General features: G+C 55.3%; 91 protein-coding genes (2 of these 91 cut by a window edge). 56 read left to right on the top strand and 35 right to left on the bottom strand.

Features of this window, described 5'->3' with window-relative positions; genetic code table 11:
• A protein-coding gene (locus tag C8N36_RS12715) for a FliI/YscN family ATPase (protein WP_097804940.1) crosses the window boundary here: on the bottom strand, window positions 1-515 show its 5' end (the start). It extends 847 nt beyond the left edge of the window; only the first 515 of its 1,362 coding nucleotides appear in the window; it begins with the start codon at window positions 513-515; the stop codon falls past the left edge of the window.
• 85 nt (window positions 516-600) lie between these two features.
• Between C8N36_RS12715 and C8N36_RS12710 the strand changes: the two genes are divergently transcribed.
• Genes C8N36_RS12710 through C8N36_RS12670 form a run of 9 tightly spaced genes read left to right on the top strand, consistent with a single transcriptional unit; the run spans window position 601 to window position 5,154 of the window.
• A complete protein-coding gene (locus C8N36_RS12710; protein ID WP_097804941.1) occupies window positions 601-978 on the top strand; it encodes a FlgB family protein in 378 nt (125 codons plus the stop codon).
• A 14-nt stretch (window positions 979-992) separates the two neighbouring features.
• A complete protein-coding gene (flgC, locus tag C8N36_RS12705) occupies window positions 993-1,382 on the top strand; it encodes a flagellar basal body rod protein FlgC (protein WP_097804942.1) in 390 nt (129 codons plus the stop codon).
• A gap of 28 nt (window positions 1,383-1,410) precedes the next feature.
• Window positions 1,411-1,704, top strand: coding sequence for a flagellar hook-basal body complex protein FliE (fliE, locus tag C8N36_RS12700; protein WP_097804943.1), 294 nt, complete (start codon window positions 1,411-1,413; stop codon window positions 1,702-1,704).
• Between the two features lie 4 nt (window positions 1,705-1,708).
• Entirely contained in the window at window positions 1,709-1,978 is a 270-nt protein-coding gene (locus C8N36_RS12695) for a flagellar biosynthetic protein FliQ (protein ID WP_097804944.1), read from the top strand.
• A 1-nt stretch (window position 1,979) separates the two neighbouring features.
• Entirely contained in the window at window positions 1,980-2,693 is a 714-nt protein-coding gene (locus tag C8N36_RS12690; protein ID WP_097804945.1) for a flagellar hook-basal body complex protein, read from the top strand.
• Between the two features lie 9 nt (window positions 2,694-2,702).
• On the top strand, window positions 2,703-3,488 hold the full coding sequence (gene flgG / locus C8N36_RS12685; RefSeq protein WP_097804946.1) for a flagellar basal-body rod protein FlgG: 786 nt from the start codon (window positions 2,703-2,705) through the stop codon (window positions 3,486-3,488).
• Window positions 3,488-3,904 (top strand): flagellar basal body P-ring formation chaperone FlgA, encoded by a 417-nt coding sequence (gene flgA, locus C8N36_RS12680; protein WP_097804947.1) that lies wholly within the window; start codon window positions 3,488-3,490, stop codon window positions 3,902-3,904. Before flgG ends, flgA begins: the two co-directional genes overlap by 1 nt.
• 8 nt (window positions 3,905-3,912) lie before the next feature.
• A complete protein-coding gene (flgH, locus tag C8N36_RS12675) occupies window positions 3,913-4,641 on the top strand; it encodes a flagellar basal body L-ring protein FlgH (RefSeq protein ID WP_370739153.1) in 729 nt (242 codons plus the stop codon).
• Window positions 4,642-4,650: 9 nt separating this feature from the next.
• Entirely contained in the window at window positions 4,651-5,154 is a 504-nt protein-coding gene (locus C8N36_RS12670) for a flagellar basal body-associated FliL family protein (protein WP_097804949.1), read from the top strand.
• Between the two features lie 51 nt (window positions 5,155-5,205).
• Here C8N36_RS12670 and C8N36_RS12665 read toward each other — a convergent pair whose 3' ends face one another.
• From C8N36_RS12665 to flhA, 4 genes are read right to left on the bottom strand one after another with little or no spacing between them, the layout of a single operon-like run.
• Window positions 5,206-5,628 (bottom strand): hypothetical protein, encoded by a 423-nt coding sequence (locus tag C8N36_RS12665; RefSeq protein ID WP_097804950.1) that lies wholly within the window; start codon window positions 5,626-5,628, stop codon window positions 5,206-5,208.
• 2 nt (window positions 5,629-5,630) lie between these two features.
• On the bottom strand, window positions 5,631-6,716 hold the full coding sequence (locus C8N36_RS12660; RefSeq protein ID WP_097804951.1) for an EscU/YscU/HrcU family type III secretion system export apparatus switch protein: 1,086 nt from the start codon (window positions 6,714-6,716) through the stop codon (window positions 5,631-5,633).
• Window positions 6,717-6,722: 6 nt separating this feature from the next.
• The gene (locus C8N36_RS12655; RefSeq protein ID WP_245910805.1) at window positions 6,723-7,490 is read right to left on the bottom strand and encodes a flagellar biosynthetic protein FliR; all 768 of its coding nucleotides are present in this window, start codon (window positions 7,488-7,490) and stop codon (window positions 6,723-6,725) included.
• On the bottom strand, window positions 7,487-9,568 hold the full coding sequence (flhA, locus tag C8N36_RS12650; protein WP_097804952.1) for a flagellar biosynthesis protein FlhA: 2,082 nt from the start codon (window positions 9,566-9,568) through the stop codon (window positions 7,487-7,489). The genes C8N36_RS12655 and flhA overlap by 4 nt, the downstream gene beginning before the upstream one ends.
• A gap of 335 nt (window positions 9,569-9,903) precedes the next feature.
• Here flhA and C8N36_RS12645 point away from each other — a divergent pair, with 335 nt between their 5' ends.
• The 9 genes from C8N36_RS12645 to gloA2 all read left to right on the top strand — a co-directional run bounded on the left by C8N36_RS12645 (window position 9,904) and on the right by gloA2 (window position 19,957).
• Window positions 9,904-11,181, top strand: coding sequence for an NAD(P)/FAD-dependent oxidoreductase (locus tag C8N36_RS12645; RefSeq protein ID WP_097804953.1), 1,278 nt, complete (start codon window positions 9,904-9,906; stop codon window positions 11,179-11,181).
• 188 nt (window positions 11,182-11,369) lie between these two features.
• Window positions 11,370-13,046: a cytochrome D1 domain-containing protein gene (locus C8N36_RS12640; RefSeq protein ID WP_097804954.1), complete on the top strand. Its 1,677-nt coding sequence runs from the start codon at window positions 11,370-11,372 to the stop codon at window positions 13,044-13,046.
• A 112-nt stretch (window positions 13,047-13,158) separates the two neighbouring features.
• Complete coding sequence (locus C8N36_RS12635; protein WP_097804955.1) at window positions 13,159-14,973, top strand: NapC/NirT family cytochrome c; 1,815 nt, start codon at window positions 13,159-13,161, stop codon at window positions 14,971-14,973.
• A 61-nt stretch (window positions 14,974-15,034) separates the two neighbouring features.
• Complete coding sequence (locus C8N36_RS12630; RefSeq protein WP_097804956.1) at window positions 15,035-15,451, top strand: cupredoxin domain-containing protein; 417 nt, start codon at window positions 15,035-15,037, stop codon at window positions 15,449-15,451.
• A 231-nt stretch (window positions 15,452-15,682) separates the two neighbouring features.
• The gene (gene cobA / locus C8N36_RS12625) at window positions 15,683-16,456 is read left to right on the top strand and encodes a uroporphyrinogen-III C-methyltransferase (RefSeq protein WP_097804957.1); all 774 of its coding nucleotides are present in this window, start codon (window positions 15,683-15,685) and stop codon (window positions 16,454-16,456) included.
• Window positions 16,449-16,751 carry a c-type cytochrome gene (locus tag C8N36_RS12620; protein ID WP_097804958.1) on the top strand — a complete coding sequence of 101 codons (303 nt, stop codon included), beginning with the start codon at window positions 16,449-16,451 and terminating at the stop codon, window positions 16,749-16,751. The genes cobA and C8N36_RS12620 overlap by 8 nt, the downstream gene beginning before the upstream one ends.
• A complete protein-coding gene (locus C8N36_RS12615; protein ID WP_097804959.1) occupies window positions 16,748-17,896 on the top strand; it encodes a cytochrome D1 domain-containing protein in 1,149 nt (382 codons plus the stop codon). Before C8N36_RS12620 ends, C8N36_RS12615 begins: the two co-directional genes overlap by 4 nt.
• 15 nt (window positions 17,897-17,911) lie before the next feature.
• Window positions 17,912-19,459: a nitrite reductase gene (locus C8N36_RS12610; protein WP_097804960.1), complete on the top strand. Its 1,548-nt coding sequence runs from the start codon at window positions 17,912-17,914 to the stop codon at window positions 19,457-19,459.
• Window positions 19,460-19,561: 102 nt separating this feature from the next.
• Entirely contained in the window at window positions 19,562-19,957 is a 396-nt protein-coding gene (gloA2, locus tag C8N36_RS12605; RefSeq protein WP_097804961.1) for an SMU1112c/YaeR family gloxylase I-like metalloprotein, read from the top strand.
• A 34-nt stretch (window positions 19,958-19,991) separates the two neighbouring features.
• On the opposite strand, the gene paaG is transcribed toward gloA2, so the two are convergent.
• Together paaG and C8N36_RS12595 are read right to left on the bottom strand one after the other, a co-directional pair.
• Window positions 19,992-20,777, bottom strand: coding sequence for a 2-(1,2-epoxy-1,2-dihydrophenyl)acetyl-CoA isomerase PaaG (gene paaG / locus C8N36_RS12600; RefSeq protein WP_097804962.1), 786 nt, complete (start codon window positions 20,775-20,777; stop codon window positions 19,992-19,994).
• An 18-nt stretch (window positions 20,778-20,795) separates the two neighbouring features.
• A complete protein-coding gene (locus C8N36_RS12595; protein WP_097804963.1) occupies window positions 20,796-24,227 on the bottom strand; it encodes an indolepyruvate ferredoxin oxidoreductase family protein in 3,432 nt (1,143 codons plus the stop codon).
• A gap of 135 nt (window positions 24,228-24,362) precedes the next feature.
• On the opposite strand from C8N36_RS12595, the gene C8N36_RS12590 reads away from it, so the two are divergent.
• The 5 genes from C8N36_RS12590 to C8N36_RS12570 all read left to right on the top strand — a co-directional run bounded on the left by C8N36_RS12590 (window position 24,363) and on the right by C8N36_RS12570 (window position 28,966).
• Window positions 24,363-24,833, top strand: coding sequence for an Lrp/AsnC family transcriptional regulator (locus tag C8N36_RS12590; RefSeq protein WP_097804964.1), 471 nt, complete (start codon window positions 24,363-24,365; stop codon window positions 24,831-24,833).
• A 65-nt stretch (window positions 24,834-24,898) separates the two neighbouring features.
• A complete protein-coding gene (pncB, locus tag C8N36_RS12585) occupies window positions 24,899-26,191 on the top strand; it encodes a nicotinate phosphoribosyltransferase (RefSeq protein ID WP_097804965.1) in 1,293 nt (430 codons plus the stop codon).
• Window positions 26,192-26,304: 113 nt separating this feature from the next.
• Complete coding sequence (gene hisC, locus C8N36_RS12580) at window positions 26,305-27,390, top strand: histidinol-phosphate transaminase (protein WP_097804966.1); 1,086 nt, start codon at window positions 26,305-26,307, stop codon at window positions 27,388-27,390.
• On the top strand, window positions 27,387-28,307 hold the full coding sequence (locus C8N36_RS12575; protein ID WP_097804967.1) for a prephenate/arogenate dehydrogenase family protein: 921 nt from the start codon (window positions 27,387-27,389) through the stop codon (window positions 28,305-28,307). The genes hisC and C8N36_RS12575 overlap by 4 nt, the downstream gene beginning before the upstream one ends.
• Window positions 28,304-28,966 carry an extensin-like domain-containing protein gene (locus C8N36_RS12570; protein ID WP_245910804.1) on the top strand — a complete coding sequence of 221 codons (663 nt, stop codon included), beginning with the start codon at window positions 28,304-28,306 and terminating at the stop codon, window positions 28,964-28,966. The genes C8N36_RS12575 and C8N36_RS12570 overlap by 4 nt, the downstream gene beginning before the upstream one ends.
• An 84-nt stretch (window positions 28,967-29,050) precedes the next feature.
• Here C8N36_RS12570 and C8N36_RS12565 read toward each other — a convergent pair whose 3' ends face one another.
• Window positions 29,051-29,611 carry a TlpA disulfide reductase family protein gene (locus tag C8N36_RS12565; RefSeq protein ID WP_097804968.1) on the bottom strand — a complete coding sequence of 187 codons (561 nt, stop codon included), beginning with the start codon at window positions 29,609-29,611 and terminating at the stop codon, window positions 29,051-29,053.
• Between the two features lie 21 nt (window positions 29,612-29,632).
• On the opposite strand from C8N36_RS12565, the gene argH reads away from it, so the two are divergent.
• The 3 genes from argH to C8N36_RS12550 all read left to right on the top strand — a co-directional run bounded on the left by argH (window position 29,633) and on the right by C8N36_RS12550 (window position 35,149).
• Window positions 29,633-31,024 carry an argininosuccinate lyase gene (gene argH, locus C8N36_RS12560; protein ID WP_097804969.1) on the top strand — a complete coding sequence of 464 codons (1,392 nt, stop codon included), beginning with the start codon at window positions 29,633-29,635 and terminating at the stop codon, window positions 31,022-31,024.
• 270 nt (window positions 31,025-31,294) lie between these two features.
• On the top strand, window positions 31,295-32,560 hold the full coding sequence (gene lysA / locus C8N36_RS12555) for a diaminopimelate decarboxylase (protein WP_097804970.1): 1,266 nt from the start codon (window positions 31,295-31,297) through the stop codon (window positions 32,558-32,560).
• 36 nt (window positions 32,561-32,596) lie between these two features.
• Window positions 32,597-35,149, top strand: a complete 2,553-nt coding sequence (locus tag C8N36_RS12550; RefSeq protein ID WP_097804971.1) for a TIGR02302 family protein — start codon at window positions 32,597-32,599, stop codon at window positions 35,147-35,149.
• Here C8N36_RS12550 and arfB read toward each other — a convergent pair.
• From arfB to C8N36_RS12520, 6 genes are all read right to left on the bottom strand, one after another.
• A complete protein-coding gene (gene arfB, locus C8N36_RS12545; RefSeq protein ID WP_097804972.1) occupies window positions 35,146-35,568 on the bottom strand; it encodes an alternative ribosome rescue aminoacyl-tRNA hydrolase ArfB in 423 nt (140 codons plus the stop codon). The two genes, C8N36_RS12550 and arfB, sit on opposite strands and share 4 nt — an antisense overlap.
• Window positions 35,569-35,875: 307 nt before the next feature.
• Window positions 35,876-36,517: a queuosine precursor transporter gene (locus C8N36_RS12540; RefSeq protein ID WP_097804973.1), complete on the bottom strand. Its 642-nt coding sequence runs from the start codon at window positions 36,515-36,517 to the stop codon at window positions 35,876-35,878.
• A gap of 92 nt (window positions 36,518-36,609) precedes the next feature.
• On the bottom strand, window positions 36,610-37,509 hold the full coding sequence (locus C8N36_RS12535; RefSeq protein WP_097804974.1) for an esterase-like activity of phytase family protein: 900 nt from the start codon (window positions 37,507-37,509) through the stop codon (window positions 36,610-36,612).
• 6 nt (window positions 37,510-37,515) lie between these two features.
• The gene (gene mepA, locus C8N36_RS12530) at window positions 37,516-38,442 is read right to left on the bottom strand and encodes a penicillin-insensitive murein endopeptidase (protein ID WP_176527091.1); all 927 of its coding nucleotides are present in this window, start codon (window positions 38,440-38,442) and stop codon (window positions 37,516-37,518) included.
• Between the two features lie 5 nt (window positions 38,443-38,447).
• A complete protein-coding gene (locus tag C8N36_RS12525; protein ID WP_097804975.1) occupies window positions 38,448-39,776 on the bottom strand; it encodes an MFS transporter in 1,329 nt (442 codons plus the stop codon).
• Between the two features lie 60 nt (window positions 39,777-39,836).
• The gene (locus C8N36_RS12520) at window positions 39,837-40,382 is read right to left on the bottom strand and encodes an acyl-CoA thioesterase (RefSeq protein WP_097804976.1); all 546 of its coding nucleotides are present in this window, start codon (window positions 40,380-40,382) and stop codon (window positions 39,837-39,839) included.
• 130 nt (window positions 40,383-40,512) lie between these two features.
• Here C8N36_RS12520 and C8N36_RS12515 point away from each other — a divergent pair, with 130 nt between their 5' ends.
• Window positions 40,513-40,806, top strand: a complete 294-nt coding sequence (locus C8N36_RS12515; protein WP_097804977.1) for a YggT family protein — start codon at window positions 40,513-40,515, stop codon at window positions 40,804-40,806.
• 135 nt (window positions 40,807-40,941) lie between these two features.
• Complete coding sequence (recQ, locus tag C8N36_RS12510) at window positions 40,942-43,002, top strand: DNA helicase RecQ (protein ID WP_097804978.1); 2,061 nt, start codon at window positions 40,942-40,944, stop codon at window positions 43,000-43,002.
• A 4-nt stretch (window positions 43,003-43,006) separates the two neighbouring features.
• Here recQ and C8N36_RS12505 read toward each other — a convergent pair whose 3' ends face one another.
• Entirely contained in the window at window positions 43,007-43,258 is a 252-nt protein-coding gene (locus C8N36_RS12505) for a hypothetical protein (protein ID WP_097804979.1), read from the bottom strand.
• 152 nt (window positions 43,259-43,410) lie between these two features.
• Here C8N36_RS12505 and yaaA point away from each other — a divergent pair, with 152 nt between their 5' ends.
• Complete coding sequence (gene yaaA, locus C8N36_RS12500; protein WP_097804980.1) at window positions 43,411-44,184, top strand: peroxide stress protein YaaA; 774 nt, start codon at window positions 43,411-43,413, stop codon at window positions 44,182-44,184.
• Here the strand turns inward: yaaA and C8N36_RS12495 are convergent.
• A complete protein-coding gene (locus tag C8N36_RS12495; RefSeq protein ID WP_097804981.1) occupies window positions 44,181-46,712 on the bottom strand; it encodes a response regulator in 2,532 nt (843 codons plus the stop codon). The two genes, yaaA and C8N36_RS12495, sit on opposite strands and share 4 nt — an antisense overlap.
• A gap of 126 nt (window positions 46,713-46,838) precedes the next feature.
• Here C8N36_RS12495 and C8N36_RS12490 point away from each other — a divergent pair, with 126 nt between their 5' ends.
• The gene (locus C8N36_RS12490) at window positions 46,839-52,289 is read left to right on the top strand and encodes an alpha-2-macroglobulin family protein (protein WP_110767901.1); all 5,451 of its coding nucleotides are present in this window, start codon (window positions 46,839-46,841) and stop codon (window positions 52,287-52,289) included.
• A gap of 15 nt (window positions 52,290-52,304) precedes the next feature.
• Window positions 52,305-54,320, top strand: a complete 2,016-nt coding sequence (gene pbpC / locus C8N36_RS12485; protein WP_097804982.1) for a penicillin-binding protein 1C — start codon at window positions 52,305-52,307, stop codon at window positions 54,318-54,320.
• A gap of 72 nt (window positions 54,321-54,392) precedes the next feature.
• On the opposite strand, the gene C8N36_RS12480 is transcribed toward pbpC, so the two are convergent.
• Window positions 54,393-55,571, bottom strand: coding sequence for an acetyl-CoA C-acyltransferase family protein (locus tag C8N36_RS12480; RefSeq protein WP_097804983.1), 1,179 nt, complete (start codon window positions 55,569-55,571; stop codon window positions 54,393-54,395).
• A gap of 137 nt (window positions 55,572-55,708) precedes the next feature.
• On the opposite strand from C8N36_RS12480, the gene C8N36_RS12475 reads away from it, so the two are divergent.
• Window positions 55,709-56,017 carry an EthD family reductase gene (locus C8N36_RS12475; RefSeq protein ID WP_097804984.1) on the top strand — a complete coding sequence of 103 codons (309 nt, stop codon included), beginning with the start codon at window positions 55,709-55,711 and terminating at the stop codon, window positions 56,015-56,017.
• Window positions 56,018-56,117: 100 nt separating this feature from the next.
• Here the strand turns inward: C8N36_RS12475 and C8N36_RS24175 are convergent, their stop codons facing one another.
• Window positions 56,118-56,261: a hypothetical protein gene (locus C8N36_RS24175; protein WP_170125870.1), complete on the bottom strand. Its 144-nt coding sequence runs from the start codon at window positions 56,259-56,261 to the stop codon at window positions 56,118-56,120.
• A 460-nt stretch (window positions 56,262-56,721) separates the two neighbouring features.
• Here C8N36_RS24175 and leuC point away from each other — a divergent pair, with 460 nt between their 5' ends.
• The 4 genes from leuC (at window position 56,722) to C8N36_RS12455 (ending at window position 60,884) form a co-directional block, all read left to right on the top strand.
• Window positions 56,722-58,128 carry a 3-isopropylmalate dehydratase large subunit gene (gene leuC, locus C8N36_RS12470; protein ID WP_097804985.1) on the top strand — a complete coding sequence of 469 codons (1,407 nt, stop codon included), beginning with the start codon at window positions 56,722-56,724 and terminating at the stop codon, window positions 58,126-58,128.
• Entirely contained in the window at window positions 58,128-58,733 is a 606-nt protein-coding gene (leuD, locus tag C8N36_RS12465; RefSeq protein WP_097804986.1) for a 3-isopropylmalate dehydratase small subunit, read from the top strand. Before leuC ends, leuD begins: the two co-directional genes overlap by 1 nt.
• Before the next feature lie 382 nt (window positions 58,734-59,115).
• Entirely contained in the window at window positions 59,116-59,934 is an 819-nt protein-coding gene (locus tag C8N36_RS12460) for a hypothetical protein (protein WP_176527095.1), read from the top strand.
• Window positions 59,817-60,884: an endonuclease/exonuclease/phosphatase family protein gene (locus tag C8N36_RS12455; protein ID WP_170125869.1), complete on the top strand. Its 1,068-nt coding sequence runs from the start codon at window positions 59,817-59,819 to the stop codon at window positions 60,882-60,884. Before C8N36_RS12460 ends, C8N36_RS12455 begins: the two co-directional genes overlap by 118 nt.
• On the opposite strand, the gene C8N36_RS12450 is transcribed toward C8N36_RS12455, so the two are convergent.
• Window positions 60,820-61,740 carry a Rossmann-fold NAD(P)-binding domain-containing protein gene (locus tag C8N36_RS12450; protein WP_097804987.1) on the bottom strand — a complete coding sequence of 307 codons (921 nt, stop codon included), beginning with the start codon at window positions 61,738-61,740 and terminating at the stop codon, window positions 60,820-60,822. The two genes, C8N36_RS12455 and C8N36_RS12450, sit on opposite strands and share 65 nt — an antisense overlap.
• Before the next feature lie 126 nt (window positions 61,741-61,866).
• Here C8N36_RS12450 and C8N36_RS12445 point away from each other — a divergent pair, with 126 nt between their 5' ends.
• The 3 genes from C8N36_RS12445 (at window position 61,867) to C8N36_RS12435 (ending at window position 65,059) form a co-directional block, all read left to right on the top strand.
• A complete protein-coding gene (locus tag C8N36_RS12445) occupies window positions 61,867-62,730 on the top strand; it encodes a LysR family transcriptional regulator (RefSeq protein ID WP_306456918.1) in 864 nt (287 codons plus the stop codon).
• A gap of 57 nt (window positions 62,731-62,787) precedes the next feature.
• The gene (leuB, locus tag C8N36_RS12440) at window positions 62,788-63,891 is read left to right on the top strand and encodes a 3-isopropylmalate dehydrogenase (protein WP_097804989.1); all 1,104 of its coding nucleotides are present in this window, start codon (window positions 62,788-62,790) and stop codon (window positions 63,889-63,891) included.
• A gap of 223 nt (window positions 63,892-64,114) precedes the next feature.
• The gene (locus tag C8N36_RS12435) at window positions 64,115-65,059 is read left to right on the top strand and encodes a DMT family transporter (RefSeq protein WP_245910803.1); all 945 of its coding nucleotides are present in this window, start codon (window positions 64,115-64,117) and stop codon (window positions 65,057-65,059) included.
• Between the two features lie 101 nt (window positions 65,060-65,160).
• On the opposite strand, the gene C8N36_RS12430 is transcribed toward C8N36_RS12435, so the two are convergent.
• On the bottom strand, window positions 65,161-66,744 hold the full coding sequence (locus tag C8N36_RS12430; protein WP_097804991.1) for a 2-isopropylmalate synthase: 1,584 nt from the start codon (window positions 66,742-66,744) through the stop codon (window positions 65,161-65,163).
• Between the two features lie 15 nt (window positions 66,745-66,759).
• On the bottom strand, window positions 66,760-67,116 hold the full coding sequence (locus C8N36_RS12425) for a cupin domain-containing protein (protein WP_097804992.1): 357 nt from the start codon (window positions 67,114-67,116) through the stop codon (window positions 66,760-66,762).
• A gap of 261 nt (window positions 67,117-67,377) precedes the next feature.
• Between C8N36_RS12425 and C8N36_RS12420 the strand changes: the two genes are divergently transcribed.
• Both C8N36_RS12420 and C8N36_RS12415 read left to right on the top strand, forming a co-directional pair.
• Complete coding sequence (locus C8N36_RS12420) at window positions 67,378-68,043, top strand: SDR family NAD(P)-dependent oxidoreductase (RefSeq protein ID WP_097804993.1); 666 nt, start codon at window positions 67,378-67,380, stop codon at window positions 68,041-68,043.
• A 107-nt stretch (window positions 68,044-68,150) separates the two neighbouring features.
• Complete coding sequence (locus C8N36_RS12415) at window positions 68,151-71,117, top strand: calcium-binding protein (protein ID WP_097804994.1); 2,967 nt, start codon at window positions 68,151-68,153, stop codon at window positions 71,115-71,117.
• 16 nt (window positions 71,118-71,133) lie between these two features.
• On the opposite strand, the gene epsE is transcribed toward C8N36_RS12415, so the two are convergent.
• Window positions 71,134-72,348 carry an exopolysaccharide biosynthesis GT4 family glycosyltransferase EpsE gene (epsE, locus tag C8N36_RS12410; RefSeq protein ID WP_245910802.1) on the bottom strand — a complete coding sequence of 405 codons (1,215 nt, stop codon included), beginning with the start codon at window positions 72,346-72,348 and terminating at the stop codon, window positions 71,134-71,136.
• 114 nt (window positions 72,349-72,462) lie between these two features.
• Here epsE and C8N36_RS12405 point away from each other — a divergent pair, with 114 nt between their 5' ends.
• The 7 genes from C8N36_RS12405 to C8N36_RS12375 all read left to right on the top strand — a co-directional run bounded on the left by C8N36_RS12405 (window position 72,463) and on the right by C8N36_RS12375 (window position 89,105).
• Window positions 72,463-73,359, top strand: a complete 897-nt coding sequence (locus tag C8N36_RS12405) for a glycosyltransferase family 2 protein (RefSeq protein ID WP_306456919.1) — start codon at window positions 72,463-72,465, stop codon at window positions 73,357-73,359.
• Entirely contained in the window at window positions 73,356-74,717 is a 1,362-nt protein-coding gene (locus C8N36_RS12400) for an oligosaccharide flippase family protein (RefSeq protein WP_097804995.1), read from the top strand. The genes C8N36_RS12405 and C8N36_RS12400 overlap by 4 nt, the downstream gene beginning before the upstream one ends.
• A 185-nt stretch (window positions 74,718-74,902) precedes the next feature.
• On the top strand, window positions 74,903-81,340 hold the full coding sequence (locus C8N36_RS12395) for a type I polyketide synthase (RefSeq protein WP_097804996.1): 6,438 nt from the start codon (window positions 74,903-74,905) through the stop codon (window positions 81,338-81,340).
• A 3-nt stretch (window positions 81,341-81,343) separates the two neighbouring features.
• Window positions 81,344-82,363, top strand: a complete 1,020-nt coding sequence (locus C8N36_RS12390) for a glycosyltransferase family 2 protein (protein WP_097804997.1) — start codon at window positions 81,344-81,346, stop codon at window positions 82,361-82,363.
• 5 nt (window positions 82,364-82,368) lie between these two features.
• Window positions 82,369-86,880, top strand: a complete 4,512-nt coding sequence (locus C8N36_RS12385; RefSeq protein ID WP_097804998.1) for a MupA/Atu3671 family FMN-dependent luciferase-like monooxygenase — start codon at window positions 82,369-82,371, stop codon at window positions 86,878-86,880.
• Between the two features lies 1 nt (window position 86,881).
• Window positions 86,882-87,556, top strand: a complete 675-nt coding sequence (locus tag C8N36_RS12380; RefSeq protein WP_170125868.1) for a 4'-phosphopantetheinyl transferase family protein — start codon at window positions 86,882-86,884, stop codon at window positions 87,554-87,556.
• Window positions 87,557-87,782: 226 nt separating this feature from the next.
• Window positions 87,783-89,105 carry a GumC family protein gene (locus C8N36_RS12375; protein ID WP_097805000.1) on the top strand — a complete coding sequence of 441 codons (1,323 nt, stop codon included), beginning with the start codon at window positions 87,783-87,785 and terminating at the stop codon, window positions 89,103-89,105.
• 39 nt (window positions 89,106-89,144) lie between these two features.
• Here C8N36_RS12375 and C8N36_RS12370 read toward each other — a convergent pair whose 3' ends face one another.
• The 6 genes from C8N36_RS12370 to C8N36_RS12345 form a co-directional block, all read right to left on the bottom strand.
• A complete protein-coding gene (locus tag C8N36_RS12370; protein ID WP_097805001.1) occupies window positions 89,145-90,404 on the bottom strand; it encodes a CpsD/CapB family tyrosine-protein kinase in 1,260 nt (419 codons plus the stop codon).
• 221 nt (window positions 90,405-90,625) lie between these two features.
• Entirely contained in the window at window positions 90,626-92,725 is a 2,100-nt protein-coding gene (locus C8N36_RS12365; RefSeq protein ID WP_097805002.1) for an NAD-dependent epimerase/dehydratase family protein, read from the bottom strand.
• Between the two features lie 12 nt (window positions 92,726-92,737).
• The gene (locus tag C8N36_RS12360) at window positions 92,738-93,697 is read right to left on the bottom strand and encodes a glycosyltransferase family 2 protein (protein ID WP_097805003.1); all 960 of its coding nucleotides are present in this window, start codon (window positions 93,695-93,697) and stop codon (window positions 92,738-92,740) included.
• Window positions 93,694-94,941 carry a glycosyltransferase family 4 protein gene (locus C8N36_RS12355; RefSeq protein ID WP_097805004.1) on the bottom strand — a complete coding sequence of 416 codons (1,248 nt, stop codon included), beginning with the start codon at window positions 94,939-94,941 and terminating at the stop codon, window positions 93,694-93,696. Before C8N36_RS12355 ends, C8N36_RS12360 begins: the two co-directional genes overlap by 4 nt.
• Complete coding sequence (locus C8N36_RS12350; RefSeq protein ID WP_097805005.1) at window positions 94,938-95,909, bottom strand: NAD-dependent epimerase/dehydratase family protein; 972 nt, start codon at window positions 95,907-95,909, stop codon at window positions 94,938-94,940. Before C8N36_RS12350 ends, C8N36_RS12355 begins: the two co-directional genes overlap by 4 nt.
• Window positions 95,897-97,021 (bottom strand): Gfo/Idh/MocA family protein, encoded by a 1,125-nt coding sequence (locus C8N36_RS12345; RefSeq protein WP_097805072.1) that lies wholly within the window; start codon window positions 97,019-97,021, stop codon window positions 95,897-95,899. The genes C8N36_RS12350 and C8N36_RS12345 overlap by 13 nt, the downstream gene beginning before the upstream one ends.
• A 238-nt stretch (window positions 97,022-97,259) precedes the next feature.
• Here C8N36_RS12345 and C8N36_RS12340 point away from each other — a divergent pair, with 238 nt between their 5' ends.
• Complete coding sequence (locus C8N36_RS12340) at window positions 97,260-98,018, top strand: WecB/TagA/CpsF family glycosyltransferase (protein WP_097805073.1); 759 nt, start codon at window positions 97,260-97,262, stop codon at window positions 98,016-98,018.
• Here C8N36_RS12340 and C8N36_RS12335 read toward each other — a convergent pair.
• The 3 genes from C8N36_RS12335 to C8N36_RS12325 are packed head-to-tail and all read right to left on the bottom strand — an operon-like array spanning window position 98,015 to window position 102,383.
• Window positions 98,015-98,779, bottom strand: coding sequence for an SDR family oxidoreductase (locus tag C8N36_RS12335; protein ID WP_097805006.1), 765 nt, complete (start codon window positions 98,777-98,779; stop codon window positions 98,015-98,017). The genes C8N36_RS12340 and C8N36_RS12335 overlap by 4 nt on opposite strands.
• Window positions 98,776-100,335, bottom strand: coding sequence for a GMC oxidoreductase (locus C8N36_RS12330; RefSeq protein ID WP_097805007.1), 1,560 nt, complete (start codon window positions 100,333-100,335; stop codon window positions 98,776-98,778). The genes C8N36_RS12335 and C8N36_RS12330 overlap by 4 nt, the downstream gene beginning before the upstream one ends.
• Window positions 100,332-102,383 (bottom strand): acyltransferase family protein, encoded by a 2,052-nt coding sequence (locus C8N36_RS12325; protein WP_176527092.1) that lies wholly within the window; start codon window positions 102,381-102,383, stop codon window positions 100,332-100,334. The genes C8N36_RS12330 and C8N36_RS12325 overlap by 4 nt, the downstream gene beginning before the upstream one ends.
• 195 nt (window positions 102,384-102,578) lie before the next feature.
• Here C8N36_RS12325 and C8N36_RS12320 point away from each other — a divergent pair, with 195 nt between their 5' ends.
• On the top strand, window positions 102,579-103,076 hold the full coding sequence (locus C8N36_RS12320) for a serine O-acetyltransferase (protein WP_281269715.1): 498 nt from the start codon (window positions 102,579-102,581) through the stop codon (window positions 103,074-103,076).
• A 7-nt stretch (window positions 103,077-103,083) separates the two neighbouring features.
• Here C8N36_RS12320 and C8N36_RS12315 read toward each other — a convergent pair whose 3' ends face one another.
• Window positions 103,084-103,662, bottom strand: coding sequence for a GNAT family N-acetyltransferase (locus C8N36_RS12315; protein WP_097805008.1), 579 nt, complete (start codon window positions 103,660-103,662; stop codon window positions 103,084-103,086).
• Window positions 103,663-103,687: 25 nt separating this feature from the next.
• Here C8N36_RS12315 and C8N36_RS12310 point away from each other — a divergent pair, with 25 nt between their 5' ends.
• A complete protein-coding gene (locus C8N36_RS12310; protein WP_141468091.1) occupies window positions 103,688-104,152 on the top strand; it encodes a hypothetical protein in 465 nt (154 codons plus the stop codon).
• Window positions 104,153-104,176: 24 nt separating this feature from the next.
• Here C8N36_RS12310 and C8N36_RS12305 read toward each other — a convergent pair whose 3' ends face one another.
• Together C8N36_RS12305 and C8N36_RS12300 are read right to left on the bottom strand one after the other, a co-directional pair.
• On the bottom strand, window positions 104,177-105,466 hold the full coding sequence (locus C8N36_RS12305; protein ID WP_097805010.1) for a glycosyltransferase family 4 protein: 1,290 nt from the start codon (window positions 105,464-105,466) through the stop codon (window positions 104,177-104,179).
• Window positions 105,467-105,477: 11 nt separating this feature from the next.
• Window positions 105,478-106,878, bottom strand: coding sequence for a hypothetical protein (locus C8N36_RS12300; RefSeq protein WP_097805011.1), 1,401 nt, complete (start codon window positions 106,876-106,878; stop codon window positions 105,478-105,480).
• A 338-nt stretch (window positions 106,879-107,216) separates the two neighbouring features.
• On the opposite strand from C8N36_RS12300, the gene xsc reads away from it, so the two are divergent.
• From xsc to C8N36_RS12275, 5 genes are all read left to right on the top strand, one after another.
• The gene (gene xsc / locus C8N36_RS12295; RefSeq protein WP_097805012.1) at window positions 107,217-108,989 is read left to right on the top strand and encodes a sulfoacetaldehyde acetyltransferase; all 1,773 of its coding nucleotides are present in this window, start codon (window positions 107,217-107,219) and stop codon (window positions 108,987-108,989) included.
• 260 nt (window positions 108,990-109,249) lie between these two features.
• Window positions 109,250-110,287, top strand: coding sequence for a YeiH family protein (locus C8N36_RS12290; protein ID WP_097805013.1), 1,038 nt, complete (start codon window positions 109,250-109,252; stop codon window positions 110,285-110,287).
• A gap of 41 nt (window positions 110,288-110,328) precedes the next feature.
• Window positions 110,329-113,157: a molybdopterin oxidoreductase family protein gene (locus C8N36_RS12285; protein WP_097805014.1), complete on the top strand. Its 2,829-nt coding sequence runs from the start codon at window positions 110,329-110,331 to the stop codon at window positions 113,155-113,157.
• Between the two features lie 94 nt (window positions 113,158-113,251).
• Window positions 113,252-114,001, top strand: a complete 750-nt coding sequence (locus C8N36_RS12280) for a 4Fe-4S dicluster domain-containing protein (protein WP_097805015.1) — start codon at window positions 113,252-113,254, stop codon at window positions 113,999-114,001.
• Complete coding sequence (locus tag C8N36_RS12275) at window positions 114,001-114,873, top strand: dimethyl sulfoxide reductase anchor subunit family protein (protein ID WP_097805016.1); 873 nt, start codon at window positions 114,001-114,003, stop codon at window positions 114,871-114,873. Before C8N36_RS12280 ends, C8N36_RS12275 begins: the two co-directional genes overlap by 1 nt.
• Before the next feature lie 78 nt (window positions 114,874-114,951).
• On the opposite strand, the gene C8N36_RS12270 is transcribed toward C8N36_RS12275, so the two are convergent.
• A protein-coding gene (locus tag C8N36_RS12270) for a DUF1523 family protein (RefSeq protein ID WP_097805017.1) crosses the window boundary here: on the bottom strand, window positions 114,952-115,343 show its 3' portion. 226 nt of this gene lie beyond the right edge of the window; the window shows 392 of its 618 coding nt (coding positions 227-618); its start codon lies off the right edge, out of view; its stop codon occupies window positions 114,952-114,954.

Here is a 115,343-nt window from a genome sequence, read left to right as displayed (position 1 = left end):
GATTTCCCAACCCCTGACCCGGCAAACAAGCCAATCCGTTGGCCCTTGACGATCGGCAAAAGCGTGTCGAAAATAGCCAGCCCGGTAGACAGACGCCCACCCAAACTGCGACGGGCTGCCGCTGGCGGTGGGCTTGCCCGAAAGGGTCTTCGCCTTGGACCTGGCCCCAAAGGGGCCCCATCCAACGGGCGGCCGTAGGCATCGATCACACGGCCAATCCAGCTGTTGCACGGGGCCAATGTGGGTGCGCCCAGAACAGCAACCCGATCTCCTTTGGAAACCCCATCGGCAGGTTCGTCTGGCAACATTGCAATCAGATCATCCCGAATCCGCAAGACCTCACCTCCAAGTTCACCCTCTGGCTGGATGAGTCGAAGACGGTCGCCGATACAGGCATCATCGGACAAGCCCCGAACCCAGATCGTTGTACCGTCAACGGCTTGGACGCGTCCAACTGCCCTGACAGGTTGCATTTGTGAAATGCGGGCCTTTAGGCCGGCGATGTCTTCTTCCATCGGTCGCTCCGTTCATTTGTATGCAAACTGTTTCTAAAGGAATCAGGGTTAAGCCTTAGTTGAAGCAATCGAGGGAGAAGCCCCGATGTTCCAAAACTTGGACATCTTCAGAACGGCGATGGCACTGGCACGGCATGCTGGAACTCAACAAGCGTTGAGCGCTCAGAATATCGCGAACTCTGATACGCCCGGATATCGGGCCCGGGAAATGCCGGAATTTCAAGACACTTTGCGTGGCTCTTTTACAGTCCAGCGCGCCACACGTGATGCCCATTTTCACGGTACTGTGGATCATGTCGCAGCCAGTCAGGTGCGTGATACGGCCTTGGATCCAAACGGAAACTCCGTCTCTCTTGAAGAAGAAATGGTCAAGGCAACAGACGCCAAGCGCCAGCATGACAGGGCGCTTGCGATCTATCGCAGCAATTTGTCAGTCCTCCGCACGAGCCTTGGCCGTCGCTAAGAAAGGTATGTAAAATGAGCGCTTTTTCAGATGCACTTTCGGTCACGTCAAGTGGCCTCAAGGCCCAAGCCAACCGCCTGCGGGTGGTTTCGGAAAACATCGCCAACGTCGACACGCCGGGCTATCGCCGCAAATCGATCCCGTTTGAACTGGAGCGTAACAGCACCTCTTTGGCGCGGGTCGAAGCAGGGCAGGTTAGCTTGGACAAACGTGAACTGGAACGCATCCACGATCCGTCTCATCCGATGGCCGATGAAAGTGGCCATTACGAAGGGTCGAACGTTAACCTAATTATCGAAATCGCCGATGCCCGAGAAGCTCAGCGTAGCTACGAAGCCAATCTAAAAATGTTCGACCAAACGCGCCAGATGTCCACCGGACTGATGGACCTTTTGCGTCGTTAAACCCTCAGAATAGAAACAGGAGACCAGAATGGACGTCCGTTCTCTTTTTGCGGCCCAGAAATATGCGGCATCAATGCCGGCGATGGAGCCGAAACCTGAAATTGTACCCCAAGTGGAAAAACAATTCGCCGATTTTGCGAATGAGTTTTCCAACACGCTGAAACAGGCTGAAGGCGCTGCAAATAGCGCGATGGTTGGCAGCGCTGATCCTCATGCATTGGTCGAAGCACTGGCGCAATCAGAGCTGGCCGTCGAAACAGTGGTCGCAGTTCGTGACAAGGTGGTTGAGGCCTACCAAGAAATCCTCAGGATGCCGGTGTAAGCCTATGATGACGGAAACCATATTTTTCGACACATTAAGGCAAGGTCTTTGGGTTGCCACGGTGACGTCGATCCCAATTTTGTCAGCGGCTTTGGTGGCGGGGGTCGGAGTCGGATTGTTCCAGGCCCTGACCTCCATTCAAGAAATGACACTGACCTTCGTACCCAAGCTATTGGCGATTGTCGCAGTCTTCTGGATTTCCATGAGCTTCATGACACGCTCATTGGTTGATTTCTTTCACAACCAGATCATCCCACTGATTACAGGAGGATAAAATGGAATCAGCAGGCTATGCAGCCCTCTCCCGTCAAACGGGCTTGATGCGCGAAATGCAAGTTATTGCGAACAATATCGCGAATGCAAATACAACCGGTTTTCGCCAAGAAGGGGTGATTTTCTCGGAATATGTCACCGAAGCAGACGGGCTGTCCGGCGTTGCCATGGCCTCGGCTCGGGTGCGCAATACGTCGTATATGCAGGGCACTTTGGAGCAGACCGGTGGCATGTTTGATATGGCCATCGAAGGTGACGGGTTTTTCCTGATTGATGCGCCAGGTGGGCAGCGTTTGACGCGTGCTGGGTCGTTTTCTCCGAGCGCAGAAGGAACTTTGGTCACATCTGACGGGTATCGGGTGCTTGATACCGGCGGGGCACCGATTTTTGTACCGCCTCAAGCCAGCGATCTGGCTGTTGGCAGCGACGGTACCATCAGCACAGATGGCCGTGCCATAGGTCAAATCGGCGTGGTTCGCCCGTTAGAACAAGGTCTTATGACTCGTGAAGGCGGCGTTATGTTTAATGCCGACGAGGGGTTTGAACCTGTCGACAACCCAAGTGTTGTGCAGGGGTATGTTGAGGCATCCAACGTCGATCCAATTCTTCAAGTCGCCCGTATGGTCGAAGTCCAGCGTGCCTATGAATTGGGGCAAAGCTTTATGGAACGCGAAGATGAGCGTGTCAGAACCGCCATCAAGGCATTTATTAAATAGGAGGCATCTATGCGTGCGCTAAAAATCGCGGCTACGGGCATGAGCGCCCAACAAATGCGGGTTGAGGTGATATCCAATAACCTCGCTAACATGAGCACGACCGGGTACAACGCCCGGCGCGCTGAATTCGCAGACCTTCACTATCAACAAATGACTCGTGCGGGAACCGTCAATGCTTCTGATGGATCTGTCTTGCCGACGGGGATTCAGCTGGGTTTAGGTGTGCGTCCGGCAGCAGTTTCGGTTCAACTGTCGCAAGGCTCTCTGTCCGCCACTGGCGGTGACTTGGATGTTGCCATCGAAGGAGCGGGTTATCTCGAGGTAACGCTTCCCTCCGGCCAAACCGCATATACGCGCGATGGCGGCTTAAAACGGACGGGTGAGGGCCTAATTGTGACGTCCGAAGGCTATGAAGTGTCGCCGGAAATTGTCATTCCAAACGACGCTCGCAGCATTTCCATCAACAACGATGGAGAAGTCTACGCCTATTTCGCTGAAGAAGCGGAAGCGCAGCTTTTGGGGCAATTCACCATGGCAGGCTTTACAAATCCCAAGGGATTAGAAGCCATCGGATCAAATATGTTTACTGAAACCGAAGCATCAGGACCGCCAATCCAATCAACTCCTGGCGAAGACGGTCTCGGGACTATCAGGCAAGGGTATCTGGAAGCCAGCTCTGTTGATGCGGTGCGTGAAATTACCGAACTGATCGAAGCGCAACGTGGATACGAATTGAATTCCAAGGTTATTTCTGCTGCGGATCAGATGCTTAGCGCAACAAGTCAGGTGAGATAATGAAACTTTTGCTCGCCATTCTTCCGTTCCTCGCGGGACAAGCGGTCGCAGAAACGATCGTCGCCACCCGATCAATTCGCCCTCAACAGCTCATCACCTCCGAAGATGTACGCGTTGATCCGGCGGTTGTGGACGGAGCCCACGTTTCTCTTGTCGAAGTCATCGGCCAAGAGGCGCGTGTCGCCATTTATGCAGGTCGTGCCGTGATGATGGGGCAGGTCGGGAAACCGGCGTTGGTTGAACGCAACCAAATGGTCGAGCTGATTTTTGTCCGGGGTGGACTGCAGATTGCTGCTGAGGGTCGGGCATTGGCAAGAGCCGGATCAGGTGAACGAATACGGGTCATGAACACCGACTCCAGAACAGTTTTGTTTGGGACTGTTGAGTCAAACGGCACCGTCGTGGTTTCAAAATGAGGAATACAATGCTTAGAATTTTTTGTCTTTTGGGTCTCGTTTTGATCAACTCGGCCTGCGCCCGCTTGGATCATTTGGGAAAAGCGCCGTCGTTCACCCCACCAGCCGAAAGCCCAGAGCGCGTGGCGATGATTGCTTCCGGTGTGTATAATGTGGCCCCTTTGCAGCGGCAGTCAGAGGCTGCATCCCTTTGGAGCTCTGGGAAAACTTCGCTTCTTGGCGATCGCAGAGCAGTCCAGCGCGGCGATATCATGACAGTGGTCATTGAAATTGACGAAAGTGCCGAGATTTCAAACGAGACAGATAGATCACGATCAGGGTCAGAAGACATGAGCGTGCCACAACTGTTTGGGGTTCCTCAGCGCATTAATAAAGAGTTGCCGACTGGCGCGAGCCTCGACCCGGCAGTTGAATTGGACAGCTCCAGCAAATCAAAGGGCAGTGGATCTGTGAAGCGCAGCGAGACTCTGACGTTGCGCGTGGCGGCCACTGTGACTGATGTCTTGCCCAACGGAATTCTAGCAATCGAGGGCATACAAGAAGTAAGGGTCAATTTCGAGATGCGTGAACTTCTGGTTTCTGGCTACGTGCGCCCCGAAGATATCTCCCGGCAAAATGAAATTACCTACGACAAAATCGCATCAGCGCGAATTTCCTATGGTGGGCGCGGGCAGATCAGCGACATGCAACAACCTCGGATTGGTCAACAGGTCCTTGATGTTGTGCTACCTTTCTAAGGAGGTCCCATGCGAAAACTGTTACCCATTATACTAGCCTTGATCGGCACCGCTGCCGGTGTTGGGGCAGGTTTGTTCCTCATGCCTGCCCCGGACCCAGAAGATGCGCATGCAGCGGCTGACTGTGTGGTTCCAATGGAGGAAGTGCATCACGTGACGGCAGAGGCCAAACAAGATGGTCCAACCGAAGGGCGTGATTACGTCAAGCTAAACAACCAGTTTGTCATCCCAGTAGTGGGACCTGACAGGGTCAACGCGCTGGTGGTTGCTTCGCTTAGTATTGAAGTTCCTACGGGATCGACAGAGGTTGTCTATGCAAGAGAACCAAAACTGCGAGATGTATTCCTTCAAGTCCTCTTCGATCACGCGAATATCGGTGGCTTTGAGGGAACATTTACATCAGGTGACCGCATGGAGATTTTGAGGGCTGCTTTGCTTGAAGCCGCTCGGCCCGTTCTAGGAAATGACGTCAGTGACATTCTGATCACCGAAATAGCCCGTCAAGACACCTAACAAACGCGTTTTAGGAAAAAACTGCCCCGATAGGGGCAGTTTTCGTTCGTTCTAGTATCCAAAACCTTGCCGCAAAGTGCTCTGTTCGTCCAACCGGTCCGCATCCCGCAACAAAGCCTTCTTCTTGGCCTTTTGCCGCTCATCTTCCAAAATGGATTTTGACGCTTCTGCCCGTGCAAACGCCGTGCGCGCTTTGGCGAGACTTTCGCCTTCATAGGCGCGCGCCATGGCTGCATCGCGCATAAGATCTGCGCGCCGGCGCATCAACCACCCTTGCCAAAGCGTGTCTGCACCAACCAAACGACGGGCCTGAAGGCCCTCGCCATCATGCTGAGCTGCAACTCGAAGTGAATCAATCTCTTCAATTTCCTGAGCGATGCTTTGGCTCTTAGCTAAGTTGCGACGATGGGCTTCCAAAGCTTGTTCACACAGTGTGTCTGTAACTTGCACCAAGTCATCTATTCCAGATGTCATGACTATCCTTTCTTACGCGCTTTTTCACGCATAGTTTGAGCAAAGCGAATGGCTGCAGCCACGGGTTGATAGTGGTCCGGTGAAATTTCTTGCCCGATTTCCGTCGTTGCATAAACTGCCCGTGCTGTTGGCGGATCTGATTGTATGGGAACGCCCGCTTCGGTAGCGACCTCTCTGATACGCAAGGCAACCTCATCAACGCCTTTGGCGACGCATTCGGGTGCAGTCCCTGGCATTCGGCTCCATCTAAGGGCGACGGCGTAATGCGTTGGATTGACAATGATAACATCTGCGTCCGGTACATCCCCCATCATTTGGTTCAGCGCCAATTCTTGGGCCATCGCGCGGCGATGCTGTTTGAGATACGGATCCCCCTCCGCCTCTTTCGCTTCATCGCGCAATTCCTTCATCGACATGCGATTTTTGCGAATATGCTCGCCGCGCTGCCAGAATGCATCTATCCCGCCAATCACGAGGGCAATCAGGACGACGATGAACAGAAATTTCGTGACGAGGGTGGTGATCATCATGACGACTTCCGCCGGGGAGGTTCGGACGGTGCCAATGATTGGCTCCAGCTGGCTTTTTAAAAAGACGGCCAATAGAACTGAGTAGACGGAAAGCTTCACAAAGCTTTTGAAAAACTCAAACAAGCCACGTCTGCCGTATTTGTTTTTGGCATTATCTATCGGTGACAGACGCGAAAACTTGGGCATCAGTTTTTTGCCAGAAAAGACAATTCCACGGGTCGCGAACAGTGTCAGTAATACAAAAACAGTTGGGGCAAACAAAATCGGCAATGTCTGGGTCAACCCCGCACTAAGCAATTGACCTGAAACGGCTTTGGCATTTCCGTCGAAGAACAGATGGGTAAGTCTTTCGGGTTGTTCGATCATAGGAAGCAAGACATTGGACAGCCTCAAGATGCAATAGCTACCAACGGACACTGCGCCAGCCAATAGACCCAAATAACCCATCGCAGTAAGAAGATCGGCAGCGCGCGGGATTTCACCTTTCTTGCGGGCATCGTCCAATTTTTTCTGGGAGGGTTCGTGACTTTTGTCGCCGCTGTCTTCTGAATCAGACATAGAGCGCTACTGGAACGGCGCTGTCATAAAGGCGTCCAAGGCTTGGACCCAGACAGTCAACATCAATGGGGCTGAAACCAGCATAAAGGCGATGGCCCCGAACGTGATCACCGGCGCGCCGACAAAGGCGACCATCAATTGGGGCATAGCCTTGTTGATCACGCCAAGCGTCAAATTATAAAGCACCGATAGAACTACAAATGGGGCCGCAAGCGTAAAGGCGAGGGCAAAACTCTCGGCGACGCGAATACTGCCCGCTTCTGCGATGTCAGCCGCGTTTGGAAATACCAAAGGCGGTAAAATTTCATAGGAAATGATCAGGAATATGGCCACCTTGACGTGAAATCCGGTGACCATCAAAAGAGCAAGCGCAGCTATCATCAAAATGTTGCCTAAGGCTGGCAAGGGATCTAACCCCGATTGGCCAAGCAGCTGCGACAGGGACGTCGATTGTGCGGCGATTGCTCCAGCGGTTTGAATAGCCAAAACAAACAGGCGCAAGACAATCCCAAGAAACAGCCCTGACAACGTCTCTGTTGCCAAAGCCCTCAGGAAGACTGGCAATGAAGGGTCTTGGAGGTCGAAATGCCCTGCAACGGCAGGGGTCACGGCAACCGTGATCACAAGAGCAATCATAAGCCGAGTTCTAACGGAAATCATCTGTTCACCCAGCGCCGGCATGACTGAAATCGCCGCGCCGACCCGCAAAAACACCATTAGTGATAACCAGAGTGACGCCGACATAAGCTCGATCAGGGGGGCAAGGCTGGTCACGCTGCCACCACCCCTACCAATGTGGGCCGTGCCTCTACGCCAATTTCTTCAAATGACATTACCGGGCTGGTCATACCCTTGGCTGCCATAACCGTTCGCAAAAAGCGGCGGCGGCGGGCCGAAGTGACAACTGCGGGTACAACGCCCCTGCTTCCCGCATCACCAATTTGTTCAGCGAGACCTTTGGTTAGCGCTTCAAATCGATCCGGTGGCAAGGCGACATCCAAGGCACCCTGTCCGCCATCCATCTGATAGGTGACAAAGGTTTCTTCCCATTCCGGGGCCAGCTGGATCAGCGGAATTGTTCCATCCGGGCGGCGCATACCGGCGACCAGCTGGAAGCCCATGCGTTGTCTTACGTGTTCGCAGATAATTTCGGGCCGGGTTTGTTGGCCGCGCATTTCTGAAACCGCCTCAAGGATTAGTGGCATATTGCGGATCGAGACTTGTTCATCCAACAGCAGGCGCAAAACCTGATGCAAAGTATCTATTTGGACCTTCTCGGGAATGATTTCGTCCAACAGTTTTCTATTCGCATCGGCGCGCGCCGGATTGGACAGCGCGACCATTTCGTCCAGCAAGCGGCGTAGAGTTTTGAATGTCAAAAGACGACCGAAATTGCGGCGTATTACCTCTAGCAAATGGGTGGCCAAAACCTCGGCGGGGGTGACAATTGTGACTCCCGTTATTGATGCGCGTTCTTGGTCTTCGGGCCGAATCCAGCGTGCCGGGGCACCGTAAACTGGTTCAGTGACATCTTTGCCGCTGGGAAGAGCACCGACTTCTTCAGGAATGAGGGCAAGCACCAAGTCGGAATTCAATTCACCGCGGGCCATTTCGACGCCGTGAATGCGGATGACATAAGTGCCTGTTGGCAAAGCGGATGCGTCGGTCAAGCGGATTTCAGGCAAAATCAAGCCGAAGTTGGATGCAATATGATTTCGCATATTCGCAATCCGTACATCCAACCCAGTACCAGGGTCCAAGGCCATGTTGACCAAGTCTGGCGCGAACTCCACGTGGATATCATCAAGATCCAAAACATCACCCATTGGGCGGGTTACAGGACCGGTGTCTTCAACTTCATCGGCGGCCTCTTCGGGTTCCACTGCCGGATGGGCTTTTATCCACCAGGCCGAAGCCCCTAAAATTGTGGCCCCAAGCATAAACGGGAAAAAGGGTAACCCGGGAACCAATGCGAACATGGCCATCAAAACGGCCACAGTTGTCAGCGCAGCTGGATGGCGCCCAAGCTGAGCCATAACCGCAACGTCGGCGGATACCTTTGAGCCGCCACGTGCCAGCAACAGACCGGCGGCGATTGAGATAATGACGGCGGGGATCTGCGAAACCAAGCCATCCCCTACGGTCAGAATCGCATATGTTTCCAGGGCGTCTGAAAGGGGCATATCATGGACGACCGTACCCATGATGATGCCCATAATCAGATTGAGACCAGTGATCAAAAGGCCTGCAACAGCGTCACCTTTGACAAACTTGGATGCACCATCAAGCGAGCCGAAGAATGTTGTTTCTTGTTGCTCCGTTTCACGGCGCAATTTGGCTTCGGCGTGGTCAATCGCACCAGCAGACATGTCCGCGTCAATCGCAAGCTGCTTGCCCGGCATGGCGTCTAGCGCAAATCTGGCAGAAACTTCGGCCATTCGGGCCGAGCCTTTGGTAATGACAGCAAAGTTGACGATCATCAAAACGCCAAACACGACAAGCCCCAAAAAAACGCTTCCCCCCATGACGAAGTTCGCGAAGCCTTGAATGACGTCGCCTGCGGCATGGGTTCCGGTATGGCCTTGTCCGATAATCAGTTTGGTTGAGCTTACGTTGAGTGATAACCGCAGCATCAATGTGGTCAGCAAAACCGTTGGAAAGGCTGAAAAATCCAGCGGGCGTTCGATAAACAGTGTGACTGTGAAAATCAAAATCGCCAGCCCAAAAGAGACAGCTAGCCCCACATCCAACACCCAAGACGGCATTGGCAAAATCATCATGACGATAATCGCCATCAGTGCCAAAGCCATTAAGATGGTTGGGTTAAAGAGGGAAATAGCCTTGGACTTCATAACTTTACCCTAATGATCGTGGAGAAGGGCAGCACATGGTGCGACCTGTAAAACTTGGCATTTCTCAAATGAAACTGCGCCATTTCTTGGCTACTCCCGAATCTCAGTTGGGTTCAGGCTAAGCAGCAGCAGTTTATTTTTAGTAAGTTTTTACTAAAGAGCGACCTATACAGGCGGTCCAGACGGGCAATAATTGCAGTGCTCCGTCCTTTGGCGATCTTGGTTGGACAATTTCTGCCCCGCAACAAAGAAATCATGGACGCACAGAACCGGCTTTGTGTAACCATTCATGAACCGTCCTTCTCAAGGCCCGTTACCTAGCTAAAGGAATTCACGTGACATCCAAGATCAGCGACAGCCTTTGGTTCAACACATGCCAAGAGAGTGAGGATACCAAACCGTTGACCGAAAATGCTAAGGCGGATTTGGTCATCATTGGTGGCGGGTATACCGGTTTGTCAGCAGCGCTCGAGGCGGCACAGGGGGGCGCTTCGGTCCGTGTTTTGGAGGCTGAAAGTATTGGGTTCGGCGGTTCTGGCCGGAACGTGGGATTGTCCAATGCAGGTCTTTGGCTGCCACCCGATGAAATAAACGCCACAATTGGCCTAGCAGCAGGAGAGCGCCTTTCGCGGATTTTGGCCCAAGCGCCTGACAAGGTTTTTGACCTGATTGCACGTCACGAAATTGCTTGCGAGCCTGTCAGAAACGGAACGCTGCATTGTGCCCATGCGCCCACCGGTTTGTCCGATTTACAGAATCGGTTTCGCCAGCAGACCGCACGCGGTGCCCCAGTGCAGTTATTGAGCCGAGAAGAGGCCATTGCGCGAACGGGGTCTGACCAAGTGCATGGCGCGCTATTTGATCCGCGTGCCGGGACAATTCAACCTTTGGCCTACGCCGTTGGGCTGGCGCGCGCGGCCCAGACATTTGGCGCGATATTGCATTCGAAGACACCGGCATTGGATGTTAAAAAGGCTGGCGCGTTGTGGACTGTGCAAACGCCTCGCGGCACGGTAACCGCCAAAAAAATGATTATCGCCATGAACGGCTATGCGATTCCGATACAGGGGTTGAAAACGCCAAAAGTCATTCCCGTACATTATTTTCAGTCTGCAACTGCGCCCTTGTCGGTGGAACAAGCGGCCCAAATTCTGCCTGGTAAGGAGGGGTGTTGGGATACCGCAATGGTGATGTCGTCCTGGCGGATGGATCAAGACGGGCGGTTGATCATTGGCGGGATGGGGCAGCTAGGCCATATTGGCCAATCGGCACATTTGGGCTGGCTGAAACGAAAACTGACTAAAATGTATCCTTTGCTGGCTGAGGTTACGTTGCAAGAAACGTGGTTTGGCCGCATTGCCATGACCGAAGAATACCTGCCAAAAACATTGTTGTTAGACAATTCAGCCCTGATCAACTTTGGCTACTCAGGGCGCGGGATCGGGCCGGGCACCGTGTTTGGCACGGCTATGGCGCAGGCCTTGCTGGGCGGGGACTTATCGGTGATGCCGCGTGCACCAATTGCCCAGCATAATATTGCCTTTGCCGGGGTGCGCCAAGCTTACTACGAGGCCGGGGCGACACTGACCCATCTTGTTAAAGATCGCGTTTGAACTGTCGCTGCCGTTTTTTGCAACGACTGGCGGTCCAATTGAAAAGATACCTCAGAAATGTCCATATAAATAAGGGGATGGAATCGGGATGTCCTCTCTTTTTTGTGAGCACCTTTGACTAATGTTAAGACGAGACTCAGTCAGTCGGCGCATCTTCCGCTTGCCTCACCAGCAAACGGAGAGTGATTATGTCACTTGGAATCACCCAAATGAAACTACGCGGCGCGCTAGGGGCAGGTTTTGCCATGATCCTCGGCAGCGTTGCGATGCCCGCATTCGCCGAAGGTCCTAGCCTTAGCGAAGAAGCCTTTGAAGCTTCGAAACAACTCTATTTCGAACAGTGCGCAGGTTGCCACGGTGTTTTGCGCAAAGGCGCTACCGGCAAAAGCCTGGAACCGCATTGGAAGAAAACCGGCGCTGACGGCTCGGTCACCGAAGGTGGCACGCTGAAGCTTGGTCAGGAACGTCTTGAAAAGATTATTGCCTGGGGTACCGAAGGCGGTATGAACAACTTTTCGGACATTATGACCGAAAAGCAGATCAAAGACATGGCGACCTACATCCAGATGGATGCGCCCAAGCCGCCAGAAATGTCGCTGGCACAGATGCGCGAGACCCGGAAGGTCTATGTCGAAGAAGCCGACTACCCGACCGAGCCAATGCACGGCCGCAACTGGGAAAACTTCTTTGTTGTGATCGAACGTGACGCCGGCAAAGTGGCCGTCATCGATGGCGACACCAAAGAAGTTCTGGTTCACATCCCCACCGGTTACGCGGTGCACGTGATCAAAGCGTCTGAGCACCACGCGATTGAAGAACCTGAGCATCCTGGCCGGTTCTGGTACACAATGGGTCGCGACGGCAAAATGACCAAAATCGACCTCTGGCAGACTCCAGACAAGATGTTGGTTTCCGAAGTCAAAGTCGCCTATGACGCACGTGACGTGGCCGTATCCGGCGACGGTAAATACATCATCGGCGGTGGTTACTGGCCTCCTCACTTCGTCATTTCTGACGCTGTGACAATGGAGCCGCTCAAAGTGGTTTCGACTCGTGGTGTGAACGTCGACGGTGACTATGTCGAAGAAGCCCGTGTTGCTGCGATCTACACAACACCAAATGAGCCAACATGGATCGTTGCGGTGAAAGAGCTGGGTCAGCTGTGGCAGGTGGATTACACCGACCTCGATAACCTGCGCATCGACAAAATCAACTCAGCCAAGTTCCTGCATGACGGTTTCTTTGATCCGACAGGCCGCTACTTCCAGATCGCCGCAAACGCGTCGAACAAAATGGTTGTTGTCGATACAGAGACTCACAAGCTTGAGGCGATGATCGACGTTGCTGCCCTGCCGCATCCGGGTCCGGGTGCCAACTGGATTGACCCGAATTGTGGTCCGGTTGCCGGGACAACACACCTTGGTGTTGGGACTGTGACAGTATGGGGCAACGATCCCGCAGGTCACCCCGACAACGCTTGGAAAACTTGCTACGAAGTTGAAACCGATGGGCCCGGTCTGTTCGTTCGGACACACCCGAATTCGGACTACATCTGGGCTGACCAGACAAAGCACCCAGAGCCAGAAGTTCAACAATCTGTTCAGGTTATCTCGAAAGAGACTGGCGAGATTGTGAAAACCATTCAGCTGACCGAGCAAGAAGGGCACGCAGCTGTGCACTTTGAGTTCAACGCTGATGGCACCGAAGTCTGGGTTTCCAACTGGAACCTGTCTGACTCGCTCGAGCCAAATGGTGAGATCGTGATCTATGATGCCAAAACTCTCGAAGAGATTGGCCGCGTCAAAGGGCTTTATGCACCAACTGGTAAGTTCAACGTACACAACCGTACAAACCACGTCACTTAAGGCGTTGTTTTAAAAAGAACGATCAGGGGCGGGCCATGCGCCCGCCCTTTTTTCTATCTCAATATTCGCGTCGGGCACCCGCCGACCGCTATGCCATAAACGGAGCTTGGATATGACCGACAGCGGTCCCGAACCGAAAAAGCCACTCTGGCGCCGGTACTTTCTTTTTGGAATGCCCCTTGCTGGAATTGCAGGCGTCTTTACCGCCGGTATTATCTTCTGGGGCGGATTTAACACCGCCATGGAAGCCACAAACACCATGCCATTTTGTGTCTCGTGTCACGAAATGGGCGACTATATTTACACTGAGTATGAAGGCACGATTCACGATGTGAACCGGTCCGGGGTTGGGGCCGTCTGTTCCGATTGCCACGTACCCAAGGACTGGACCCACAAGATTATTCGCAAGATCAAAGCATCACGCGAAGTCTGGGGCAAGTTGACTGGCTCGATCTCAACTCCGGAAAAGTTTGATGCCAAAAGACTGCATCTGGCGATGAATGAATGGCAGCGGATGAAAGAGACGGATTCGGTTGAATGCCGGAACTGCCACGACTTCCAATCGATGATGCCGGAATTCCAGAAGCCGCGTGCGCGTCAACAGCATTTGAATGCGATGCAAACTGGTCAAACCTGTATCGATTGCCACAAAGGCATTGCGCATAAGGATCTTCGCGGCCGCGCGGATGAGGAATATCTGGCGACGCTCGAAGCTCCGAATCCAGAGTTCATTCGCGAAGTCCCGCAAATCTATCTGGATAGTCTTGCCCGTGTAGAAGCCAAGGAAGCAGAAGAAGCTGCTGCCGTAAAAGCGACCAAAGACGCGGATCGCGCCAAACTTCTGGCTGCCGTAGAAGCCGCCCGCACAGATGAGCGTGCCAAGGTTGAAGCGGAAATGGAAGGCAAAGCGGACGCTGCTGCTCCTGCCGGAGCGGGGGATGCTGCGGGTGTCGGGACTGATTTGGATTGGGCTGCGGCTGGCGCTGCAGATCTGACCTTGTTCTATCCTGGGCAGGCCTCGTTTGAATGGGTGCAGAACGGTAAGTATCACGGCGGTGCGCGCCCTGTGACCAAGGGCGGCGATCAATGCACCACCTGCCACGCCAAAGAACTGGATGCGATCGGAAACAAAATCGTAGCGGGCGGCGGCGGTAAGTCGGATGAGCTTGAACCAACTCCGATTCCCGGCAAGCGTGGCACTATCCCTGCGTCCATTCAGGCCACTCATGACGGCGAAACTGTCTATTTCCGTCTGCAGTGGGAAGACGCAGGTCACAATCCGGCCCCCTTTGTTGAAGGTGGCAAGATGGACCCTGACAACCAGATCAAAGTGGCGCTAATGATCACCGGCACAGGTATCGAAATGGGCGAACAAGTGGGCTGCTGGGCAACCTGTCATGCCGACAACACCTATATGCCGTTTGATCCGGGCGCGGATGCGATTGCTGCCAATGCAGATGTTGCGGCACAGCTTCAAGCGCAAGGGACCGTTACCAAGTACCTAAGCCAAAGCCGAACCGATGTTGAACTCAAAGGCCGTCGCGGAAAAGCGCTGGGCGGTTGGGACAAGATGGAGACAGCAGAGGCCATCGAACAGTACCTCAAGGACGGGACGTTTATGGACCTGTTGCGCGTCTATGCTGATGGTTCCTCGGCCAATGGCTACTTGCTGGAACGCCGTGTTCAAAACGACGGTGAAATGGCGGCCGATGCATCCCTAGGTGCGGATGGTATGTGGACCGTGACTTTCTCGCGCAAACTGATGTCTGACGCACCGGGGGACGTACCGCTTGAAGCGGGCAAAACCTACACCGTTGGCTTTGCGATCCACGATGACTTTGCCGCCGCGCGGTTCCATCACGTGACGCTGAACACCAGCCTTGCCTTGGACAATGCGGACGCGATGATCAACGTGATCGGTCAATAAGAACACCGCTGCGGCCGGCATCGCTGGCCGCAGCGTCTTTGGTTTGAATTAGGAGACCCCGATGAAACCGGTGGCGATACCTGTACTGACCGTTGCCGTGCTTTGCGCGGCCTTTCCTGCATTTGCGCGCGGGTCCAAAGATCCCGCGGTTATCTGTGCCGAAGCCGAAGAGCGTTATGTCGAGATGATTGGCGTTGCGTCGGAAGAGGCCAAGGATGTGACTGTTGTCACCATGTACAAATATAACTTTTGCCCTGCAGAAATCACGGTGCCTATAGGCACAACAGTGCGTTGGGTAAATGTCGACAAACGCACCAGTCACAGCGTCAAAGTCGGATCAGAGCCGGAATCCGACCGCGCTTTTCCAGATGAGCACTTGGAATTCACCTTTTTGGTGCCCGGCGATCAGGATTATCTGTGCGGGCCCCATTGGGAAACGCAAAAAATGATCGGCATGGTGACGGTGTCGCCGGATTAATTCTGGCCCTGTTCTTTCGGACAAAACCAAAGGCGTTTCGGGAAACCGGAACGCCCTTAACTTTAGTCAAGGTAAAGCTGTCTCTGCTGCCTCACTTTAAGACCCACATACCGGACCGAGCCTTACCCGCAGACGGATCTTCGAATCGACGTGGTGCCGCCATAGGTGCCCGCGGGACAGGTTTGGCCCCCAGCCATCCTTAAGCCATCCACTGGACGAGCGAGACGACATATGACCGGTAAAGTATCCTTGATAGGCGCAGGCCCCGGAGACCCCGAGCTGCTAACCCTCAAAGCGGAACGCCTCCTACGAGCGGCTACCTGCGTTGTCTATGACCGGCTTGTGTCAGACGAAATTATCGCAATGGCGAACCCCGAAGCAAAGATGATCTTTGTCGGAAAAATGCCGAAATGCCATGCGGTCACCCAAGAGCGGATCAATGAAATCTTGGTCGAAGAAGCTGTGGCAGGTCATCAGGTTGCCCGCCTTAAGGGTGGCGATCCATTGATATTTGGCCGTGGATCGGAAGAAGCCGCGGTCTTGCAAACCAGCGGCATTGAAATCGAATACGTGCCGGGCATCACAGCCGCGCAAGGGGCGTCGGCGATCTCGGGCGTGCCGTTGACCCATCGCGGGCTGGCAACAGGCGTGCAATATGTCACCGGTCACAGACAAGCGGGCAAATCCCTTGATCTTGATTGGAAGCGGCTGGCGAACGTGGACACCACGCTGGTTGTTTATATGGGCGTTGCCAACATCGGACAGATCGCTGTGGGTTTGATGACCGAAGGATTGGCGGGCCAAACGCCTGTCATGGCGATTTCAAAGGCCACCAGCGCGGACGAACGGCGCATGGTTTCGTCGCTGTCCCACATCGCACAGGACGCGCGCGCAGCGGACCTAAAGGCACCGACCCTGTTTATCATCGGCAAAGTTGTCTCGCTATATGGGGCACAAGGGTTGCCACTGGCGGATGATACCGCCGAGGTCGCTGCACATGGCTAGGCTTATCGCCCTGTTTCTTGTTTTGGCTGCGCCCGCGCTGGCAAAACCGGTCGATCCGGTCGCGCTTGAGCGCTTTGTCGTTCAAGATTGCGGATCGTGTCACGGGTTGACGCTCAAAGGGGGGCTTGGCCCTGACATTCGCCCGCAATCTCTTGAACATTATGACACCGACATCCTGCAGGGGGTCATTTTGGATGGCGTTCCGGGAACCCCGATGCCGCCTTGGCGCCCCTTGATCACCGAAGCCGAAGCGGCTTGGATTGCTGATTACCTTCTCAAAGGAGAAGCCCCATGAAATTATTGAACACTGTATGCGCCCTTGCGGTTGTGCTGGGCACGTCGTCCATGGCTGAAACCATTGCCACCGGCGATTTGGGCTTGATCATCGAGCGGGCCACCGGGTCTGTGTTGTTGGTTGATCAATCCGACCGCGCAGCGCTGCACCGCATCGAAGGCTTGGGTGATTTGTCGCATGCCTCGCTTGTCTATTCCTCCGATGAACGGTTCGCCTATGTGTTTGGCCGTGATGGCGGTTTGACCAAAGTCGATATCGTGGACCGTAAGATTGCTAAACGTGTTGTGCAGGCAGGGAACTCCATCGGCGGGGCGATTTCTGATGATGGAAAACTGGTTGCTGTGTCGAACTATGAACCGGGCGGGGTCAGGGTCTTTGATGCCGAAACGCTTGAATTGGTCGCAGATATACCCACCGGAAGCAAAACTATCGGCCTTGTTGACGCGCCGGGTTCAAAATTTGTGTTCACCATGTGGGATACCGGCGAAACATGGATAGCGGACATGTCCACTGGCACAGCCGAGATCACCAAGATCAAAGATATGGGCGATCGGCCTTATGACGCCCTGATCACCGGCAATGGTCGCACGTATATCACCGGATTGTTCGGCGAAGACGGTTTGACGGCGCTTGACCTGTGGGCTGAAAATCCCGAACCGATCCGCGTGCTGCAAAACTACGGTCGTGGACAAGAGGAAATGCCGGTCTACAAAATGCCCCACCTTGAGGGCTGGGCGGATACCGGCAGCGATTTCGTTCTGCCCGCCGTTGGCCATCACGAGGTGCTTTGGATCGACTCTGACACTTTGCAAGAAACTGGCCGCACCAAGACGCATGGACAGCCGGTATTTGCCATGGCCCGCCCAGATGGTCGCCATGTTTGGGTGAATTTCGCCCATCCCCTGAACGATACGATTCAGGTCATCGACACAGTCACAAAACAGATCGTGCATGAATTCAAGCCCGGTCCGGCGGTGCTTCATATGGAGTTCACCCCGCGCGGGCATGAGGTCTGGCTGAGCGTCCGCGATGCGGGAAAGGTCATGATCTACGACACTGAAACCTTCGAAAAGCTGCGCGAGATCGAGGCCGAGAGCCCTTCGGGGATTTTCTTTACCGCGCGCGCCCATCGCACCGGCCTCTAGTCAAAGGACTTGAATATGATCCGCCCTCTTTTCTTCGCGCTGGCCGCAACCTTGTCTTTGACCAGCACGGTACAGGCCGATCCGCGCGCCGATTATGTCGATTTTTGCGCCGACTGCCATGATGCCAACCGTCTCGGTGGAACGGGTCCGGCCTTGATCCCGCAAACCCTGAAACGCATGCGCGGCCCCAAGGTGGCGGCCGTGATCCGTGACGGCCGCGTTACAACGCAAATGCCCGGATTTTCTGACGATCTGACCGAAGACCGTATCGCCGCATTGGCGGACTACCTCAAAACCCCGCTTGAGGCGGTTCCGCCTTGGGGAACAGAGCAGATCATGGCCAGCCGCGTCATGGACGACGACTATGACAGCGTTGATGCGCCTGTTTGGGCATCGGACCCAATGAACATCACACTGGCTGTCGAAACCGGCGATCACAGTGTTTCGGTTTTGGACGGTGACACCTTTGAGGTGCTTGACCGGTTTGCCACGCCTTTTGCCGTGCACGGCGGGCCGAAGTTTGACCCGACTGGGCGTTTTGTCTTCATCATGTCCCGCGATGGATGGGTGCAAAAATACGATATATGGGCGCTGAAACAGGTGGGCCGCGTGCGCGCGGGTCTGAACAGCCGCAATATCGCCATGAGCGGCGACGGCAAATGGTTGGCCGTTGCCAACTATCTGCCGAACACGTTGACGATCCTGTCGACCGAAGACCTAAGCGTTGCCGAAGTGCATGACGTGAAGGGCAAGGACGGAACGCCCAGCCGCGTGTCCGCCGTATACCAAGCGCCGCCTCGTGAAAGCTTTGTTCTCGCGCTCAAGGATGTGCCGGAGATTTGGGAGGTGTCTTATAGCGAAACTCCCAACCTTGCGATTTTCGCAGGGGGCCTCGCACATGACTGGCGTATCGAAGGGCCGGTTGCCCAAGACACGGCCTTTCCTATCCGCAAAATCACCACGCCCGACTACCTTGATGATTTTTTCTTTGACCAATCGTACGAACACGTCATGGGCGCGTCGCGCAAAGGTACTGATGGGTTGGTGGTGGACCTTGTGATTGGTCAAAAAGTGGCTGATCTGGAGCTGGCAGGTATGCCGCATTTGGGGTCTGGCATCACATGGAAATACAAAGACACCACCGTCATGGCCACGCCGCACCTTAAGGAAGCGGTGATTTCGGTGATCGATATGCAGACATGGGAAACAGTCAAAACCATCCCCACAGAGGGTCCGGGTTTTTTCATGCGCAGCCATGAAAATTCCAAATATGTTTGGGCAGATGTGTTCTTTGGCCCAAACAGGGACGTGATGCATATCATCGACAAAGAAACCCTTGAAATCGTCAAATCCATGCGGCCCGTTCCCGGTGCCACAGTGGCGCACGTCGAATTTACCAAAGACGGCAGTCATGCACTGGTGTCGGTCTGGGAAGACGAAGGCGAAGTGCTGATCTATAACGCCGAAACATTGGAAATCGTCAAACGCCTTCCAATGCGAAAGCCGTCCGGGAAATACAATGTATGGAACAAAATCACCTTCTCAGAGGGGACAAGCCACTAAGAACAAGTGTCAAAAGCCGGACCGCGAAACGTCCGGCTTTTGATTGATCCCAAGCGGCAGGGCGTTAAGATCGCGGTCTGATCATTATTGTCTGGACGTACAATGCTGCTGCAAAAAATCCATCATGCTGCAATTATCTGTAGCGACTATGCGGGCTCAAAGGCGTTTTATTGCGATATTCTTGGGTTGCCGGTGTTGGACGAAAACTATCGGCCAGAGCGTGACAGCTGGAAACTGGATCTCGGTCTGCCCGATGGTGGTCAGATCGAGCTGTTTTCCTTTCCGGATGTTCCAAAGCGCGCTTCGCGGCCGGAGGCCTGCGGTTTGCGCCATCTGGCCTTTGCCGTCGCCGATTTAGATGCCTGTGTATGCACTTTGACCGGCGCGGAAGTTGACGTTGAACCAATCCGGATTGACCCGTTCACCGGTGCACGCTTCACCTTTTTCGCGGACCCTGACGGGTTGCCACTGGAACTGTATGAGGTGCTGGGCAAATAGCGGATAGGGTAAGGGGTATCCGCTATTGCTGTTATCAATGGCCTTTGAAGACCGGTGGACGCTTTTGCAAAAAGGATGAAACACCTTCGGCATAGTCATCGCTTTCGCCGCAGATCTTCATGGCATCGGCTTCGGTTTCCAGATGTTCTGACAAGGATGCTGTTGCTGCCGATTGAATGCACATTTTGGTCAGGCCCATACCCAAGGTAGGCCCGTTCGCCAGCTGCGCGGTCAAAACGCGGGCTTCGTCCATCAAGGTGTCATCCGTATAGGCCTGCCAAATCAGCCCCCAATCCGCAGCCTTTTGCGCGGGCAATGGCATGGCGGTCAGGGCCAGACCTTTGGCACGGGCTTCGCCGATCAAATGCGGTAAATGCCAGCTGCCGCCGGTGTCGGGGATAAGTCCGACTTTTGAGAAAGACTGAATGAATTTGGCTGATTGTCCGGCGATTACGATATCACAGGCCAACGCCAAATTGGCCCCAGCTCCAGCCGCAACGCCGTTGACTGCGCAAACCACCGGAAGGTTCAGTCCCCGGATCAACCGAACAAGCGGTGCATAGAAGTCGCGCACTGTTTTGCTTAAATCCGGCTTTCCCACCATTTTGGACGGGTCGCGATCGCCCAAATCCTGTCCGGCGCAAAATCCACGTCCGGCCCCTGTCAACAACACCGCGCGTGCGCTGCCATCGCGGGCCTCCTCCAACGCGCTGCGCAGCGCAAGGTGCATTTCGTCGTTAAAACTGTTCAAGCGGTCGGGGCGGTTCAGTGTGATTTCCACCCAAATCCCGTGGTCTTGTACCTTGATCGTATCTGACATGTTTCCCCCTCAAATGCCTCAGAACTGCGCCATGTCGGTGGCGATCTGTGTCCGCACTTCTTGGACAGCCTGCTCTTTGACCGGCCCAAAGCCGCGAATATCCATCACCAACCCCGCTATGCGGGCAGCCTGTGTATGATTATCCTTGGTTAGCCCTTTTGTCAGGCCTTGCAAAAGGTCGCGATATTCAGTGATCAAGGTGCGTTCCATCTTGCGCTCCGCAGTCTTGCCAAAAACATCAAAGGCACCACCGCGCAGAGTTTTCATCCGCGCCAAACCCTTGAAGCCAACTCGTACCCAAGGACCAAACGCGCGCTTAACCGGCCGTCCGCGTGCATCCGGTTTGCCGCTCAGCAAGGGTGGTGCAAGATGGTGTTTAACGGTGAAGTCGCCCTCAAATTGCTGCTGTAAGCCTTCTAGGAATCCGGTCTCCAGGTGCAGACGTGCCACTTCGTACTCGTCTTTGTAGGACATTAGTTTGAACAAACCTTTTGCAGCGGCCTCGGACAAAGGTCCGGTGTGACCGATGGTTTTTTGCTCTGCGTCCATGACTTCGGTGATCGCCTGTTGATAGGCTTGTGCCCATTGCGCATCTTGATAATCAGTCAAGAAATCAGCACGGCGCGACACCATTTCAGTCAAGGAATGCACTGGCGTTTCAGGTAGGTCCGCAACTTGGGTGGCCTGATCGGGCGCGGCAACACAGATACGGCCCCACGTGAAGGCGTCCTTGTTTTGCGCAGGCTTCACGCCGTTCAGGTCAATTGCCCGCATCAAGGCCATTTCGCTAAGCGGCACCAAACCGGCCTGCCACGCAGCGCCAAGCATCAGCACATTGGCGTAGACCGTATCCCCCATCAGGGCCTGTGACAGCGCGTTGGCATCTAGCGACCGAAGCGATGCGGCATCCACTCCGTCGGCAATGCGGTTTACCCGATCAGAAGCGCGCAAATCGGTATCGCGGTTGCGGGTAAAATCGCCGGTTGGCATCAAGGCGGTGTTGACCACCGCCCGCGTGTGTCCCTTGCGATAGGTGGCGGACGCTTTCGGGGATGAACTGACAACCAAATCGCAGCCAATCAGCGCGTTAGCCGAGCTGGGTTCAATACGGGCCTGATTCACCTCGGCTTCGGTGTTTCCCATGCGAATGTAGGACAGAACCGGCCCGAATTTCTGCGCAAACCCCATGAAATCAAGGACACTGGCACCTTTGCCTTCCAGATTTGCCGCCATAGCGATCAGCTGGCCGACGGTGACAACACCGGTGCCGCCCACGCCTGTCACCAAGATGTCAAAGGGGGTGTCGAGACTAGGTAGTACCGGTGCTGTCAGCTGCGTTTTTAGTCTGTCAAATTCCACCTTTTTGCCTTCGGCACTGGGCTTCTTAAGCGTTCCGCCTTCGACGGTGACAAAGCTGGGGCAGAACCCGTTGACGCAGGTGAAATCCTTGTTGCACGAATTGAGGTTGATCCGGCGCTTGCGGCCAAATTCGGTTTCCAGTGGCTCAATACTCAGGCAGTTGGATTCCACGCCGCAATCGCCGCACCCTTCGCAAACCAACGGGTTGATAACGGCGAATTTTTTAGGATCTTCCAGCTTGCCGCGCTTGCGAAGCCGGCGTTTTTCTGTGGCGCAGGTTTGTTGGTAAATCAAGATTGTAGTGCCCGGAATTTCCCGCAGCTGGCGTTGTATCCGGTCCATTTCCGAACGGTGAAGGATTTCGACACCGTCCGGAAAATCGGATTTGGAAAACTGTTCCGGCACGTCGGACACAACAACAACTTTGACTGCCCCTTCGGCGACCATGGATTTGGCAATGGAGGTGACCTCGATTGGCCCGTCGACAGTTTGACCACCAGTCATGGCCACGGCATCGTTGAACAGGATTTTATAGGTGATGTTGGTGCCCGCAGCGATGGCCTGCCGAACAGCCAGTGATCCCGAATGGTAGTAGGTTCCTTCGCCCAAATTCTGGAATACGTGCTTGTTTCCATTAAACTTTGACCGCGCCACCCAATTTACCCCTTCGCCGCCCATCTGGATTAGAGATGTGGTGTTTCGGTCCATCCAGCTGGCCATAAAATGGCAGCCGATTCCGGCCATGGCCTGACTGCCTTCCGGCACTTTGGTTGAGGTGTTATGCGGGCAGCCAGAGCAAAAATAGGGCGTGCGCGTAGCACCGTCTACTGTGATCAAGTTCGGGGCGGGAACGATGGCGTTGGCTTTGGTTGACAGCTCAAGTCCGAAATTCAAATCGAGCCGAGCCGCGATAATTTTAGCCAGCATCACGGCCCCCAATTCATGGGTCCAAGGGATCAGGCGGGTGCCGTTTTCATCCCGTTTGCCAACCATGCGCTGCGGTTTTTGACCGGGGAAATCGTAGAAGTATTCTTTGAGCTGGCTTTCGATGATGCCGCGCTTTTCTTCGATGACCAACAGTTCTTGCTTGCCGCTGGCAAACTGCAATGCGCCAACATCTTCTAGGGGCCAAACCATGCCGACCTTGTAGATGTCCAACCCCAGATCACAGGCTTGCGCCTGATCAATGCCAAGCAAACGCAACGCCTCTAGCACATCAAGATGGGCCTTGCCGGTGGTTACAATGCCAAAGCGCGCATCGGAATGGCCCCACTCCACCCGATCAATCGGATTGGCGCGGGCAAAGGCCAGAACGGCCTCTTTTTTGGCCTCCATACGTTCTTCGATCTGTGGACCGGGCAGGTCTGGCCAACGGTAATGAAGACCAGTTTCGGGCGCAGTATAGTCCGGTGCCACGAATTCACGGTCTGTAGGCAGCTCAAACGACATGCCGCTTTCGACGGTTTCGGAAATTGCCTTGAATCCAACCCACATGCCGGAAAACCGAGAGAGCGCGTAGCCCCACTCCGCAAAAGGTAGGAATTCCGCGATATTGGCCGGGTTAATGTTCGGCATGAAAAAGTTCATAAAGGCAACATCGGATTGGTGCGGCATCGATGACGACACACAGCCGTGATCATCGCCCGCAACCACCAAGACTCCGCCCTTAGGAGATGACCCGTAGGCGTTGCCGTGTTTCAGCGCATCAGCAGCCCGATCGACCCCCGGACCTTTGCCGTACCAAAGTCCAAACACCGCTTCGACCTGTTTGTCAGGGTCTGTTTCAACCTGCTGTGTGCCGATCATCTGCGTGGCTCCGAATTCCTCGTTCACGGCGGGCAAGAATTCAACACCCGCATCGGCAACAAGTTTCGCATTTCGGCCGATTTCCAGATCAATGCCGCCGACAGGCGATCCGCGATAGCCCGAGACATAGCCGCGCGTGTCCAGTCCGGCGACCTTATCACGCCGTGCCTGATCCAATGCGATTCGAACGATTGCCTGCGTGCCTGTCAAGAACACGCGGCCACTGGTCTTGGTATAGCGGTCCGTTAGCTCGTAGTCTTTTAGGATCGGAGTTTGGTCTGTCATGATGCCTCTGAAGTCTTCTCAAGGGGCAAGGTGCCCACGCCTCTTTTAATTGTACGTCTTGGGGGCGAAGAGTCTGTTCAGATATTCTCATGATGGGATTGATTTTGATGGGGTTGGTTCACTATGATCTAAACCATGAATGAAACCCCTCAACTTTCAACCCTCGACACGCGCATCCTCGAACTCTTGCAACGCGACGCGTCGGTCTCGATGGCTGATCTTGCGCGGCAGGCCAACACGTCGCCAGCCACCTGTTGGCGCCGGATCAAAGCGCTTGAGGATAGCGGAGTGTTGGGCCCACAGGTTCGTCTGGTCGATCCTGCTGCCATTGGCCGCAAAATGGATGTGTTTTGTCAGGTTCGGATGAATTCGCAAAATGCCGCCGCCCGAACCGAGTTCAAACGCGCGATGGAGTTGGAGCCGACAATCGTCGAGGTTTATTCGATTTCAGGGGAATGGGACTATCTGCTGCATCTGTTGGTGCGGGATATGGCGGACTTCGAGCAGATCTTGATGCGGCGGGTGTTGGAGCATGACAGCGTTGCGGGCACCAACACGATCTTTGCATTGAGCCGGGTCAAGCACGTCACAGAAGTGCCGGTTTAGCGACAACCTATACAACTGCGCACAAACATGGTCTAAGGCGCGCCATTGACGCAAGGGCCAAGTTTATGACCGATATTCCTAACCGTGTATGGAACCATAAATGGAAGATCGATCCGATCGTCCGGTCTCTGATCGACACGGATTTCTACAAGTTGTTGATGTGCCAATCGGTGTTTCGCAACAATCGCGACACGCAAGTCACTTTTAGTCTGATCAACCGATCCAAAAGCGTGCCGCTGGCCAATCTTATCGACGAAGGCGAACTGCGTGAGCAACTGGATCACATCCGGTCTTTGTCCCTTAGCCGCGGCGAAAGCACTTGGCTGCGGGGCAATACCTTTTACGGAAAGCGGCAGATGTTTCGCCCGGATTTTGTCGAATGGTTCGAAAACGTCCGCCTGCCCGCCTATCACCTAGAACGGGTTGGCGATCAGTATGAGCTGACCTTTGAAGGCAGTTGGCCCGAAGTGATGTTATGGGAAATCCCGGCGTTGGCGGTGTTGATGGAGCTGCGCGGCCGCGCGGTTCTCAATGAGATGGGCAGGTTCGAGCTGCAAATTTTATACGCTCGGGCCATGACCAAACTTTGGGAAAAGGTCGAAAAACTACGCAAAGTCCCAGAATTGCGGATCGCAGATTTCGGAACCCGCCGCCGCCACAGCTTCTTGTGGCAAGATTGGTGTGTTCAGGCGATGGGGGAAGGGCTGGGCAGCAGCTTTGTCGGGACGTCGAACTGCCTGATCGCCAAGAACCGTGATCTTGAAGCAATCGGCACCAACGCACACGAATTGCCGATGGTTTATGCTGCGCTGGCACAGGATGATGCTGCTTTGGCGCGCGCGCCCTATGACGTTTTGGCCGATTGGCACGAAGAGCACGAAGGCAATCTGCGCATCATCTTGCCTGACACCTATGGCACCGAAGGTTTTTTGAAGAACGCTCCGGATTATTTAGCTGGCTGGACGGGCATCCGGATTGATTCAGGTGACCCTGCAACCGGTGCCGAAGTGGCGATCCGCTGGTGGCAAGATCGCGGCGAGGACCCCACGAAAAAGCTGGTGATCTTTTCGGACGGATTGGATGAAACCAAGATCCTTGAGCTGTACAACCAGTTTGCTGGCCGGGTTCGGGTCTCTTTTGGTTGGGGCACTTTGTTGACCAATGATTTTCGCGGCCTTGCGCCTGACGACGGCTTGGCTCCGTTTAGTTTGGTGTGCAAAGCGATCAAGGCGAATGGCCGTCCGACGGTGAAACTGTCCGACAATCCGAACAAGGCGATGGGGCCAGCCAGCGAAATTGCGCGCTATAAACGGGTGTTTGGCGTCGGTGATCAGAAGGCGATGGATGTTGTCGTTTGATCTAATGCCCCGTGCATTTTGGTCATAGTCCAGCATCGCAGAACGGGTGTGTGGCTTTGCCGCTTTTCACGGCGGGCCGGCGCGGGTAAGCACGTCTTCGATAGGAGACGGACATGCCCAAGATCGAAGCAAAACCCGGTATCATGGACATTGACCTCTATGTCGGGGGCAAAGCGCACCTTGATGGGGTCTCGAATGTGATCAAGCTCAGCTCGAACGAAAATCCGTTCGGGCCCAGCCCTGCTGCACAAGAGGCTGTTAAACGCTGTGTGCATGACTTGCATCGCTATCCGTCATCCGACCATATCGAACTGCGCACGGCCTTGGCCGAGGTGCACGGGCTGAAGGCTGACAATATCATTTGCGGCGCGGGTTCGGATGAAATTATTACCTTCTTGTGCCAAGCTTACGGCGGCCCCGGCGCAGAAATAGTCTATACAGAACACGGCTTTGCCATGTACCGGATCTGCGCACTTGCATCGGGTGCGACTCCGGTTGAAGTGCGAGAGCGTGACCGGATCACAGACGTTGATGCGATTCTTGAAGGGTGCACGGAGCACACCAAGCTGGTGTTTATCGCAAACCCCAATAACCCCACCGGCACCATGATCGGCATGGCTGAAATCGAACGTCTGGCTGAAGGTATTCCCGAACAGGCATTGCTGGTTTTGGATGGTGCCTATGCAGAATACGTCGAGGGCTATGATGGCGGAGCCAAATTGGTCGAAATGCGCGACAATGTCGTGATGACCCGCACGTTTTCCAAGCTATACGGCCTTGGCGGTTTGCGGATAGGTTGGGGCTATGCCCCGCGCGATGTGATTGATGTTTTGAACCGTGTGCGCGGGCCTTTCAACGTGTCCAATACCGCCTTGGCTGCCGCCGAGGCATCCGTGCGCGATACCGCATATGCCGAAAAATGCCGCAATGAAAACAGCCGTTTGCGCGCGTGGCTCTCTGAAGCTTTGGCAGAGCATGGCGTTCCATGCGATACCTCGACAGCCAACTTTGTTTTAGCGCGATTTGGAAATCCGGATGAAGCAAAGGCTTGTGATGCCTACCTTCAAAAGCAGGGTCTGATTGTGCGTCAGGTTGCGGGTTACAAATTGCCCAACTGCCTGCGGATCACCGTCGGGGATGAACCGGCTTGCCGTCAGGTTGCACATGCCGTGGGGCAATTTAAGGCAGGCGCAAGATGAGCGCGCCTTACAAACGTGTTGCGTTAATTGGCCTTGGGCTGATTGCCTCGTCGATGTTTTGGGCAATGAAACGGTCCGGGATGGATTGTCATGTCACCGGATATGCCCGTTCTGAAAAAACCCGTAATACGGCACGTAAGCTTGGGCTGTGTGATACCGTTTTTGACAGCGCCGAAGAGGCTGTCAAAGACGCTGATCTTATCGTTTTGGCGGTGCCCGTCGGTGCGATGGGGCCTGTCATGCAAACGATTGCCCCGCATATAAAACCCGGTGCCACGGTGTCCGAAGTCGGCTCCGTCAAGCGCACGGTGATTGACGTGATCACCCCGCATTTGCCGGAGGGGGTGCATTTTGTGCCGACCCATCCGATGGCCGGGACCGAACATTCAGGGCCGGATTCCGGTTTTGCATCGCTGTTTGACAATCGTTGGTGCCTTATTGTGCCCGACGACGACTGTGATGAAGATGTGATTGTCCGCGTTGAAACCTATTGGCAAGCGCTTGGTGCAAATACCGAACGGATGGATGCAGAGCATCACGATATGGTCTGCGCCGTTGTCAGCCATATCCCACATTTGATTGCCTATACGATGGTTGGGGTCGCCGATGACCTGCAACGGGTGTCCGACAACGAAGTCATCAAGTTTTCTGCGGCAGGTTTTCGTGATTTCACCCGTATTGCCGCCAGCGATCCAGTCATGTGGCGCGATGTGTTTTTAACGAACAAAGACGCCACAATTGAAATTTTGGGCCGCTTTACCGAAGAGCTTTTTGCGCTGCAGCGGGCGATCCGCACTGGCGACGGTGAGCAGCTTCATGCCTATTTCACCCATACACGGGCTATCCGGCGTGGCATTTTGGAGGCAGGTCAGGATACTGATGCTCCAGACTTTGGCCGCGCAAAGGTAGACCGTTGAAAAATTGGGTAGTTGTTGGATGTGTGTTGCTGGCGTTGGGCGCTTGCGGCGGTGGACGTGACAAAGCGGCGGGCGAGAAGTCGGGCGTTCGCAAGTTGATGACCAAGGCGTTTTCAGACAGTGACGTGCCGGAAGGCGGCGGCCTGTGCGGTGATCCTTATTTGGTTGGCGAAGTGGTTGGCAATGTGCCGGGCCGTATTTCGGGATGCGGCTTGGAAAATGCAGTTCGTCTGCAATCGGTTGCTGGTATTGAGTTAAGCCAGACTGCAACAATCAACTGCGAAACAGCCAAAGCGCTGAAAGACTGGGTGCAAACCGGTGCTCAGCCTGCGGTCGGCAAGCAAGGTGGCGGATTGTCGGGGCTTCGCGTTGTCGCGCATTATGCCTGCCGGACGCGCAATAACCAGCCCGGAGCCAAAATTTCGGAACACGGACGGGGTAAAGCCATAGACATTGCGGCCGTTCAATTGGCTGACGGGTCCGAAATCTCTGTGCTAAACGACTGGGGCAAAGGCAAAAAGGGCAAAGCGCTGGGCAAGATGCACGCGGCTGCCTGTGGTCCCTTCGGGACTGTTCTTGGCCCCAATTCGGACCGCCACCACAAGGATCACTTCCATTTCGACACCGCCAACCATCGCGGCGGGTCGTATTGTAGATAGTTCAAGCTACAGCCCGAGAAGCAAAGAGACGGGAAATTTCCCGTCCCTTTTTTTGAGCTAGCTTCGCCCAGGTTTGGGCGCGGTTTACCCTTCCGCGCCCATCAAAGCATTCAAAACCGCTTTGGCGCTGTCCGATGACCAATCAGCATCCCCTGTCATACGGCCAACTTCATTGCCATCCGGGTCAAAGATCACCGTGGCAGGCAGACCCAAAACGCCAATGCCACGTGCAAGCAAGGATTTGGGGTCACGGTGCAGGGGTAGGTTGGTGACCCCGATATCTTCGAAGAAAGATTTCATCGCTGGCGGCGGATTGCGCGAGGTGGCGATGGTGAGGACTTCGAATGTATCACTGCCCATGTCGGCCTGAAGGTCGGCAAGCATTGGCATTTCTTTGCGGCAGGGCGCGCACCAAGTCGCCCAAAAATTCACCACAATCCATTTTCCATGCCAATCGGACAGGTTTAAAGGTTCACCTTCGAACGTCATAAAATCCGCCATGTCGCGGGTTTTCGGCTCTGAATGCAAGATCAGTTTCTTCATTCCGCCCTCGCGAGCAGCGGTGGCGGCGGCCACATCTGCGAAGCCAGGATTTGCAAGCGCCATCGTCGCAGTATAGAGCAACGCAAGACCCAATTTTTTCATATTCCCTCCGAAGGACAGCTCATGTCGGATACTTCCTCGAACCAGATGTGGGGCGGCCGCTTTGCCGCCGGACCGGATGCGATCATGGAGGCGATAAACGCCTCGATCGGATACGATCAGCGGATGGCGGCACAGGATATCGCCGGATCAAGGGCCCACGCCGCCATGTTGGCAGCCCAAGGCATTATTACTGATAGCGACGCAAACACCATTCGGGAAGGTTTGCTCACGGTCTTGTCAGAGATCGATAGCGGAACGTTTGAATTTTCCACGGCGCTTGAAGACATCCATATGAACGTTGAAGCCCGTTTGAAAGCCTTGATCGGTGAACCGGCAGGCCGTTTACACACTGGCCGGTCGCGGAACGATCAGGTTGCGACCGATTTCCGCTTGTGGGTGCGCGATCAGTTGGATGCAGCCGAAAAGGGCCTACTTGCCCTGATTTCTGCTTTGGTTGATCAAGCAGAAGCGGGGGCCGACTGGGTCATGCCGGGCTTTACGCATCTGCAAACAGCACAGCCTGTGACATGGGGTCATCACATGATGGCCTATGTCGAAATGTTCGCCCGCGATTTGTCGCGCGTCCGAGATGCGCGTGTCCGGATGAACGAATCGCCTTTGGGCGCGGCGGCGCTTGCTGGCACCGGATTTCCGATTGACCGCCATATGACCGCCGAAGCGCTGGGATTTGATCGGCCAATGGCAAATTCTTTGGATGCGGTATCTTCGCGCGACTTCGCAATTGAGTTTCTGTCAGTTGCCTCAATCAGCGCTATGCATCTGAGCCGTTTCGCCGAGGAACTTGTGATCTGGTCCTCAGCGCAGTTCCGTTTTGTGACCTTGTCCGACCGGTTCTCGACCGGCTCTTCCATCATGCCGCAAAAGAAAAACCCGGATGCTGCGGAATTGATTCGCGCCAAAATCGGGCGCATCTTCGGGGCCAATGTCGCGCTGATGATGGTGATGAAGGGGCTGCCGCTTGCCTACTCCAAAGACATGCAAGAAGACAAAGAGCAGGTCTTTGACGCGGCTGACAACTGGATGCTGGCGATGGCGGCGATGGAAGGCATGGTTAAGGATATGACCGGCAATCGCGCTTCGCTTGAAGAGGCGGCGTCGGCAGGGTTTTCGACTGCAACCGATCTTGCGGATTGGCTGGTACGCGAAACCGGGTTACCATTTAGGGACGCGCATCACGTGACGGGCGCCCTTGTTGCTTTGGCCGAATCCAAAGGCTGCGACTTGCCGGATCTGAGCCTTGAAGACATGCAGGCGCAGAATTCAGCCATCACCGACGGTATTTTTGACGTGCTGACGGTGCATAAATCAGTCGCCTCCCGGACCAGCTATGGTGGCACTGCGCCTGCGCAGGTGCGTGCCCAAGTGGCCCGCTGGAAGGAGGTGTTGAAGTGAAAATTGCAATGATAATCGGGTTGCTGGCCTTATCGGCTTGCAGCCTTGCCGGATGCGGAGCGGATGGTGCACCGATAACTCCGGATGCTGAAACGCAGTAAGTTCAATGGCCTCGCGCGTTTTTCGCCGGGGCCATTTTCATTCCGCTGTCTGGATTGACCGCACCAATAGATGCCTCCGGCGGGGATATTTTTAGACAGAAGAAAACCAAGGGTTTTGTCACGGCAATTGATGCGCTAAGCGGGTCTGGCTGCAAATCAGGAGGCGGACTTGGATCATTTTCTTTATCGTGAAGGCGCACTTTGGGCCGAAGATGTACCGGTTTCCGAGATTGCGGCGCAAGTTGGAACGCCGTTCTATCTGTATTCGACGGCAACGCTGACGCGACATTTCCATCTGTTTGACGAAGCTTTGGATTGGGGGCCGCATCTGGTGTGCTTTGCGATGAAGGCGGCAAGCAATCAGGCAATTTTGCGCACTTTGGCGGCCGAAGGCGCGGGAATGGACGTGGTTTCAGGCGGTGAATTGGCGCGGGCATTGGCTGCAGGCGTGCCGGGAGACCGCATTGTCTTTTCCGGAGTTGGGAAAACCCATGTTGAAATTCGCGCAGCTTTGGAGGCTCGAATTCGTCAGTTCAACGTTGAAAGCGAACCGGAAATGGTCGCCATTTCGGACATCGCATCCGCGATGGGCGCAGAGGCCAAAATTGCCATCCGGGTGAATCCCGATGTTGACGCCAAGACCCACGCCAAAATCGCGACAGGCAAAAGCGAAAACAAGTTTGGTATCCCGATTGCCCGTTCCCGCGAAGTTTACGCGCAGGCAGCGGCGTTGCCGGGGATCAAGGTTGTTGGTATCGACGTTCATATCGGCAGCCAGTTGACCCAGCTTGAGCCGTTCGAACAGGCCTACAAAAAAGTCGCGGATCTGACCGAAACCCTGCGCGCCGATGGCCATGAGATCACCCGCCTTGATTTGGGGGGCGGGTTGGGTATTCCCTATGCGCGCAGCAACGAAGCGCCGCCTTTGCCGTCTGACTACGGCAAGCTGATTCAGCGCACTGTCGGCCATTTGGGTTGTGAGATTGAAATTGAACCCGGTCGTTTGATTGCTGGAAACGCAGGCATTCTGGTCACCAAAGTGATCTATCTGAAGAACGGCGAGGGTCGTGACTTCCTTATTCTTGACGGAGCAATGAACGATTTGATTCGCCCGGCGATGTATGAGGCACATCATGACATCATTCCGGTCAAAGAGGCTGAAGTCGGTGTCGAGCCGCAACCCTATGATATTGTCGGCCCGGTGTGCGAAAGCGGCGACACCTTTGCAAAGGCGCGCATGATGCCACCCTTGGGTCCGGGCGATTTGGTCGCCTTCCGCAGCGCCGGTGCATATGGCGCTGTCATGGCCAGTGAATACAACACGCGGCCCCTAATTCCCGAAGTTTTGGTGAATGGTGATCAATTCGCGGTTATCCGCCCACGTCCAACCTTTGACGAAATGATAAATCGAGATACCATTCCTGAATGGTTGTGAGGCATCCTCCTCGTAGCCAAACCTGCGAGGAGCGATATGGCCCCTAAGTCTGACCCTGATCTTCGCCGCACAATCCGGTGGCCCTTGGCACTTACGCGCGGCGGCATGCTGGCCGAACAGGTGGTGCGCGCTTGGTGGCCTTTGTGGTCTGTGGCGTTTGTTGGCCTGTCTTTTTTGATGCTGGGTGTGCAGGATCTTGTCGCGGTGGAATGGGTCTGGGCGGCTGGTGCACTTTTGACGGTTATGGCCCTCTGGTCGATTGTTCGCGGCGTCAGGCTTTTTAGTTGGCCCTCCCGCGAGGATGCGATTTTACGGTTGGACCGGTCGCTAAAAGGCAATCCTATTCAAGCGGCCACAGACAGTCCCGCCATCGGCGCGGGGGATCCTGCCTCTATGGCGGTTTGGCAAGCGCACCAAAAACGGATGCGCGCGAGATTGGTTGGCGCAAAGCCGGTTGAACCGGATTTACGAGTCGCCAAAGCCGACCCCTATGCATTGCGGCTGACGGCGGTTCTGGCCTTGGCGGTGGCGTTTTTGTTTGGCTCTTTTGTGAGGGTACAATCGGTGACGACGATGGGGGCAGGTGGGCCTGACCTTATGCAAGGCCCGAGTTGGGAAGGATGGATGATCCCGCCCAGCTACACCCGTCTTCCAACGGTCTATTTGAACGACATTACAAGCGGCACATTGGATGCACCGGAGGGATCGCAAATCAGCCTGCGCATGTATGGCGAGGTCGGAAGCTTATCGGTCACACAAGACCTAACGGGGAACCCAGCTCCGGCAGGTAAGAATGTGGATACCGCGCAGGATATTACCATCTCACAGGCTGGCACGTTGTCGATTGAGGGTCCAGGAGGGCGGGCGTGGCAGGTTGCCATGATTCCCGACACAACCCCGATTATTGAACGGACCGGCGAGATTGAGGTCGCTTATGACGGTGCAGCCCAAATTCCGTTTTCAGTGCGCGATGATTTTGATGTTGTTGGTGGCAAAGCCCTAATTTCGTTAGATTTAGACGCCGTTGATCGCCGTTATGGGCGAGCGCGGGAACCAGAGGTGCGCGATGTGATCGACGTGCCGCTGCCATTGCCGATTTCCGGCAATCGGTCCGAGTTTTCCGAGGCCTTGGGCGGTAACTTTTCATTGCACCCATGGGCAAACTTGCCGGTGCGCCTGGAATTGAGCATCGAAGACGCCCGCGGACAGATTGCGCGCACATTGCCGGAGCCGATTGCATTGCCGGGGCGTAGGTTCTTTGACCCGATGGCGGCGGCAATTATCGAACAACGACAGGCGCTGTTATGGAACCGTGAAAATGCAGGCGATATCGCCCAGACCATTCGCGCCATTTCCAACCGCCCTGATGATGTCTTTCGAAAGAAAGTGCCACACCAACGCCTGCTTAAGGTGCTTCGCGAGTTGGAAACACTTGCGTCTTTGGGGCTCAATGATGAACAGCAGGCCGAGATTGCGCAAAGCCTTTGGGACTTGGCGCTTGAGTTGGAAGAGGGCGATTTGAAAGACGCGCTGGAGCGTTTGCAGCGGGCGCAAGAGCGTCTGCAAGAGGCCATGAAAAATGGGGCCTCGGATCAGGAGATTGCAGAATTGATGCAAGAGCTGAGAGAGGCAACTGACGACTATATGCGCCAGCTCAGCCAGCAGCAGAAACAAGATCAAGACCCAAGTCAGGGCGAGCCGCAAAACTCGGTTGAGATGTCTCAAGATGATTTGCAGCGCATGATGGACCGGATCCAAGAGCTGATGGAGCAGGGCCGTATGGCCGAGGCTGCCGAAGCCCTACAGCAGCTACAAGAGATGATGGAAAATATGCAGGTCACCCAAGGCGAAGGTGGCCAGTCGCCTGGGGAACAGGCGATGGATCAGCTGTCGGAAACCCTGCGGGACCAACAAGAGCTTTCTGATGAAGCTTTCCGAGATCTGCAAGAGCAGTTTAATCCGGGTTCACGTCCGCAAGGGCAACCGCAGCCGGGAGATCAGCAGGGGCAGGGCGAACCGGATGACCAGCAACCGGGTCAGGGGCAAAACAGTGAACGCGGTGAAGGCGCGGGCCAAGGCCAAGAAGGGCTTGAGCAAAACCTTGCAGATCGTCAACGCGCCCTGAGGGAAGAGTTGAACCGCCAACGTCGCAATTTGCCCGGCCAAGGGACTGAAGCCGGTGAGCAATCGGCGCAATCCCTGGATGATGCCGATCGTGCGATGGATGGCGCCGAGCAAGCCCTGCGTGACGGTGATATGTCCGAGGCAATCGACAAACAGTCCGAGGCGATGGAAGCGCTCCGCGATGGTATGCGGTCACTCGGAGAAGCGATGGCAGAGCAACGTCAGCAACAGCAGGGACAGCAAGGGTTTGCCGAAGGCGGCACCCCCAGTGACCAGCGTGATCCGCTGGGCCGTGCGCAAAACGGAACCGATGGCCACAGCGATACAGATCAAAATATGCTGCCGGGCGAAGAGGATCTTCGCCGCGCTGATGAGTTGTCGGATGAAATTCGTCGGCGTTTGGGCGAAGTCGAGCGGCCCGATATCGAGCGGGGCTATCTGGATCGCCTGCTGGATCGCTTCTAGTTGTCGGGATCAACCTTACCGCGGAGCGATTTGACGTCACCGCGGGCCTTTTTGGTCGCCAATCGGCGTTTCTTGGACCCGAGTGTCGGGCGTGTTGGAATCCGCCGCTTTGGTTTGTGCAAAGCCTTTAGGATCAATTCGGCCAAACGTTGACGTGCGATTTCGCGGTTGCGTGCCTGACTGCGGGTTTCTTCAACTTGAATAATCAAAGCGCCCTCATTGGTCCAACGCCGACCAGCCAGTTTGCGAAGACGTGTTTTGACCGGACCTGTCAGGTTTGGCGACCGCTCTGCCTCGAACCGCAGTTCAACGGCGGTGGACACCTTGTTTACATTTTGCCCACCGGGACCGCTGGACCGAACAAATTGTTCGGTCAGTTCCCAGTCTTCGATGGCGATGTCATCATTGATCTGCAGCATCAAAAGGCTCCGGAAATGGGCTGCGAAATACTAAAAAGGGCCGCCCGTGGGACGACCCTTCGAGAATACGGAGGCGGGGGCCGGTTAGGCTGCTCGCCAGTTTGTTAGGCTGTCGCCCGGAGTTACCCTAGAGCTTGACCTCTCGCACTGTTCCTACACCCTTCTCCAATGGTTCTCTAATCACTGGATCACCTCCTTTCAGCTGTTAAAACGCGATGAGACAAAGCTACCGAAAACATGTTTCAATTTTATTGCCTCAAGATGATGTTGCCATGACATGGCAAAACCACAAAGTGTTTTCTTTGCATCAAGGTGCAGAGCGTTTTGCCAAGACACTTGACACAATCACGCGAAATGGCAGCAAAGCAATCAAGGCAAGCCCAAGCTTGACCATCCAATCGGCAACAGCCAATGAAACCCAAAGCGGGGCGACCGGACCTGCGCCGAGCAAAGGCAGCGCTTCGTTGGCCCAGCTGACGTCATTTCCGGGCTCAAGTGACACAAGGCCAGCCGAGAAGGCGATTGTGAAGAAAATAGCTGTATCCAGCGAAGATCCGATCAAAGTCGATGCCAAGGGCGCGCGCCACCATGCGCCGCTACGCAACCGGTCAAAGATCGCGACGTCCATCATTTGGGCTGTCAAGAAGGCAAGGCCGGACCCCAGCGCGATGCGCAATGTTACGGCAGGGTAAGTGTACCCATCGCCCTGAAGCATGATCTGGGTGCCGATCAGCGAGCAAAGCACGCCAACGATGAAACCGGCAAATACAACTTTGCGAGCGGCAGGGGCCCCATAGAGGCGGTTCATCAAGTCAGTCACAAGGAAAGCCAAGGGGTAGGTGAATGCGCCCCATGTCAGCCATTGGCCGAACAGAAATTGGACGAGGATGTTGGAAGCCAGAACGATGGCTGCCATGGCAAGGATGCCAGGGATATGCGTGCGTGTCATGTATGGACCCGTTTTTGCAAGGTTGCGGGGACTTGGCCCGAGGAAGTTCGGACGGCCCGCGTTTAGCGACTGCGGCGCAATGGCGCAAGTGCTTAGTTTTTCCGCACCAGATATTCGACAAATTCAGTACGCTGCAAATTGCGAAAGTTGTCGTCCGAAACCATTGTCAGGCGGATGTTTCCAGCTTGGTCTTTCCAAACGGACAACCCTTCCAGATTGTCATGGAGCCAGAGGCTGGTTTCCAGCAGGGTTTCTTCGTTTAGTACCTTGGAGGGGCTTAGTTCGAAACGGCGCACCCGTGACCGAAAGCCAAGCCCGGTGAATTCCCGTTCGAGTAGATACAGCATGCCATCAGGCCCAAAATCAGCCCCGACAGGTAGAAACCCGCCATTTCGGCGCAACGAGAAAGGTTGGTCCCAGCGGTTGTTTTTGTACCGCCAGACCGGAAAGGGTCGGTTGAGCCGACCGGATCGCTCTGGAATGGCAAACAGATGCCCTTGCGGGTTGACGGCAAGGGCTTCGAGACCGGAATTTCCCTGAAGGGATTTGAACGCCTTCGGAATTGGAAGACGTACCGCTGGCTTGTCTTTTGTGTAGGCCCAAACCCGATGCTTTCCCTCAAAGGACACAAAGATCCGGCCGTCGCGTCGGATTGCTAGACCTTCTGCATCTGCTCTTGCGCCTTTCAATGGACGCCCTTGTTGGTCTTTGAGCGGTTGCAAAGAGCCGGTGGAAATTCCTGCAATAGACTTGCCTTTGCGCGTAAAGGTTCCGGTCAACAAGCTGCCACGATCACTGATCATCGTGAACTTTCCGCCATCGTCCGTCATCTCTAGGCCAGAAAATCCGCCCGATTTGTGGACGGATTTGGGCCAATGAAAGCTTCCTACAAATTGCACCGCCCCAGGTGCCGCAGCTGGAGCGGCAAGGCTATACGCGACAGCCAGAAAAGCGGCCAGCAGACCGGCTTTTCGCAAGGTTTTAAGGATCATGAGACGCTACTTGGACGACAAAACGGCTGCACAAGCGTTGGGCAAGTCACCCATCGTCAATTCACGGCGTGGTTTGGGTTTGGGCGCGTTGGGGTCAACGGGCTTGGGTGGAGGCGGGTTCAATATCCGGTCAACCCAGCCCTGTGCCTCGGCACACCCATCACCTTTGGGAATGGGGTTTTGATTTACGCAACCCTTAGCACCTTTGGGGCAGTTCAGCCTAACGTGGAAATGATAATGATGGCCCCACCAAGGGCGAACCTTACGCAGCCAAGCCCGATCGCCTTTTTCGTCATTACACATTTTGACCTTGGCACCGGGGAAAATGAAAATCCGCGCCACGCGAGGGTCGCTCGCGGCTGCCTTAAGAATTTCATGGTGCGCCCGTGTCCACTTATTGTTGGTGTAAGCACCCGACGCACGCCGCATCGAGATAGACGAGATGTTTTCCCGATCTTTCACCGACAGGTTCAAATTGTCGGCTGGACGCAGCCAAATGTCGGCATCCAACCCGATTTGATGGCTGCGGTGTCCTGTCAGCATCGGTCCGCCACGCGGCTGACTGAAGTCGCCAAGATAAAGCCCGTTCCAACCCGGTTGCTTGGCCGCTTTACGGCTAAGATCCTGAACGTAATCGATGAGGGTGGGGTGACCCCAATTCCGATTGCGCGACAGACGCATAGCCTGCCAAGTCGGACCGGTTTCAGCCAGTTGTTTGCCGCCAGCAAGGCAGCCTTTGGCATAGCTTCCGGTGGGCATAGAAGCCTGCGACGACCCTGTTCCTTGCGCCCCGAACAGCTGCTTTGCTTGCTTCGTAGACAAGACCGGATCGATCGGTTGCGCGGCAGTTGTCTTCGCTTTGCGAGAGGTGTCCTCTCCGCCACAGGCTGAGAGAGCCGCCATAACCGACACTAAAATCAATGTTCGAAACATACCAATCAATCCCCGTCCGCTTTTACCCAGCGTAGCAGAACCAACCCGATAACGAAAAGCCCGATAAGCGGAGTGACGCCGAGAGATTGTGACCCCGTCCAAGCAGTTGCAATGCCAATGGACAGAGGGGCCAGAAACGATGTTGCTTTGCCCGAAAGCGCATAAAGACCAAAGGCTTCGGTCATCCGGTCTGGATCGGCTTGCCGCACCATCATTGAGCGTGATGCAGATTGCAGCACACCGCCCGCTGCCCCAATGATCGCACCAAAGATGTAAAACGCAATGTTGGGGAGGTTCGACCCTTCTGGCAGTGATATGCCGAAAAGGCTGTCAGGACGGATTGTTACTATGCCAATGGCAACCAGCATTAGAATCCAAACACAGACGCGAATGACCGGCTTGGGCCCGAAAGCGCTGTCGGCACGCCCGCCTAAAAAGGAGAAGATCGCACCGAAAAAGATCGCCAGAATGCCGAAAACCCCGACGTCGACAACGCTCCACCCCAATACCCCTGACGCGTAAATGCCGCCAAAGGTATACATGCCGTTCAGGGCGTCCCGGTAAAACATCGACGATCCCAAATAGGCGAACCGCGACGGGTAGTTTGGCAAAGTTCGCACAGTATTCCGCAGCTGCTGCAACGCCCTTTTAACAGCGCCCTGGGGGGCTGCGTGTTGGCGCGGATCGCGCACCCATAAGAAAAAAGGGATCATAAAGACGGCAAACCAGATTGCCGTCAAAGGCCCCACAAAACGGGTGCCTTCCCGAGCTTCTGGATCTAACCCAAAGATCGGCGATATTCCTATGAAGGTTTTGCCAGTTGTCGCGTTTTCTGCAAATAGCGTCATCATGATGATCAGCGCCAGCAACCCACCGACATAGCCAAAGGCCCAGCCATTGCCGGAAATACGCCCGATTTCTTCGCGCGAACCCAGATCCGGCAGCATGGAGTTGGTGAAAATGGTCGCGAACTCCGCGCCGACCAGCCCCATGGCAAAGAAAAACAGCGTTGCAAGCAGGTTGAAGTCATCCGGGGCGGCAAACCACAACATTCCCGATCCGATGACGTAAAGTGCTGAAAATCCCCATATAAATCGCAACCGGTTACCACCGGTATCGGCCAGCGCCCCAAGCACAGGGGCGAAAATGGCAATTACAATGCCAGCACCGGCAATACCGAAGCCCCAAGCAGATTGCGCTGCGGACCCGTCTCCCATCAAGTCATTGATATAGGGACCAAAAATAAAGGTCAGCAGCAGCGTTGCATATGGCTGTGAGGCCCAGTCAAAAAAGAACCAGCCCCAAATTCGCTTTCGCAGTGACGGTTCTTGCATGCTGGCCCACCCTTTAAAGAGGGTATAGAATCGCTTTTTACACTGCGTGGCAAGGGCTTCCTAGCCGGCGGCGGTTTTAACAGGGGGCCATGGGCGTAGATTCTCAGCGGCAACCCATGTTTGCACCCATTGCGGTAGGCTGGGGGATGTCACGCCGGGCTTGAGGATATCCATCATGTTTTGTGGGTCAACGATGCCGGATTTGTCGGTCAGGGCCATCCGCAAAACGGCGTGGCTGGAACACTGGCCGTCAGTTTTCCACATGCTTTGATCCATGTAGAAGAACCTGCCATCCCAGCCCAAAATACGAGTGCGCATTTCCACTTTGTCGAATACGCGGACACGGCGGCGGTACCGGATCGTGGTGCCAGCGATGGTCATACCCCATTTATGGGTTTTCATCGGGCCATACATCCCAACGCGGTCACCGGCGGGCAGGCGACCTAGGTCATAGATTGTCAGCGTGCGGCCGTTGTTCAGTTCTTTCCACGGGTCGATATCCCAAGGCCAGCACATATGATGCGAAATATGCGTGTCCAGCAAATCAATTTTGGATGCGTTGCGGCTGCCTAAGAGGCCTTTGGCCAAACGGATATATGGGTACATGGGGGGCTCCTGAATACAGCCGTTCCCTGCGTGTGCATCAACGCCGCGTCAACCACGACCTCGCGGCAAACTTGCGCTTTTGGGTGCCAATGCTTAGGTGATAGTCTCGCAACATGATGAGGCCTAATACATGCAATCGCTTTTCCAGATCCTTACCCTGCTTTTGGACATCGCTTGGTTTTTCATCATCGCCCATGTGATCATGAGCTGGTTGATCAATTTTCAGGTGCTCAATTTGCGCCAGCCCTTGGTTGCGCAGATCTGGGATGGACTGAACCGCATACTTGAGCCGGTTTATTCGCGCCTTCGTCAAGTTTTGCCGCCGATGGGTGGGCTTGATCTAGCCCCGTTGGCTGCTTTGATCGGCTTGATGGTCATCCGGATTGTTTTGGCGAATAACGCCGGGTTCTTTTATTCCTTCTAAGGTTTTGCAGAAGGCGTTTGGTCTGCGGCACCAGAAACTGACGGCCTTCGGGCCATTCGGGGCTTGATTCACCGAATCTTAGTATGAGACTGTCGGGAATAAGAGCAGCCTAATAAAACCCTACAGGTATACCTTATGCCCCGCGACGCTGCGCCATCTGAGGCGCTGTTGAAAGACATATTTGGTTTCGACGCGTTTCGCCCCGGTCAGGGCGAGATTGTGGAAGCCGTGGCACGCGGTGACAACGTTCTGGCCATTATGCCCACCGGTGGCGGCAAATCTCTTTGCTTTCAATTGCCTGCGCTCATGCGTAGCGGTGTCACGGTTGTCATCTCTCCTTTGATTGCACTGATGCGCGACCAAGTCCGCGGTCTGCGTGAGGCTGGCGTTTGTGCAGGCGCGTTGACCTCGGGCAACACCCAGGAAGAAACCGATGAGGTCTGGGACAACTTGCATAACGGAACGCTGAAGCTGCTTTACCTCGCTCCGGAACGGCTGGCCAACTCAGGTACGCAGCGCATGTTGTCGCAAGCGGGCATTTCGATGATCGCGGTGGATGAAGCGCATTGTGTGAGCCAATGGGGTCATGATTTTAGGCCGGACTACCTGCGGATCGGGGAATTGCGCCGGGCTTTGGACGTGCCTTTGGCGGCGTTCACGGCGACGGCGGACCACGAAACACAAGTGGAAATTGTTACCCGTTTGTTTGACGGTCAATCGCCGCAAACTTTCTTGCGTGGTTTTGATCGGCCTAATATCCACCTTGCGTTTCAACCCAAAGACAGCCCTCGCAAGCAGATTTTGAACTTTGCAGCTGCGCGGCGCGGGCAATCCGGAATTGTCTATTGCGGCACGCGCGCGCGCACTGAAACACTGTCCCGCGCGCTGTCTGACGACGGGCACACGGCCTGTTTCTACCATGGCGGCATGCAGGCCGAAGATCGCCGGTCAGTCGAAGGGCGATTTGCGCGCGAAGACGGTTTGATCGTTGTGGCGACGGTGGCCTTTGGCATGGGCGTTGATAAGCCTGATATTCGCTGGGTGGCCCATTCCGATTTGCCCAAAAGCATCGAAGCCTACTATCAGGAAATTGGCCGTGCTGGGCGCGACGGGGCCCCAGCCGAGACGCTGACGCTGTATGGGCCGGATGATATTCGTTTGCGCCGCAGTCAAATTGACGAAGGCTTGGCCCCGCCTGAACGGCGAGATGCTGATCACGGCCGGTTAAATGCCCTGCTCGGGTTGGCCGAAGCACAGGGTTGCCGCCGTCAGGTATTGCTTGGGTATTTCGGCGAGGAGGCTGAAGCCTGTAGCAATTGCGATTTGTGCGATGCGCCGCCTGAACTGTTTGATGGCACAGAAGCGGTCCGCAAAGCGCTTTCGGCAGCGCTGAGGACGGATGAAAGCTTTGGTGCGGGTCATTTGATTGATATTTTACTGGGTGCCGATACGGACAAAATTCGGGCGCGGGGCCATAAATCCCTGTCGACCTATGGCATCGGCAAGGATCTGAGTAAAGGGCAATGGCAGGCCGTGTTTCGCCAAATGATGGGGCATGATTTGATGCGCCCCGATGCGGAGCGCCACGGGGCGCTGGTGATGACCGAAGAGGCGCGGCCGATTTTGCGTGGCGAACAGACCATTCAACTGCGCAAAGACGTTGTTGCCAAAGGGGGGGATCGGCGGCCCGCAGTCAAGATGATGGTCAACGATGAAGATGCCCCTTTATTGTCCGCTCTAAAAGCCAAACGACGTGCATTGGCAGAGGCCGCGCGTGCGCCGGCCTATGTGATATTCCCGGACAAAACCTTGATCGAAATGGCCGAGGGGCGCCCGTCGAATCTGGATCAAATGGCGCGGATCAGCGGTGTCGGGGCCAAAAAACTGGAACGCTATGGCACTGCGTTTCTTGAGGTGATCACCGGTGCCGTTGAAGCCCTGCACCCTACACGGCGCAAGCTGGCTGGCAGCGATGCGGGCGGGTTGTACGATGCGTTGATGGAGGCGCAGGTTCAATTGGCGCGCGGCGAAGACGGGACGGGAAAATACCTGTCATGCAATCACACCACCCTTGCCAAAATCGCTAAGATGCGGCCGTCTAGCCTATCGGCGCTAGAAGCGGTGCAAGGGGTGGGTGCGCAAAAGGCGGAACGCTTTGGTCCCGCCTTTTTAGACGTCCTAAGTTCAACGGATTGATCAACTATTTCGCAACATGCATCCGTGGAACGCATGTGAGCTGGTCATCAACATACGTTAAGTATTTGTACGGGTTTTTGCAGGTCAGATGGGAATAATGACCGTGTTGATATGCCGTGTAGGGTTCATAGCAATTGTATTTGTCACAGCCTTTATCCCTCGGGTACGGGTGCGAGGTGTCTTGCCAGGCCAGCGCTGACGACGTCGATGCAATCAAGGCCAAAGCGGGCAGGGCGGCCAGAGTTTTATAATTCATGGGTAATCTCCAAAACACTAAAAAAACCAGTCAAACATAGCTCAATTCTGTGAGTCGCGGAACTCAGACAGAAATAGGAGTATGAACCGCCATCGGCTGGACCTTTGGGGTCGACCGGACTAAATCAGGAACATACCAAGGGGAGTGCAAGCATGTTGGTGGTTATTTCTCCGGCTAAACGGCTGGATTGGGATGAAAAACAGGTCGAAATGACGGTGCCCGACATGCAGGCAGATGCCAATCGGTTGGCCAAAACCATGCGCAATCTGACCTTGGGTGACCTCAAGGGTTTGATGGATCTGAGTGATGATCTGGCACGTTTGAACAGGGACAGGTTTCGAGCATTTTCCGAAACGCCTGAGGCTGACCTGTTGCGGCCGGCAGCCCTTGCCTTTGCGGGTGACACGTACATTGGGTTAGAAGCAGGATCTTTGGATTCCGAAGAGATGGCTTGGGCGCAGGATCATTTGCGAATTTTGTCCGGACTTTATGGTGTTCTACGACCCTTGGATGCGATGCAGGCCTACCGGCTCGAAATGGGGTCCCGATTGAAAACCCGGCGCGGCTCCAATCTGTATGATTATTGGCGTGATCAGATTGCCAAGGCGCTAAAAGCCCAGGCGGATGTAGTTAATTCGGATGTTTTGGTGAATTGTGCCAGCCAAGAATACTTTGGAGCGGTGCCCCCAAAGGCGCTAAAATTGCGGATCGTGACCCCGCAATTTATGGAAGACAAAAACGGCACCCCCAAGATCGTCAGCTTCTTTGCAAAGCGCGCGCGCGGGGCAATGGCACGCTATATCATTCAAAACCGGCTGACGGATGCAATCGCTTTGATGGAATTCGACAGTGGTGGGTATGTCTATCGACCCGACATGTCGGAGCCAGATCGGCCTGTGTTTGTACGACCGGCAGACGCCCCTTAACCTTCACGGGCCTTGGTGATCACTTTGGTGTAATGGGCGATTTTTTCGCTCAGATGGGCTTTGCGCAGCGGCTTGGTCAGATAGTCATCTAGTCCAGCCTCCAAAATGCTTTCTTTGTCCCCGCTCATGGCGTGGGCGGTGCATGCAATGATGGGGACGTGTTCGCCATCTGCCTCAAGTAGGCGAATTTCACGGGTCGCTTGCTTGCCGTCCATTTGCGGCATGGAGATATCCATAAAAATTAGATCAGGGCGTTGTTTTCGAAATTCTTCGACAGCCTCAAGCCCATTGTTTGCAAACCGCAAAGTTACGTTGAAACTAGACGCCATTTTCTTGAAAACCAGCTGGTTGGTTTTGTTGTCCTCGGCAAGAATGACATCGAGAATGATGGCGTCGTCTTCTTTTTTGGCCTCGCGATGCTTTTGTGGTTTTTCGATTTGCGGGGCGGAAGGGCGTTGGGCCGGAGTGACCTTTTCCAAGGCGTTGAACAGGGCGCGGCGCGGCACCGGTTTTTGCAGCACGGCGTGGATACCACGGGTTTCGTCGGCTTTGATTTGTCCGGGGTTGTCCGTGAGAACAATGACCGGAATTCGATGCCCCGCCCCAATGAGATGTGTCACCAGTTCCACACCGTCCATATCCGGAAGTTCCTGACCGATGATCATCAAATCCGGTGGGTCGATCATATGATCGATGGCGTCCGATCCTGTTTTGCAAAGCTCGACCTTGAGCCCGATTGTCGCCAGCTGTTTGGACAAGATTGTGCGATTCGCACCGTGGTCGTCGACCACCAAAACGCGCTTCAGGTGCGCGGGTAGGCTTGGTGTTTCCAATGCGTGCGGGTCTTCGGCTGGCAACACCACCCGCAATCCAAAACAACTGCCTTTTCCAAGTTCGGATTCAGCCCAGACCTCGCCTCCCATAAGCTCAACAAGGCGGCGGGTGATCGCCAAGCCAAGACCCGTGCCTTCGAATTTGCGATTGCGTTCATCTTCGACCTGATTGAATTCACCAAAGACATGGTCGACTTTGTCCGGTGGAATGCCAATACCAGTGTCTTCGATCGTGAGGTGAATGGCTGTTTCACCTTCTTCGTTTGGCACACCCATGACACGCACCATAACATGGCCTTCAACGGTGAATTTGACCGCATTTCCAAGCAGGTTGGTCATGATTTGACGGAAGCGGCCGACATCTCCGATAAATCTGGTCGATAGGAACATGTCATAGTCAACCAGCAGCGAAATATCCTTGTCGCGGGCTGTTGGTTGCAACAACATCACGACCTCGTGGATCGCACGCTCCAGATCAAACGGTTCGGGGTGCAAGACCAGTTTTTCAGCCTCGATTTTTGAATAATCGAGAATGTCATTGATAATCACCAGCAAAGCTTCGCCTGAACTGCGTATCGTATCGGTATACAATTGCTGTTCTTCGTTCAGCTCCGTGTCCATCATCAGGTCCGCCATGCCGACAACACCATTCATGGGGGTGCGGATTTCATGGCTCATGTTCGCAAGGAAGGCAGATTTGGCGCGGTTTGCGGCCTCGGCGCGGTTCATCGCCTCTTTTAGGCGTTGCTGGTCTTCTTTGATTTGGGTGATATCGATGCGCAGGCCTGCGCGCCCGCCGTCAGTGGTTTGGCTTTCAAAGACCCGGACCCAACGGCCATCTTCCAGCTTTTGTTCCAGCTGCGAGTGTCCCGAGCGGTGATGTTTCAGCCGCTCTTCGATCCATTCTTCTTCGCGCCCGAGGGCCTCTTTATACTGATTGTGTTCAAGGCCATACCGTAAAATATCCTCAAACGATGCACCGGGTATCATAGCCGGTGCGCTGGCCTTGTAAATTTCCTTGTAGGGTTCGTTGCACATCAGCAGCCGGTCTTCGGCATCATACATCACAAACCCGTCGGGCAATTCTTCGATGGCTGACCACATGCGTGCAAGTTCTGTGATGTCGATCGCCAGACTCACGACGCCGCCGTCTGGCAACCTTTTATCTTGGATTTTAATGAACTGACCGTTCCAAAGCCGGATAGTTTGGGCCGGAATGGAATCTCCTTCCCAGCGCGCCAGCATTTGGTCCCGCCATGACACAGCAGATTCGCCCTGAAGATCTACCAGACCTTCTTGCGATAGGACTTCAAGCACATCGATATAACTGGACCCGATTCCAATATCTTCAATCCCGTCGAAGAAGGAAAGATAGGCGTGATTGGCCAATTCGATCCGTCCATCAGGATCGAATAGGGCAAACCCGTCTTGGATGGATTTGAGAGCTTTCCAAAGTTGATCTGTAACAACTTCAATGCGTTGCGTGGCTTCTCCGAGTTCGTGCACAACACGCTGGTGTTGGTGGCGGACCTGCGCAACCTCGGTTCTGGTTTCCTTGATTTCTACACTTAGCTGCTTTGCATGTTTGCCCAAACGCCTGTTGGCCTCAAACAGTTCAGCCTGTTTAAGGTCCAATAGGCGTTCCGCAGCCAGCCGCGCGCGTCGTTCTTCGGCCAGTCTTGGGGCCAAACTCATTTCGTATCCTCCTGCGTGCAGAATACTTTTGCGAACTTGGCGTGAAGATCAGCTTAAAATGTCAGTCTTGTCAGAATCTTGGTCACATGTAAGCATATGCATATGAACCGAAAAGGAGCATTTATTATGCGACATTTTGTGATCGCCCTGCTTGCAGGATTGGCCGCATTGCCGTTTGCCACACCCAGTTTCGCGCAGGACACGGGCCCTGCAGTGCCTGATCGCCGTGTGGTTATTACCCGTGATGTCGACTTCTTCGGTTCTGATCTGCAGTCCTTGTTCGATACCTCACTTGAAGCCTGCCAAAAGCTTTGTCTTGATACGCCGGATTGTCAGGCTTTCACGTTCAATTCGCGGTCCAACGCTTGTTTTCCAAAAGCGGCTGTGACGGACCGCCAGCCCTATGACGGGGCTGTGTCCGCGTTGGTGATTAACACGGGGCCGGATGTTCAAACCCGCGCGGCAGAGCGCAGGCTTGATCTTGGATTTCTCGATGCACGCGACTTGGAGCGCGCCAAGACAGAAGCGGCAGCGCTGGGCGCACGTCACACTGGCGGGCAATGGAGCCCGCGCGCGCTGCTTGAGGCGGCAGACAACAGTTTAGCTTCGGGAAATTTGGAAGATAGTGCGCTTTGGGTCGGGACAGCCTTGGCCCAAACAGACGACGCGGCGCATTGGCTAAGATATGGCCAATTGTCTGCTCGCGTTGCCGAGGAAATACAGGGGGCGGATCAAAGAAAATTTCGCGCCCGCGCCTTCCTTGCGTCGATCAACGGGTATTTGCGCGCAGATGACAGTGATCTGATGATTGATGCCCTGCGCGACATGGCTTTGGCTCTGGACAAGCTGGATCGGGGTCGGGAAATGATTCCGGCACTGCGGCTAGCAGAATTTTATGGGACCCGCCCGGATGTGACAGAACTGCTCGATCAAGCCGTTGGAAAATACGGCTTTCGAATTCGGGAACACTCAGTCGAAGCCGATATTGCCGACCCGCAAGTTTGTGTGGAATTCACAGAAAAACTGGTGCGCGCCGGGGTCGATTATGCGCCCTATGTCCGGCTGCCTGATCCGCGGATGGCCGTCACTGCGAATGGCGACCGGATCTGTGTGACAGGTGTTGAGCATGGTGGGCGCTACACGATTACCTTCCGGTCGGGACTGCCCGCAGATAGCGGTGAAACGCTGATCCGCAACACGGATATCACAGCCTATGTGCGTGACCGTTCTCCGGCGGTGTCCTTTCCTGGGCGGGCTTATGTTTTGCCTCGCTCCGCTGACGCAGGGCTGCCTATTGAAACAGTGAATTTGGCGGAGGTTGATTTGGTTCTTCGCCGTGTTTCGGACCGGAACTTGACCCGTGCAATGCAAGACAGTTATTTCGGAAAACCGCTGTCAAAGTGGGAAGAGCAGCACTTTAGCCGCGATATCGCCGAGGAAATCTGGACCGGAAAAGGCGAAGTTGAAAACCGCTTGAACACAGACATTCTGACCCGTTTGCCAATGGGCGATGTTGTCGGGGATTTGCCCGCTGGGGTTTATGCACTGACAGCGGCCGTACCGGGATCTGACGAATTCTCTGATGGGCGGGCAACGCAGTGGTTTATCCTGTCCGATATCGGTCTGACATCCCTTCAAGGCAACGATGGGTTGACGGTCTTTGCACGCAGTTTGTCCAGTGCAGAGCCTTTGGCAGGTCTTGATGTTTCCTTGCTGTCCAGCGCCAATCGGGTTCTGGCAACAGTGCAAGCAGATGCACAGGGGGTCGCCCACTTTGCGGCTGGCTTGTTGCGCGGCACCGGCGGCGCTCAGGCAGAGTTGATCACCGCCAAACGCGGTGACGATGATCTGGCATTTTTGTCTTTGACCGATCCGGCGTTTGACCTGTCAGATCGCGGAGTCGAGGGGCGCGATCCTGCCGGACCTATAGATGCGTTTTTGACAACAGACCGCGGTGCCTACCGCGCCGGTGAAGTGGTCTATGCCACGGCATTGCTGCGCGATTCGAAAGCTGCTGCTGTTGGCGATATTCCCCTCACGGCGGTTCTAACCCGTCCTGATGGCGTCGAGTATTCGCGCCATGTCTCGGATGGTGGCGTGGATGGCGGTCATGTCTATTCCTTGCCCATCGCAAATGCGGCCCCGCGCGGCACATGGCAACTTGAGGTCTTTACTGACCCCGATGCTGATCCTGTCGCCACTGCAAATCTGTTGGTTGAAGACTTTGTTCCAGAGCGCATTGATTTCGATCTGAGCCTGCCGGACGGTCCGATAAACCCGCTTGATGCACCAAAACTGACAGTTGATGCTCGGTATTTGTTCGGGGCCGTGGGGGCCGATTTGCCGATTGAAGGCGAATTGCAGCTGAGCAGTCAAACAACCCTCAAAGCCTTTCCCCGCTATCAGTTCGGCCGCCATGACGATTACCGCGCGGTGCGGACCAACAGCTTTGCGGCGGATCTGACAACAGACGCGCAGGGCAAAGCCTCTCTGACGCTTCCTTTTCCGGACATTGATGCAAAGGGGCGTCCGATGTTGGCACGCGCCACGCTGCGCTTGTCAGAGGCATCGGGTCGCCCGGTTGAACGTGAAATCACCCGTCCCGTGCTGCCCGCGACCCCGATGATTGGCATTCGCCCAGCGTTCGAGGGGGTGCTTGGCGAAGGGGCAGAAGCGGGTTTTGATCTTCTGGCACTTGGCCCAGATCTGAAGCCGCAAGTGATGGATGTCACATGGCAGATCAACCGCGTGCGCACACGGTATCAATGGTATCAGCAATACGGCAACTGGAATTGGGAACCGATCACCACGCGCGAAACAGTAGCAAACGGGACCGGCCTTCTGGGCGACACAGCCTTGTCTGTTTCAGCAGGCGTAGACTGGGGTGAATACGAGCTGGTGGTTGAGCGGTTGGATGGCAGCTATGTCGCGGCCTCAATGAGCTTTTCGGCAGGTTGGTATGGGGGTGCGGACGCGTCCGATACACCGGATATGTTGGAACTGTCTTTGGATAAACCGGCCTATTTGCCCGGCGAAACCGCAACGATTCGTATGGTGCCGCGCTATGCGGGCAAAGCCTTGATCACCGTCCTCGCGGATCGGGTGATTTCAATGCAAGCGGTAGATGTATCCGAAGGTGAAACCACGCTGCAATTGCCTGTAACGGATGAATGGGGCGCAGGAGTCTACGTGACGGCCCAAGTAATCCGCCCGATGGACGTGACCGCAGGACAAAACCCGGCGCGGGCGTTGGGTTTGGCCCATGCAGCAGTTGATCCGGGACCTCGAAAACTTGCGGTGTCTTTTGATGCACCGGCCGAGATTTCGCCGCGCGGGTTGCTTACAGCGGCGGTGCAGATTGAAGGGATGAACGAAGGGGATACAGCCCATGTGACCGTCGCAGCCGTTGACCTTGGAATTTTGAACCTAACCGGTTTCAAATCGCCTGATCCCACTGGGTATTACTTTGGTCAACGTCGGTTGGGGGTCGAAATCCGCGACATCTATGGTCGATTGATCGACGGAATGAACGGTGCGATGGGCGCAGTGCGTTCGGGTGGTGATTATGCCGCCGGTATGCGGATGCAAAGCCCGCCTCCGACCGAAGATCTCGTCGCCTTTTTCAGCGGACCGGTGACGGTTGATGCAAATGGCCGTGGAGAGGTTGTCTTTGACGTCCCTGATTTCAACGGCACTGTTCGCCTTATGGCTGTGGCGTGGTCCGGCACCGCCGTCGGACAGGCCGAGGCGGATGTTCTGGTCCGTGATCCTGTGGTGATCAGCGCCTCATTGCCGCGCTTTTTGGCACCGGGCGACAGCGCCCGTCTCCATCTGGAATTGACCCATACCAAAGGCGCAGCAGGCGAAATGCCGTTTGCGATCACTGCGCAGGGTTTGGCGTTGAATGCATCTGTTTTGCCTGCCTCTGTAACAATTGAGGAACAAGGAAAGTTGGCGTTGGATATCCCGTTGACTGCCGATCTGGTCGGGGATCACACCATTGATATTGCGTTGACGACACCGGATGGCGCGATTTTGACCAAATCGCTGTCGCTTGGGGTGCGTTCAAACGACCCAGCGGTTGGTGCGACGCGCCGCTTGTCTTTGGCTCCGGGGCAGACCTTTACTCTGGACCGTGATGTATTCGCTGGGTTGCGGCTAGAATCCGCAACGGCGCTTGTGTCTGCTGGGCCTTTGGCACGGTTTGACGCCCCCGGTTTGCTGGCCAAACTGGATCGCTATCCATACGGCTGTACCGAACAAGTTACGTCGCAAGCGCTGCCTCTGCTGTACCTGAGTTCGATTGCTGAACCGCTGGGCCTTGGCAATCAAGACAAGATCGCATTGCGTATTCGTCAGTCGATCACGCGTGTTCTGACCCGCCAAGCGCCGAACGGGGCCTTCGGCCTTTGGGGGGCCTATTCAGGTGAATTCTGGCTAGACGCTTACGTCACCGATTTCCTCGGGCGGGCGCGGACAGCGGGCTACGATGTGCCTGACTTGGCGTGGCGCAATGCGCTGGACAACTTGCGCAACCGCATCGCTTATGCTCCCGACTTCGATGAGGGTGGAGAAGATATTGCCTATGCGTTGATGGTTCTTGCCCGCGAGGGAGAGGCCGCGATGGGCGATCTGCGCTACTATGCCGACGAACGGGCGTCTGCCTTTGCGACACCGCTGGCGCAGGCGCAACTGGGCGCGGCTTTGGCAGCTTATGGCGATCAAAAGCGCGCCGATCAGATGTTTGCCTTGGCGTCGGGCAATGTGCCGACACAGGTTTGGTCCAAAACCCGTCTGTATCGCGCCGACTTTGGCAGTTCGGTTCGTGATGCTGCCGGTGTTCTGTCCCTAGCGGTCGAAGCGCGCAGCGATGCCGTCGACCGGGAAGCGTTGACCGGTCGTATTGCAGCGGTCAACCGGCCACTGTCGACGCAAGAACAGGCATGGGCGTTGCTTGCGGCGCATGCCATGACCGAGGACCCTAGCATTTCCGGACTGTCTGAAAACGGAGAGCCGATTTCCGGACCGTTTGTGCGCCGGATTGAAGGCAGCACGTTGAACAGCCGTGAAATCACCAACACTTCGGATCGGGCGACGGATCTTACCTTGACCACCCTGGGTATTCCTGACGGCGAAGTTGACGCGACAGGCTATGGCTATTCTATTGAGCGGGATTACTACGCGATGGATGGCACGCCGGTTACGGGTGACATCCAGATGGGGGATCGATTGGTTGCGGTGCTGACCGTGCGGCCAAGTGACAAAACCAGCGCACGGCTGATGGTCAACGATCCATTGCCTGCCGGGTTTGAGATCGACAACCCGAGTTTGTTGCGGGCCGGTGACCTCAAGGCGTTGAGCTGGTTGAAACCTTCCGACACAGAGCATTCCGAGTTTCGGGCGGATCGGTTCTTGGCGGCGGTCAATCAATCCGGCAATAAGACGATCCAGCTGGCCTATGTGTTGCGGGCAGTATCCCCCGGAAGTTTCCACCACCCCGCAGCCTTGGTCGAGGATATGTACCGTCCTGACTATCGCGCCAATACCGCATCCGGTCGGGTAACGATCCGGCCATGATAGCGGGCTGAGCAAATGCGCAGCCTGTTTGCCTGTGTTTTGGTTTTGTGGTGCGTGGGTTTTGCCCGCGACCAGTTGGATAGCTATGTCGATGCGACTGTGCTTCCGGTTCTGGTGCATGCGACCTCGCCAGAAGTGCGGGATCGCAATGGGGTGCTGTTGCGCGCTTATACAATCGAAGACGGGTTGTGGCGGATGGAATTGTCGCCCGATCAGGTAGATCCGTTGTTTTACAAAATGCTGATCGCCTATGAAGACAAGCGGTTTTATCAGCATGGCGGTATTGATCCTCTGGCGACGGTACGGGCTTTTGGTCAGGCTGTGCGGCATGGGCGCGTTGTGTCAGGGGCATCCACGCTGACCATGCAGGTCGCGCGATTGCTTGAGGACGGGTCCACCGGACGCTGGGACGGAAAGTTGCGACAGATGCGGCTGGCGCTTGCACTGGAACGGCAGCTTGGCAAAGAACAGATTTTGGCAATCTATCTGCGGATCGCCCCTTATGGCGGTAATATCGAAGGGCTGCGCGCCGCTTCCTTGGCGTGGCTTGGCAAGGAGCCGAAACGGCTGACGCCAGCCGAGGCTGCATTTTTGGTGTCCTTGCCGCAAGCCCCAGAAAGCCGCCGTCCTGATCGCCACCCCGAAGCGGCTAGAATTGCGCGGGATCGCGTGCTGATGCGTATGGTGCAGGCGGGTGTGATTGACACCGAGACAGCTTTGGCCGGGCAATCGGACCCTGCACCAAACGGGCGGCACGCTGTTCCTCAGTTGGCCCCGCATATGTCTGATCGGGCGATTTCAGCGGGGCCGGGGCGATATGATCTGACACTGGACGCGAATGTGCAACAGAGTCTTGAGACGCTGGTGGCGGACCATATGGCAAGTCGTGATCCACGATTGTCGATGGCCATTGTTGTGGCGGATCATCAAAGCGGAGAGATTTTGGCCTCTGTCGGGTCGCCTGACTATACGGGCACCGTCGGGCAAGGGTTCGTTGATATGACACAGGCATTGCGCTCACCTGGTTCAACGTTGAAACCCTTGGTTTACGGTTTGGCTTTTGACCGCGGCTTGGCACATCCTGAAACGCTGATCTTGGACACGCCTGTGCAGTTTGGGGCCTATGCACCGCAGAATTTTGACGGGGTGTTTCGGGGGGAGTTGTCGGTGCGCCGCGCACTGCAGCTGTCGCTGAACATTCCGGTGATCCGTTTGACCGAGGCTTTGGGCTCTGCACATTTGCTGGCGGCGATGAAGCAGGCAGGTACAAAGCCGCAGCTGCAAGGGGGCGCACCGGGTTTGGCGCTCAGTCTGGGCGGGCTTGGTGTGTCTTTGCAAGATATGGTTCAGCTTTATGCCGCGTTGGCCCGCGGAGGAGAATCCGTGCCTTTGCGATGGCTTTCCGAGCGAGAAGCCGAGGCGGCGCGGCGGATTTTGTCCCCTGCTTCGGCGTGGCAAGTTGGGCATATTTTGGCCGGCGTGACACCGCCTGCCTTGGCCGGCCCGCCCGGACGGGTGGCCTATAAAACCGGTACATCCTATGGGCACCGTGATGCATGGGCGCTGGGCTGGGATGGGCAATTTGTGGCCGGTGTTTGGATAGGTCGGCCTGATGGAACCCCTGTTCCGGGGGCATTTGGCGGATCAGATGCTGCACCTGTGTTGTTCCAAGCCTTGGAACGGGCCCGCTTGAAGTCGGTTCCTTTGCCACCGCCACCGCCTGAAACGCTTTTAGTGGCGCGGGCGCAATTGCCGCTCAATTTGCAGCGGTTTGGACCGCGCCAAAAGGCGTCTGGGTTGCGGCTGACGTTTCCGCCCGATGGCGCAAGGTTGGAAGCGGCTGCAGGAGGGGTTCCGATCAAGCTGCGCGGCGGTGTGCCGCCATTCACACTGTTGGTAGATGGAGCCGTTGGACTTTCAGGGCTGTACCGGCCGGACTTTATTACACCGCCGATGGGGCCGGGGTTCACCAAATTGTCGGTGGTTGATGCACAGGGTAATTCTGGCCGGGTTTCGATAGAATTGCAGTGACATTTCTAGTGAGGACGGGGGCGACGCTGGCTCGCAAGCGAGCCTCGCCCCACCCACCGTCCCGCAGTTTTATCAGATGCGTTCGATTGCCAAAGCGATGCCTTGACCGCCGCCAATACACATGGTGATCAGCGCCTTGGAACCGCCAGTGCGCTCAAGCTCATAGAGTGCTTTGACTGTGATGATGGCACCTGTTGCCCCGACAGGGTGACCAAGCGCAATTGCACCGCCGTTGGGGTTCACCTTGGCGGGATCGAGCCCAAGACCCTTGTTGACAGCCAGAGCTTGACTGGCAAAGGCCTCGTTGGATTCAATCACGTCGAAGTCGGACAAGGTCAAACCCGTGCGGGCCAACAGGTTTTCAACTGCGGGAATAGGACCGATGCCCATGACTTCGGGGCGTACGCCAGCATGCGCATAGCCAATAATGCGGGCGCGCGGTTTAAGACCAGCAGCTTCGGCCGCACTGGCGCGGGCCAGTACAAGCGCCGCAGCCCCGTCGTTGATGCCCGACGCGTTGCCTGCCGTGACAGTTCCATCTTTTTGGAAAACGGTGCGCAAACCTGACAGGATATCAAGCGTGGTCGCTTTGGGGTGTTCGTCTGTGTCAAAGGCAACCATTTCGCGTTTGCGTTTCACTTGGACAGGCGCGATCTGTTCTTTAAAGTGCCCGGACTCGATCGCAGCAAGTGCGCGGTTTTGGCTTTCGACGGCAAAGGCATCTTGATTATCACGTGTAATGTCATGTTCAGCCGCAACATTTTCGGCTGTGACACCCATATGGCCAGTGCCAAACGGGCAATTGAGCGCGCCAAGCATCATATCCAGTGTCTGGATGTCGCCCATTTTGGCACCCCACCGTTGGCTGGGTACAATGTAGGGGCTGCGAGACATGTTTTCAGCGCCGCCAACCAAAGCGAAATCCGCATCCCCAAGCATCAGGGATTGTGCGCCGGAAATGATCGCCTGAACGCCAGATCCGCATAGGCGGTTTACGTTCATCGCTGGCACAACATCAGGGACGCCCGCCTGCATTGCCGTGACGCGTGACAGATACATATCGCGCGGTTCGGTGTTGATGACTTGGCCCATGATCACATTGCCAATTTGGGCTGGATCTACATTTGAACGCTCAAGTGCCGCTTTTGCGACCACCGTTCCCAAATCGATTGGGGTCGTGCCGGCCAATGCGCCGCCAAAAGTTCCGATTGCGGTGCGTGCGCCGCCTAGGATGACGATATCGTCGCTCATGTCTGTCCTCCTCACAGGTTTGGATAAACTATGCATGCTGCGTTGCCGCATGTCAGCATCTACGTTCCGTAACTAATAATTAGGCCGTTGGACAAAAGTCGCGTAGCCTTCGTGCATCCGTCTCGAAAGGAAAATAAATGAGCGTTTCACTACAGGTTCTTTACCCGGTGTCCGAGGGCACGACCTTTGACTACGATTACTATTTGTCGACCCATATGGAAATGGTTGGGACCGTTATGGGGGCACATATCTCTCAGACATTGGTCACCAAGGGACTGGCGGGCGGTCCTGAGACGCCTCCTGGTTTTTACGCGATTGCGAGCATGGTTTTTGCAGATCAAGCGGCGCTTGATGCGGCTTTGTCTGTCGCGGGTCCGGTTTTGGAAGACATTCCAAAATTCACCAATACCCAGCCTCAGATGCTGATCGGTCAGGTTTGTAGCTAAGTTGACTTTCAGGAGTGCCGAAGCCTGACTTTGGCACTCTGAGAAACGCGGGATATCTTTCGATAACGCCGGCAGCAACAGGTTCTTTCAGCCTGCGAGTTTACTGCTGAAAGAAAACCGGTGGGATTGAACTTGGGTTGATCGGTTCGACAGTTGGGGCCACGCCAAGAGCATGCACAGACACTGCCGCGACCAAGAGAACGGCCATCAGTCCGATGTTCAAGATGTTTAACCCGCTACGCATTTTTCTTCCTTTTGAGACGCTGTTTCGAAAAACGTCCTGATACCCACTGCAAAAGGGGTATCAATGCGCTTTGGCTCATCCCTTCAATGCGACAAAACGGCTGTTTTGCATCTGTCGGCGCATTCTTGCGATGGAAGACCACATAATAGGTGCATTTCAAGTGTATTTTTACGGATAAGTTAATTCAGGCGCTTATGTGCCATACTCATGCGAGGCAAGTCTGCCAGCAAACAGCGCTGCGGATCTAATGCTGCCTCGGACTCAGTTTGCCTTGATTTTGCAGCATAGCGCAGATACATGCAGTCCATGTTTCCGCTTTTCGACATCGGCGACCGCGCGCGCCTTCGTGAACGCTTTTACGGTGCCACCTTCTCTGTGCTGGCCCGACTATAACTGCGCGGCGTGAAAAACGCCGACCCAACAGCCAATTCCATTAGCAAACAATACGGGAGAGGACCGCATGTCCCCCAAAACGATCTATGACAAAATCTGGGATGCCCATGTCGTGCAAGAAGACGCCGACGGCACCAGCCTGCTGTATATTGACCGCCACCTCGTTCACGAAGTGACCTCGCCGCAAGCCTTCGAAGGTCTGCGTATGGCGGGCCGTACAGTGCGTGCGCCTGACAAAACCATTGCCGTTCCGGATCACAACGTTCCGACAACGCATGGCCGCGAAAACCCTGAAACAATGACCGAAGACAGCCGTGTTCAGGTTGCTGCGCTGGATACGAACGCCAAGGAATTCGGCATTCATTATTATCCTGTGACCGACGTGCGTCAGGGTATTGTGCACATCGTTGGTCCTGAACAGGGTTGGACCCTGCCGGGCATGACCGTTGTTTGCGGCGATTCGCACACAGCGACGCATGGTGCATTTGGCGCTCTGGCACATGGCATCGGCACCTCCGAGGTCGAGCACGTTCTGGCCACCCAGACGCTGATCCAAAAGAAATCGCTGAACATGAAGGTCGAAATCACTGGCAAGTTGAAGCCCGGTGTGACCGCCAAAGACATCACACTGGCTGTGATCGGTGAAACCGGCACTGGCGGCGGCACTGGCTATGTCATCGAATATTGTGGTGAAGCGATCCGCGATCTGTCGATGGAAGGTCGCATGACTGTCTGCAATATGGCCATCGAAGGCGGTGCCCGCGCTGGTTTGATTGCGCCGGACGACGTGACCTATGCGTATGTCAAAGGCCGTCCTCACGCCCCCAAAGGCGCACAGTGGGAAGCCGCTTTGACGTGGTGGAAAACGTTGTTCACCGACGAAGGCGCGCATTTCGACAAGGTTGTCACGCTGAAAGGCGAAGACATCCAGCCGGTTGTCACGTGGGGCACCTCGCCTGAGGATGTTTTGCCAATCACCGGTGTTGTGCCCAGCCCCGAAGACTTCAAGGGCGGCAAGGTCGACGCTGCACGCCGTTCCATTGAATATATGGGTCTAACACCCGGTCAAAAATTGACGGACATTGAGATCGACACCGTGTTCATCGGTTCGTGCACCAACGGCCGCATCGAAGATCTGCGCGCCGCTGCCGAGATCTTGAAAGGCAAAAAGATCAAAGTCGGCATGCGTGCCATGGTTGTTCCGGGTTCTGGTCTGGTCCGTGCGCAGGCCGAAGAAGAAGGCCTGTCGCAAATCTTTGAGGATGCCGGTTTTGAATGGCGCCTTGCGGGGTGTTCCATGTGTCTGGCGATGAACCCCGATCAACTGGCCGAGGGTGAGCGTTGCGCATCTACATCGAACCGTAACTTCGAGGGTCGTCAGGGCTATAAAGGCCGGACACACCTTGTTTCACCTGGAATGGCTGCTGCTGCTGCGCTGACTGGCAAACTCACCGATGTTCGGGAGATGATGTAATGGATAAGTTCGAAACAATCACAGGCGTTGCGGCCCCTATGCCGCTGGTCAATATCGATACTGATATGATCATTCCAAAGGTGTTTCTAAAGTCGATCCAGCGCACTGGCTTTGGTGTGAACCTGTTCGACGAAATGCGCTACACGCGGGACGGCGATGAAATCGCCGATTTCGTGCTGAACAAACCGCAGTACCGCGAAACCGAAATTTTGGTGGCTGGCGATAACTTTGGCTGCGGGTCGTCCCGTGAACATGCGCCATGGGCGATCAAGGATTTCGGCATCAAATGCGTGATCTCGACGTCCTTCGCGGACATCTTCTTTAACAACTGTTTCAAGAACGGCATCTTGCCAATCGTTTTGCCGCAAGAGCAAGTCGACGTCTTGATGAAGGATGCGGAAAAGGGCCAAAACGCCCGTATGACCATCGATCTTGAGGCGCAAACCGTGACGACATCAGACGGCGAAGCAATTTCCTTTGAGGTGGATGCTTTCAAAAAGCATTGTCTGTTGAACGGGTTGGACGATATTGGTTTGTCGCTCGAGAAAGTCGCGGCAATCGATACCTACGAAGAGAAATCCGCGCAGGCTCGCCCTTGGGTGTGACGCTGCAAAAACGTTAGTATTGAAACCCGGCCTTGTAAGAGGTCGGGTTTTTTTTATGTGTTTAGCCCATAAAAGATGGGTCAATCGGCTTTTCACAGAACGCTTGTGTGCCAAAATCAGCCAACCCCAAGATATTGCGATTTTCCAACAGGTTGTAAGGCACTGTTAACGAAGATGATGCATTCTCGCACCAGTTGGATTGCGAAGTTGCGACAAAATGGGCTTCCTTGACATCGGCATGTTGTCGCCGAGGGGGAACTGGGGCAAAACTAAGGCAATAATGAGGCAAGCTGTCACAAACGACAGCATCGGGATGGAACAAGAAACCGGCATCGTATCGGCTTCGTCCAGACTGAAAGGGCAGGATCTAGTGATCAAACGTATGTTCGGTGCATCCGTTCGGGCGATACTTGTGGCGTCGGTTTTTGCGATGCCTGCGATTATGTTGCCAGGAACGTCAGCAGACGCAATTCAGATGGTGGTTTTGCTGTCGATGATTGCGGCATTGTTGGTGTTTGTGGAATACAGCTCCGAATATCCAAGTCTGATTGAGTTTCGCGACGCGCCGCCGTTCAATCGTATCCGGTTTGTGGCATTTTTCTCGACGGTTCTGTTGCTCACCTTGATCGCCCGAGGGGCAACCGTGCCGACGTCCACCAACGGGATGCTGCACAATCTTGGTCATTTGATCGGGAATGCGATGGACTTTCCATTTTCGCCAGTCCGATTGATGGTGCTCTTGGCTCCGGACACAGCGTCGTTGGCCGAGATTGACCAGATTCGTATTCACGCCGGGTTTGCATATCTTATCTCTTTGGCAATGCTCTTGATATTCGTGACATTGGTCCGCGTAATGGATTGGCCGCTTGGTCATGGGGCATTCAATTTCTGGATAAACTTGCCCCTGTTCGACCCGACAGCCGGCGGCGATGTGCTGCGTCGTTTGAAACGAGACAGCCATGTTAACGTCGCCTTAGGCTTCCTTCTGCCATTCTTGATCCCAGCGATCCTCAAGGTCGCTTCGGTCTATGCGATTTCGCCGACATTGACCGATCCACAAACATTGATCTGGACGATGAGCGCATGGGCCTTCTTGCCGGTAAGCTTGATCATGCGGGGGGTGGCGCTGATGCGCATCGCCGACCTGATCGAGGAAAAACGTCGGCGCGCATATGCGCAGGCCGAATTGCAGGTGGTTTAATCCTTCTGGCCAGCTACCTATTGGTGGCTGCCGCTGCTTTTGCAGAGCCGGTTCGTGTGGCGGCTTGGCATGGTGATTTCAGCCGAAAAGGTCCTGGGTTGTTGGTGAAAGAGCTGACATCCGACAAACCGGTTCCGGGTTTGGATGCGATCATAGACGCAAATCCTGACATCTTGCTCCTAACCAATTTTGACTATGATGCCAGTTTGGTGGCGTTAACCGCGCTGCAAACCCGATTGTCTCAGCATGATGTCCGGTTTCCCTATTTATTCTCGGAACGGCCAAACACAGGCATGCCAACCGGCGTGGATATAGACGGAGATGGTCGCAAAGGTGGCCCTCGTGATGCCCAAGGGTTTGGATATTTTTCGGGGCAGGGCGGGCAGGCGATTTTATCCCGTTATCCATTGCATCTCGTTCAAGACAAAACTGCGCTGCTTTGGCAGGATGTGCAGGGGGGCAGCATAGCTGCCGATGACCCCGTCGGTGCTGATCAACGTTTGTCCTCTTCGGCGCATTGGGCGATTGAGGTTGGTGTTGGAAACGACAAATTGATGCTTCTAACCTTGGCCGCGACACCGCCGGTTTTCGATGGGCCCGAGGATCGGAATGGCCGACGTAATCGGGATGAAGTGCTGCTTTGGCCCAACATTTTGTCTTCAAAACCGGATATTTTTGATGGTGCGCCGGTGATCCTAATGGGTAACTTTAATCTTGATCCGGAGCGAGGAGATGGCCTTAGACAAGCCGCGACGAACGTTTTACAGCATCCCGCATTACAGGACCCTTTGCCCAGCCAACCCACGGTCCTCTGGGATCGGGTGGGGGAAATGCGGGTGACCTATGTTTTGCCCGATCGGTCGTTTGTAGTATCTGCAGCGCAGGTTATGCCGCCGTCACCGGATGCCGGGCCACATCGTCTGGTCTGGGTTGATCTTGCGCTTCCATGACTGGTGAAAGCGCCATGCGAATAGCCTCTACTGGTTCGGTGGGCGTAAAGTTTGGCAGCAAGGTGGTCAGTGTGCTGTCGTCCAAGTGATGCGGCAGTCGCCACAGGTATTTCATTTCCAACAGGTGTTTCGCGACCTTCCAAAAAGGGCGCACAAAATAAACTGGCAGCCAGTTCATACGTTTGGCGCGGATCGGCCTAGCCAACGCCTGCGCGCAAAGTGCGGCGAGTTCGTGGCCTGTCAATGTATATCCGGCAAAGGGGATGTCGGCGAACTTTGGCAAGTCGCTCCGTATGTCGCATAGTGCCACAGCTGCGCGGGCCATATCGGGCAAATAGGCCCATGCATGTTCTGTATCCAAGGGGCCGGGGTAGCTGATCTTGTTTTTGGCAATGGGTTGGATCAGCACCTTATCAAACCAGTTTCCGGACGCCTCGGTATCCAAAAAGTCACCTGCTCGCAGCAGTATAACGGGAACATCCGCGGCGCGATAAGCGGCTTCCATTTCGATCCGAATTTGCCCCAAAGGGTTTTGAGCACCATGGGGTGTGTGTTCATCCATTACAGGGCCGGAATGCTCGCCAAACACATAGACATTGCCCGGCTGCAAAACCGTCGCGCCCGAGGATTTCGCAGCTTCTATAATGGCCTGAGTCAATTGGGGCACCGTTACCTCCCAATCTGGATAAGCGGGGTTCCAACCGTTTACGATAACATCTATTCCCCTTGCCGCGCTTTCCAGATCATCGGTCGACCGGTCAAACACCGACACCCGCCAACCTGCGTTCCAAAAGGCCTCGGCGGCAGAACGTCCAAATCGCCCGTTTGCTCCCAAGATTAACACTGTGCCGGTCATGTCATCGTCCTTTCCTATCCGTTGTCTCCTTGATGACCTATTCAGTTTGAATGGGGAATTGCCTGAAAATGCAGATCGTGTATTCATTTGTGAATGGATGCTGCTCTCTCAAACTTGGATTGGTCCTTGATCCAATCTTTCCTTGCTGTTGCCGAAACCGGATCGTTGTCTGAGGCAGCCCGTCAATTGGGGGTGTCGCAACCCACTGTCGGACGGCAAGTGCGCAGTATCGAAGACCATCTTGAGGTGACCTTGTTCAACCGACAGCCGCGCGGGCTCGCTTTGACAGAAACGGGCAAAGCATTGTTACCTCATGCTCGTCAGATGGCAGATGGGCTGCGAACCATAAGCCTGATTGCTGCGGGAAGATCGGACAAACTGTCGGGTCCGGTCCGGATCACGGCCAGCGTGTTCACGGCGCAATACCAACTGCCGCCGATCTTGGCGCAGCTGCGGGCGGAAGAACCTGAAATTAGTATTGATTTGGTGCCCTCAGACAAAACTGAAAACCTGTTGTTTCGCGAGGCGGATATCGCTTTGCGTATGTATCGCCCAGAGCAGCTTGATATTGTGACACGGCATATTGGTGATCTCGAACTGGGGATTTATGCCGCGCGCAGCTATCTTGATCGGGTCGGGCGGCCCGAAACGTTCGACGATCTGTTTGATTTCGACATGGTTGGATATGATCGGAACGATGATATTTTGCGCGGTATGCGTGAGCTGGGTTTGGCGGCGCAGCGCGATTGGTTTGTCACACGCTGCGATCATCATGCGGTTTATTGGGAATTGATCCGAGCCGGTTGCGGTATAGGATTCGCACAGGTGTCCATCGCCGACTCCGATCCGCAGGTCGAACGGCTTTTTGCGCAGTTTCCAATGCCCACTTTGCCGCTTTGGCTGGCCTCTCATGAGGCTGTCCGGTCCACACCGCGCATCAAACGTGTCTGGGATGCCCTTGCGGCGGGGCTTTTGCCGCGCGTTTCTTGACGTTGGGGGTGCTGCGGGCTAGGCCCTTGGCAACCCAAAGGACAAAGGAAAGCCCTCATGAGCAACCCCTCGCTTCTTATCCTTCCCGGCGACGGGATCGGCCCCGAAGTAATGGCCGAAGTGCGCAAGGTCATCACCTGGTTTGGTGACAAGCGCGATCTGGCATTTGACGTAAGCGAGGACCTCGTTGGCGGCGCTGCCTATGACGCACACGGTGTGCCCTTGCATGACGACACGATGGCCAAAGCGCTGGAAGTCGATGCCGTATTGCTTGGTGCCGTTGGTGGCCCGAAATACGACGATCTTGATTTCAGCGTAAAGCCGGAGCGCGGACTGCTGCGTCTGCGCAAGGAAATGGATCTCTATTCCAACCTGCGCCCTGCCCAATGCTTCGATGCATTGGCTGACTTCTCGTCTTTGAAAAAAGACATCGTTGCCGGTCTGGATATCATGATCGTGCGCGAATTGACCTCGGGTGTTTACTTTGGTGAGCCGCGCGGGATCTTCGAAGAAGGCAATGAGCGTGTGGGCATCAACACCCAGCGCTACACCGAGAGCGAGATTGAGCGTGCCGCACGCAGCGCGTTTGAACTGGCGATGCGCCGCAATAAAAAGCTGTGCTCGATGGAAAAAGCCAACGTGATGGAATCGGGCATTTTGTGGCGCGAAGTCGTGACACGGGTCGGCGCTGATTACCCCGAGGTCGAGCTAAGCCACATGTATGCCGACAACGGTGCCATGCAGTTGGTGCGTGCGCCCAAACAGTTTGACGTCATCGTGACCGACAACTTGTTTGGTGACATTCTGTCTGACTGCGCAGCGATGCTGACGGGGTCGTTGGGCATGTTGCCGTCTGCGTCGCTTGGTGCCCCGATGGACAATGGTCGCCCCAAAGCGATGTACGAACCGGTACACGGTTCGGCACCTGACATCACAGGCCAAGGCAAAGCCAACCCGATCGCCTGTATCCTCAGCTTTGCCATGGCACTGCGCTACAGTTTTGACCAAGGGGCCGAAGCTGACCGTTTGGAAGCTGCGGTTGAACAGGTTTTGGCCGATGGTGTGCGTACCGCTGATTTGCTGGGCGAAGAGGGTGTGACCCCTGTTTCCACTGGTGAAATGGGCGATTGCATTGTCGCAGCTTTGGACGCCAGCCTTTAAGGCTTTGCCTAGTTTGCGATTAATACGGGCGCTCTTTTGGGGTGCCCGTTTTCGTTTTTGACGTGGTAAAACGGCAAAGGTGCTGTGGAACAGCGATCAAAGATGACTCTTTTGCAGGGCATTCCCCTTGCGGCTGTCCGGAAGATGGATGTAGGCCAAGAAAGATCGCAGATTTAGATTTGAGTCAGTTATGTCGCAGCCAAACCCACAACAGAATTCTACAATGCAAGCGGCCTTGCTTGGGCTTGCAGCGTTTGCGGTATTTGCAACGCATGATGTGATTATCAAACTGCTGGGAAGCAGCTATTCGGCCATCCAAATTTTGTTCTTTGGGGCTTTGCTCAGCTTTCCTATTATCACTGTGATTTTGATGCGCGATGCCCAGCCCGGCACATTGCGGCCAAAACACCCCGGGTGGATTGCGCTGCGCAGTCTGTCAGGTTCTTTTGCAGCCCTTGGTGCGTTCTATGCGTTTTCGGTGCTGCCTTTGGCGCAGGTCTATGCGATTTTATTCGCCGCGCCACTTTTGATCACGCTTCTGGCCATCCCAATTCTGGGCGAAACCGTGCGATTGCGCCGGGGAATGGCGGTTTTGGCAGGGCTTTGCGGAGTCATTGTGGTGCTGCGCCCAGGTGGTACAGATTTCGGACTGGGCCATGCAGCGGCGCTGGTTTCTGCGGTGACAGGGGCACTTAATTCGATTGTTGTCCGCAAAATCGGTGCGGAGGAGCGAACCGTGGTGATGATCCTATATCCGATGATGACCAACTTTGTGCTCATGGGAATCGCGTTGCCTTTTGTCTATCGGCCAGTTCCCCTTGTTGATTTTGGCCTTATGGCGATTGTTTCGGCAATGGTCCTCGTGGCGATGGCGCTGTTGATTATGGCCTATCAGCGCGGCGAGGCTGTGATGGTCGCCCCGATGCAATATTCTCAAATCTTGTGGGCGGCGTTGTTCGGAGCGCTGTTCTTTGACGAATACCCTGACACGGCCACCTTTATCGGTGCTGGAATAATCATCCTGAGCGGCCTTTATATTTTGCGCCGTGAAGCAGGCAGCGACGCATCGTCCAATCAGCCGGTGCTACGGACCCGAACGCGTGTCGGATTGCCCGCTGGGCCAAGGGTTGGATCCTTTATGAAACGAACCCGCAAGGACGACGCATAATTTCGTTGAGCGAGAGTTCTTGGATGCAAAAAGGGCTCGTGAAGGGCCCTTTTCGTACTTAAAATGATACTTTTGACGCTTGAGAACCGAAAGCGTGAAGCTCACACGTCTTTGTAGCTGATTTCCTTGGCGTCGACGCCCGGCCCAACTTTGGAGCGGCGCACCAGCAGACGGTTCAAAGCCTGAATATACGCTTTTGCCGAGGCAACAACGGTATCGGTATCGGCGGATTGACCGGTGGCGATGTTGCCGTCTTCTTCAAGGCGCACGGAAACTGTGGCCTGCGCGTCGGTACCTTCTGTGACCGCATGCACCTGATAAAGCTGCAATTTTGCGGTATTCGGATGCAAAACGCGCACGGCCTTAAAGGTTGCATCCACCGGACCGTCGCCTTTGCTGGTGGCTGAGACATCCTTGCCTTCGATTTCCATTTCCAGCTCGGCTTCGGCCTTGCCGCCGGTGCCGCAAACGACTCGCATGTTCACCAGCTTCAACTGTGTTGTGTCGTCTTCGGCGGTGGAGACAAGCGCAAGAATATCTTCGTCAAACACTTCTTTCTTGCGGTCGGCCAAATCCTTGAAACGGACAAAGATATCCTTCAGTTGATTGTCACCAACCTCAATCCCCATTTCCTTGAGCTTGGCGCGCAATGCTGCACGACCGGAGTGTTTGCCAAGCGGCAAAGACGTGCCAGACAGGCCCACATCTTCTGGGCGCATAATCTCAAAAGTTTCAGCGTTTTTCAGCATTCCGTCCTGATGGATGCCGCTCTCATGGGCAAACGCGTTTTTGCCGACAATCGCCTTGTTGAACTGGACAGGGAAGCCAGCAACAGAGGCCACCCGACGAGAGATGTGCATGATCTTTTTCGTGTCGACACCTGTGGTGAACGGCATGATGTCATTGCGGATTTTCAGCGCCATGACGACTTCTTCCAACGCGGTGTTGCCCGCGCGTTCGCCAAGGCCGTTGATGGTGCATTCGATCTGGCGCGCGCCGCCTTCGACGGCGGCCAAGGCGTTGGCTGTCGCCATGCCGAGGTCGTTGTGGCAATGCGTTGCAAAGACAACGTCATCGGCACCTGGAACCGTTTCAATCAAACGCCGGATCAAGTCAGAGCTTTCGCGCGGAGCAGTATAGCCGACGGTGTCGGGAATGTTGATCGTACTGGCACCGGCCTTGATGGCGATTTCGACAACACGGCACAGGTAATCCCATTCCGTCCGCGTCGCATCCATCGGCGACCACTGCACGTTGTCAGTCAGGTTCCGCGCATGGCTGACGGTTTCATGAATCCGGTCAGCCATCTCATCCATCGTCAGGTTTGGAATCGCACGGTGCAATGGTGAGGTGCCGATAAAGGTGTGGATCCGCGGTTTGGCGGCCAGTTTCACAGCCTCAAAGCAGCGATCAATGTCGGGCAGTTGGGCACGGGCCAATCCGCAAATCACCGACTGTTTGGACCGTTGGGCAATTTCGGACACGGCGCGAAAATCCCCTTCGGAAGCGATGGGGAAGCCCGCTTCGATAATGTCGACGCCCATATCATCCAGCAACTCGGCAATTTCGAGCTTTTCGTCGTGGGTCATGGTTGCGCCGGGCGATTGTTCCCCATCGCGCAGGGTGGTGTCGAAAATGACGACGCGGTTTTTGTCGGATTCGGGCGATGTTTTTGCTTTGGTCATGGTCTTCAGTCCTGATCAGATATGCGGTTTGGGGGCGGCTTGACGGTCCGCGTCCCCGGAATTGGGTTCGCCTTTGGGTTCAATCAAAAGCACTTTGACTTCGTTGGCTGCGCGGGGACGGTGCACCACGCCTTGTGGCACAACAACCAGCTCTCCGGGGCCAAAGGTCACCGGGTCATGGTCTTGGTAATCCATGGTGACCTCGCCTTCGAGCACCAAAAAGAAGTCATCACTTGCAACGTGTTTGTGAAATGGAAATTCGCCTTTGAATTTCACAACCATGACGTCGTTGTCATTGTAGCTGGCGACGACATGCGGATCCCAGTGGGTCTCAAACATGGTCAGCTTTTGGGCCAGATTCACTTTGTTCATGGGGGTTATCCTAACTCGATTTGCGGGGAACGGCGCGAAACATCTCCTCTGAGCACGCGCGCCGAAAAGGCCGCGCTCAGAGGCGAGTTAGGAGTAGGTCAATGCCACGCGCAAACGGCGCCGGAAGGCGCGCGATATTTGCGATATGTGTGGTCATAGACATGCGCGGACTATACCCGGCCTTTCGTGAATGAAAAGTGGAATTTGCAGTTTTTTGCCCATTGCGGTTTCGGCGCTATGTAACGGTGAAAGGAGACAGGCATGAAGCGCGCATTGATTATCGGATCAAGCGGGGGCATCGGCTCCGCCGTCACACGGCATTTGCAGGGGCGAGGGTGGGCCGTCGATGGCTTGTCGCGCCGTGAAACCGGATTTGATCTGACCGATGACTCTGTGGTCGACGCCCAGATGTCTGCACTTGGGCCCGGCTACGACATGATTTTGATCGCCAGTGGCGCGCTGGAAATTGGTGGTGCTGCACCGGAAAAGACAGTGAGGTCGATTGATGCCAAGGCTTTGGCGGACCAGTTCGCGCTGAATGCCATTGGTCCGGCGTTGGTTTTGCGCCACGCCGCGCGTCTGTTGCCCAAAGATCGCAAATCTGTAGTTGCGGCATTGTCTGCCCGTGTTGGATCAATCGGAGACAACCGGTTGGGTGGCTGGACCAGCTATAGGGCATCCAAAGCGGCATTGAACCAGATCTTAAGGTGCACAGCGATCGAGTTGGCCCGGAGTCACAAACAAGCTGTTTGCGTGGGCCTGCACCCCGGCACTGTGTCGACACCTTTTACGCAAAAATACAGTGGCCAATACCCGATGGTCACTCCCGATGCGGCAGCCCGGAATCTTTTGGCTGTGATCGAAAACTTGAAGCCGGATCAAACCGGTGGCTTTTACGACTGGGCGGGGAAAACCGTGCCTTGGTAATCATCCCGGTGCCGTCAATATTTCAAAAACAGCCTGTTTGAGCTTGCTGTGTAATACGGCATACTACAGGTGAATTCAGGTATCGAAGCAGTGTCAAAGGTGAACCTATGATCAGGCGAATTGTGGCCGTGGCCGGACTGGCAATATTCATGGGTGGCGCAGTGCTTGCACAAGCCCGCGACGACTCAAAGGTCTATTTCTTTGGCAATTCCTTGGTCCATCATCTAAGCGAAGACGATGACGATACCAACGTGCCGCATTGGTTGGATCAACTGGCCAAGACGGCAGGCAAAGGTTTCGCAACCGATGGTCAATGGGGGTTTTTGCGAACTTTTGCCGAAGGGCTACCGCCGAGGCCAAATTGGGGATTTAGCGGGGTCAAACGCGCTTGGTCTCCCGGTCGCCAGAGTTTCGGAGAGGCCGGATTTGACGCGGTTGTCCTGACGCCTGCAAACTTTATCCAATATCAGAAACCGGATGTGCCCTATGATGGCGAGAACCCGTCAGGTGTCAGCCCATTGGATGCCATGCTACAGGTGTTTGACTTTGCGCATCAGCAAAGCCCTCAGTCCCGCTTGTTCATTTATGAAGGGTGGGCGGATATGGGCACGTTTACCCGTAGCTTCCCACCCAATGCGCGCAGTCTTCGGCGGTATCATGCGTATAATTTGGAAGACTACCACGATTGGTATGAAGATCTGATCGAAACGCTGGCAGTGGCACGCCCTGACCACCAAACCCAGCTGATTCCGGTTGGGTCTATTTTATCGCAGGTGTTGTCGAAGGATGGGGTTCTGGCAGGATTGCCAGCAGAGTCCTTTTATACCGATGACGCGCCTCATGGCACGTCGTCCCTGTATTTCTTGGCAGCGATGATCACCTATGCCTCGCTCTACAACGAAGCTCCGCCCGCCGGTTTTCAACCGCCCAGCAAGCTGCATCCCGATATTGTCGACAAATACCCGGAAATTGCGGCCGCCATCTGGGAGGCGATGCCTGATGTCCAAGCCTTGGGCCGTGCCCAGATAACTGCCCCGCAAGCCGTGATCGCGCCAGTCGAGACAGTGCAGGCTCCTGCTGCGGACATATTTCCGGAACGCAGCCCCGTGGTCTTGCCCCCCAGCGGATTGCGGCCGGACGGTGTTCCGGTTTTGGGGATGGGCCTGAATGGAATCTCGGATTGGTCCACACAGCATCCGTTTTTGGACATCATGAAATCCGCGCGCAGCTGGGTTGGCCATAGCGCGGATCAATGGGGCGCGGCCCCCACCGAAGCCTTGGTGGCAGGCGGGCATCTGGATGAAAACGGCTGGCCGGTTTCCATTCCTGACGGGATCATCGCGGTTGAATCGGTATTTTTGACTGAGCAACACGAAGGTGCCAAGTCTCTGGCTGGGCGGTATAGGCTAACCTATGAGGGCAAGGGTGACATTTCACTGTTTGGCCGCGCCCGACGTGCAAGTTATGGGGAGGGCCGGATCGATTTCACCTATACCCCCGGTGATGGGCTGGTCGGAGTTAAGCTAAAGGCAATTGATGCCAATGACCCAATCCGGAATATTCGCGTTCTGCACGAAGATCACCTTGCCATGTATGAGGCAGGTGCCTTGTTCAATCCGGTTTGGATTGACTTGATCCAAGACCTGCGGTCGGTCCGGTTTATGGATTGGATGATGACCAACGGGTCGCCCGTGAAGACATGGGAAGATCAACCTCAGATGACAGACGCCACTTGGTCGCAATGGGGGGTGCCACTTGAAGTTATGATCAAGCTTGCCAACCGGATCGGAGCCGACCCGTGGTTTACCTTGCCGCATATGGCTGATGACGCCTATGTCCGGCAGTTCGCGCAGGCGGTCAAGGATGGGTTGGACCCCGGTCTCAAGGCGCATGTTGAATACTCGAACGAGGTGTGGAACCAGATCTTTGAACAAGCCCGTTGGGCGCGTGATCAGGCAACGCAGCTTTGGGGGGAAACTGACACGGGCTGGATGCAGTTCTATGGGCTGCGTTCGGCACAGGTGATGGACATCTGGACAGACGTCTATGGCGATGAAGCATCTGACCGGCTGGTTCGTGTCGTTTCGACGCATACAGGTTGGCCCGGTCTGGAAGAAGATATTTTGCGCGCCCCTTTGGCTTACCTGAGCCTTGGGCGAATGCCGGAACAAAGCTTTGATGCCTATGCAGTGACTGGATACTTTGGCTATGAGTTGGGAACAGATGCCATGTCGCAGCGGATGTCGGGTTGGCTGGATCAATCCGAAGCCCGCGCCGTCAAAGCCGGCGAGGCACAGGGACTGCGCCGAGTCGCCTTGCGGGAATATGTTAAAAAGGCCCGATTTGAGGCTGCGATTGCGCCGGTGACTTTAACGCTCCAAGAGGGGTCACTGCGCGAGTTGACCCAAGAGATTTTCCCATATCAGGCAGCGGTTGCGCGCAAAGCCGGTTTGCGTTTGGTGATGTACGAAGGCGGCACCCATATCTCAGCGCTTGGCCCGCTGGTGAATGATGACCGTCTAACCGACTTTTTCACCGAGTATAATTACACCCCTGAAATGGCAAAGCTTTATGAACTTCTTTTGGCGGGATGGGTCCAGTCTGGCGGCACGATGTTCAATGCCTTTGTCGATGTGGCTCCGGCGACAAAGTGGGGCAGTTGGGGTGCGCTTCGGCATTTGGATGACAGCAATCCGCGTTGGGACATGCTGATGGCCTTCAATGCCGCCCAACCCGGAGAATGGGAGCAACGCGACGTGTCGGATTTCAATAATGGCATCACCCGCGTTGCAGGGACCGGCAATCAGCGTCTTCAGGGCACAGCCCATGAGGATGTGTTGATAGCGGGGTCTGGCAATGACACGCTGGTCAGCAGTGGCGGAGACGATGTATTGCATGGCGGCGAGGGCACCGACAAAGCCTTGTTGCCGGGCGCACCAGAAGACTACCGGTTCGAGCAGACTGAACAACACTTCTTAGCCTCTGGCCCCCGCGGTGTTGTTCAGATGCGATCGATTGAAGAGCTTTTGTTCGAAGGGGCCGTCGGGCGTTCGATGCAGGTCGCTGATTTTTAAGGACACAGATGCGCGTTTAGCGTCGATCCAAGACCGTGTTGATTTCAGTCACTAAGGTTTCCGCACCAAGCGCGGTGCGGAAATGTTTAACCACGTGACTGCGGCCAGCTTCTGAAAGGCGTTGCAAGGCCGCCGGATCTCCGGCCAGAGTTCTGATGGTTCGGGCCAGCTGATTGGGCGATTTGGGCGCAACGAGATAGCCGTTTACACTGTCTTCAATCAATTCACGCACACCACCAGCATCGGTGCCGATGGTTGGCACGCCCATCGACATTGCCTCCATATAGGCGACGCCAAGAGGTTCATCCCAAGACGCCAGCACAAACAAATGGCTTTCTTCCAGTTTGGCTTTGACCTGACCGGCGTCAATGGCCCCAAGTAGTTTTACGTGATCTTGCAGGTGCAGTTTTTTCAAATGCGCTTCGAGCTCGGTGCGGTAGCCGCCGCCGCCATGATCGTCTTCGCCAGCGATTTCAACGCGGACATCAACCCCCTGGTCAATCAACTGACGGGTGGCGGACATCAGATCCTGATGCCCCTTGACCACATTCAGGCGTCCACAGGAAAACACACGGATCGGGCGGCCAAGTTTGGGGGGCGTGTAGGGGGCCGTGCGGGTCAGGGCATCTGTGTCAACGCCCATGGGCCGGATGACAATGCGTTCTGGCAGGTATCCGGCCAGTTGCTGTCCGATTTCATCTTCCAGCTTTTGGGTGATGACTGTGGCAAAGCTCGCATGCTCCCACTTGAGGCGCTGACCGGGGCCGTAATCCGAGAGCGGGCCATGCAATGTGAGTGAATAGGTGGGTGCCCCCAAAATATGCGCAAAACACGCAATCAAGGACGACCGTGCGCAGGAGTGGGCATGGATGTGATCCAACTTCAGGGTTTTCGCACATTGGGCAAGCTGTTGAGAGGCCCCAAGGCAGATCAAGGCGTCTTTGGCAAACTCGCCGCCTTCGCGTAATATCCACCCAGGCAGACCAAGCCCCAAAAGGCGAGACGCAGCAATGCCTGCTTTAAGGGGGTTGGCGGAGCCCAAGTAGGTTGTGCGTTCCATGGCCTCATCTGACCAGTCGTGTGCAATCAATCCCTTTGGCGGCTTGCTGGTAGAGAAGACGTGCACTTCGTGGCCCATCCGCTCAAGCGCTTGAATTTCGCGCCAAAAGAAGATGTGCGTTTGCCCAGGAAACTGGGGTACAATATATCCGATCCGCAAACTTTGCGTCACTGTTACCTAGCCTTGAAAAATGTGCAGCAGGTCACCCTCCCAAGGTGACGTTTAGAAATAATCTAGTCCTTTCCATTCTTTGGCCATAGTTAACTGCAATGAGCTATCACAAAGGTGCCCCTATTTTTGAAATGTGTGGCCCCTTGGGTACGGGTTATGGTGATTGACGAGAGTGTGGGGCAGATGCAACTTTCTGTGATTCTTCCGGCAAGCAATGAGGCGGCGCTGATCGGCGACTGTCTTGCGGCGATTCTAACGTCTGATTGGGATGGATCAGGCGTGCAGGTCATCGTTGTTGCGAACGGTTGCACCGACGACACGGCCCATCAAGCGCGCACCAAAACACAGGCGTTTTCGGAACGAGGTTGGCAGTTGCAGGTGATCGAGCGAACCCAAGGCGGCAAGCTTGGAGCCTTAAATGCTGGTGATGATGCGGCGCGCGGCGCTGTGCGGGTTTATCTGGACGCAGATGTGATCATCAGTCGGGGGCTGCTTTGGCAATTGGCCAATGTGTTGGAAAGCCGGACGGCGCGCTATGCATCGGGGGCGGTGAATATTACTTCTAAGGGATGGATCAGCGGTGCCTATGCCCGGATTTGGCGCCAAGTTCCATTTATGACGGAGTGTGTGCCGGGGTGCGGGGTGTATGCGGTGAACGCCGAAGGGCGGACGCGATGGGCTGATTTTCCGGACATCATTTCGGACGATACCTTTGTCAGGCTTTGTTTTACACCGCACGAACGTATTGGTGTGTCGGCCTCCTACGATTGGCCTATCGCCGAAGGGTTTCGCAATTTGGTCAAGGTGCGCAGGCGTCAGGATTTGGGCGTTGACCAAATTGGTTTAGAATATTCTGATCTTGTTGGGAACGATGACAAGCCCCAGTTTCCATTTGGCCGTAAACTGGGTTTGGCTATGCGCCACCCTCTGGGTTTTTTGATCTATTCGGCTGTGGCTGTGGTCAGCAGGCTGACACGGTCACGCGACACGGGGTGGAGCCGTAGCAGATGAGCGTTTTGGCGAAATTCCAAGGGTCGTCGTTGGGTGCACGAGCGCTACGGTCGTCGGCTTTGATCGTCGGCGGTTTTGGCGTGAGCCAGCTCATTCGCCTTGGGTCTAATTTGATATTGACCCGATTGCTTTTCCCCGAGGCCTTTGGCTTGATGGCGCTGGTCATGGTGTTTCTTATGGGGCTGGGGCAGTTTTCCGACGTCGGAGTGGCCCCTTCGGTGCTTCAGAGCAAGCGGGGCGATGACCCTGATTTTCTGAACACTGCATGGAGCATTCAAGTCGTCCGCGGCATCGTGCTCTGGCTGGTGGCGTGCATATTTGCTTGGCCGATGGCTTGGGTCTATGGCCAGGAGGACTTGTTGCAAATGTTGCCGGTTTCCGCGCTGACTTTGCTGATCACCGGATTTAGACCGACCAAGATGCTGACCGCCAACCGACATCTGAATATGGGCCGGATCACGGTGTTGGATACGGCTGTGCAACTGGCGTCAACGTCTGTCGCCATTGGCTTGGCGGTGTTGATGCAATCGGTCTGGGCTTTGGTGATCTCAGGCGTCGTTGGCGCGCTGTTGGAGGTGGTGTGCTACCGGCGCTTCCTTCCTGGCATAAAGAACCATTTTCGTTGGGAAAAAGCCGCGGCTCACGAATTGATCGGCTTTGGAAAGTGGGTATTTCTGGCCACTGTCTGCGGGTTCTTTATTTCGCAATCCGACAAAATATTGATCGGTAAATTTGTGCCTTTGGATATGTTTGGTGTTTATAACATCGGCTTTTTTTGGGCCTCGTTCCCCTTGATGCTGGGCGGAATGGTGACGCAGAAAATCCTGATTCCAATTTACCGTGAAACGCCCCCAACCCACAGTCGTGAAAACTTCCTCAAGCTGCGCAAGATGCGGGTCGCGGTATCATTGATGCTCATGGGGTTTGTCGGCTTTTTTGCGCTTCTCGGCGTGCAGATTGTCCACCTGTTGTACGATGACCGATATTTGGATGCAGGGGCCATTGCTGTCATTTTGGCGATCGCGCAAATGCCGATGTTGATTGTTATGACATACGATCAGGCGGCGCTGGCTGCTGGGGATTCAAGGCGGTTTTTCATTCTGACCGCCGCGCGGGCAGTGTTGATGGTTGTGTGCCTTTTAGTCGGGCTAGAACTGGGAGGCCTGCTTGGGGCGCTCCTCGGATATGGCACCGCCCCGATTTTGGCCTATCCGGTTGTGGTTTGGTTGGCGCGCCGGATGGGCGCGTGGGATCCGGTTCATGATCTGGGTTTTGTGGTTTTCGGGTTGTGTCTTGCCGGTGCTGCGTTGTGGCTCAATTGGGATGTCATCGTGGATTTTGCCGGGAAAAGCTTATAGCTGCTCGTGTTTCCAAAATGGAAACAATTTTGATATGATCATGGCTGCCTCTATATTGGCGGCAAAGAGGCTATGGCTGGCGGGTCAATTGCGGCGCGCGGTGGATTGATTACCTCAAATTCGCCCCATTTTCTGCGCAATGGGTGCGTAAATTGGCGGGGACGCAGTGGCGGGGTGGTAAATCGATGACGAGTAAAGCGCAAAGTTTTGGTGAAAATGACATCGCAATTGTTGGCATGGCCGCGCACCTTCCGGGCGCTCAGGACATTGCAGCATATTGGCGTAATCTGCGCGACGGGGTGTCTTCTATTCGGCGCATTTCCGAAGATGATCTACAGGCGGCCGGAGAAGATCCGGGCCTGATCCGTCACCGTGACTACGTTCCCTTTGCGGCTCCCTTGGACGGGTTTGAAATGTTCGATGCGGACTTTTTCGGATTTTCCCCGAAAGAGGCGGCAATCATGGATCCTCAGCACCGCCAGTTCTTGGAAACGTCCTGGGAGGCGTTGGAAAACGCCGGCCACATGCCCGAAAATTTTGAGGGCCAAGTGGGCGTTTTTGCTGGCTGCGGGATGGGCAGCTATTTCTATTTCAACATCTGTTCAAATCCTGATCTGGTTGAAAACACCGGCATGTTTTTGTTGCGGCACACCGGCAACGATAAGGATTTCCTGACAACACGGCTAAGCCATATTTTGGACCTGCATGGCCCGTCGATTGGCTTGCAAACGGCGTGTTCAACATCACTGGTTGCCACCCATTATGCCGCGCAGGCGTTGTTGAACGGTGAATGCGATATGGCACTTGCGGGCGGTGTGACGATTGAACTGCCGCAGGGGCGCGGATATCTGTATAAAGAAAACGAAATCCTCAGCCCGGATGGTGAATGTCACGCCTTTGATCATCGTGCCCAAGGTACGGTGTTCGGGTCTGGATCGGGCGTAGTTGTCTTGCGCCGCATGGCTGATGCCGTTGCGGAAGGGGACCATATTTGGGGTGTTATAAAAGGCACCGCAGTCAACAACGACGGTGCGCAAAAAGCGGGCTATCTGGCCCCGTCTGTGGATGGTCAGGCCAAAGCCGTTGCCGAAGCGCATGCCATTGCCGATGTGACAGCGGACACCGTGGACTATGTGGAGTGCCACGGCACAGGGACGTATCTGGGTGATCCGATTGAAATCGCCGCGTTGACGCAGGCGTTCTCAGAAACTTCGGATAAACTGGGCCATTGCCGAATTGGATCGGTTAAAACCAACATCGGCCATTTGGACACCGCTGCCGGTGTCGCCAGCATGATCAAGGCAACAATGGCGCTGCATCACAAGCAGATGCCACCGTCATTGGGCTTCGAAGCCCCAAATCCCGCGATTGATTTTGAGAACTCGCCTTTTCGCGTGAATGACCGCCTGACCGAATGGCAGGCCCAAGGTCATCCGCGCCGCGCAGGGGTCAATTCCTTGGGGGTTGGCGGAACCAATGCCCATGTCATCTTGGAAGAGGCCCCCGCCCGCGCCGCATCCGAAGCGAGCGATTTTCCTTTTCACATCTTGGGCGTATCCGCAAAATCCAAGGCGGCGCTTGATGCCAATGCCGCCGTCCTTTCAGCCCATCTGACAGACGATTCCGGCCAGGATTTGGCCGATGTCGCGTGGACACTGCAAAATGGTCGCCGCGCCTTTGAAAAGCGCCGGATTGTTGTGGCGGAAACCCACGCAGAAGCTGCCAAACTGCTGGACGAAGGCAACCCGCGCCGTGTTCACAGCCACAGTGCGTTAGACAAACCCGACATTGCCTTTATGTTCCCCGGTGGCGGGGCGCAATATGCTGGTATGGGCCGCGATTTGTATGAGACAGAGCCGGTTTTCGCAGAATGGATGGATGTCGGACTTGATCACCTTGCAACGCTGACCGATGTCGATATGCGCGCCTTGTGGCTTCCGTCTGAGGCGGATCGCGCTCAAGCCGATGAAATGCTGCGCAAGCCCTCACTGCAACTGCCGCTTATCATGATTGTCGAATATGCGTTGGCGCAATTGTGGATCAGCTGGGGGATCACCCCAACCGCGTTGGCGGGGCATTCGATGGGCGAAAACACCGCCGCCTGTGTGGCCGGAGTCATGGGTTTTGAAGATTGTATCGGCCTTGTCCATTTGCGCGGCAAGCTGTTCGACACCGTTCCCGCCGGCGGCATGTTATCCGTCGCAATGCCAGCAGATGAGTTGGGCTCGCTCTTGGGGGCTGACCTTGATCTTGGCGCTGTAAATGCGCCTGAATTGTCGGTTGCTTCCGGTCCGCAGGCCGCTTTGGACAAACTTGAGGATGCGCTAAAGGCGCGCGACATTGACGCCCAGCGCATTCAAATCGACATTGCAGCCCATAGCCGGATGCTTGACCCCATTCTGGTTGATTTCCGGACTTATTTGGCGTCGATCCAGCTGCACCCACCGAAAATCCCGCTGACTTCCAACCGCACCGGCAGCTTGATGACGGCTGAGCAAGCGACATGCCCGGACTATTGGGTCGAGCATCTGCGCGGCACGGTGCTTTTTGCTGATTGCATGGGCACCTTGGCCTCTGAAAACCGCATATTCCTTGAGGTCGGACCGGGCAAAGCCCTAAGCGCCTTGGCCCGTCAGCACAGTGATGTGAGCGCCAACCAAGTTGTTTCGTCACTGCGTCATCCCGAAGATTTCATCGCTGATGACAAGCATATGTTCGAAGTCATGGGCCGCCTTTGGGCTTTGGGCGCGACAATCGATTGGGATCAGATTTGGGGCGAAGCGCCCCGTCTGCGCGTTCCTTTGCCAACCTATGCGTTCCAACGCAGCCGCTATTTTATTGAACCGGGAAAGGTGGTCAACGATACCGCCCCGCAATTCCTGATGCGCACCGATGATGTGGCGGATTGGGGTTGGAAACCCGTGTGGCGTCCGCGGTCTGCGCAAGTGGAAATTGACATGGCGGATTTGCATGACGCTGATCCGCAATCGTGGCTTGTTTTCGCGGACGAAGCCGGTTTGGCGGCTGGTACGATAGCGCGGTTGCGCAAGGCTGGGCAGCCTGTGGTTGAGGTGCGTGTGGGTGACACCTTCAAGCGTCTGTCTGATGATCTTTATCTGATCTCTCCGGAACGGGGCCGCGAAGGGTATGACCTGCTGTTGCAGGATTTGGCAGCGCGCGGGGTTGTCCCGACGCGTATCGCGCATTTCTGGTTGGTGACAGCGGATGAAGGGCACCGTCCCGGTTCGTCTTTTTTCCACCGCGTTCAAGAACAGGGTTTTTATTCGCTGATGTTCCTTGCGCAGGTATTGGCCGAAGAGGGCACTGGCAAACCGCATATAACGGTCTTCACGAACGGTGCGGCCAAATTGCGGGATGAAACACTGGGCTGTCCGGCCAAGGCGACCATCGCAGGCCCCGCCCGTGTGATCCCGCGCGAATTGCCGGGCGTCACAGTGTCGACTATGGATTTGGACGTGCCCGCTGTTCCCGACGTCCCGTTTTGGGGCAAGGCCAAAGCATTGGCGCTGCATGCACAAGCAATGGATGCGCTGGGCACACGAGTGCTTGAGGAAATGCTATCCGAACCCGCCGATCTTTGCGCTGCTCTGCGTGCGGATCGCCGATTTGAATGCGCGATGAAACCCGCCCTTTTGCCGGCGGCACCTGAGGCCAAGACTGGCGGCACTTATCTGATCACCGGTGGTTTTGGTGGTATCGGCCTAAGCCTCGCCCAAGATTTTGCAACCAAGGGCGCAAACCTGATCCTTTTGGCGCGAAAATCCATTCCGGAACGCGATCAATGGGCTGACTATCTGACGCGCCACGCCCCCAATGATGCCTTGGCCCGCCGTATCCGGGCTGTCCAAGCGCTGGAAGACGCGGGAGCGACGGTTATGGTGCGCGCCGCAGACGTGTGTAACCATGATCAAATGCAAGCGATCCGCGCGGCTGCCGAAGCCATGTTTGGCCCGATCACGGGTGTGATCCACGGCGCAGGCGTGATTGATGATGCGCCCTTGTTGACCAAAACACCGGCGTCAGTCGAAGACGTGTTCACCCCGAAAATTCACGGCACCGAAGTCTTGGGTCAGGTTTTTCCAGACGGATCAATTGAATGGATGGCCTTGTTTAGCTCCTCGTCGACCGTCACCGCACCGGCGGGGCAGGTGGACTATGTGGCAGCGAATGAGTTTCTGAACGCTTTTGCCCGCGCGCGCAGTGGCAAAACCAAAGTTGTGGCGATCAATTGGGGCATCTGGAACGAGGTCGGCATGGCCGCCGAAGCCGTTGCGGCCCGGACCGGAGATCTTCCGAAAGCGCCTGTCGAACCGGTGGCACTGCCGATGTTGGACAACATGACGTTTGACGAACAGGGCAACCGGATCTTTAGCGCGACTTACAGCGCCGACGACTGGTTTATTGATGAACACCGAACCAAAGCTGGCGACGCTTTGTTGCCCGGCACCGGCTATCTGACTTTGGCCGCCCACGCCCTTGCCGCGCACCATCAATCCGGCGGGTTTGAACTCCGCGATCTTGATTTCCTGCGGCCCTTGCGGGTGGCGGATGGGGCAATGCGTGACATGCGTTTGCGTCTGTCGCGAACAGACAAAGGCTATGGGTTTGATGTGCTTGCTGACGCCACGCTGAACGGCCGTCGTGGATTTGCCCTGACCGCACAAGGTACGCTGTCCATGCTGCCTATGGCGCGGCCTGAGCGGTTTGACCTGAGTGAAGTTTATGAGCGTTGCGGCGCACGGGTCGGGATGGCCGGTCAAAAACTGTCCGCTGCGCAAGAGGTGCATCTGGCTTTTGGTCCACGCTGGAAGGTGCTGGATACCCGCGCTTTGGGACGGGGCGAAGGCATCGCTGAACTGTCGCTCCCCCAAGTCGCCGAAAACGATGGCTGTCTGCTGCATCCGGCGTTGATGGACATTGCAACCGGTTGGGCGATGGAGCTGATTGATGGTTATCAGCCAACGCATCTTTGGGTGCCGGTGCGTTATGGCCGTGTGCGGGTGCACAGGGCTTTGCCGAACCGGATTGTGTCGTGGGTTCGCAATGCCGCCGAAAACCGCGGGGATGCCGAAACCGCCAGCTTTGACGTCACGATTTGTGATGCCGACGGGGCCGTTTTGGTGGAAATCACCGGTTTTACCATTCGCAAACTAGACAATCTTGATGTCTTGCGCGCTGCGCCGCGTCTGACAGCCGCCGAGGTAGAATTCGACGAAGCACCAGAGGCAGGCCAACCGTTGTCGCCGGCTGAAGAACGCCTTGCGCATAACTTGTCCCAAGGCATTCTACCTGCCGAAGGGGTGGATGCCTTCTACCGCGCATTGGCGCTTGGCGCGCCGCAGGTTGTTGTCTCGTCGATGGATCTGGATGCTTTGACACGCCAGACGGCGGCCTCAACCGCCGAAGTCGACGAGTCGCAAAAGTTCGACCGCCCGCAACTTGAAGGGGACTACGTCGCGCCTGAAAACGAGATCGAACGCCAGTTGGCCGGTTTTTGGGAAGAATTGCTTGGCGTGCAAAATGTCGGGGTTGAAGATAGCTTCTTTGATCTTGGCGGCCACAGCCTGATTGCTGTGCGGCTGTTCGCCAAAGTCAAGAAAGCCTTCCGTGTCGATTTCCCGATATCAGTGCTGTTTGAGGCCCCGACAATCCGCAAGTGTGCCGCTTTGATTGCCGATCAGGTCGGGATGCCAGAGGAAGGCACCCCGACGGACGCACCCAAAGCGCCTGAACGCCGGTTCCGCCACATCGTGCCGATGCATGATGGTGACGGCGGAGCGCGCCAGCCGTTTTTCCTGATCGCGGGCATGTTTGGCAACGTCTTGAACCTGCGTCATCTGGCCCATCTTTTGGGGGCGGATCGTCCGTTTTACGGAATTCAGGCCAAGGGATTGATGGGTGGCGAAGATCCCCATGACACCATCGAAGACGCCGCGCGCGACTACATTGCCGAAATGCGTCTGGTTCAGCCCGAGGGGCCTTATATGCTGGGCGGCTTCTCAGGCGGTGGAATCACGGCCTATGAGATCGCGCATCAGCTGGAAGCGATGGGTGAAACGGTCTCTTTGGTGATCATGCTGGATACGCCGCTCGCGCAGCGCCGGCCATTGTCGCGCAAAGACCGGATGATTATCCAGTGGGAGCAAGCCCGCGAGAAAGGGCCGCTGTACCCGCTTACCTGGGCCAAGAACCGGATTGCTTGGGAATTTGAGAAACGTAAGGAAAGCGGGGAAACCGTGGACACGGGGGCGTTCCACAACGCTGAAATCGAAGCGGCTTTTTATCGGTCGATCGCCCGCTACACGGCCAAACCGTGGGATGGCCGCTTGGTGCTGTTCCGCCCGCCGTTGCTCGGCAAGTGGAAGGTCTCGGACGGGCAATTGGTGAGTTCGGAGCGCAGCTATGTGACCAGCGACAACGACTGGGGCCTGTATGTGCCACATGTCGAGGTATTTGAGGTGCCCGGTGATCACGACAGCATGGTGCTGGAGCCGAATGTTCGCGTTCTGGCCGCCCAAATGCGCGATGCCATTGAAACGGCCGAGGCCCAAGTGGCGGGTCACGGTGAAGTTGTGTCCTTTCCAATCAAAGCGGCGGTGTGAGTGATGCCTAAACTTCTGGTCGTTTCCCTTAATTTCCGCACCGCCGAAATGACTTTGCGGTCTGTCCGGTCAGCTTTGGCAGCGATGGACGGGCTAGAGGCGGAACTGGTGCTTGTCGATAACGACAGCGGCGATGGATCGTTCGATGTGATGCAAACCGAATTGGCCACCGCAGACTGGGCACAAGGCGCGCCGGTGCGGTTGATTGCATCGGCGCACAATGGTGGCTTTGGTGCGGGCAATAATGTCGGTATACGCGCGGGTTGGTCGGATGGATCAAAACCGGATTACGTTTACTTGCTCAATTCGGATGCGTTCCCGGCACCAGATGCGATTCGGGAATTGCTGACCCACCTTGAACGCCACCCCGAAGCGGGGTTTGCAGGCAGCTATATCTACGGTGAAGACGGTACGCCACATATGACGGCCTTTCGGTTCCCGTCGGTTTGGTCCGAATTAGAAGGCTCTATCCGGTTTGGTCCGGTGTCGCGCTTGCTCAGAACCAAGCCGGTCCCGATGGGTTTGATCGAAGAAACCCAGCCTGTGGATTGGCTGGCAGGGGCGTCCATCATGATGCGCCAAAGCGTGTTGGATGACATCGGGCTCTTTGATGAAGAGTTTTTTCTGTATTTTGAGGAAACAGATCTATGCCTGCGCGCGGCCCGTGCCGGGCATGAAACGCATTATGTGCGCAGCAGTCATGTCGAACATATTGGCTCGGTCTCTACGGGTATGAAGGTCTGGACGCGTATCCCCGGGTTTTGGCTGGATAGCCGCTGGTACTATTTCAGCAAAAACCATGGGCGCGGATATGCCGTGATGGCGACAGTGATGCACACAGTGGGCGGCCTGTTTTGGCGTCTTCGGTGTTTCATTCAGCGCAAGCCCCCCTCAGATCCGCCGCATTTCTTGCGAGATCTGGTTTTTCACGACGTCCAATCAATGGTCCGGCCCTTGCCGGCCCAACGTATAGCAGCGGCCCCAATTTCGGGACCATCCGCAGCAGAAGGTTTAACGGAGTAAATATTATGTCCCAATTCTCCTGTATTTTGATCGGCAATGAATCACTTTTGGTGCAATGCGCTCAGGCGGCGTTGGATCGGGGGAATGCGGTTGCCGTGGTGGTAACACGCAATGCTGGTGTCGCGGATTGGGCAACCGGTTCAGGGTTGCGCGTCGAAGCGCCGGGCAAAGATCTGGCTGCGCGGCTCGGGGGTGTTCAGGCAGACTATCTGCTGTCTGTTGCCAACCTGTCGATCATTCCCGACGATGTTTTGGCGATCCCAACCAAGGGCGCGATCAACTTTCATGATGGTCCTCTGCCGCGCCATGCTGGCTTGAATGCGCCTGTATGGGCGTTGATGCAGGGGGAAACCCAGCACGGCATTTCATGGCATATGATCGAGGGCGGCGTGGATGAAGGAGACATTCTTGCGTCCCGCAGCTTTGACATCACCAATTCCGATACCGCTCTGACTTTAAACACCAAAGCCTATGAAGCGGCGATTGCGAGCTTTGGCGACGTGTTGGATCAGCTGGAATCCGGCGATTTGAAACGGATCAAGCAAGACCTGTCGCAGCGCAGCTACCATGCACTTGCGGACCGGCCTTCGGGCTATGGATTGCTGGATTTCACCAAACCGGCGGAGGAATTGGCGCGGTTGGTGCGCGCATTGGACCATGGCAGCTATTGGAACCCGCTTTGCGCCCCCAAATTTCGCGCCAAAGATCAGATCTGGCTGGCGCAAAGTGCTCGTGTTGTCGAAGGCTCGGGCGCACCTGGCTCGGTTCTCAAAGAAACGTCGGACCATTTGACGATCGCCTGTGGAACTGGTGCGCTAGAACTGGAAGACATCACCCGCATTTGTGGAACGCCCGTTGCGCCGGTGGTTGTGGCCCTTGAGGGAGATGTTTTGCCTTTGACGCAAGATTTCGCAAAGGTGGACGCGGCGATTGCCCAAGTGGCGGGCCGTGATGGTGCGTGGCGCAAGACGTTTGCGGACTACAATCCGCTAGAATTGGCAGGGGTCAACGCGGAAAGCGGGCCCATTGAAACCCGGTCGATTGCTTTGGAAAACGGTGTTACGCAAGTTGCGACATGGACCAAAACACTTGCAGGCAGCCAAGCGGTGGATCTGGCTTACACAAACGCAGCGATCCAAGAACAGGCGATCTCCGGACTGGTAGCAGGCTGGGTTCCGGTGCGTGTGGACGTCAACCCGCTTGACCCAAAATTGGCGATCTCAGCTGGGTTCACAACAGATCTCTTTGCCCGCGCACCCGGGCTGAACTGGCCCTCTGTACCGCATATTGGCCTGTCATCGGTGGGTCATATCGATGGCACGGCAATCACGATCGACGCCGTGCTTGGTCAGTTAACGTTTGATGCGGGCAAGATTAGCGCAGCCATGGTCGAATTGCTGATTGCCCGTTTGGAATTGCAACAAGCATTGCCAGAGGCTGAGCGTGCCTTGGTGCTGAATGAATGGAATTCAAGTCACGCTGATCTTGAGGACAGCCTGACGATGCACCGCGCGTTCGAGGTCCAAGTGGACAAGACGCCAGAGGCCACCGCTCTTGTATTCGAAGGTCAAAGCCTGACCTACGCAGACCTGAATGCCCGCGCCAATCGGGCTGCTCATGTTCTGCAAGAAATGGGTGTGAGCGCTGGCAAGGTCGTTGGCCTGTGTTGCGGCCGGTCCGTTGACCTATTGGTTGGTGCACTGGCGATCTTGAAGGCCGGCGGAGCCTATCTGCCGATGGACCCGAGCTATCCGGCGGATCGTCTTCAGCATTTTGTCGAAGACAGCGACGCGCAGGTGATCATCACGCAAGCCGCGCTAGTAGCAAGCCTGCCCAAACACACCGCACAGGTGTTGGTTCTGGACGCTGAACCCCGTCTTGCGGCAGCGCCCACGGGCAATTTGCAGGAGACATGCAGCGCCGAAGACCTTGCTTACTTGATCTACACCAGCGGTTCGACGGGCAAACCCAAAGGCGTCATGATCGAGCATCGCAATGTCATCAACTTCTACGCTGGAATGGATGCGCATATCCCCGCTTCGGGGACATGGTTGGCCGTCACCAGCCTGAGCTTTGACATTTCGGTTCTGGAGCTGTTCTGGACCACGGCGCGCGGGTTCAAGGTTGTGCTGACATCTGACGAAGATCGCGGGCTGATCTCCAAAGGGCCGATGCCGATATCGGACGCCGCGATGGAGTTTTCGATCTACTATTGGGGAAACGACGATGGCGTTGGGCGCGACAAATACAAAATGTTGCTCGAAGGCGCTAAATTCGCCGACAAAAACGGCTTTTGCGCCGTTTGGACGCCAGAACGCCACTTTCACGCGTTTGGCGGTCCTTACCCGAATCCTTCGGTTACTGGCGCGGCTGTTGCGGCCGTCACTCAAAACATCGGTGTGCGCTCTGGATCGGTTGTCGCTCCACTGCACCATCCCGCCCGCATTGCCGAAGAATGGTCGGTCATCGACAATCTGACCAATGGCCGCGCCGGTTTGGCGATTGCCAGCGGGTGGCAGCCTGATGATTTTGTGCTGCGCCCCGAAAATGCGCCGCCCAACAACAAAAAAGCGATGGTCGAAAGTATCGAACAGATCCGCAAGCTATGGCGCGGCGAAGCGGTGCCATTTCCCCGTGCTGATGGATCGATGCATGAAGTGGTGACACAGCCGCGTCCCGTGTCCAAAGAACTGCCGGTCTGGGTGACAATCGCTGGCAATCCCGACACTTGGCGCGAAGCGGGCCGCCTTGGCTGCAACGTGCTGACCCACCTTCTGGGCCAGTCGATTGACGAAGTCGCTGGCAAGATCAAAATTTACCACGAAGAGCTGCGCAAAGCGGGTCACGACCCCAAGGATTTCAGCATCTCTTTGATGTTGCACACCTATATCGCGGAAACCCGGGATGAAGCGCGCGAAACCGCCCGCCAACCCATGCGGGATTATCTGACCTCGGCGGCTGGCTTGATTAAACAATATGCTTGGGCCTTTCCGGCCTTCAAACGGCCGGAGGGTGTGAACAACGCTTTTGATTTGCAGTTGGATGTGCTGGAACCCGACGACATGGATGCGATCCTTGATTTCGCGTTTGAGCGATATTTCAACGATAGCGGGTTGTTTGGAACTGTCGAAGATGCACTTGCGCGCGCTGAGCAGCTCAAACGCATTGGCGTCACTGAAATCGCCTGTCTTGTGGATTACGGGATTGACCGTGAGGTGGTTCTAGACGGATTGCGCCCGCTGGCGAAGGTCGTCAAAGCCGCACAAAAAGCGCCTGAACTGGACGAAGATGACTTTTCCATTGCCGCGCAAATCGTGCGTCATGATGTGACCCATCTGCAATGTACGCCGTCGATGGCGCGCATGTTTGCCATGAACGACGAAGCGCGTTTTGCTTTGGGCCGCGTGCAGCATCTCTTCCTCGGAGGCGAACCCCTGCCCGGTGCTTTGGTTGCCGAATTCGGCCAGATCACCGATGCTAAAGTGACTAATATGTATGGCCCGACGGAAACAACAATTTGGTCTTCTGTTGAACGGGCTCGGGCTGGCAATAGTGTTGTGAACATTGGAACGCCTTTGGTTAACCAACAAATGTACATCCTGGACGATACCCGTGAACCTGTTGCCGTTGGCCAAGAAGGTGAGCTGTGGATAGGCGGCCAAGGCGTCACACGCGGTTATTGGAAACGCGCGGATCTGACGGCGGAAAAATTCGTGCCGAACCCGTTCCACGAAGGCCGCATGTATGCAACCGGTGACCTTGTGCGCCGCCGTGCGGATGGCCGTATTGATTTTGTCGGGCGGGTTGATCACCAAGTAAAGCTGCGCGGTTTCCGCATAGAATTGGGCGAAATCGAAGGTGTGCTTGAGGGGCAGCCTGGGGTTACCCAAGCTGTTGTTGTCGCCCGCGAGGATATGCCGGGTGATATTCGTCTGGTCGGATATTACACTGGCGACACGCAAGACGAGGTGACATTGCGCGACGCGATGGGAACAAGATTGCCAACCTTTATGGTGCCGGGCCGGTTTGTGCAGTTGGAATCCTTTCCTTTGACTCCGAACAAAAAAGTTGATCGCAAAGCGCTCCCCAAACCGCAAACCAAGGCCGCGCCGGTGGTTCGAAAAGAAGTCGTTGCGCAACCTGTGACCGTTTCCAACGTGCCAGCGGGTGATTTGGCTGCGATTGAACAAGGGATTTCGCTGATCTGGACCAATATCCTTGGGGTCGAAGGTTTTTCCGGTCGGGATAGTTTCTTTGACCTTGGTGGTCACTCGTTGCTGGCGGTGCAAGCCCACCGAGCCATTCGGGACGAGTTTGGAGCAAAGGGGTTGTCGATTACCGATATCTTCCGCTTCCCGATCCTGTCCGATCTGGTGGGATGTGTGGCCTCGAAAATGGATAATGTGCCGCCGCCGCCTGACTCGGTGAAGGAGACGTCGGAAACAAATGATCGGGCGCAATCGCGTTCAGACGCAATGGCGCGCCGCCGTGAAATGCGCGCCCGCAGGAGAGCCTGAAATGATGAGCCCCGAAGCCGAAAGCATCCGTACATTGCTTTCGCAGATGAATTTGCCATCGGGAATGTCTTGGGCAATGTCCGATCCTGTCGATGAATCCGGGTTGCTGTTTCCAGAAGAAGCCCGTTCAATCGCGCGCGCAGTCCCCAATCGTCGGGCTGAATTCACCGGCGGTCGGGTCGCTGCGCGCAAAGCGATGTGGGCGCTGGGCGTTCAGCCCGCCGCCATCAAAATGGCAGAAAACCGGGCTCCGGTTTGGCCGGACGGATTGGTTGGCAGCATCACCCACGCAGACGAAATATGTATGGCGATGGTTGGCCCGTCGGACCGCTATTGCGGGATCGGCATTGACTTGGAACCTGATGTGCCGATGGATGCGGAGCTGGTGGCAGAAATCTGCAAGCCCGAAGATCTGGAGGGTGTTGAGCTTGCTGAACAATCTCTTTTGCCGAAGCGGATATTTTCAGCGAAAGAGGCGGTCTATAAAGCCCATTTCGCCTTGGCGGGTGTGCCGTTCGGATTTCACGCGCTTTCCCTTGATCTGGTGGCGAAACGTGCTGTGTTCACGGACCATCCAGAAGCGCAGGCGATTCCTATCGCATTGCGCCGGGATCTGTTTTTCGAGCAATGGATTTGTGACGGAATGATTTTGTCGCTTTGTACGATACCAAAATGAACGGGTGGTTTGGTTTTGGACTTCAGGGACGTGAGAAAGTCAAATTAGGGCGAAAATAAGGCGTATACATCTAATCCGGCGAACGCAGTGTTTCCAAACTGGCGCGGCTTAGGCGTGGCGAAATTTAGGCAAGTTTGCTACATTGTGTCTGGAAGGTGGCCATCCGTGTGTTCGTAGCGGGAGGCATTTTTCAACGCATTGGGGGCAACTTTGCGGGAGTAACAAGATGAATCAGTTTCAATCACTTGACGAAATATTCTCGGCGCTAAAGCGCCGTGCACGCATCATTGTTGCAATCACTTTTGTGGGTTGCATGCTCTCGTTGTTTTTTACGCTCAGCCAATCCAAGATCTATGAAACCACGGCTGTTGTGCAGATCGAAGACGCACGGGTGCCGGATCGATTGGTGGGGGCCACGGCTCAGGCCGAAGACGCCGCGCGCAGGGTGCGGTTGATTGAGCAGCGTCTAATGTCGCGTGACAACCTCCTACGGATTATGGAGAAGCACGATTTGTTTTCTGCTGATCCGACCTTGGTTCTGAACGAGCGGATTTTTATGATGCGTGAGGCTGCCAAAGTCACCCCCATTGTTAATCAAGCGCAACCTTTTGCACCGGGTGCAAATGTTCCGTCTGGCCTGTTGATTACGGTCCGCTTGGATAACCCGCAAAAAGCCGCAGATTTGGCGAATGAGCTGATGTATTCCGTGATTGACCAATCGCGTGACCGAAGCACCAGCCGTGCACGTGACACCTTGGAGTTCTTCGCCGCAGAAGAAGCCACAGTCCGCGCAAACATCGAAGACCTTGAGGCTCAAATTGCCGGGTTCAAGGGGGCGAACGCCGAGTCCTTGCCAGAGGGCTTGGGTGATCTGCGCATTCAGCTGGCGGCTTTGCGTGAAACCGTTTTGAACTTGGATCAGGACATTCTGTCCTTAAAAACCGACTCTAACCGTCAACGTGAAGAGGTCAAAGATGGCCAAATCGCTCTTTTGGAAGAGCGCAAACTTTTGATCGTCGAGCGCGCGGTTCAACTTCAGACCCAGCTTGCAGCGGCACCCGAAGTCGAGCGTACTTTGAATAATCTGGAACGCCAGATGACCCAATTGCAGGAACAATATTCGGTCATCACCCGCCGCAGAGCTGAAGCGGAGTTAGGGCAGATGCTGGAAGACCGTCAACAAAACGACCGGTACGAGGTGTTGGAAACAGCATTGGCACCCGAGTATGCGGTATCCCGGTCGCGTAAGAAAACCGCAGTTTTAGGGGCTGTCGCTTCTGTGCTCGCGGGTATTGGGGCCGCATTTGCGATCGAATCCATGAATCCCCCCATTCGAAGTGCCGCCCAGATGGAACGGGCTTTGGGTATTCGGCCCGTCGTCGCGATACCTTATATAGCGGCTCCATCGACGAGAACCCAAAAAGGGTTGAAAATTTTGGTGTGGGTCGCTGCTCTAGCCGCCATCGCCACGGCGATTGTCGCCGCTGTTGGGGCATTTCTGCCCGGAGGTAGTGGGCCAAGCGTCCTTCAAAAGACCGCGCGCAATTAAGGGTCGCGCGGATCGCGCCACCTACAAACCTTACAAGTTTCAGTATTTGTAGCGGTCAAGTTCCGTGTTTTCGGCTTTGTTCAGCACCATTCCCAAAAGAGGGGTCGATTCGCCAAGACGGCGTTCGACTTCTTTCACCTCTTTTTCAGTGGTGGTTCCGCCGCCAATGACCATAAGCACACCGTCGAACAATGGCCGCGAAGCGATGACGTCATCGTAATAAAGCGCCGGCGGCAAATCTATGAGCATTACATCGGGTTCGTATTGTTCTTCGATAGCATCGAGCGTTTTCGCAGTACGCGGATCTTGCAGTAATTCAGAGGCATTGGGTTCGATCACGCCGTTAAAGCCGCAAGCGATGTGTTGGCTTGCGTTAAAGGGGTTGCCATCAAGGCGCATCAGATGGTTTTCAGGCGGGATATTTCCGCGCAGCATTTCACCCATTGATCCGGGTTTTTCAACGCCGATAACACGGTGAAGGCTGGGGCGGCGCATATCGAGATCAAGCAGCAGAGTTCGGATACTTTCCTGACGTGACAGGCTGATTGACAGATTTGCGGCTGTAAAAGTTTTGCCGCAATCCTTGGTGGGCGACGTGATTGCAACCCTGTTCCATCCATTGTCGGAAAGCGCTTGTAAAAGCCGGGTGCGCAATACGTCAAAAGCGATATGTGCAGGATCTTCGCGTTCAGCTGTTACAATGCGGTTGCGTGAAAGATGCCTGATGTCGACCGTAAAGCCCGTCAAATTATCCCAAGGATTGCTTGGATTTGGCTCCGTTGCAATGGCGGGGCTGGCAAGTTGTTCAGGCTGGGCGCGCTGCGGGATTTCGGCGGTAGGGCGCGATTCTTCTGCCAAGGGCAACTCATCGGCTTGAGTTTCGGGCAGTTCCTCGGCCAAACGCGTAGCTTCGCGCACTTCGGCCCGATTGGCGGCTTCGGCGCGTCGATCTGCGTCAGCACGTGTTTTGGCTTCTATTTCCGCCAGTTCAGCAGCGGCAGCTTCGGCAACTTGTTTTTCCTCGGTCAGGCGGGCTTGCTCGGCGGTCAACCGTTTCGTGTCATCTTCCGCCTTCCGGGCCTCTGCTTCGGCTTGCGCCCGTTCAGTCGCGATCTGTTTCTCAGCTTCACGTTCCTTGCGGGCCGCAATACGCTCCAATGCGATCCGGCGAAGCTCGGCTTCGCGTTCGGCCTCCAAACGCGCCTGAATTTCTTCCTCACTCTCGCGCTTAGACTTCAAGACGGACACCGTCTCAGTCGGAGACCTGTGCTTTCGGCGAAACTTGCGATCATCCATCATTTTAATGCTCCGCGCGCTTGGTTTAGCCCAATGAAAGCACCAAAATACACGTGCCTTGTGCGATGCATATTCTTCGCATCTTGTTTCATCTGACTGCTCAACTCCGGTAAAGACAGCCCCATCTTACGGGGGCTTTTCACTCAACTTCGTTAGAGCAGGCGATTCGGGCTAGAATAAGTCGATTTTAGGAGGATTGTTTACATGTTCCGCTGCGAACATCCCTAACATCCTATTAGATTGGCCTTTGTGATCGCTTTTTCAATAAAGGCCGCTTTGTTTCCCTCTGGTCGCCACCCTAAGACCGTCTTGGCTTGGTTGTTCGAAAACGGGCTGAAATGGGCCCTGCTTTTCCAATCCGCAAGCGATGGGCGGATCACTCCTTTGCGGCGCAAAGCGTATTTCTTTAACGCATATTTCACCGCGTCGCTGACAAAAAATGCGTTCAAATTGCCTGGGCTGACGCGGATACGTGCCCCCAATTCGTCGTGGATAGCATCGAAATAATCACGAGCGGTCAACATCGGGTCGCCAATGAGGTTAAAGCTTTGCCCGATTGCTGGAGCGTCAATCATACGCACAAGGCCGTCGGCGATGTCTTCGTTCAGAACAAACGGGAGGATGTTGCGACCATGTCCCCAAATGCGCACAGCACCAGCGCCATGCCAGCGGCCAATACCCCAATGCTGCAACGGACCGCCCGCGCCGACTACAATACCGGGGCGGGCAATCACCAATGGCAAGCCGCGCTCGGTGTGGAGTTTCATCAACTTGCGTTCGCATTCCGCCTTAGACCGAGCATACAAGTTGCGCGTGGTCATATCTGCTGGAAACGGTGTGGATTCCGTGATTTCAGAATAGGGGTTCGACATATCGTAGCTGGCGATTGTACCGGTATAGATCAGCCGTTTGACCCCGGCTTTTTCGCAAGCCATGCCGATACGAACGGCGACGCCAACATCATTGATCAGGCAATTCGCCCAAGTCGTTTCCAGCGCTTTCGCGAGGTTAAAGACAACGTCGATCCCTTTCATTGCCTCTGTAAGCGCGTCCAAGTCATGCAATGATACGCCGACTGTTTCGACATTGTCAGGCAAATCGGGGAAAGGGCCGGTCCTTCCGCGTGAAAGCACACGCACATCATGGCCTTCGGCCACCAATCGGCGGGTCAATTCGCGTCCAATGAAGCCGGTGCCGCCGATCACCATCGCAGTCGGTTTGGGTTTGCGGGTTTGGACGGCGGGCGCTTTTACAGCAAGGATTTCAGCCGGCAAAAGATTGATCGCATCATCCAAAGCCTGCATCACAGCAATGGCCGAAGGCCCGGCCCAGCGCGGTTCTGGCTTACCCTTTGCCAATGCACCATAGATGGCTGCATCCATGCCAAGAAAACTTTGACCATAAGGGTTTTTGGTATTCAAAGAGGCCAGTTGAATACCCGCATTTTTCACACCTTGCCACATATGTTGACGCGATAGGTCCAGCTGTTTGCGCAGTGGATTTATGACCAGATCTGAAGGGTTTTCACGTTCAACCACCAGAACATCTTGGGCATAATCCAACCGTGCACGGGCAGAAGACCCGCGCAGAGTTACCGACCGATCATCGACAGTTTCCACCATGGAGATGGTGAACGTAATATCAACCAACCCTGCGCGCGCCAAAATGCGAAATGCCTGCGGGCGCGGATCATCACCGGGTAGCGGTGTTGGCTTTGAGGCTTCGGCGTGTACAATTTCAAGGTCACCAAACAGATCGCAGCCAAATGCCATCAAATGCGGCCCTAATTCCAGCAACAGGTTGCGTGGTTCGCGCAAAAGCCACAAGTTGAACGGCCCTGAACGCAAGGGGCCAAGCGGCAAGGCCCATGTGATTTCAGCTGTAGAAATCCGCCCGTATTCACCCGCTTTCATGGCTTTTTTCATGCGTTCATAAGACGGCAACCCAAGGAAATTGTGGCCGGCGTGAAAGGATTTTCCGGCAGCTTCGGCGGCCGCTTGGATTGCGCGGGTGGCTGTGGCGCTCTCGGCGACAGGTTTTTCCACGAGGACATCCAAACCTGCTTCTAAACATTGAATGGCTATTGCCTCGTGTAGATGTGGCGGTGTTAGAATATGCACTGCATCACAGCATTTTGCGTCAATCATATCGTCAACCGACGTGAAAGCGCGTGCTGCGTATCCATCCGCCAAACCTTTGGCGGCGGCTTCATTTAAATCGCAGACAGCTGAGATCGATACGCCAGATGTCGCCTTGAGAGCATCTGCATGCCAAGTTGCAATATAACCAGCCCCAATTAGGCCAACGCGGATATCGGAAGACATTCAAACAACTTTCTATTTATACTCGATGATACGCATTTCATCGCCGCGCAAACGGCGAAAGTGGAACCGCGCCATCCCCAATGCATTGGGAAATTTGGAAAGGGTCAGCAGCCAGGCGTGCCGCCAGATTTCGTTATTTGCCATACCAGCCCGACTTAGGCCTATGGCGGTTCGGATGTAGCTTAGTTCGTAGAGACCGAAAAAGATCAGGGGCAGCCACCATTTGATTAGCGCACTGAGCAAGATCAAAACCGGCAGTGCCAGACCGTATAGCAGTGCCCGTTTACGTTCGGCTGCAAAGTATTCCGGATGCAGTGATCCGACTTGGGCGAAACCATGCCCGGTGCGAACTGCCCGGGACCACCACTGTTCGAAAGTCATCATGTTGGCATCATGACGTGTCATTTCTTGAGGGATACGTTCCAGCGTCCAGCCCGCCTTGCGAAGGCGGGTGCAAAACTCTTCGTCCTCAGAGGCGATGACGGTCGGGTCCATGCCGCCGATTTCGCGCCATGCACTTGCCCGTACCAGCATATCCCCGCCACAGGCCAAAATGACACCGGCAGGGCGACGCCACTCCCAATCAATCAACTGGTTGTACAAGCTTTCGTTGCGGTGAATTTCCGACCTCCAACCCGTAACCAAAGCTATTTTGGGGTTGGCGTCCAAATGAGCGCTGGCTTTATCAAGAAACCCTTCGACCAGCATACAGTCGCCGTCTATGAACATCACCAATTCGGGGTTGTCCAATGCGTCAAATCCGGCGTTGCGGGCCCGTGCAGCCGAAAACGGGGTCGACATATCCAGTTCCACAATCTGCGCTCCGGCCTTACGAGCCTCATCTATGCTATCGTCTGTTGACCCGCTGTCGACATAGACAAGCTGGCGCGCTTGTCCCTGAGCTGACTGCAAAGACGCGACCAAACGGGGCCCTTCATTGCGTCCAATCAAGACAACGTCCACATTTGTCATGACTTCGCCTCCGGGCGTTTGGTCTTGGGCGGCGTTCCGTTTGCATAGCCGCAAATCAACTCAGACAGCCATGCGGCTTCTTTGCCGGTATTGAAGTGTTTTTCGACGATCTCGCGACCCTCTTCACCCATGGCTTGCCGTTCTGGTGGGTCTAGGAAGCCGCGCTCGATCGCTTGGGACAGGCCCTCGACATTGCCGGGGGGAATCAGCCAACCGGCTTCGCCGTGGCTGACCAGTTCAGAAATACCTGCAATCTGGGTGGCGACGACAGGCACGCCAGAGGCCATTGCCTCCATCAAAACCACAGGCACTCCTTCTGCAAAACTGGGTAGCACAAACATATCGGTATCAAGCAAGGCAGCGGCGACCTCGGACTGGCTTTTGTAGCCGAGAAATTTGACTCGATCAGACAAACCAAGCGTAGAGGCCATGTCTTCCAAAAACGCGCGTTCTGGCCCGTCGCCGATCAAAGTCAGGCTCAGGTCTGGCATATCTTGTTTGAGATTGGCCATGGCCTGAAACAGGATTGGCACGCCTTTGACAGCGGCCAACCGTCCGACAAACAGCAACCGTTGGCCTGAATGCCATGTCTTGCCATAGCGTTCAGGTTCGATGCCGCAATGCACGATGTGCAGCCGGTCCCAGTGGGTTTGACCTGCAAAACACATCAATTGCGACCGGCAAAATTCGCTAATACAGGCAACAAAACGGGCGCGCGCCGCCTTTTCGTCAATGCGCCAGTGATGCGGTTCAAAGAATATGTCGGGGCCATGAATGGTAAAACTATAGGGGATGCCTGACAGCGCTTCGGACAGCATTGCGACGGTGCAAGATGCCTTGGCGATATGATTGTGCAAATGGGTTATATGATTGTCCTGAAGGTGCGCCGCCAAAACGCCTGCCTCAAGGAAATAGAACAGGTTATACAGGCGGCCCCTTATTCCTTTTGGCGCGGTTCGCCATGCCAGCGCAAGCGCCGCAAAATACCGGCGCGGGCTTCGCATCCAGCGCAGCTGCGTATTGATCAGGCGCAGCGGGTTCTTGGCAGCATCCAGAACTTTGAAGGTGCGCGCGTGTTCTTCGCGTTGCTCTTTGCCAACCAGATGTTCAGGGCCGGTTGTCCGGATCGAACAGGTTTCCACCTGATGCCCAAGCTGACGCAATGCCGCCACTTCGCGTTGAATAAAAGTATCCGAAGCGCGGGGGTACTCGCCAGTTAAATACGCCAGTTTGGGCAATGTCATATTTGGCCCCCTAAGGATTTGGAAAGCATGTTTTCGAAGCAGGCAAAGTCGGCACCGCCAAGGGCCGCCCGAAGTGCGGTGTTGGGGTAGTTGAGGGGCATCAATCTGGCACGCACAACAGGTTCTTTGAGTAACCCGGGCAGTTTTCCCGAAATCGGTTTAAGAATTCGTGTCAAAGCCAGCCATGGGCCAAAGGGCAGAGGCAATACCATACGCGGCCAGCCGGTCATTTTGCGATGGGCCGCCAGAAATCTGGCGCGTGTCGGTAGATCATCATCCACCACATTCAGCGCGTGCGTCCCTTTGGGGGTGGCCTGTGCTGCCGACACCAATGTTTGCGCCAAATGTTCGACGTGTACCAAAGGCAATTGCCCGTCTGAATTGATCTGTACGTGTAGTTTCCATGCCCAAAAACCCATTAAAGCATGCCAAGTTCGTCCGGGCCCGTAGACCGCACCGGGCCGCATCAACCAAACAGGATGACCGGTTTTCACGCATAGATGCTCTTGCTGCAGCTTCGCCTCGGCATAGGGATCGCGGGCATGGTTCAATTCTTCCAGCGGGCTGTCTTCGGTTAGGGTGTCCCCGGGTTCCAGTTTCAAAGTGTCGTAGACCGCGACAGAACTGACGAGCACGAGCTGGGCATTGCTGCCGCGCATGGCCTCTAGGACTGTTTGCGTGCCGCACAGGGTGTCTTCGGCATGCTGCGCCGCATCCCCGCCCATATGCGCGGCGGCGTGGATCACTGCGCCCACACGGTCCATGTGTTCATGCAGCAGGGCGGCGCATGCGGGGTCAGACAAATCGGCTTGTTGCTGGATAACCCCATTATCTACTGCCCATTCCGGCAAAGGCTGGCGACGGTAGACCGCGATAACCTCAAACCCTTGTTTGCGTGCCTCGGCGACGGCTGCGCGACCGACAAAACCATTCGCGCCTGTGATCAATATGCGGGTCATTTCGCCCATGGCATCGGCTCCATCGGCTGGCAGTTTGTGGTCATTTTTTGGGCACCGCTGTGCTCACCCGCGTTCTGAATTGCCAGTGTAACTTCGGTCATGTGCAGCGCAAAATCATTGGAAAGCCGGCAGGGGCGGCCGGTTTGAAGGGCGTCCAGAACCTCGGCCGGGCCAAGCATGAAATTCATTGCAGCCGCGCCCCATCGTTTGACCTTGGGGTGTGTTGGCTGCGCAAGTTTAATCCGTTTGGGAAACGGGTTTTCCATCAGGCGGCGGCGCACCGTCATGCGTTTTGCGAAACTGACTTTGGCACTGTTGTCCCATGCCGCTTTGCAAGACAGCACACCTTTGTCGCCGGTTATGCGGATGGAATGGTCATGTGGGGCCACAATGGAACAAGTCAGCCGTGTTACGGGGCCGTTCTCGAAGAAGAGCGTTGCGATAGAAAGATCGGGGGCAAACGGGCCGTTGCCTTCCTTTTCGGGGATCGTTTCAGCGGATGCGGCAACGACGGTACGCACCGACCCGAACCACGAAATCAACCACCCCAAATAATAGCCTGCATGTTCCAGCGTGCAGCCTACCTGAAACTCATCTTCAAAGGGCCATGGAGCGCCGGATTCCGACAGCCATTTTCGGTAGGCCGCTTGGGGGATAAACCCGTCATCCAGCTCTGCGTAAATGGCACGTGGTGTGCCTGCGATGTTGGTGCGCAGTGCATGGCCAAAAGTTTGGGCGGCTTCCCCAAGGGATGAGCAGGGGGCGGAAGCCAACATGAGCCCTTTTTCTGTGGCCAAAGCATGTAGGGACTTGGCGTCTTCCACTGTCATCGCCAACGGTTTTTCAGAGTAGACATGACGCCCCGCGAGCAAGCAGGCCTTTGATGTTTCGAAATGGGCAGAAGGGTTGGTCAGATTGACAATGAGTGCTCCGGGGGTATCGGCAAGCAAGGCCTCGAAACTCGATTTGTGCGGAACGTTCCAAAAGCTGCAAAATGTAGTCAGGCGGTCTGTGTTGAGATCAAAAACGCCAACAACCTCGATCCCGTCCATCGCTGCGAGAGATCGCATATAAAGATCGGCAACAAAGCCGCAGCCTAAAAGGCAGACTTGCTTGGTCATTTTTGGCCCGCCAACTGGGCGATTTCCCGGCACATACATTCCAACACGTTTATGGTCCCCACCATTTCATTTCGATGAATCAACCTCAGAAACATGGCTAGAATTCGGCAAAACACTCTGGTCTTTGCTCAATATGCGGCACTGCGGCACCACGGTCACGGTTTTTCGCCCCACTGTGGCGGATTTGGCACTTACCTCGCTGAAAAAGCAGGGTATGTCTCCGAGCACAGGAGCTGAAATGATATTCGAAATTCAAGGCCGGACAATTGATGTAAATGTGCCCAGTTGGGCCGTTCTTGAAGCGCGGGTCACTGAAAGACTGGCGCAGCGCAGGGGCTTTGCTCTGGCGACAATCAATCTTGATCATCTGGTGAAACTTAGGACATCGGCCCCATTTCGCAGCGCTTATGCAGCACAGGATTTTGTCACTGCAGATGGCAATCCTATCGTCTGGATGTCGCGTTTGGCTGGTAGGCCGGTGTCGCTTATTCCTGGATCGGCGGCGATTTTACCTCTTGTCAAAATTGCAGCAAAACAAGGGGTTGGCGTCGCGCTGGTCGGGTCCACTGATCCGGTCTTAAAGGCTGCGGCCACCTATTTGGAACGCGAAGTCCGCGATCTTGAAGTGGTATGCTGTATTGCGCCGCCCATGGGTTTTGATGCCAAAGGTCCGGAGGCCGAAACCGTCTTGGAGCGTGTGGCAGATTCAGGGGCTCGTCTGTGTTTTGTTGCGATGGGGGCACCCCGCCAAGAAGTGTTCGCCGCAACCGGACGGAAAATCGCACCCAATGTCGGCTTCGTTTCAATTGGTGCCGGGCTGGACTTTTTCGCAGGGACACAGCAACGGGCACCTGACTGGGCGCAAAAAATGCAAATGGAGTGGCTGTGGAGGCTGTTTTCGGATCCGCGCCGACTGGGGCCACGTTATTTAAAATGCCTGTTGATTTTGCCGGGTCACATGGTGCGCGCAGCTCTGTTGCGCCTGCGCAAAGGTTAAATCTGGCGCGGCTTTCTCTTACGCATCAACAGAAAATCTTTGATCTTGCCCCTTAGCCCGCGTACCGGCAAAATTTCCGCTCCCATTTCAAACACAGCTCCGTTCAAACTGGGATCGTTCATCCGAGCCAATTTCGCCCCCCATTTTGCGGCTTTTTCAGGCTGTAACCCGTTCGGGATGCCCATTGAAGTTTGCAACATGCCCGGCAGCCAGTCGCCGATGGCAATGCCGGGAAACCGGTCACCCAGATCTGCAACCATCGCTCGGGTCAGAATAGTCACCGCGCCCTTGGAGACACTGTAAGCCGCGCTGCATGGCAGCGGATCTATATCAGCCATAGAAGCCACATTTAGAATGCGCCCGAACCCGCGCGGGGCCATGTCCTGTAACGCCGCATGGCTGCAATTGAAGACACCGCCCAGATTGATCTGGATGGTCTTAGCAAAGCTGTCTGGGGTTTCATCCAGAATGTCACGATGTGGATATACGGCGGCATTGTTAATCAAGATCGCCAGAGGACCGTTCGCCTTAATACGTTCGGCAAACACATGTTGTGTGGCCCGGGCATCGGATACGTCCAAAACCACAGGTTGAAATTTGTCGCCTAGCATCGCCGCAGTTTCAGCGAGCGCAGAATGCCGGCGCCCTGCACCAACGACTGTGAAACCCGCCTTGACCAATTCAGCCGACAAGGCCCGTCCAAGGCCGGACCCGGCACCAGTAATAAAAACAAATCCGTCGTTTGGTGAGATTTGGCTCATCCGGCTTCCTTCACAATTGCATCTCCGACGCGCAGTGCATTGGCGGCAATTGTCAAGCTTGGGTTTACCCCCATCGATGTGGGCATAAAACTGGCATCGACGACCCAAAGGTTCGAAATCTCATGCGCCTTGCAGTCGGAGTTCAAGACCGAGGTTGTTGGGTCTTCGCCAAAACGGACTGTTCCGCAGGGATGCCCGAAATTTAAAACGGGTTTCAACCCCAAGAACGCGCGGCGATGCCCACGAAATGCTTTGCGGATAGCTTTGCGAAAGGCCTGTCTGCGCGCCAGTAGTTCGGGTGCGTAACGATACTCAATCGCAAGCCTCTCGGGTTGGTTTGGGTCATAAGTGACCCGGTTGTGCGCGTAGGGCAGATCTTCCATCAATCCAACAAAGATCTGCGCTTGCCCAAAAAGGCGGTGGGCGATAGCGGCAGGAATGCGGGTCAGCTGCGCAAGACCGGGGATTTTGGCGAAACGGGAACGCGCCAGCATCAGGTTTAAGTAGTGCACGATGACACCATAGGATGCCCGCAGCCCAACGGCCTGAATCGTGCCAAACCGGTTGCCGTTTTGAAGATACAAATCACGCAAGGAAATGGCCTTGGTCGCGCCGCTATCGACGGTGCCGCGCTTGGGCCAAAGGACGAACCTTTCGTCGACGTGAAACATCAAATTACGCCCGACCTGACCAGATCCATTAGCAAGACCGTTGGGATGGGCCTTGTTGGCCGAAGCCAGCATCAGTTTTGCAGATCCGAGTGCACCGCCTGCCAGCACATACCGCTTGGCGGATAGAACTTCCTGCTGGCCTTTTATGGTCGCGTGAACGGCAATGATATCACCACCCTTTTCTTCTAAACGGGTGACTTCGGCACCGGTCAAAAGTGCAGCATTCCCTGTTTCCAACGCGGGTTCCACCCCTGCGGACCGACCATCCATTTTGCAGGTCTTTGGACATTTTACACCAAGACAGTTTTTACAGCCTGCAATGCGCTTGATCCCAGTATGCGCATGATAGGGGTTCAAGCCTACGGACTTTAGGCTGGCCATCAACCCGGCCTCGGTTTGTGTCAATTCAGGCGGCTTTCGGAGCGGCAGGGCAGGTCCAGCCGACAGCGGATCATCGGACCCGTAGACGCGAAACATTTGCGCCGCGCGGTGGTACCAAGGCACCATGTCAGCAAATGAAACCGGCCAACCCTGCGTGGGATGAGGGGTTGTTTCTGTGTGGTCCAGATCATGCGGTTCGGGCCGTTCCAGTGTGGCCGCGTAAAACACGGAAGACCCGCCCAGGCCTGCACCCAAAGGCGCATAAAACACCTGATCCTGACCGTTCACGCTGGCGTGCAGAGGGGTAGGCCACAATCCACGTGTCAGCCGTGCTTCGGGGACAAAAATCTCGGATAGACCACTTTCTTCGCTTCGATATCCCGCGGCTCCTTGTTCCAAAAACAGCACTTTTTGCCCGGCCTCGGCCAAGGTCCGCCCAATGGTGCCGCCGCCCATGCCTGTACCGATTATGATCACATCCCACTTGGTGTCTGAATAGCTCATTCACTTGCTGTCCCGATATTGGTGGAGTGTTGGTTCACAGAGGAAAAAACCGGTTCAAACAAATGGCGGACACGTAGTGCGGCGGAATTTGTGATGTGGTTGTTGTCAAAATACTGCCCGACACCGTCGTGCAAAGCACTGCACTTTTGATCATTGCAAAACTGTGGCCAGCTGTCGATCCATGCGATTCCTTGGGTGTCAGCCAAAGGCAACCAGGGGGCGTCTGCCATTGCTGCACGCACCGTCATTTGATTGCGTGGCATGTCCGTTTTTGTGATTGGCTTGGCGGCCAAAGGCAATCCGGCATGCGCGGTTTCACGCGCTGCGATCCGTGCGTCATAAAGCGCGATCTCGGGCGGTTGCCGCAATACATGGACGGTGGGAAACCAGCCTTTCAGGAAACTCGTGGTCTCGCGGGCAGCACTGCTTAGCAATTGTGGTTGGCTCAGATTGAGCCGCGCCGCGCCGTCGGTGGGGTGAATCGAAATTGAATTATGAACATCCAGACCGACACCAGTCCCAGCCACATAGTAGGCCCATCGACCAATGAGCAACACTGTTTCAAGGCTTTGCAACCGGCCAAAACTTTGACGGATTTGCAGGTTTGCCTGTGCACAAGCTGTGCTTTGTACCGGCGTGGCGGAGTTTTCCACCTTGCGCAGTCCAAACAGCGGCGGGCAACCGGCGCGCCAGATAATGATACCCGGCACGTCGGCTTCATGGGCGGCCAGATCCAACCCTTCCTTGAATGCACGAACGTGGCTGTCACCCCAGATCAAAACCTTGGGTGCCCCGTCGGGGCCGATGGGACAGACCTCAAGCCCATCCAGTGGCACTTCATCGGAAATGTAGCATCGGCTCCAATCTTGCAAAAAGTCGCCTGTGGCCGTGATGTGAGGGCGCGCTGTTGAGCCAAAACGGTCCGGCACTCCGTCGGTTTTGAAGATCCATCCGGACACGGCCAATGTGCCGATAGATGCAATCGCCACGGCACCTAAAACCACAGCGCCAGACAGCTGCCTTGCGCGCCGCACAGGTGATTCGACAAACCTCCACGACAACCAGGCAATGCCGACAGAGACGACCATCCATGCAATTGATTCCAGAACGCCAACCTCTCCGCCGCGCAGATAGGTGCTGAGCGTGAAAATGGGCCAATGCCAAAGATACAAAGAGTAGGAAATAAGCCCGAAAAACACGACCCAAGGGTGGCCGAGCAGCTTGTTGACCGGGTTTTGACCGGTGCCATTGGCCAAAACCAGAACAGTTCCAACGACAGGAACCAAGGCCAATAGGCCGGGGAAAAGCGGACCAGCCGGGATCAATACAACCGACAGCACCAATAAAAGCATCCCGAGCCAACTGAGCGCTGCATAGCCACGCCATTTGCGCTGGGTTTGATACCCCCAAATCGCCAGTAGAACACCTGACAGCATTTCCCAGGCTCTGAATGGAAACAGGTAGAACGCGGCCATCGGATGCGAGGGTGTCATCACTATGCAGGCGGCCAGCGAGAGTATCCAGCAACCGATCATGGCCGCCATAAGCGCGTGCCGGGATCTGGCCAACAACAAGATCAACAGGGGCAGGAAGATGTAAAACTGCTCCTCTACGGCCAGCGACCAAGTGTGAAGCAGTGGTTTGTCTTCCGAGGCGGCATCAAAATAACCAGCCTGTCGGAAAAACAACACGTTGGATAGGTAGACCGTCGCGGCAATTGTTGCTTTGCCATATTCGCGAAACTCAAACGGTAACAAGATGGCCCAAGCCAATGCGCCCGTCAGGAAAACCATGACAAAGAAAGCGGGTGCCAAACGGCGAAAGCGGCGCACGTAGAAATTGACCAGCCAAATTCTACCGGTGTGGTCGTATTCCCGCCACAGCAATCCACCGATCAAGAAGCCGGAAATGACAAAGAAGATGTCAACGCCAACAAACCCACCTCGAAGCGGGATGCCAAAGTGATACAAAACCACCGATAGCACTGCAAAGGCCCGCACCCCGTCAATATCGCGGCGGTATGGCAAACCGTGGCTGGTGTGCATCATGCGTGCTGATCCCCCATGCAACCAAACAGGCCGACAAAAAGCGCGGTCATTCATTCGTCCTTCCGGATTCTCCGGGTATCACAGGCCTCACTACGAGGGATTCGTGGCGTAGGGTGATGGCTAACTGTTGCCATAACCTAAAGTATAGCTCAAATCTGGGCAGGAATTTGTCGTTTCGCGGGCTAGGGGTCTATCGTGCCAGAAACAATCACATCAGCAACGGAACCGGACTGGTCACGCGAAGAGGTGCGGCGGTTTTGGGAGCCGGGCAAAAAAATGATACGCGCCATGCGTCGCTATCAGGTTGCGCAAGACCGCGGCGGGATGATTGGCTGGATCGCTTCGAAATTCTGGGTACTGAACCATTTGGCGTGGTCAACGATCTGTCAATCAGAACTGCACTTGACGACGCAGGTCGCGGGCGGGCTAAGGCTGACCCATCCGACTGGAATTATAATTCACCCCGACTGCAAAATCGGGCCCAATTGCATGATTTTTCATCAAGTAACGCTGGCGGGACCAGTGGTTGTGGGGGGGCATGTTGATATTGGCGCAGGGGCGAAAATACTCGGGCCGCTCACTGTTGGCGATCATGTGGTGATCGGGGCCAATGCGGTTGTAACCAAAGATGTGCCATCGGGGGCAACTGTGGCTGGTATTCCGGCGCGCGTGATTTCGATGAACCCGTCCTAAGCAGGGTTTAGACGCTGGCGGGGTCTGGAACGCCAACTACACGCTGAAAGATCTCTATCTCATCCGTCGATTTTTGGGGCGAGCGTTCAAATCCGGCTTTCAAAAGAACTTTGGCTGAGGCCGGATTTCCTGCCGCAACCCCGCCTTGCAATGTCATCAAAGGCCCGGTGGACAAAGCTGCAACCAACCCCGACACCAGTTCAGTGGCATAACCCTTGCCCCAAGCCTCTTCGCCAAGAAGATATCCGAGGTGCATTGGATCAGTCGCCGCAGTTTGGACTGGGCGAAACAGAAACATCAGTCCCACCAAAACGTTGGAAGCCGAAACCAAATGGATCGCGGCGCTTTGGTCCCGATCGGCAATCCATGTTTCGATCGCGTCCGGTGCGTCGGATAGCTGTAATTGTTCGGGAAGGTGTTGCAAAACCGGCTTGGTCAGCATGGCTGTCAGTGCTGTCTGCAACCCTCGAAACGCATCTGGATCAGCAAGCGTTTTTGCCCAAGGAACGACTTGTAATCGGTCAGTTGAAAAGGCAGCGCCGAGACGTTTTTCTTGAGATAACAGGGGTTTCTTGATATGTGTCATGCCTGTATCCAAGTGGGAGAAGTCTGTGAAATTTCTATCGGTTGCCGTGCTTACAGTTCTACTCTCAGGCTGTTTTTCCTCAGAAGTCCAGTACAAACAAGGCGTGACATCTGTTCAGCGTAGTAAAGACGAGGCAGCCTGCACGCGCCAAGCCACAGCAGCCTATCCTGTGCTTATCGTCAAACGACGCACGCCCAGACGGTATGTTCCGGGGAACCGTGTGTGCAATGCTGGCAAGTGTTACGGTCGCCACGCTTATTGGACCGGCGGGGACGTTTACACAGTGGATGCCAATAAATCCGCCCGTGCACAGGCCTATCGCCAATGCATGGGGGCGCAGGGATATCAATCTGTTGCGCTGCCCAACTGCACCGGGGCAACTCGCGAAGCGGTGCTGAAATCTACCCAAAGCCGATATCCAAATCTCAGCAGTGAAAGCTGTATGGTCAAGATGAAAGATGGCAGCGTCAAGATTTACACCCCCGGCTAAACATACTCCGCAAACGGATTGGGGTTAGTATCCCAATCCGTCCAGCGTGCGGTGTTCCAAGATCGCTTGGTATATATCAAAGGTCTTTTCGCCTTTACGGGACCACGGGAAATGGCTTTCCGCATAGGTTTGACCTGCGGTTGCGGGATTGGTCATGTGCGATGGTTGCGACGCGCAGGCTTCCATTTCCATCTGGAATCCTTCGACCATTTTGTCGAAACCCTCCATCTTGATCGCTGCGCCGCGCCCGTCGGCAGCCAAATCGCCCGGTGCGCCGTAGTCCGCCACCAGAACATAGTTTCCGCAGGCCATAGATTCGATAACCACACCGGCCCCAAGTTCACGGATAGACGGAAAGACAAATGCGTCAACCTTGCGCATCATATCGGCCACTTCGGATTGTGACTTGCGCCCATGCATGGTCACACAGTCATGCAATCCGTGTTCGTCGATCACATCCTGCATCCGGTCGCGTTCGGGTCCGTCGCCAACAACATGCAGGTGGTGTTCTTGCAAAAGCTCGGACTTGGCAAAGGCCTGAAGCGGCAGTTCCGGAAGTTTGTAAGGCACCAACCGTCCAGCGTAGAGGAAATGTACCTTACCGTCGGTGCTGCGATTGCCAGCTGGTGGCGTCTGCTTGGCATGAAAAATTTCGGGGTCAAACCCGATTTCTGGCATCGAAACGATACGGGTGTCTTCGACGCGCTCCAGATCAGCCCGTGTGTGAGAAAAGGCCGACAGCACCGCCGCAGCATCGTCATAGGTCGATCGCGCGTATGGCAAATATTTGTAGATGTTTCGCAACCCGCGCAGCTTTTCCTTTTCGCGCGCCTGTTCTGCTACAAAAGCAGCGGGCCAATCGAGATTGCCGTTCAGCGGCCCAATGACAAAAGGCTGTTTCACTTTGTGGGCCAGCCAGCTGGGCAGGGTTGGCGACATGGGTGTGATTCGATGCACTATATCGAAGTCCCCGCCCTGAAGTTGTGATTTGAAGTGCCGCCACACGCCGTGCTCAAAGGCCAAATAGGGCAGGTAGTTGAAAATCATTGAAGTGGACCAGCCAACTTCTTCGCCGCCGCGGATCAACCGCGCAGCTTTGAACATCGGGGCCGCCACCCATTCGTTGTCGATATAAACAACATTCAAGCCACCTGCCGCTTTTTCAATGTTTTCCTTGTTGCGGACATGGGTCGCCAACGTGACATTGCACAGTTTGGCGATCTCAAGCGCATACTTGTAACCAACAATCGGGAGAGAGGGCCATTCAGGATTGCATTCGTCTGCGACCAGTAAGACATTGGGTTTGTTAGGCATCACCGTCCTCGTTACATCATCGGTTTTCGTCTGGGCGACGGAGCTTGCTCTGGGCCTCGTAATCGTCTGGAGCGTAGGTTTTCCGCATATCCGGTTAATGCACCAGCCAACAACCATGTAAGCGGTGTGAGTGTGGCATTCGGGAGCATGTCCAAGGCATTGATAGCCAAAAGCAAGCTGAGTGGACCAATCATGGGAGAGATCACAAGTGCAGGTGTCGCAAATTTCACTTCCCGTCCGACAAGCAGGATCGGCAGCAGCAGAAGTCCGAATTCGGCAATAAAGCCTACCCAGCCATACACGCCGATTACGATAATCCAGCGCCCGTCCGTGACGGTCACAATATTTCCGTTAATCGGGTCAAGAATGTGATTTCGCCCCCAGCTGCCCCAGCCGAATATTGGCTTGATATAGGCGCGGTCCAGCAAGATGTTTTCGTTGTCGAAACGGAACTGTAAACTGCCTGCGCGTTGGGGATCAATTGATGCAGCCTGTGCCAGCAGCTTTTCTTGAGGCACCAGATCAGCCCCCTTCAAAATGGGATAGGCCAGCGCCAATGATGCAATGACAATCGCAATGCGCACTTGCTGGCGGGTGCTGAGCAAAACAACCATCGGTACCAAAAGAACCATAAACACCAACGATCCGAGGGACTTCGCTAGAACTAAAATGGCAGTCAGGTATAGGGCTGCGAAAAACAGCTTCCATTTTGCACCGCCCTCTTCGTAGCGCCAAAGCGCATAGGCTGATACCACAGCTGACATGGTGAAAAAGGCCACCCAAATCCCGTGATATAGAAACACCATCGGCCGATAGCCTCCAAACCGGAGTGTTTGGACGAAACTATGCTGAAAATATCCATAGACCCATTGGTTTACCTGCGGGGACAGTCGAATTTCCACCAGCATCAGCAAGGAATAAACCAAGCCTCCTATCATCAAGGCCATTGCGATGTCTCGTAGGGCTCCGCCGCTTTGCAAGTGTTGCCGGGCCATCAAAAACGGCAATACCAGCAAGAATTGTTGCAAAGTTAGCGCCACCGCATCTTTTGCACCCAGACCGGGGAGGCCAACGCGGCCAAAGAAAACGGGCTCATGGTTGGCAACAACGGTGATGATTGGCGAAAAGATAAAGGTCAGCATAAGCAATTTGCCAACACCCGATTGCGGTAGGATGGATTCTTGTTTTCCGTAGCGCGAATGGGCGACCATGAAGGCCGCAAGAACCGGTATGTTGTGTTTGTTGAAGGGGGGCATCAACGGTAGGTCGAAAACCGCGGGTGGCTCAGGTAGGAACAGATACCCCAGCAACAAACTCCAGATGAGCGCGCGATCAGCCGGCAGTCGCCTGTAGAGGGCAACCACAACCACTGGGAAAACTGCCAGTGCCAAAAAGGCAATCGAGTTGGGCATCTAATCGAATCTACTCGTTTCAAGACCTTTGGTGGCCTCACGTTGCTGTCTAGATAGCGATCAAACAAGGCTAAGTCGCGTCAGCGTTGGTGCAAAATCGTGATGTTTTCCCTATTGCCCTGCATTCCAGTAGTGCAGGTGGAAAGACCACGAGCAGGAAAAAGGTGGCTGGTCAAAGCGCTTGTCTATTCAGGAAACGAGACTTTAAGTTTCGAAAATTGGAAAACTGGTAGTATTTGATGGTGCCTTTTGGCCCTATCTGCAAGGGTTTCGCAAGACTACGGTATTGCCAATCGCACCGGCCTTAGGTCGGCGTTCTTGTTTTGGAGATTCCCACCATGAAAATGACCACCGAAGAAGCCTTTGTAAAGGTTCTGCAACGCCATGGGATCGAGCACGCATTTGGTATTATCGGTTCGGCCATGATGCCTATCTCTGATCTGTTCCCACGGGCTGGTATTAACTTTTGGGATTGCGCCCACGAGGGGTCTGGCGGCTTTATGGCTGACGGTTACACCCGCGCGACCGGCAAAATGTCGATGATGATCGCGCAAAACGGCCCTGGTATCACTAACTTTGTGACCGCCGTGAAGACTGCGTATTGGAACCACACCCCGTGTTTGTTGGTCACGCCGCAGGCTGCCAACAAAACTATCGGTCAGGGCGGGTTTCAGGAAATGGAACAGATGCGCATGTTTGCGGACTGCGTTGCCTACCAAGAAGAAGTGCGCGACCCATCACGCGTTGCCGAAGTTCTGACCCGTGTGATTGCGCAAGCCAAACGCGCCTCGGCCCCTGCCCAACTGAACATTCCGCGCGATATGTGGACCCAGATTATTGACATCGAAATCCCCGATCCAATCGAGTTCGAAATGTCCTCTGGTGGTCAGTCGTCTGTTGCCGAAGCTGCCAAGATCCTGTCCGAAGCGAAAAACCCCGTCATTTTGAATGGCGCAGGGGTCGTTTTGTCTGCAGGCGGCATCGATTCTTCGATTAAACTCGCTGAGCGCCTCGATGCACCAGTTTGCGTTGGCTATCAGCACAACGATGCCTTTCCTGGCAACCACCCACTTTTTGCCGGTCCTTTGGGATACAACGGATCAAAAGCAGGCATGGAGCTGATCAAAGACGCGGATGTTGTCTTGGCGCTGGGCACCCGGTTGAACCCCTTCTCGACCTTGCCGGGCTACGGCATGGAGTATTGGCCCGCAGATGCCAAAGTGATTCAGGTCGACATCAACCCTGACCGTATCGGCCTGACCAAAAAGGTCACCGTTGGTATCGTCGGGGACGCCGCCAAAGTTGCCACTGGATTGCTTGAGCAGTTGAGCGACACAGCAGGGGATGCTGGCCGTGCGGACCGCAAAGCCAATATTGCACAGCGCAAATCTGCATGGGCGCAGGAACTTACCTCGCTGACACATGAGAACGACGATCCGGGTACCAACTGGAATGAACGCGCCCGCGCGGACAAGCCAGACTGGATGAGCCCCCGAATGGCATGGCGTGCTATCCAATCTGCGCTGCCAAAAGAAGCAATCATTTCGTCTGACATTGGAAACAACTGCGCGATCGGCAATGCCTATCCATCGTTTGACGAGGGCCGCAAATATCTGGCACCAGGCCTGTTTGGTCCTTGCGGCTATGGTCTGCCGTCGGTTGTCGGTGCGAAAATCGGTTGCCCCGATGTGCCGGTAGTCGGGTTTTCCGGCGACGGCGCATTTGGCATCGCGGTGACCGAGCTGACCGCCATTGGCCGCGGTGAATGGCCTGCAGTTACGCAGATCGTGTTCCGCAACTACCAGTGGGGCGCGGAAAAGCGAAACTCGACTTTGTGGTTTGACGACAACTTTGTCGGCACAGAACTGGACGAGCAGGTTTCATACGCCGGGATCGCAAAAGCTTGCGGTTTGATCGGTGTGGTTGCCCGTACAATGGATGAGCTGACAGCGGCGCTGGATCAAGCGATTAAAGATCAAAAAGCAGGCAAAACAACCCTAATTGAGGCCATGATCAACCAGGAACTGGGTGACCCGTTCCGCCGCGACGCGATGAAAAAACCCGTTGAAGTGGCCGGTATTTCGGCCAGCGATATGGTCCCGCAAACCTAAGCGATACTTAAGAAAAATTCACCCCGATGGCCGGTTCGGTCGTCGGGGTGATTGGTTCGCTGCACTGGTGGCGGACCAACCCAAAAGGAAACGAGTTTGATTTTCAACGAAATCACTTACGTGTCGCGCTTTGATTGCATGCGAGCCGACTTTCCGCCTCGGGCTGAAGGACGGTTAACGGTGCAAAACCTAAAACAATTCCAACAAAAGCGCCGCCTTAGACAAACGTCGGGCCGACGACACTCGAAAGGTCTTTCCTGATGGCGGAAGCCAACGTTTCATTCCTGTCTACATTCCGTTTTGCAAACCTCTCCGCGCGGTCTCAAGAATTATTTCCCGGCGTGGCCGTGGCGGTTTTGGTGGCCGTTGCGGCCAAATTTTTGTCTGAACACTACGGATCACCCGCAATGCTGATGGCATTGCTTTTAGGGATCGCCGTTAGCTTTTTGTCCGAAGACGAAAAGGCAGCGCCAGGTATCGCTTTTTCCGCCCGCACGGTTTTGCGCATTGGCGTGGCCTTACTAGGTGCACGGATCAGCATCGATCTGCTGGTGGGGCTGGGCGGGCCATTGATCGCCTTGGTGATCTGTGGCGTGCTGGCCACAATTGCATTTGGCTTGTTCGTCGGCCGGTTTTTCGGTCACAAATGGCGGTTTTCATTGTTGACGGCCGGGTCGGTTGCAATTTGTGGTGCATCTGCCGCGATGGCGATCGGGGCAATTTTGCCGCGTGATGAACGGTCCGAAGAGCGCCTGATATTCACAGTTGTCGGCGTGACGGTCCTGTCGACCCTGGCAATGATCATCTACCCGATCCTGGCCAATGTTCTGAACATGAGCACCACCGAGGCGGGCGTCTTTTTGGGCGGTACAATCCACGATGTGGCGCAGGTTGTTGGCGCAGGCTTCTCCGTTTCTGTCGAAACCGGCGACACCGCGACCTTGGTGAAATTGATCCGCGTTGCGATGCTTGCACCAGTGGTCTTGATTGCGTCCATCGCGATCCGATCGATGGCCGATGCAAATCCGGATGAAAAGCGTCCACCGCTCTTGCCGTTTTTTGTTCTGGCTTTCTTAATTTTGGCGGGCATTAATTCTGCTCATCTGATTCCGGCGGCTTTGGCCGAATTTCTGAGCGAATCTTCGCGTTGGCTATTGTTGATTGCGATCGCAGCCGTCGGCATGAAAACCCACCTCAAACAGGTGCTTGGCGTCGGCATTGCCGCGATTGGCCTGATTGTTGTCGAAACTCTCTTCATCGGGGCGTTTATCCTTATCGGGATACGTCTCATCACCTGAATATACCGCAGTACGCACTGACAACAGCATAAGGGCGCCAGATGACATTCCAGCCACCTGAACTAGATACGAGCCCCAAGGTTTCGGATGAGATCCGCAAAACCACCTGTTACATGTGCGCCTGCCGCTGCGGGATAGATGTTCATATGAAGGATGGTAAGGTCGCCTATATTGAAGGCAACCGCGACCATCCGGTCAACAAAGGCGTGCTGTGTGCCAAGGGCTCAGCGGGGATCATGCAGCACAACGCCCCGTCGCGATTGCGCGCGCCGCTGAAACGTGTTGGTCCGCGCGGTTCGGGCGAATTCGAAGAAATTAGTTGGGATGAAGCGTTTGAAATTGCAGCCAGTAAACTGGCACCGCTACGCGCCAAGTCCCCGGAAAAGCTTGCTTTTTTTACAGGCCGCGATCAATCGCAATCCCTTACCAGCTTTTGGGCGCAAAGTTTTGGCACCCCCAACTATGCAGCGCATGGCGGATTTTGTTCCGTCAATATGGCGACGGCGGGCATCTATACGATGGGCGGTGCATTCTGGGAGTTTGGTCAACCGGATTGGGAGCATACCAAATTATTTATGATCTTTGGTGTTGCCGAAGATCACGACAGCAACCCGATCAAAATGGGCATTGGCAAGATCAAGGCGCGCGGTGCCAAGGTTATTGGCGTTAACCCGATCCGGTCGGGCTACAATGCTGTGGCAGATGAATGGGTCGGCATAACGCCGGGCACCGACGGGCTCTTCATTCTTGCGATGGTGCATGAACTGCTCAAGGCAGGCCGCATTGATCTGGATTATTTGGCACGCTACACCAATGCTCCGGTTTTGCTGGACTGTGACCCCAAATCTGAAGATTTCGGTATGTTCTTGCGCAGTGATGACGGCAAGCCGCTGGTCATTGACCGCAAGACCAAAGAATTGGTGGCCTTTGATACCCCGGGCATCATGCCTGATTTGACAGGCCATATCCGCCGTGCAGGCGTAACGCATCACGCCGTCATGCATCAGATGGCCGAGAAATACCTCGATCCGCAATACGCCCCCGAGGCTGTGGCCGAGCGCTGCGGCATTCCGGCTGCGCGCATTCGGGCCTTAGCGGCAGAGGTGGCGCGGGTTGCCTTCGAAGAGCCGGTTGTGCTGGACCGTGAATGGACGGACTTTCGCGGTGAAACACACAAACAGATGGTTGGCCGTCCGGTGGCGTTTCATTCCATGCGCGGAATCTCCGCGCATTCGAACGGATTTCAGACCTGCCGCGCTTTGCATGTGCTGCAAATCTTGCTGGGGGCCGTCGAAACCCCCGGCGGTTTCCGGTTTAAGCCGCCGTATCCAAAACCAGTAGAAGCGCATCCAAAGCCGCATTGCGGCGTCACCCCCGGTGCCCCCTTGGATGGCCCGCATCTCGGTTTTGTCCAAGGCCCCGAGGATTTGGCGCTAAAGCCTGATGGAAGCCCGGTGCGCATCGACAAAGCGTTTACGTGGGAAAACCCGATGTCCGCGCATGGGATGATGCATATGGTGATCGCCAATGCGCATGCCGGTGATCCCTACAAGATCGACACACTGTTCTTGTATATGGCGAATATGGCATGGAATTCGTCGATGAACACCTCAGGTGTTATGAAGATGCTGACGGACAAAGATGAAAACGGCGACTATGTGATCCCCAACATCATCTATTCCGACGCCTATAGTTCGGAAATGGTGGCCTATGCCGACCTGATCCTCCCCGATACCACCTATCTGGAACGGCACGATTGTATCTCGATGCTTGACCGTCCGATTTCCGAACCGGATGGCGCAGCAGATGCGATCCGCTGGCCGGTGGTTGAGCCGGATCGCGATGTGCGCGGCTTCCAATCGGCGCTGATCCAGCTGGGCGCAAAACTTGGATTGCCCCATTTCACCAACGAAGATGGTAGTGCAAAATACGCGGACTACGCGGATTATATCGTCAACCACGAACGCAAACCTGGCATCGGACCTTTGGCAGGTTGGCGCATGGGCGAAGAGGGCCTGACCACAGGACGCGGAGCGCCAAATGCAGCTCAACTAAAAACATACATCGAAAATGGTGGTTTCAGCGTCACCCATATCCCAAAAGAGGCCGCCTATTTCAAACCCTGGAATATGGGATATCAGGATTGGGCTGTCGGCATGGGCTTTTACGACGCGCCGGCCCCTTATATCTTTCAGCTCTATTCCGAACCGGTGCGCAAATTTCAACGCGCTGCCGAAGGTATCGGTGAACACCAACCGCCGGACCATCTCCGTGACAGGTTGAAAAAGGTCATGGACCCGCTGCCGATCTGGTACGAACCTTTCGAAGGCACGATGGTCGATCCCGATCGCTATCCCGTGCACGCGCTGACCCAGCGACCGATGGCGATGTATCACAGCTGGGGCAGTCAAAACGCTTGGTTGCGTCAACTTCACGGACGCAACCCGCTGTATTTGCCGACCAAACTGATGCGGGAACACAACTTGTCTGACGGCGATTGGGCGCGCGTTAGTTCGGCCCATGGTGAAATCATTGTGCCAGTGATGGAAATGGCGGCGCTGAACGAAAATACCGTCTGGACGTGGAATGCAATTGGCAAACGCAAAGGCGCTTGGGCGCTGGATAAAGATGCGCCCGAAGCAACCGACGGTTTCTTGCTAAACCACTTGATCAACGAACTGCTCCCCCCCCGCGGCGACGGTCAACGTTGGGCCAATTCAGATCCCATCACCGGTCAGGCCGCGTGGTTTGATCTCAAAGTAAGGATCGAGAAAACCAACGCTCCAACCGAAAGCCAGCCCAGCAAAGCCCCGCAAAAATCCCCTGTTGGGCAAGGTCCCAAGGAACTGCGCTGGAAGGTGGGGAAATGATCTTGCTTCTTCATCTTGCCAAGAAAACTCCGGGGTCCGGGGCAGCGCCCCGGTCCTGCCCCGTCCACATGCCAATCCTGCAGGAGGCCCACCCATGACCTCACTTCCACAAACCACCCATCGCAAGCTTGGGCTGGTCATTGATCTGGACACCTGCGTCGGCTGCCACGCCTGCGTCATTGCCTGCAAAGGCTGGAACACGGAAAACTATGGCGCGCCGCTGTCAGATCAAGACCCGTATGGTGCCGATCCGGTTGGCACGTTCCTCAACCGTGTTCACAGCTACGAAGTGCAACCAGCCGCCGCTCCGGCGCAATTGGTGCATTTCCCCAAATCTTGCCTGCACTGCGATGATGCTCCCTGCGTGACGGTTTGCCCGACAGGGGCCAGCTATAAACGGGTCGAAGATGGCATTGTTCTGGTCAACGAAAGTGATTGCATCGGGTGTGGGCTATGCGCTTGGTCCTGTCCTTACGGAGCACGCGAACTGGATGCTGCTGAAGGTGTCATGAAGAAATGCACCCTCTGCGTGGATCGGATTTACAATGAAAATCTACCCGAAGAGGACCGCGAACCCGCATGTGTGCGCACCTGCCCTGCAGGCGCACGCCATTTCGGCGATTTCGCAGATCCAGACAGCAATGTCTCGAAACTAAGTGCAGAGCGTGGCGGAATGGATCTCATGCCCGAGTTGGGCACAAAGCCGGTCAACAAATATCTTCCTCCCAAACCCAAGGACACGTGGGAAGGCGAAGTTGACGTTCTGGCCCCGTGGCTTGAACCTGTCGCAACCGAGGCCACAGGATTTCTGGGTTGGCTCGACAAAGCTTTGGAGAAAATCTGATGCATCCAGCACCCTCCATTATTGCCTTTACCACGCTGTCAGGCCTCGGTCTTGGTCTTCTGTTTTGGCTAGGTATTGATCCGGATCCCAGCGGCGGCTGGGTCGGGTTTACCTTTTTTACACTGGCTTTTGGAATGACGGGCATCGGGCTTGCGGCCTCGACCTTTCATCTCGGGCATCCCGAGCGCGCGCTGAAAGCGTTCAGCCAATGGCAGAGCAGTTGGCTGAGCCGAGAGGCCTGGGCCGCTGCGTCGGCCATGCTGGTGATGGGCCTTTATGCGTTTTGTCTGATTGTACTGGGCGTCCATGTCGCCGTTCTGGGGTGGCTGGGGGCGTTGCTATGCATGGCGACCGTTGGCACCACATCGATGATCTACGCGCAACTCAAGACAATCCCGCGCTGGCATCATTGGTCCACACCGGTGCTGTTTTTTGCATTGTCTCTTGGCGGCGGCGCATTGTTGGCGGGCAAGATTTCCATGGCGATCTTTTTGATCGCGCTGGCGGGCGGGGTTCAGGCCTATTGGTTTTGGCAAGGTGATCTGCGCTTTGGCGATGCGGGCGCGACGATTGGCACGGCGACGGGCCTTGGGGATCGCGGATCTGTGCGGGCGTTTGAGCCACCTCACACCGGAACCAACTATCTGCTCAAAGAGTTTGTCTATGTCGTTGGCCGTAAACACGGCGACAAGCTGAGATTGATTTCATTGGGGTTGATGACAGTCTTGCCGCTGATGATTTTGCTGACCAATCCCCACCACTTGATGGCAATCATCGCCGTGCTTTCGCATGTCACCGGGGTTGTTGTGTCGCGTTGGTTGTTTTTCGCGCAAGCAGAACATGTTGTCGGGCTGTATTACGGCAAAAGGTAACACCGGCCCTCACAAAAGAATGCCGGCCGACCTGAAAGCAGATCGACCGGCATATTTTCTTGTGTACTGAATGATTTATCAGCTTTTTCTACTAAACGTGCGCTTTAGCCAGCTTCCACCATCATCGATGCGGTCTTCAACGCTTTCGATCATTGGATCGATCCGCTTGGCCTGAAACCGGTTCCAACGTACTCGGATTGCCCAGAACAGTGCCGCCAAACCGGTCAGGATGAGAATGTTAAGCCATGGGATGATTTGCACATCCGGCCCTTCGACTTCGCGAACCGAGAGAGCGTTGGGGAAGATCGAGATAAACTCGCTCCTCCAGCCGTAGTGGCGCACGGCAATCCAGCGCGGTACGGCGGATGTTGATTTCAGATCGGTCGCCTCGGCATAAAGGTTTGAGGTATCGAACTTGAAATAGGGCGGCCAGCCCCATCCGGTGTCTTCGTTGCGGTAAACGATGATCT

It is taken from the genome of Pelagimonas varians, from assembly GCF_003208435.1.
Taxonomy (GTDB): Bacteria; Pseudomonadota; Alphaproteobacteria; order Rhodobacterales; family Rhodobacteraceae; genus Pelagimonas; species Pelagimonas varians.
Note: the sequence above shows the minus strand (reverse complement) of the source record. Positions and strands in the feature narration are given on the sequence as shown.

Bases quoted from the DNA above. Each gene is read 5' to 3' on its own strand.
- C8N36_RS24175 (WP_170125870.1), bottom strand. From the start codon at position 56,261: ATGCGTAGCGGGTTAAACATCTTGAACATCGGACTGATGGCCGTTCTC.
- C8N36_RS12325 (WP_176527092.1), bottom strand. From the start codon at position 102,383: ATGATGCACACCAGCCACGGTTTGCCATACCGCCGCGATATTGACGGG.
- C8N36_RS12425 (WP_097804992.1), bottom strand. From the start codon at position 67,116: ATGAACAAAGTGAATCTGGCCCAAAAGCTGACCATGTTTGAGACCCAC.
- pncB (WP_097804965.1), top strand. From the start codon at position 24,899: ATGACCGATATTCCTAACCGTGTATGGAACCATAAATGGAAGATCGAT.
- paaG (WP_097804962.1), bottom strand. From the start codon at position 20,777: ATGTCAGATACGATCAAGGTACAAGACCACGGGATTTGGGTGGAAATC.
- C8N36_RS12475 (WP_097804984.1), top strand. From the start codon at position 55,709: ATGAGCGTTTCACTACAGGTTCTTTACCCGGTGTCCGAGGGCACGACC.
- flgG (WP_097804946.1), top strand. From the start codon at position 2,703: ATGCGTGCGCTAAAAATCGCGGCTACGGGCATGAGCGCCCAACAAATG.
- C8N36_RS12615 (WP_097804959.1), top strand. From the start codon at position 16,748: ATGAAATTATTGAACACTGTATGCGCCCTTGCGGTTGTGCTGGGCACG.
- C8N36_RS12395 (WP_097804996.1), top strand. From the start codon at position 74,903: ATGACGAGTAAAGCGCAAAGTTTTGGTGAAAATGACATCGCAATTGTT.
- C8N36_RS12315 (WP_097805008.1), bottom strand. From the start codon at position 103,662: ATGACACATATCAAGAAACCCCTGTTATCTCAAGAAAAACGTCTCGGC.
- recQ (WP_097804978.1), top strand. From the start codon at position 40,942: ATGCCCCGCGACGCTGCGCCATCTGAGGCGCTGTTGAAAGACATATTT.
- leuC (WP_097804985.1), top strand. From the start codon at position 56,722: ATGTCCCCCAAAACGATCTATGACAAAATCTGGGATGCCCATGTCGTG.
- C8N36_RS12285 (WP_097805014.1), top strand. From the start codon at position 110,329: ATGACATTCCAGCCACCTGAACTAGATACGAGCCCCAAGGTTTCGGAT.
- C8N36_RS12595 (WP_097804963.1), bottom strand. From the start codon at position 24,227: ATGACAGACCAAACTCCGATCCTAAAAGACTACGAGCTAACGGACCGC.
- C8N36_RS12355 (WP_097805004.1), bottom strand. From the start codon at position 94,941: ATGACATTGCCCAAACTGGCGTATTTAACTGGCGAGTACCCCCGCGCT.
- C8N36_RS12660 (WP_097804951.1), bottom strand. From the start codon at position 6,716: ATGTCTGATTCAGAAGACAGCGGCGACAAAAGTCACGAACCCTCCCAG.
- C8N36_RS12350 (WP_097805005.1), bottom strand. From the start codon at position 95,909: ATGGGCGAAATGACCCGCATATTGATCACAGGCGCGAATGGTTTTGTC.
- C8N36_RS12455 (WP_170125869.1), top strand. From the start codon at position 59,817: ATGGGCCTTCTTGCCGGTAAGCTTGATCATGCGGGGGGTGGCGCTGAT.
- C8N36_RS12415 (WP_097804994.1), top strand. From the start codon at position 68,151: ATGATCAGGCGAATTGTGGCCGTGGCCGGACTGGCAATATTCATGGGT.
- C8N36_RS12275 (WP_097805016.1), top strand. From the start codon at position 114,001: ATGCATCCAGCACCCTCCATTATTGCCTTTACCACGCTGTCAGGCCTC.
- xsc (WP_097805012.1), top strand. From the start codon at position 107,217: ATGAAAATGACCACCGAAGAAGCCTTTGTAAAGGTTCTGCAACGCCAT.
- C8N36_RS12385 (WP_097804998.1), top strand. From the start codon at position 82,369: ATGTCCCAATTCTCCTGTATTTTGATCGGCAATGAATCACTTTTGGTG.
- C8N36_RS12370 (WP_097805001.1), bottom strand. From the start codon at position 90,404: ATGATGGATGATCGCAAGTTTCGCCGAAAGCACAGGTCTCCGACTGAG.
- C8N36_RS12635 (WP_097804955.1), top strand. From the start codon at position 13,159: ATGACCGACAGCGGTCCCGAACCGAAAAAGCCACTCTGGCGCCGGTAC.
- C8N36_RS12305 (WP_097805010.1), bottom strand. From the start codon at position 105,466: ATGCCTAACAAACCCAATGTCTTACTGGTCGCAGACGAATGCAATCCT.
- C8N36_RS12620 (WP_097804958.1), top strand. From the start codon at position 16,449: ATGGCTAGGCTTATCGCCCTGTTTCTTGTTTTGGCTGCGCCCGCGCTG.
- C8N36_RS12695 (WP_097804944.1), top strand. From the start codon at position 1,709: ATGATGACGGAAACCATATTTTTCGACACATTAAGGCAAGGTCTTTGG.
- C8N36_RS12670 (WP_097804949.1), top strand. From the start codon at position 4,651: ATGCGAAAACTGTTACCCATTATACTAGCCTTGATCGGCACCGCTGCC.
- C8N36_RS12330 (WP_097805007.1), bottom strand. From the start codon at position 100,335: ATGAGCTATTCAGACACCAAGTGGGATGTGATCATAATCGGTACAGGC.
- C8N36_RS12590 (WP_097804964.1), top strand. From the start codon at position 24,363: ATGAATGAAACCCCTCAACTTTCAACCCTCGACACGCGCATCCTCGAA.
- mepA (WP_176527091.1), bottom strand. From the start codon at position 38,442: ATGTTTCGAACATTGATTTTAGTGTCGGTTATGGCGGCTCTCTCAGCC.
- C8N36_RS12420 (WP_097804993.1), top strand. From the start codon at position 67,378: ATGAAGCGCGCATTGATTATCGGATCAAGCGGGGGCATCGGCTCCGCC.
- C8N36_RS12430 (WP_097804991.1), bottom strand. From the start codon at position 66,744: ATGACCAAAGCAAAAACATCGCCCGAATCCGACAAAAACCGCGTCGTC.
- C8N36_RS12640 (WP_097804954.1), top strand. From the start codon at position 11,370: ATGTCACTTGGAATCACCCAAATGAAACTACGCGGCGCGCTAGGGGCA.
- C8N36_RS12525 (WP_097804975.1), bottom strand. From the start codon at position 39,776: ATGCAAGAACCGTCACTGCGAAAGCGAATTTGGGGCTGGTTCTTTTTT.
- C8N36_RS12630 (WP_097804956.1), top strand. From the start codon at position 15,035: ATGAAACCGGTGGCGATACCTGTACTGACCGTTGCCGTGCTTTGCGCG.
- C8N36_RS12365 (WP_097805002.1), bottom strand. From the start codon at position 92,725: ATGTCTTCCGATATCCGCGTTGGCCTAATTGGGGCTGGTTATATTGCA.
- flgC (WP_097804942.1), top strand. From the start codon at position 993: ATGAGCGCTTTTTCAGATGCACTTTCGGTCACGTCAAGTGGCCTCAAG.
- C8N36_RS12495 (WP_097804981.1), bottom strand. From the start codon at position 46,712: ATGAGTTTGGCCCCAAGACTGGCCGAAGAACGACGCGCGCGGCTGGCT.
- flgH (WP_370739153.1), top strand. From the start codon at position 3,913: ATGCTTAGAATTTTTTGTCTTTTGGGTCTCGTTTTGATCAACTCGGCC.
- pbpC (WP_097804982.1), top strand. From the start codon at position 52,305: ATGCGCAGCCTGTTTGCCTGTGTTTTGGTTTTGTGGTGCGTGGGTTTT.
- C8N36_RS12505 (WP_097804979.1), bottom strand. From the start codon at position 43,258: ATGAATTATAAAACTCTGGCCGCCCTGCCCGCTTTGGCCTTGATTGCA.
- C8N36_RS12400 (WP_097804995.1), top strand. From the start codon at position 73,356: ATGAGCGTTTTGGCGAAATTCCAAGGGTCGTCGTTGGGTGCACGAGCG.
- C8N36_RS12535 (WP_097804974.1), bottom strand. From the start codon at position 37,509: ATGATCCTTAAAACCTTGCGAAAAGCCGGTCTGCTGGCCGCTTTTCTG.
- C8N36_RS12540 (WP_097804973.1), bottom strand. From the start codon at position 36,517: ATGACACGCACGCATATCCCTGGCATCCTTGCCATGGCAGCCATCGTT.
- cobA (WP_097804957.1), top strand. From the start codon at position 15,683: ATGACCGGTAAAGTATCCTTGATAGGCGCAGGCCCCGGAGACCCCGAG.
- C8N36_RS12490 (WP_110767901.1), top strand. From the start codon at position 46,839: ATGCGACATTTTGTGATCGCCCTGCTTGCAGGATTGGCCGCATTGCCG.
- leuB (WP_097804989.1), top strand. From the start codon at position 62,788: ATGAGCAACCCCTCGCTTCTTATCCTTCCCGGCGACGGGATCGGCCCC.
- C8N36_RS12515 (WP_097804977.1), top strand. From the start codon at position 40,513: ATGCAATCGCTTTTCCAGATCCTTACCCTGCTTTTGGACATCGCTTGG.
- C8N36_RS12690 (WP_097804945.1), top strand. From the start codon at position 1,980: ATGGAATCAGCAGGCTATGCAGCCCTCTCCCGTCAAACGGGCTTGATG.
- C8N36_RS12390 (WP_097804997.1), top strand. From the start codon at position 81,344: ATGCCTAAACTTCTGGTCGTTTCCCTTAATTTCCGCACCGCCGAAATG.
- flhA (WP_097804952.1), bottom strand. From the start codon at position 9,568: ATGAAGTCCAAGGCTATTTCCCTCTTTAACCCAACCATCTTAATGGCT.
- C8N36_RS12565 (WP_097804968.1), bottom strand. From the start codon at position 29,611: ATGAAAAAATTGGGTCTTGCGTTGCTCTATACTGCGACGATGGCGCTT.
- arfB (WP_097804972.1), bottom strand. From the start codon at position 35,568: ATGCTGCAGATCAATGATGACATCGCCATCGAAGACTGGGAACTGACC.
- C8N36_RS12550 (WP_097804971.1), top strand. From the start codon at position 32,597: ATGGCCCCTAAGTCTGACCCTGATCTTCGCCGCACAATCCGGTGGCCC.
- C8N36_RS12575 (WP_097804967.1), top strand. From the start codon at position 27,387: ATGAGCGCGCCTTACAAACGTGTTGCGTTAATTGGCCTTGGGCTGATT.
- C8N36_RS12380 (WP_170125868.1), top strand. From the start codon at position 86,882: ATGATGAGCCCCGAAGCCGAAAGCATCCGTACATTGCTTTCGCAGATG.
- flgA (WP_097804947.1), top strand. From the start codon at position 3,488: ATGAAACTTTTGCTCGCCATTCTTCCGTTCCTCGCGGGACAAGCGGTC.
- gloA2 (WP_097804961.1), top strand. From the start codon at position 19,562: ATGCTGCTGCAAAAAATCCATCATGCTGCAATTATCTGTAGCGACTAT.
- C8N36_RS12335 (WP_097805006.1), bottom strand. From the start codon at position 98,779: ATGAGCCAAATCTCACCAAACGACGGATTTGTTTTTATTACTGGTGCC.
- C8N36_RS12480 (WP_097804983.1), bottom strand. From the start codon at position 55,571: ATGAGCGACGATATCGTCATCCTAGGCGGCGCACGCACCGCAATCGGA.
- fliE (WP_097804943.1), top strand. From the start codon at position 1,411: ATGGACGTCCGTTCTCTTTTTGCGGCCCAGAAATATGCGGCATCAATG.
- C8N36_RS12710 (WP_097804941.1), top strand. From the start codon at position 601: ATGTTCCAAAACTTGGACATCTTCAGAACGGCGATGGCACTGGCACGG.
- C8N36_RS12290 (WP_097805013.1), top strand. From the start codon at position 109,250: ATGGCGGAAGCCAACGTTTCATTCCTGTCTACATTCCGTTTTGCAAAC.
- C8N36_RS12375 (WP_097805000.1), top strand. From the start codon at position 87,783: ATGAATCAGTTTCAATCACTTGACGAAATATTCTCGGCGCTAAAGCGC.
- C8N36_RS12435 (WP_245910803.1), top strand. From the start codon at position 64,115: ATGCAAGCGGCCTTGCTTGGGCTTGCAGCGTTTGCGGTATTTGCAACG.
- argH (WP_097804969.1), top strand. From the start codon at position 29,633: ATGTCGGATACTTCCTCGAACCAGATGTGGGGCGGCCGCTTTGCCGCC.
- C8N36_RS12610 (WP_097804960.1), top strand. From the start codon at position 17,912: ATGATCCGCCCTCTTTTCTTCGCGCTGGCCGCAACCTTGTCTTTGACC.
- C8N36_RS12280 (WP_097805015.1), top strand. From the start codon at position 113,252: ATGACCTCACTTCCACAAACCACCCATCGCAAGCTTGGGCTGGTCATT.
- C8N36_RS12665 (WP_097804950.1), bottom strand. From the start codon at position 5,628: ATGACATCTGGAATAGATGACTTGGTGCAAGTTACAGACACACTGTGT.
- C8N36_RS12520 (WP_097804976.1), bottom strand. From the start codon at position 40,382: ATGTACCCATATATCCGTTTGGCCAAAGGCCTCTTAGGCAGCCGCAAC.
- C8N36_RS12345 (WP_097805072.1), bottom strand. From the start codon at position 97,021: ATGACCAAGCAAGTCTGCCTTTTAGGCTGCGGCTTTGTTGCCGATCTT.
- C8N36_RS12360 (WP_097805003.1), bottom strand. From the start codon at position 93,697: ATGACAAATGTGGACGTTGTCTTGATTGGACGCAATGAAGGGCCCCGT.
- yaaA (WP_097804980.1), top strand. From the start codon at position 43,411: ATGTTGGTGGTTATTTCTCCGGCTAAACGGCTGGATTGGGATGAAAAA.
- C8N36_RS12460 (WP_176527095.1), top strand. From the start codon at position 59,116: ATGTTCGGTGCATCCGTTCGGGCGATACTTGTGGCGTCGGTTTTTGCG.
- C8N36_RS12450 (WP_097804987.1), bottom strand. From the start codon at position 61,740: ATGACCGGCACAGTGTTAATCTTGGGAGCAAACGGGCGATTTGGACGT.
- C8N36_RS12300 (WP_097805011.1), bottom strand. From the start codon at position 106,878: ATGCCCAACTCGATTGCCTTTTTGGCACTGGCAGTTTTCCCAGTGGTT.
- C8N36_RS12340 (WP_097805073.1), top strand. From the start codon at position 97,260: ATGATATTCGAAATTCAAGGCCGGACAATTGATGTAAATGTGCCCAGT.
- hisC (WP_097804966.1), top strand. From the start codon at position 26,305: ATGCCCAAGATCGAAGCAAAACCCGGTATCATGGACATTGACCTCTAT.
- leuD (WP_097804986.1), top strand. From the start codon at position 58,128: ATGGATAAGTTCGAAACAATCACAGGCGTTGCGGCCCCTATGCCGCTG.